Raw genomic sequence first — 114,262 nt, forward strand, 5'->3', positions numbered from 1 at the left:
CCATCTCGACGGGGTCGCCCGCGTCGCGCAGGTTCTGGAAGTTGACGCCCTTGACGACCCGGCCGCCGTCGACGTCCAGGCAGGGGATGACGCGCACGGCGAGGCTCATCGCGCACCCGCCCGGTACGCCTCGACCTCGACCTCGACGACCAGGCTCGGGTCCACGAGACCGGCCACGACGATCATCGAGGCGGCGGGCCGGACGTCGTCGAAGAGCTCCTTGTGGGCGCGGCCGACCTCGTCGACGTCCCGGGCGTGCGTGAGGTACATCCGGGTGCGGACGACGTCCTCGCGGCCCAGGCCCAGCTGCTTCAGCGCGTCGAAGGCGACCTTGAAGGAGGTGACGGCCTGCTCGTAGGGACCGCCCGCGGAGATCTGGCCGTTCTCCACCGAGGTGCAGCCGGCCACCAGGACGAGCCCGTTCGGCAGCTCCACCGCGCGGGAGTAGCCGAACCTCTCCTCCCAGGGGGCGCCGGAGGAGACGCGGTCGACGGAGTCGCTCATCCGGAGACCTCCTGGAGCGCTTCTTCGAGGGTGAACGCCTTCGCGTACAGCGCCTTGCCGACGATCGCGCCCTCGACACCGTCCGGGACGAGCGAGGCGATGGCCCGCAGGTCCTCCAGCGAGGAGACGCCGCCGGAGGCCACGACGGGCTTGTCGGTGGCGGCGCAGACGTTCTTCAGGAGCTCCAGGTTGGGGCCCTGGAGCGTGCCGTCCTTGGCGATGTCGGTGACGACGTAGCGGGCGCAGCCCTCGGAGTCGAGGCGGGCGAGCGTCTCGTAGAGGTCGCCGCCGTCGCGGGTCCAGCCGCGGCCGCGCAGCGTGGTGCCGCGCACGTCGAGGCCGACGGCGATCTGGTCGCCGTGCTCGGCGATGACCTTGGCGACCCATTCCGGGGTCTCCAGGGCGGCGGTGCCGAGGTTGACGCGGCGGCAGCCGGTGGCGAGGGCGGCGGCGAGCGAGGCGTCGTCGCGGATGCCGCCGGACAGCTCGACCTTGATGTCCATGGCACCGGCCACCTCGGCGATCAGCGCCCGGTTGTCACCGGTGCCGAAGGCGGCGTCGAGGTCGACCAGGTGGAGCCACTCGGCCCCGGCGCGCTGCCAGGCGAGGGCCGCCTCCAGCGGGGAGCCGTAGGAGGTCTCGGAGCCGGACTCGCCGTGGACGAGGCGGACGGCCTGGCCGTCGCGGACGTCGACGGCGGGGAGCAGTTCAAGCTTCGGCATTACAGCGTCTCGATCCAGTTGGTCAGCAGCTGGGCGCCGGCATCGCCGGACTTCTCGGGGTGGAACTGGGTGGCCCACAGGGCGCCGTTCTCCACGGCGGCGACGAACGGCTCGCCATGGGTGGCCCAGGTGACCCGGGGGGCGCGGATCTTGGGGTTGGTGACTTCCAGGCTCCAGTCGTGCACCGCGTAGGAGTGCACGAAGTAGAACCGGGCCTCGGGGTCGAGACCGGCGAAGAGCTGGGAGTCCTCGGGGGCCCGCACGGTGTTCCAGCCCATGTGCGGGACGACCGGGGCCTTCAGCGGGGCCACGGTGCCGGGCCATTCGTCCAGGCCGTCCGTCTCCACGCCGTGCTCGATGCCGCGCTCGAAGAGGATCTGCATACCGACGCAGATGCCCATGACCGGGCGGCCGCCGGAGAGCCTGCGGCCGATGATCCATTCGCCGCGGGCCTTCTTCAGCCCGTCCATGCAGGCGGAGAAGGCGCCGACGCCGGGCACCAGCAGTCCGTCCGCGTTCATCGCCGTGTCGAAGTCGCGGGTGATCTCGACGTCCGCGCCGACATGGGCCAGGGCCCGCTCGGCGGAGCGGACGTTCCCGAAGCCGTAGTCGAAGACGACGACCTTCTTGTTGTCGCTCACAGCTCGTTCCTCAGTCCCAGAGTCCCTGGATCCGCAGGATGCCTGCCACCAGGCACATCACGGAGGCGATCGAGAGCAGGACGATGACGCCCTTGGGCATGCCCTGCTTCGAGAAGGAGTAGACGCCCCCGGCCAGGAAGAGGCCGAGGACGATCAGGATGGTGTTGAGGCCGGTCACAGGGCGCCCTTCGTGGAGGGAAGGATGCCCGCGGCGCGCGGGTCGCGCTCACTGGCGTAGCGCAGCGCGCGGGCGAGCGCCTTGAACTGGCACTCCACGATGTGGTGGGCGTTGCGCCCGTACGGCACGTGGACGTGCAGGGCGATCTGGGCCTGTGCGACGAAGGACTCCAGGATGTGCCGGGTCATCGTGGTGTCGTACGCGCCGATCATCGGCGCCATGTTCTCCGGCTCGGTGTGCACCAGGTAGGGGCGGCCGGAGAGGTCGACGGTGACCTGGGCGAGCGACTCGTCCAGCGGGACGGTGCAGTTGCCGAAGCGGTAGATGCCGACCTTGTCGCCGAGGGCCTGCTTGAACGCGGCACCGAGGGCGAGGGCGGTGTCCTCGATGGTGTGGTGCGAGTCGATGTGCAGGTCGCCGTCGGTCTTGACCGTGAGGTCGAAGAGGCCGTGCCGGCCGAGCTGGTCGAGCATGTGGTCGTAGAAGCCGACTCCGGTCGACACGTCGACCTCGCCGGTGCCGTCGAGATTTATCTCGACGAGCACCGAGGTTTCCTTGGTGGTGCGTTCCACGCGGCCTACGCGGGGGCTCATGCGCTTGCTCCTTGATCGTGCTCGCCTCGCCGGGCCGGACCGCGGTCGGCCCCGTGCCGGCTGGGGTTGCGGGGGTCGTTCCCCGGGAAGTGCGGTACGCGGCCCGCGCGGGGGCTCATGCGTCGTACTCCTTCTTGAGTTCGCGTGCCGCGTCGAGGAACGCGTCGTTCTCCGCCGGGGTGCCCGCGGAGACCCGCAGCCATCCCGGTACGCCGTTGTCCCGGACCAGGACGCCCCGGTCGAGGATCCGCTGCCAGGCCGTGCGGCTGTCGGCGAAGCGGCCGAACTGGACGAAGTTGGCGTCCGAGTCGGTGACGTCGTAGCCGAGCGCGCGCAGCTCCGTGACGATCCGGTCGCGTTCGCTCTTGAGCCGGCCGACGTATCCGAGCAGCGTATCGGTGTGCTCCAGGGCGGCGAGCGCGGTGGCCTGGGTGATGGAGGAGAGGTGGTACGGCAGCCGGACCAGCTGGACCGCGTCGACGACGGCCGGGTCGGCGGCGAGGTAGCCCAGGCGCAGTCCGGCGGCGCCGAACGCCTTCGACATGGTGCGCGAGAGCACCATGTTCGGCCGGCCCTCGATCAGCGGGAGCAGCGAGGGGTGGTGGCTGAACTCGCCGTACGCCTCGTCGATGACGACCATCGACGGCTTGGCGGCCTGGGCGGCGTCGTACAGCGCGAGCACGGTCTCCGCGTCGACGGCGGTGCCGGTGGGGTTGTTGGGGGAGGTGATGAAGACGACGTCGGGGCGGAGTCCGGCGATGGCCGCGCGGGCGGCCTCGACGTCGATGGTGAAGTCCTCGTTGCGGGGTCCGGAGACCCAGTCGGTGCCGGTGGACCGGGCGATGAGGGCGTGCATGGAGTACGAGGGCTCGAAGCCGATCGCGGTGCGGCCGGGCCCGCCGAAGGTCTGCAACAGCTGCTGGAGGACCTCGTTGGAGCCGTTGGCGGCCCATACGTGGGCGGCCGTGACCGTGTGCCCGGCGGTGCGGGTGAGGTAGCGGGCCAGTTCGGTACGGAGCTCGACGGCGTCCCGGTCGGGGTAGCGGTTGAGGTCGCGCGCGGCCTCGCGGACCCGCTCGGCGATCCGGTCGACGAGCGCCTCGGGCAGCGGGTAGGGGTTCTCGTTGGTGTTCAGCCGCACGGGCACGTCGAGCTGCGGCGCCCCGTACGGGGACTTGCCGCGCAGTTCGTCGCGGATCGGGAGATCGTCGAGGCGCGTGGTCGTGCGGGGGGTGTCGCTCTGCGTCACTGCTGCGGGACCTTCCAGTCGAACCTGGCCTTGAGCGCGGCGCCGTGGGCGGGGAGGTCCTCCGCCTCGGCGAGGGTGACCACGTGGTGGGTGACCTCGGCGAGCGCGTCGCGGGTGTAGTCGACGACGTGGATGCCGCGCAGGAAGGACTGCACGGAGAGGCCCGAGGAGTGGCAGGCGCAGCCGCCGGTGGGCAGGACGTGGTTGGAGCCGGCGCAGTAGTCGCCGAGCGAGACCGGGGACCAGGGGCCGACGAAGATCGCGCCGGCGTTGCGGACCCGGTCGGCGACGGCGGCGGCGTCGGCGGTCTGGATCTCCAGGTGCTCGGCCGCGTACGCGTCGACGACCTTCAGGCCGTCCTCCAGGTCGTCGACCAGGACGATCGCGGACTGGCGGCCGGCCAGCGCGGGTTCGATCCGGTCGGTGACGTGCTTGGTCGCGGCGACCTGCGGGGCCAGCTCGGCCTCGGTGGCGGCGGCCAGCTCGGCGGAGTCGGTGACCAGGACGGCGGCGGCCATGGGGTCGTGCTCGGCCTGGCTGATCAGGTCGGCGGCGACGTGCACCGGGTCGGCGGTGGAGTCCGCGAGGATCGCGATCTCGGTGGGGCCGGCCTCGGCGTCGATGCCGATGCGGCCCTTGAGGAGGCGCTTGGCGGCGGCGACGTAGATGTTGCCGGGGCCGGTGACGAGGTTGACCGGGCGGCACTCGTCCGTCCCGTAGGCGAACATGGCGATCGCCTGGGCTCCCCCGGCCGCGTACACCTCGTCGACGCCGAGCAGGGCGCAGGCGGCGAGGATGGTGGGGTGCGGCAGGCCGCCGAACTCCTTCTGCGGCGGGGAGGCGACGGCGATGCCCTCGACGCCCGCCTCCTGGGCCGGGACGACGTTCATGACCACGGAGGAGGGGTAGACGGAGCGTCCGCCGGGGACGTAGAGCCCGACGCGCTCGACCGGTACCCACTTCTCGGTGACGGTGCCGCCGGGGACGACCTGGGTGGTGTGCGTGGTGCGGCGCTGCTCGCGGTGGACGGGACGGGCGCGGCGGATCGACTCCTCCAGGGCGGCCCGCACGGCCGGATCGAGCCGCTCGACGGCCTCGGCGATCGCCTCGGCCGGGACCCGGGTCGATTCGATCCGTACGCCGTCGAACTTCTCCCCCCACTCGATCACTGCCGCGGAGCCACGATGGCGCACGTCCTCGCAGATGGGCCGCACCGTCTCCAGGGCGGCTTCCACGTCGAACTCGGCACGGGGCAGCAGGTCGCGCAGGGCTCCGCCCTCGGGGAGGGTGGCGCCGCGCAGATCGATTCGAGAGATCACACCGCAATTCTCGCAGACCGCCCGCGGCGCCCGGTCGCCCGTATCACTGGCTGATACATGTCCCGGACGTCACTGCTGACCAATAGCTTTCACATGGTCACTCAGAGGGAAGAACAGCTCCGAGCGGAAGGGGCACCCGTGACCGAACCGCACGACGGCGATTTTCCGGACGGTCTGAGCGCGGCCGAGCTGGGCATGTGGCAGGCCTTCCGGAACGGCAGTACCTACGATCTGCGCGCCCGCGACCCGGCGCGGGACGATCCGTTCGCGCCGCGCGTCTGGGGACCGGAGCGCAGTGTGGACGGGCGCGTCGTCGCCCGTCTGCTGCTCTCGGGTCCGCCGCCGCGGCCCGGCCGGGTCGCGGCGCTGAAGCTCCGGGGCGTACGGATCACCGGAACGCTCGATCTCGCGGGCGGGCGCGTCGCTCCGTACGTCGAGATGACCGGCTGCCGCTTCGAGAACGAGGTGGTGCTGCCGGAATGCCATTTCACGACGTTGCGGATCGTCGGCTGCGCGATGCCGCGGCTGGAGGCGGCCCGGCTGCGCACCGAGGGCGATCTGCATCTGCCGCGCTGCCGGATCCCGCGCGGGATCCGGCTCACCGACGCCCAGATCGGCACCGATCTGCTGATCAACCAGATCGAGATCGGCGCGGACCGGAGCGGGCGGGCGCTGGCCGGTGACGGTCTGGCGGTGGCCCAGGACCTCCAGGCGGAGCTGGTCGAGGCGCGCGGCGAACTGAGTCTGCGCGGGGCGAAGGTCGGCGGTTCGCTGAGCCTGCGGGGCAGCCGGCTGCGCCACAGCGAGGGGCGGCGCGCGCTCAACGCCCCGCAGCTGACCGTGGAGCGGACGCTGTACATGAGCGAGGCGTGGGTGAGCGTCGACACGGGCATCCAGGGCACCACTCCCCCGTTCGGCGTGGTCATGGCGTCGACCCCGGCGAGCGGCACGCGTTCGCAGACCTTCGAGTGCCGCGGCGGGGTGCGGCTGGACGACGGGCGGTTCGGCGACGCGGTCGATCTGCACAAGGCGCGGTTCGTGCTGGGCCGGTACGAGGAGTTGTCGCTGCGCCGGATCGTCACCCCGGAGCTGCGGTTCAACGCGGAGCGGCCGGAGGAGGGCCGGGTCGTGCTGAACGGCGCGAGGGTCGTCACGCTGATCGACGTGTCGACCAGCTGGCCGGGGCCCGGCGGGCTGGCGATGGGCGGTTTCGTGTACGAGAACCTCGTCCCGTACGGACACTTCCCGCTCTCCCGGCGCCTGGAGTGGGTGGCTGCGGCGACTCCGGAGTATGTGCCGGAGCCGTACGAGCGCCTCGCGACGGTGCTGCGCAACTGCGGGGAGGACGCGGACGCCCGGGAGGTGCTGCTGGCCAAGCAGCGGCGGCGGCGCGAGACGCTGCCGCTCGCCGCGAAGCTCTGGGGCTTCCTCCAGGACTGGACGGTGGCGTACGGCTACCGGCCGGGGCGGGCCGCGGTGTGGATGGCGCTGCTGTGGGCGGCGGGGACGCTGGCCTTCGCCCAGCATGTGCCGCAGGCGATCAAGGGGGACGAGGCCCCGCAGTGGAATCCGGCGCTGTACGCGCTGGATCTGCTGATCCCGGTGATCAATCTGGGCCAGGACGGCTACTGGCGGATGGAGGGCGGCTGGCAGTGGGCGGCGGCGGTGCTCGTCCTGCTCGGCTGGATACTGGCCACCACCGTCGCGGCGGGCGCCTCGCGGCTGCTGCGCCGGGGCTGACCGGATCCGGCCACGGCCGGCCGGGCGACGGGGCGCCGGACCGTTCGGAGCACGTACCTCCGAACGGTCGACGCGGCCCCGTGAGCCGTGGTCGAACGGCAGCCCGAGCCGCGTCCGAACGGCCGGACGCCCTCGGCCGGGGCGTCAGGAACAAGCCAGATTCCACGCTTTCCTTTACTTCTTCTTGACTCGGCCCGGTACAACCCCTTCACTCGGCACCAAAGCTTCACAGCGCACCCCTGGCGCCGCCCCGACCAGCGCTTTTCAATGGTCTGCACCATGCCAATCCTTCGTGTTCTGCTCCGTGCCGCGTGCACGGTCCGGCGCCGCTCCCAGCGCCCCGCCGGGCTGCCCGCGGACGAGGAGGTGCTGCTCGACGCCCCCGACGAGCGGCTCTCCCCGGCGCTCGTCGCCGCCGCCCTCGGGGAGTACGGACCGGCCGCGAAACTCCTCGCCGCCACCCGGGACGACGCCGAGTGGGAGAACCGCGACCGCTACCTCGGGCGGCTCGTCACCTTCGCCCGCAGCCGCGACGGCTGGCTGACCGACTGGCTCGCCGCCGCCCCGCACGACCCGGACGCGCTGCTCGTCAAGGCCGAGCTGGCGGTCCGCCGGGCCTGGGAGTCACCCGTACGGGCCGAGCAGCTGCGCGAGGTGGGGCCGCTGATCACGGCGGCGGCCGAGAGCGATCCGCGCGATCCGGTTCCCTGGCGCCTCGCGCTCGACCACGCGCGCGGCACCCACGCCACGCACACCATGTTCGAGGCGCTGTGGGAACAGGCGGTACGGCGCTCCTCGCACCACTACGGCTGCCATGTCGCGGCGCTGCGCTACCTCTCCGCCGCCTGGTACGGCTCGCACCGCGAGTGCTTCGACTTCGCCGAGCGGGCCGCCGAGGACGCGCTGCCCGGCTCGCTGGTGCAGGCACTGCCGCTGCGGGCCGCCTTCGCCCTCTTGATGGAGGGGCCCGGCGCGCGGACCACCTCGGTGCAGGAGGAGCGGATCGACGCGGCGGCGGATCTGGCCATCGAGCTGTCCGCTTCGTTCATTCCGGGCGACCCCTGGCCCGCCGAGGTCCGCAACCTGCTGGCGTTCGTGCTGGTCACCCGGGGCCGCTGGGAGGAAGCGCTGGAACAGTTCCGGCGGATCGGGCCGCTCGCGGCGTCGTTCCCGTGGTCGTCGGTCTCCGACGACCCGCTCGGCCGGTTCCTGAAGGCGCGGGACGACACCCGGCTCCGGGCGGCCTGCGCACCACCGATCCCGGGACGGGCCGACCGCGGCCGGCCCGGCGGCCATTACGCTTGACCGTTGTGACCACCGCTCGCCTGCCTCTGTTCCCGCTGAACGCGGTGCTTTTCCCCGGCCTCGTGCTGCCGCTGAACGTCTTCGAGGAGCGATATCGCGCCATGATGCGCGAGCTCCTGAAGACCGACGAGGACGAACCCCGCCGCTTCGCCGTGGTCGCGGTCCGCGACGGCCACGAGACCGCCCCGACGGGCTCCGGAATGCCGAACGCGGTGGACACCCCCGCCGAACGCGGCCCCGCGGACGGCTTCGGCCCCGACCCGATCCGGAGCTTCCACGAGGTCGGCTGCGTCGCCGACGCGGCGAAGATCCGGGAGCGGCCGGACGGCAGCTTCGAGGTCCTGGCGACCGGCACGACCCGGGTCAGGCTGCTCTCCGTCGACGCGAGCGGCCCCTGTCTGACGGCCGAGCTCGAAGAGCTGGACGAGGAGACCGGGGAGGAGGCCGGGGCACTCGCCGAGGGCGTGCTGCGGGCCTTCCGCGCCTACCAGAAACGGCTGGCCGGGGCGAGCGAACGCTCTCTCACGACCGGCGCCGATCTGCCCGACGACCCCAAGGTCGTCTCGTATCTGGTCGCGGCGGCGGCGGTGTTCGACGTACCGACCAAACAGCGGCTGCTCCAGGCACCCGACTCGGCGGCCCGGCTGCGCGAGGAACTGACGCTGCTGCGCTCCGAGACCGCCGTCATCCGCCATCTGCCGTCCCTGCCCGCGGTGGACCTGACCCGCGCCCCGACCCACCCCAACTGATCCGACCGAGGACCGTCTCCCCGTGGCGAAGAAGCCGAAGAAGCAGCACCAGTCCGGCGGCACCCCGGCAACGGTCGCCCTGACCGCGTCCGGCACGGCGTTCACCGTCCACTCCTACGACCACGACCCGGCCTCGTCCTCCTACGGCGAGGAGGCGGCGACGGCGCTGGGCGTCTCCCCCGACCGGGTCTTCAAGACCCTGGTCGCGGACGTCGACGGCACCCTGACCGTGGCGGTCGTCCCGGTGGCCGGCACCCTGGACCTCAAGTCCCTGGCCTCCGCGGTGGGCGGCAAACGGGCCACCATGGCCGACCCGGCGGCCGCGGAACGCACCACCGGCTACGTACGCGGCGGCATCTCCCCCCTGGGCCAGCGCAAACGGCTGCGCACGGTCCTGGACGCGTCGGCACGCTCCCACGAAACGATCTGCGTCTCGGCGGGCCGCCGCGGCCTGGAGGTCGAACTCTCCCCGGACGACCTGGCAACGCTGACGGACGCGGTGTTCGCGGAGATCGGCAGAGGCTGAGCCGAGATCGGCGGAGGACAACGGCCCTCCGGCCGGGGCGGTCGACCGCCCGCACTCGCCCTGCCCAGGACGTTGACCGCCCGTACGCGCCCCGCCGGGGGCGTTGACCGCCCGCACCCCGCCCTGCCCGGGACGCCGACCGCCCGTACGCGCCCCGCCGGGGGCGTTGACCATCTGTGCTCGCTCCACCCGGCGCTTTCCGCCCGTGTGCGCCCGGCTGTCCCTGGCCAGCCGTGGCTCGACCTTCGCCCGGCGTAGCCCGGCGTAGCCCGGCGTAGCCCGGTGCCGCTGGTCCCCGCCCGACCCTCGTCCGGAACCGCCCGGCCCGTCCGACGTCGTCGGCCCCGCTGGTCTGACCGGCGTTGCCCAGACGCGTCCGCCCCGTCCGGCACCACCTCGCCGTACCTGCCCTGCCCCCGCCGTCACGGCCATCGAGCTCACCGGCCCATGTCGGCCCGTCCGGCGTTCGAGGACCGGGGTCCGGGGCGGAGCCCCGGTTCAGGGAAGGGGCGGGTAGGGGACAAGCCCCGCGCGGCGGCCCGCCCACCGGGCCCACCGCACCCCGCGCCCCGCACGCACCCCGCCCCCAGAACTACGGCCGCGTCGGCGGCACACCCCCGCCCGCGGGCCCACCGGCCCCGGGCTCCCCCGCCGTCCCGGAGCCGCCCGAGCCACCGGCGTCAGGCGCACCGGGCGTCCCCGCGCCCGGCCCACCGAACACGGCCGCCCCCGGCGCCCACGGCCCACCCGGGAACACGCCCCACTCCGGCTCCGGATCGCGCGGCCCGAACAGCGCGGTCAACGCGAGATGGACCGCCATCGCCCCCAGCGGCCACGCCAGCAACGCCCCCTTCGCCCGCAGCTGGAGCGGTGCGTCGAAGACCACGCCCTTGCCGACCGCCCGCGCGTGCGCGACCACGTCCTGGGTCGGGCCGAGCCACACCCCCAGCCGCCACGCCAGCAGCGAGCCCAGCAGCCCGCCCAGCGCGAGCGCCACCACCAGGGCGATCCCGCCGCGCCGCCGGAACCAGAAGACCAGCGCCGCGGAGACCGCCCCGAAGGCCAGGCCCAGCAGCACGAACGTACCGTCGGCGCCGATCGCCTCCTCGCCCTCGCTGTCGTTCAGGAAGACCGCGGTGCTGTCGGAGATCAGCGGGACCCTCGGCGCCAGCCACAGCCAGAGGAGTCCGAGTGCCACACCGGAGACGGTGACCAGCAGGGCGACGAGCGCGGCCGGGCGCAGTTCCGGCGCGAGCGCCTTCTCCTCGGGCGCTCCCGGCAGCCCTCCCGGCCCGTGCGCACCGATCAGGTGCGAGCCCCCCGGGCCGCCCGCGCTCGGCGGGGTCTGCCAGGGGTCGTTGGACGAGGGCTGGTGAGGCGGCGTCAGAGGTGCGGTCACCGTGCCATCGTGCCAGGCGCTCCCGTACCGCGCCTCACCGGACCGCTGCCCTGCGGTACGCCCAGGTCGCCACGGCCAGCGAGAGAAGGCCGACCACCGCGCAGACGGCGAGGTCCAGCGCGACGACCGCCCAGTCCGGACGGGCGTCGAAGGACCGCGAAAGGGCCTCGACCCCGTAGGTCGAGGGCAGCAGATCGCGCGCCCAGCCGACCGGGGCGGGCAGCCGGTCGGCCGGGAGCACGCCGAGCAGCAGCGCCGCCGACATGCCCAGCTGCCCGAGGAGCGTGGCCAGCTCCTGCCGGGGCGCGAGCAGCCCCAGCGCCGCGCCCAGCCCGGAGAGCGCCGCCCCGGAGAGCGGGATGACGGCGACCAGCACCCACAGATGCGTCAGCGGCAGCCCGAAGAGCACGCTCCCCGCCACGGCCGTGACGATCGTGCCGGGCACGGTGAAGGAGGCGTACGCCCCCGCCGCGCCGAGCACCACCGCGGCGGGCGGCACCGGCAGGGTGGCGTAGTGGTCGAGCCCGCCCCCGGCCCGCAGCTGCCCGAAGTACTGGGCGAGGAGATTGAGCGCCACGAAGGCCACGACGAGGACGCTGGAACCGGCGACGACGGCCCGCGCCTCGGAGCCGCCGTCGACGACCCCGCGCATCAGCACCATGATGCCGACGGACTGGAAGGTCGCGACGAAGAGCAGCGGGATGCGGGCGACCCTGGCCCGGGACAGCTGGGCGCGGTAGACGGCCGCGAGGGAGGGGAACAGCCGGGCCCGCGGCGCGAGCGGCGCGGGCTCCCCCGTGTCCCCGGAGCCGTCGCCGGGGGGCCCGGCGCGGCCGTCCTCCCGGGCCCGGACGGGTCCGGTCACCGTCTGCGCGGGAACGATGCTCGTCACCTGGCGCTGCTCCTGTTCGCTCCCTGCCCGACCGCGCGTCCGCGCCCGGTCGTCCCGCTCACCGCGGTCATGACTTCACCAGCCCCTTGGTCGCGTCCCCGCCGAGCGCGAGATAGACGTCCTCCAGGCTGGGCGTCGCCAGCGTGAAGTCGTCGAGCGCGGCGAAGGCCGCGCCGCCGGTCACCGCGGCGACCGCCGCCCGTGCCTCGTCGGGGCCGAGCCGCAGTATCCAGCGCCGCCCGGACTCCTGGGCCGAGCCGCGCAGCGCGGCCACCTCGGGCACGTCCAGGGGAGCCCGTTCGCGCCACACCAGCTCCACCCGGACCTCGCCCGCGACACGCTCCTTGAGCCCGGTCGGGGTGTCGCAGGCGATGACCCGGCCGCGTTCGATCACGGCGACCCGGTCGAGGACCGTCTCGGCCTCGATGACGTTGTGGGTGACCAGCAGCACCGTGGTGCCGCGCTCGGCCCGGCGCCGGTCCACGGCGGCCCAGACGGCCCGCCGGGCGACGGGGTCCATGCCGGTCGTCGGCTCGTCCAGCACCAGTACCGGCCGCTCGCCGACCAGCGCGGCCGCGAAGCAGGCGAGCCGCCGCTGTCCCCCGGAGAGCCGCTTCAGGGGGCGTCCCGCGATCTCGGTGAGGCCCAGCTCGCCGAGGACGGCGTCGCGCTCGGCGCGGGCGTCCGCCGCCGTGAGGCCGCGCAGCCGTCCGGTGGTCTCGGCGGCGAGCGACACGGTCAGCTCGTCGAGCGCGGTGGACTCCTGCCCGAGGTAGCCGATCAGCCGGGAGGCCCGTTCGGGATGGCGTACGAGGTCGTGGCCCAGCACGGTGACGCTGCCGGAGTCGGGGCGCATCAGCCCGGTGAGCTGCCGGACCAGGCTGGACTTCCCGGCGCCGTTGGGGCCGAGGAGGCCGAAGATCTCGCCGCGCCGCACCTCCAGGCTGATCCCGTCGGTGGCGCGCACCTCGGGTGCGGCGGGTGTCCCGCGGCGGCCGCGGACGGCGGGATAGGTCTTGACCAGATCACGCACCGCGCACACGGTCCCGGTCGCCGTCTGCGCCTGTGCTGTGCCCGTACTCACGAGGTACGAGGGTACGGGGTCGGATGCCCCGGATTGCGCCCGGGGCCACACCGGCCGGGCGTCGGCGCGGTGACCGGCGGCGGGGCCGCCGCCCGTCGTCCCGCCCGGCCGTCAGCCCGCGGACGGGGCGGTGCGCTCCGCCGCGGGGCTGTGCTCGGCCGCGGCGCGTACATCGATCTCCCGCCAGAATCCCGCCCGGATCGCGTAGCGGTCGTGCTCGTCGATCTGGTCGTCCTTGTGGGCGAGCAGGCCGAACCGTGCCGCGTAGCGCAGCAGCTCGCCGTCGATGCGGTGCGGGATGCGCGGGTACATCGTCGACAGCTTCTGCAGATGGACGGTCTCCGGGAGTCGCTCCATCCAGCGACGGGCGAAGACCTGGCCGACCTCGAAGGGGTCACCGCCGACGGTGGTGATGTCCTCCTCGCGGTCCGCCCAGCGCTGCTCAGCGGAGGTGAGCTGGGCCAGCGTCGGCAGGGAGGCGGTCTCGGCGGGCTCTCCGAGCGGTCCGCCGCGCTCGGCCCAGCTCTTGTCGGAGGACCAGCGCAGGGTCGCGGCGGGCGACGGCTGCGGGAGGTGGCGCTCGGGCTGGACGCCGGGGCCGCGCAGGCTGCCCGCCAGGTCCTTGGGGGTGGGGACGGCCCTGCCGCCGTGCGCGGGCCGGTCGGTGGCGGCGCTCTCCTCGGGCGGTGCCGGGGGGCCGTCCGCCGCCTCCGCCGCCCTGGCCTCGGAGGCCCGCTCGGCGGAGGCCGCGAGGGCGGCCTCGGGCAGCGGCGCGGAAAGAATCGCGGCGATCTCCGGGCGGGGCACGGGCGGCGGGGCGCAGACGCCGCCGGTCTCCCGGGGCTGTACGGCCTGGGTGATCCAGGCCCGGTCGAGCACCCGGCGTTCATCGGCCTCGGCCACCAGGTCCTCGGACTGGTTGTAGTCGCCGTCGGCGGCCTGGACGGCCCAGAGATGGACGGCGACGCCGTGTTCCTTGGCGGACATCAGGCCGGGCAGCAGGTCCCCGTCGCCGGTCACCAGCACCACGTCGGAGCAGGCCCGGTTCCTGGCCAGTTCGGTGAGTTCGGCGTGCATCGCGGCGTCGACGCCCTTCTGCGCCCAGCGCCCGTCGCTTCGGGTGAGGGCGCCGAGCCGGACGGTCACCCGGGGCATCACGCGCAGTCTCCGGTGCTCGGGCTGGGGGACGCGGTCCGGGGCGCCGTCGAACCAGTAGATCCGCAGCAGCGGCTGCTGCGTATCGGCCTCGGCGCGCTCGCGCAGGCCCCGGATGAGGGCCGCGTGGTCGACCGTGATGCGGGAACGGGCGGGCTCCCCCGCCAGCAGGCTCGCGGCTGCGCCCAGCAGATAGCCGGCGTCCACCAGGACGACGCAACGGTCCACGCGATCCACCCTCTTCCAGAAGTTCGGGTGTGGTCCTTGCCCAGGGTTTCCTTCGAGTCTGCCCGACCGCGCGGGGCTTGACGTCCGGAACTCGATCATCGGCGTGGCGGATCGGGTGAACGACGCCTCACGCGCCCCCACTACGCACGGTAATGATCCAATATGCGCGGCATGTCCCACTATGTGAATCTGAACGCGTCCTGGCCCCGAGAGCTCCCACAGGAGGAAGACCATGGCCAAGAACAAGAACCGCAAGCAGGGCAGCCGGCAGAACCGCGCGACCGGTCCCGAGCACGGCGCGGAAGAAGGCCGCACGACCGGGTACGAGTCGCAGATACAGCCGCAGTCGCAGGCCCAGGGCAGCCCTGCCGATGTTGCTCGTAAGCACCAGCGGCGCTTCGGCCACAACTGACCGCGGACGTCCGCGGTCCGGCCGCGGGCCGGACGGTCCAAAGGGGCGCATCCGCTTTCGCGGGGGCGCCCCTCCCGTACGTCGGCCGGGGGCTCAGCCCGCCAGGCAGGACGGGCCGAGCAGCACCTTCAGGTCGCCGAAGAGCGCCGGATCGGGCTTGACCCGGTGCCGGTCGAGCCGGAGCACCGTGGTCTTGCGGGGGCCCTGGAGCCTGATGCGTACCTCGGTGTCGCCCCGGTGGCTGCTGAGGACCTCGCCGAGGCGGCTGACCATGGGCGGGGTGATCTTGACGGTGGGGATGGTCAGCACCACGGGGGCGTTGGTCCCTGCGTTGGAGATGTCGGGGACCTGCATCTCCATGGCGACCAGCCGGGGCACGTCCTCGCGCTTGTCCAGGCGGCCCTTGACGAAGACGACGGTGTCCTCGACGAGCTGGGTGGAGACCAGCTGGTAGGTGGCCGGGAAGAACATGCACTCGATGGAACCGGCCAGGTCCTCGACGGTGGCGATGGCCCAGGCGTTGCCCTGCTTGGTCATCTTGCGCTGGAGGCCGGAGATGATGCCGCCGACGGTGACGATGGCGCCGTCGGCGTGCTCGCCGCCGGTCAGCTGGGAGATCGAGGAGTCCGCCTTGTCGGACAGCACGTGCTCCAGGCCGAAGAGCGGGTGGTCGGAGACGTACAGGCCGAGCATCTCGCGTTCCTGGGCCAGCAGGTAGGACTTCTCCCACTCGACGTCGGAGAACTCCACGTCGAGCCCGAAGCCCGGCTCGTCGCTCTCCTCCTCGCCCATGCCGCCGAAGAGGTCGAACTGTCCCTCGGCCTCCTTGCGCTTGACCTGCACCACGTTGTCGATCATCGGTTCGTGGTGGGCCACCAGGCCCTTGCGGGTGTGGCCCATCTCGTCGAAGGCGCCGGCCTTGATCAGCGATTCGACGGTGCGCTTGTTGCAGACGACCGCTTCGACCTTGTCCAGGAAGTCGGGGAAGGTGCTGTACTTCCCCTTCGCCTTGCGGCACCGGATGATCGAGTCGACGACGTTCTGGCCGACGTTGCGCACGGCGGTGAGGCCGAAGAGGATCACGTCGTCGCCCTGGGCGGCGAAGTTCGACAGGGACTCGTTCACATTGGGCGGCAGCACCTTGATGCCCATGCGGCGGCACTCGTTGAGGTAGACGGCCGACTTGTCCTTGTCGTCCTTGACCGAGGTCAGCAGCGCCGCCATGTACTCGGCGGGGTAGTTCGCCTTGAGGTACGCGGTCCAGTAGGTGACCAGGCCGTACGCGGAGGAGTGCGCCTTGTTGAACGCGTACCCGGCGAACGGGACCAGCACGTCCCACAGGGCCTTGATCGCGGCGTCGGAGAAGCCCTTCTCCTTGGCCCCCGCCTCGAAGAGGACGAAGTTCTTCGCCAGCTCCTCGGGCTTCTTCTTGCCCATCACGCGGCGCAGGATGTCGGCCTCGCCGAGCGAGTAGCCGGCGACGATCTGGGCGGCCTTCTGCACCTGCTCCTGGTACACGATCAGGCCGTAGGTGAGGCCGAGGACGTCCTTGAGGGGCTCCTCCAGCTCCGGGTGGATCGGGGTGATCTCCTGGCGGCCGTTCTTGCGCTCGGCGTAGTTCGTGTGCGAGTTCATGCCCATCGGGCCCGGCCGGTAGAGGGCCGAGACGGCGGAGATGTCCTCGAAGTTGTCGGGCTGCATCTGGCGCAGCAGGGAGCGCATCGGCCCGCCGTCGAACTGGAACACGCCGAGCGTGTCACCGCGGCAGAGCATCTCGTAGGTCTTGGGGTCGTCCAGCGGGAGGGCGAGCAGGTCCAGCTTGATGCCCTTGTTGGACTCCACCATCTTCACGGCGTCGTCCATGATGGTGAGGTTGCGCAGGCCCAGGAAGTCCATCTTCAGCAGGCCGAGCGACTCGCACTGGGGGTAGTCCCACTGCGTGATGGTGACGCCGTCGGTGTGCCGCACCCAGATCGGGGCATGGTCGACGATCGGCTCGCTGGACATGATGACGCCGGCGGCGTGCACGCCCATCTGCCGGACCAGGCCCTCGACGCCCTTCGCGGTGTCGATGACCTTCTTGACGTCCGGCTCGTTCTCGTACATCCCCCGGATCTCGCCCGCCTCGCTGTAGCGCGGGTGCTTGGGGTCGGTGATGCCGTTGAGGTCGATGCCCTTGCCGAGGACGTCGGCGGGCATGGCCTTGGTGAGCCGGTCGCCCATCGCGTACGGGTAGCCGAGGACCCGGGCGGAGTCCTTGATGGCGTTCTTCGCCTTGATCTTTCCGTAGGTGCCGATCATGGCGACCTTGTCGGCGCCGTACTTCTCGGTCACGTACCTGATCACCTCGACGCGCCGACGCTCGTCGAAGTCGATGTCGACGTCGGGCATGGAGACGCGCTCGGGGTTGAGGAACCGCTCGAAGATCAGTCCGTGCTCGATCGGGTCGAGGTCGGTGATGCCCATCGCGTACGCCACGATCGAGCCGGCGGCGGAGCCTCGGCCGGGGCCGACCGCGATGCCGTTGTTCTTCGCCCACATGATGAAGTCGGCGACGACCAGGAAGTACCCCGGGAACCCCATCTGGATGATGATGTCCATCTCGTACTCGACCTGCTTCTGCCGGTCCTCGGGGACACCGCCCGGGAAGCGCCGGTCCATGCCGACGCGGACCTCCTCCTGGAACCAGGTGATCTCCGTGAAGCCGTCCGGGATCTCGAACTTCGGCATCAGGTCGCGCTTCTCGAACATGCCGGTGGTGTCGATCTGCTGCGCGACCAGCAGGGTGTTGGCGCAGCCCTCCTGCCAGGCGTCGGAGGAGTCGACGGCGTACATCTCGTCGGTCGTCTTGAGGTAGTAGCCGGTGCCGTCGAAGCGGAAGCGGTCCGGGTCGGAGAGGTTCTTGCCGGTCTGGATGCAGAGCAGGGCGTCGTGCGCGGTGGCCTCGTGCGCGTAGGTGTAGTGCGAGTCGTTGGTCACCAGCGGCGGGATGTTCAGCTTCTTGCCGATTTCGAGGAGCCCGTCACGGACCCGGCGCTCGATCTCGATGCCGTGGTCCATCAGCTCCAGGAAGTACTTGCCCTCGCCGAAGATGTCCTTGTAGTCGGAGGCGGCCTGGACGGCCTCGTCGAACTGGCCCAGCCGCAGCCGGGTCTGCACCTCGCCCGAGGGGCAGCCGGTGGACGCGATCAGGCCCTCGGACCACTGGGCGATGGTCTCCTTGTCCATGCGCGGCCACTTCTGGAGCCAGCCCTCGGCGTACGCGTCCGAGGAGAGCTTGAAGAGGTTGTGCAGTCCCTTCGCGTTCGACGCCCAGATCGTCTTGTGGGTGTAACCGCCCGAACCGGACACGTCGTCGCGCTTCTGGTGCGGCTGGCCCCACTGGATCTTCCGCTTGTGCTTGCGCGACTCGGGGGCGACATACGCCTCGATCCCGATGATCGGCGTGACGCCCGCCTTCTGCGCCGAGTGGAAGAAGTCGTACGCCCCGTGGAGGTTGCCGTGGTCGGTCATCGCGATGTGCGACATGCCCATGTCGTTGCAGGCCGCGAACATGTCCTTGAGCCGCGCGGCACCGTCCAGCAGCGAGTACTGGGTGTGGACGTGCAGGTGCGTGAAGGGCGGCTTGGTCACGGCGCTGTGCCTCCGGGAAACGGGCGGGGACTGACTGGGGGGACAGCGTGGAAGTCTACGTCTCCGGGGCGACGATCGACGGGCACTCCCGGATACGGTCACGCGTTGGAAGGGCGGGAACACCCGTCCGATTTGTCATGTACGTCGTCATGCACGTCAGGTACCAGGAGGCACCCAGAGATGTCGGAAGCGCAGACCGGCGCGGCGCAGCGCGGGGAGCAGATTCTTGAGGTCTTCGACACCGCGTTCGGGGAGCTGCTGGCCGCCGATCCGGCCGCCTTCCGGGTCAAGTTCCGCAAGATGGCGGGCTCGGCGTTCGCCTTCTACCGGGGCACGGCGTGTCTGTTCTACGACGACCTGGAGCGGGAGCGGCACGGCGGCCCCTATCTGGACGAGCGGACCGGCCGGGTGTGGATCCACGGCGATCTGCACGCGGAGAACTTCGGCACGTACATGGACGCCAACGGCCGGCTGATCTTCAACGTGAACGACTTCGACGAGGCGTACGTCGGCCCGTTCACCTGGGACCTCAAGCGGTTCGCCGCCTCCGTCGCCCTGATCGGCTACGCGAAGGCGCTGGGCGACGACCAGATCAGCGGACTGGTGCGGGTCTACGCCGCCGCCTACCGGGAGCGGATCCACGCGCTGGCGACGGGCGCGAAGAACGACGAGCTGCCGCCGTTCACGCTGGACACCGCCGAGGGTCCGCTGTTGGACGCGCTGCGTGACGCCCGCTCGCTGACCCGGTTCTCGCTGCTGGACTCGATGACGGAGATCCGGGACTTCGAGCGCCGGTTCGCCCCGGGCGGCGGGGCCGTCGATCTGGACGCGGCGACGCGCTACAAGGTGCTGGCGGCCTTCGACGGCTATCTGGAGACGCTGCCGGAGTCGAGCCTGACCCGGCCCGACTCGTACCGGGTGAAGGACGTCGTCGGCCGTCGCGGCATCGGCATCGGCTCGGCCGGGCTGCCCTCGTACAACATCCTTCTGGAGGGCAACAGCGACGCCCTGGAGAACGATGTGGTGATCTACCTCAAGCAGGCCCAGACCCCGGCGGTCTCCCGGCACATCACCGACGCGTCCGTGCGCGCGTACTTCCAGCACGAGGGCCACCGCACGGTGATCTCGCAGCGCGCCCTCCAGGCGCACGCCGACCCGTGGCTCGGCTGGACCGAGCTGGACGGGACAGGTCAGCTGGTCGCCGAGGTGTCCCCGTACGCGGTCGATCTGGACTGGTCCGACATCGACGAGCCGGAGGAGATCGCGGCGGTCGTCGCCGATCTCGGCCGGGCGACGGCGACGATGCACTCCGCCGCGGACGACGAGAGCGGCCACTCACTGGTGCCGTTCTCCACCGAGCGGGCCATCGACGCGGCGATCGCGGCCGACGAGGAGGGTTTCGCCGGTCTCCTGGTGGACTTCGCCCACAGCTACGGCGCCCGCGCCCGCGCCGACCACCAGATCTTCGTGGACCTCTTCCGCAACGGGCGGATCCCGGGTCTGTAGCGGGGCGTCCGGCCCACGCGTCCCGGCGGCAACCGCCGGGCGCATGGCTGGATTTCGCCCTATCCGACTGCGCAGATAAAGTCCCTTGGCACTGCGGATGGCTTCCTTGTACCTTCACTTGCGTTGATCTTGACCGAATCATCAAGGAGGAATCCGTGAATCGTCGAGCCACGCTGACCGTTGCCGCCTGCATAGCCGCTGGAGCTTCACTTCTCGCCGCACCCGCCCACGCGGCCGAGCGCGACACGTCCACGAAGGCGTCGCAGAACGTTTCGGTCATGAGCAGCGACCGGGTCAAGTGCACCAGCCTGAGCAACGGACAGCTCTGTATCTCCCTGAACACGAGCCCCTCGCGCATCGAGATCATCTACACCAAGAGCGGCGGCTCGACCATCAAGGCGAACCTCGGGTTCCGCCAGAACGGCACGTCCTGGAGCCCGCTGAAGACCATCAGCACCGGTGAGCGCGCCGTCGCCACCTGGAACATGAGCTACCCCTGTGGCAAGAAGTACGTGGGGCTGATCAAGGTCCAGGGCCAGGGGACCTTCGAGACCCCGGCCGCCACCCCGCCCTGCGGCTGACCGAGCCGACGCGCGGTAGTGCCTGCGGGCAGGTCCTGAACCTCCGGAGGGTGGGTCGTACCCGCCCCCGGGGGGCCTCCCGCTCCCGCGCCTCCAGGGTGTCCGGCCCGGCCCGCGGCGGCCGATCGGCACCCTTCGGGGTCCGTCCACAGCCGCACATGCGACACTCCTCGACGATGGACATATCCGGGACGCAGCTCAGAGTCGTTCGCGCGGCGCTCTTCACAGCGCTGGTCGTGACGCTCTCCACCGCGTCCCATGTGCTGCTCTCCCGGGTCCCCCTGCCGCTGGCCGCCGTCGCCCTGCTGGCCGGCGCCGTGTTCGCCGTGGCGTACGCGCTGGCCGGCCGCGAGCGCGGCTTCGGGGCCATCGCCGGGCTGCTGGTCCCGCTGGAGCTCGCCGCCGACACCGTCTTCACCACCGGTCAGCACGTCTGTTACGGCGCGGCCGGCGGCCCGATCACGGGGCCGCTGCGCTCGGTCGGCGTCGACGTGCTGTGCGGCGGGATGGTCGGCACCGGTGCGGCACGGGCCGGGTCCGGGGTCATCCCGCTCGCCTCGGTGACCGACGCCGGACACACCACGGCCGCACTGCTGGCCTCGCCCGGCCCCGCGGTGCCCTGGCTGCTGCTCGCCGCCCATGTGTCGGTCGGCCTGCTCGCGGCGGCCTGGCTCCGGCGGGGCGAGTCCGCGCTGGCCGGTCTGCTGGAGGCGGCCGCCCTGCTGGCGTTCCGCCCGCTGCTGGTCGCGGTCGCCGCCGCCGGTACGGCCCGCCGCACGGTGCTCCGCCGGCCGCGGCCCGCCGGACACGGCCCGCATCTGCTCGTACACGCCCGTCTGCTCGTGCACTCCGTGGGACGGAGGGGACCGCCGCGCTCGGCCTGCGCCATCGCCTGAGCACGCACATCCCCGACGACATACCCCTCACCGCAGGAGACACAGACATGAGCAAGCGCAACAGCCAGGCCAACAAGTCCGCGGCCCGCGAGCGGCTGCGCGCCGAGCGCGAGCGCCAGGCGAAGAAGGACAAGGCCCGCCGGCAGATCATCGTCGGCCTCTCGATCGTCGGTGTCCTGGCCGTCGTGGGCGCCGGTACCTGGGGCATCATGGAGATGAGCAAGCCCTCCCACTGGGAGGCGGCCAAGGACGAGAAGAAGGTGACCGCGCCCAAGAACACCTCGGGCGAGAACGGCACCACGGTCGTCATCGGCAAGTCGAGCGCCAAGAAGACCCTGGAGCTGTACGAGGACTCGCGCTGCCCGGTCTGCGCCACGTTCGAGCAGACCGTCGGTGAGACGGTGCACAAGGACATCGACGCCGGCAAGTACAAGATCCAGTACATCGGCGCCACCTTCATCGACGGCGGCGCCGGCGGCGAGGGCTCGAAGAACGCGCTCAGCGCGCTCGGTGCCGCGCTCGACGTCAGCCCCGAGGCCTTCCTCGACTACAAGTACGCGCTCTACTCCGCGAAGTTCCACCCGGAGGAGACCGTCGACAAGTTCAAGGACGACTCCTACCTGATCAAGGTCGCCGACTCGGTGGACGCCCTGAAGGGCAACGCCGCCTTCCAGAAGAACGTCAAGGACGGCACGTTCGACGGCTGGGCGATGAAGATGTCGGCGAAGTTCGACGACAGCGGCGTGCGGGGCACCCCGACGCTGAAGATGAACGGCAAGGCGCTCACCGACGGGAAGAGCGAGAACGCTCCGATGACGGTGGACGACTTCAACACCGCGGTCACGGCCGCGCTGAAGGGCTGACGGCCGGCGACGTCCCGGCAGCGGTTTCCCGACGGGCAGGCGAACTTCCTTCGTTCGCCTGCCCGTTCGGCTTACCGGTCAGTAGGGTGCTGCTCCGTGACCAGTCGACGCCTTTCCCCGCCGCTCTCCGCCCCCAGCCGCCGCACGGTCGTCAAGGCCGCCGCCGCCACCGCCGTCGTGGCCCCGGTGCTGGGCTCCGCCGCCTCCGCGCGCGCCGCGGACGGGCCCGCCTTCCTGCACGGCGTCGCCTCCGGCGACCCGCTCCCCGACGGCATCCTCCTCTGGACCCGGGTCACCCCGGCCCCCGACGCGGTGCCGGGTTCGGGCCGCGGCGCCGATACGGCGGTGCGCTGGGAGATCGCCGAGGACAAGGGGTTCGCCCGGGTCGTCGCCCAGGGCACGACCGTCGCCGCGGCCGCCTCCGACCACACGGTCAAGGCCGATGTGCGAGGCCTGTCCCCCGCCACCACGTACTGGTTCCGCTTCTCGGCGGGGGAGGGCGCCCGGACCGTCTCGCCGGTCGGCCGCACCCGGACGGCACCGGCGGCCGGGGCCGCCACGCCCGGTGTGCGGTTCGGGGTGGTCTCGTGCGCCAACTGGGAGGCCGGGTACTTCTCCCCGTACCGCCATCTCGCCGCCCGCACCGACCTGGACGCGGTCCTGCACCTCGGGGACTACATCTACGAGTACGCCTCGGGCGGTTACCCGGCCGCGAAGTACACCGTCCGGCCGCACGAGCCGAGGCACGAGATCCTCACGCTCGCCGACTACCGCACCCGGCACGCCACGTACAAGACGGACGCCGACCTCCAGACCCTGCACGCCACCCACCCGGTGATCGCGATCTGGGACGACCACGAGTTCGCCAACGACGCCTGGTCGGGCGGGGCCGAGAACCACACCCCGGGCACGGAGGGTTCCTGGGCGGACCGGGCGGCGGGCGCCAAGCAGGCGTACTTCGAGTGGATGCCGGTCCGCGCCTCCACCGAGGGGACCGTCTACCGGCGGCTGCGCTTCGGCGACCTGGCCGATCTCCACCTCCTGGACCTGCGTACCTTCCGCTCCCAGCAGGCCTCGGTCGGCAGCGGCGCGGTCGACGACCCGGAGCGCACCATCACCGGCCGGGCGCAGCTGGACTGGCTGAAGGCGGGGCTGTCCGGCTCGGACGCCACCTGGCAGCTGGTCGGCACCTCGGTGATGATCTCGCCGGTCGCGTTCGGCGCCGTCCCGGCCCATCTGCTGGGGCCGCTGGCCGAGTTGCTGGGGCTGCCCGAGGAGGGCCTGGCGGTCAACGTCGACCAGTGGGACGGCTACACCGACGACCGCAAGGAGCTGATCGCGCACCTGCGGGACCGGTCGATCACCAACACGGTCTTCCTGACCGGCGACATCCACATGGCGTGGGCCAACGACGTGCCGGTGAAGGCGGCCACGTATCCGCTCTCCGCCTCGGCCGCCACCGAGTTCGTGGTGACGTCGGTGACCTCGGACAACATCGACGACATCCTGCACGTGGCGCCGCAGACGGTCTCGGTGGTCGCGGCCGCCGCGGTCAGGGCCGCCAACCGCCATGTGAAGTGGGTGGACATGGACTCGCACGGCTACGGCGTCCTCGACGTGACCGCCGAGCGCTCGCAGATGGACTACTACGCCGTCTCCGACCGGACGAAGCGGGACGCGACCTCCGCCTGGACGCGTTCGTACCGGACGCTCAGCGGGACGCAGAAGGTCGAGCGGGTGGACCGCCCGGTGCGCTGAGGTTTCGTCTCCCCCGTCCGGGGGCGCCGCGTGGCCCCGCGCGTGCGGGGCCGCGCGCGGTCACAGCGTGGCGAGGAAGCCCAGCGCGACCTTCCAGGCCAGCTCGGCCGACGCCTGGTCGAAGTCGGGCAGTTCGGCGTCGGTGAAGAGGTGGCCCGCACCCGGGTAGCGGTAGATCTCGACATCGGCGCCGGTCCGCTGCATCTGCAGGTACCAGGAGTTCAGCCAGTCGTGCGTCTCGAACGGGTCCGGGTCGGCGACGTGCAGCTGTACGGGCAGCTCGTCCACGGAGGCGTTCTCGGCGATGTCCGAAGTGCCGTGGAACATCAGCAGGCCGCGGGCCTTCTCGTCACCGAGCGCCAGGGTCTGCGCGGTCGAGGCGCCGAACGAGAAGCCCGCGTACACCAGGCCCCGGTCGGAGTACGGGGCCGCGGCCAGCACCGCCCTCCTGAGCAGCTCGTCCTTGCCCACCTCTTCCTTGAAGGCCAGGCCCGCCTCGACGGTGTCGAACGTGTGCCCCTCGAAGAGATCGGGCACCTGCACTTCGTGCCCGGCGGCACGAAGCCGGTCGGCCGCCGCGTGCACCGCGGGGCGAAGACCGTACGTCGAGTGGAAAAGCATGATGTTCATGGGACCCATGGTGCCAGTTACGGTCGGAAGCATGGAGAACGACGGGATGGAGAACATACTGCGGCCGCTGGTCGTCGTCGGCGGCTCGGTCGTCATCACGCTGCTGGTCGGCGCCATGGTGGACCTGCTGCTGAGACGGGCCGACGGCCGGCACCCCGACACCCCGCTGTGGGGGCTGCTGCGCCGCTGCCGGATCCCGCTCCAGCTGACGCTGTGCACGGCGCTGCTGCGGGGCTCGTACACCCACACCCGGCTCGCGGTGATCAGGGACCACCAGACCGGTATCGGCCAGGTCCTGAGCCTGGTGCTGATCGGGGCGTCGGCCTGGCTGGTGGTACGGATCGCGACGGCCGTCGTCGATTCCCTCTACGCGCGGTACGCGGCGAACACCCCCGATCCGGCGCGGGTGCGGCGGGTCCGCACCCAGGTGACGCTGATCCAGCGGGTGGTCACCGCGATCGTGGCGGTGGTCGCCATCGGCGCGATGCTGCTGACGTTCCCCGCGATGCGGACCTTCGGCACCTCGATGCTGGCCTCGGCCGGTGTGCTCGGCATCGTCGCGGGCGTGGCCGCCCAGTCGACGCTCGGCAATCTCTTCGCGGGGCTGCAGATCGCGTTCGGCGACATGGTGCGCATCGGCGACACGGTGGTGGTGGACGGCGAGTGGGGCACGATCGAGGAGATCACGCTGACCTTCCTCGCGGTACGGACCTGGGACGAGCGGCGGATCACGATGCCGGTCTCGTACTTCACCAGCAAGCCGTTCGAGAACTGGTCGCGCGGCGGCTCCCAGATGACCGGCTCGGTCTTCTTCCACCTCGACCACTCGGCGCCGGTCGCCGCGATGCGCGAGCAGCTGCGGGACATCCTGGGCGAGTGCGCCGCCTGGGACGGCCGCGACTGGTCCCTCGCCGTCACGGACACCACGCCGTCGACGATCCTGGTCCGCGCGGTGGTCACGGCGAAGGACTCGTCCGACATCTGGACGGTGCGCTGCGCCGTACGGGAGCAGCTCATCGGCTGGCTGCGCGAGCACCATCCGTACGCGCTGCCGAGGATCGCGACGTCCCCCGCGGCGTCCGTGCCCGAGGCGTGGCCGTATCCGGTCGGCCCGGCGCACGAGCGGCCCGCGGACCTGGACAGGACGCCGCGCACGGGGCGCGGCTGACGGGGCGGCGGCGAAGACGAAGACGCTGCCGACGGGGCGGCGGGCGAAGGCGCGGCCACCGCTTCGTTGCGGGCGGGCACCCGCCCGCCTCACCGCAGGCTGCGGACGTCCAGCTGGCGCAGGACCCGGTCGACGATCTCCGGGTCCGCGCCCGCCTCGTTGCGGGCGGACAGCACCGCGTGGCGGGCGGCCGACATCATCTCGCGCTGGATGCGGCTGACCGCCTTGAAGCGCTCGGCCCGCTGGGCGTACGCCTCGCGGCGCTCGTCGTCGACCATGTCGGGGCTGATCCGCGCCCCCACGTCGTACGCCAGCCGCTGGAGCCGCTCGGCGACCTCGTCCGGGAACTCCTCGACCTCCTGGATCTCCTTGAGGCGCTGCTTCGCGGCCTTCGCGGCCCGGATGGCGAGGTCCTTCTCCAGCGCCTCCTCGGCGTCCGTGTCCGCCTTGACCCGGAGCTTGCGCACCAGCCACGGCAGGGTGAGTCCCTGGATGACGAGCGTGGCCATGATCACGGCGAAGGCGATGAAGACGATCTCGTCGCGGCCCGGGAACGGCTTCCCGTCGTCGGTCTTCAGCGGGATCGCCAGCGCCAGCGCGACCGAGGCCACACCGCGCATCCCGGCCCACCACATGACGACGGTCTCCCGCCAGCTGGTGGGGATCTCCTCGCTGACGTCGCGCCGGGTGTGCAGCCGCTTGGCGAGCCAGGTGGCGGGCAGCAGATACAGCAGCCGCACCCCGACGACGACCACGACCACGGCGAGTCCCCAGCCCAGCATCTGGAGTTCGCGTCCGTCGGCGGTCCCGAAGACGTTGTGGAGTTCGAGGCCGATCAGCCCGAAGGCGACCCCGGTGACGAGGGTGTCGACGATCTCCCAGAAGGTACGGCCGGTGAGCCGGCCGAGGACGTCGTCGGCGTCGGCGGTGTGCTCGGCGAGGAAGAGCGCGGTGGTCAGGACGGCGAGGACGCCCGATCCCATCAGCTCCTCCGCGAGCACGTAGCTCACGAACGGCACCAGCAGGGTGAGGCCGACCTGGAGCGTGGCGTCGCCGAGCAGGCCCATGAGCTTGATGGTGAGCCAGCCGAGCACCAGGCCCACCACCACGGCGACCACCGCGGAGAGGATCAGCAGCCCGAAGGCCTCCGGCAGCGAGAAGCTTCCGCTGACCGCGGCGGCGATGGCCACGTGGTACAGCACGATCGCGGTCACGTCGTTGAAGAGCCCCTCGCCCTCCAGGATGGAGACGAGCCTGCGCGGCAGCCCGACCGAACCGGCGACCGCCGTCGCCGCGACCGGGTCGGGCGGCGCGACGAGCGCGCCCAGCGCCACGGCGGCGGCGATGGGCAGTCCGGGGACGATCGCGTTGGCGACCGCGGCGACGGCGGCCGTCGTGACGAAGACCAGCGCCACGGCCAGCAGAAAGATCGGTCGTTTATTGGCGGCGAACTGCCGCCAGGAGGTTCGCTGCACGGAGGCGTAGAGCAGCGGCGGAAGCAGCGCCGGAAGGATGATCTCGGGCGGGATGTCCACATTGGGCACGAAGCTGAGGAACGCCATGCCGACCCCGGCGAGCGTCATCAGCACCGGCGCGGGGAGCCCGAGACGCTCACCCAGCGGGACCGTGACCACAGCCCCGAGCAACAGCAGGAGGAGCAGTGCCATTTGATCCACGGGGTGCCTTCCGGAGCGCGGGACGCCGATCTCCGTGATCGGCTGATCTCACCGGAAAGCCTGCCATGCGGGGTCCGCAATCCAGACAACACCCCCTGATTCCCGCCCCTGGGACCGGCATTCCTCCGATGTCTACACGGTCGGCCCCCTTCCGCTGCCCTCGCGGGACCGGCAGTATGCGGCGTGCGTGATTCAAGGACAGGAACCTTCACCACATACATGACTGGTTGGAGAAGCCACGTGACCGCGTTCTCCCGAAGGCACTTCGTCTCCACCGCCGCTGCCGGAACCTCCGCGCTCTGGCTCGCCGGATCCCGTACCTCATGGGCGGCGCCCGCCCCCGGACCGGTGGGGCGCCCGGCCGTCGACGTCCACGAGAAGACCGTCCGAGGCGCCGCGATGACCTGGCGCACGCTCCCCGCCGGCTGGCAGGAGGCCCCGTTCCTCGCCAACGGCCGCCTGGGGGCCCAGCTCTACGCCGGAAGCACCGCCAACACCCTGAAGCTGATGCTCAGTCACAGCGAGGTGCAGGACCAGCGCGGCCAGTGGCGCGGCGGCATCGGCTTCTCCCGCCTGCCCATCGGCCATTTCACCCTGGCCCTCGCCGGGGAGATCACCGCCGTCGACTGGACCCTGGACCCGTACGACGCCGAGTTGCGCGGCACCGTCACCACCACCCGCGGCTCCCTGGCCTTCTCCGCCCTCGTCCAGAACGACACCGGCGCCCTGCTGGTGTCCACCCGGCCCACCCCCGGCGAGGAGCCCGCGGCCTGGTCCTTCCAGTGGCTCCGGGCCGCCACCACCCGCACCAGCGGCAAGCCCGAGGACTACACGCCCAATCCGGACCCCCGGACCGGCGACGGCTTCGTCGAGCAGCCGCTCCTGGCGGGCGGCGGCTGGACCACCGCCTGGCGCGAACGGCGCGAGGGCACCGGCAGACTGCTCGCCGCGCACCTCGTGTACCGCTTCCCCGGCCGGGTCTCCGAGGCGACCGCCGAAGCGCTGCGGGCCGTGGACCGCACCCTCGCCACCGAACCGGACCGGCTGGTGGAGCGGCACCGCCGCTGGTGGCACGCGTACTACCGGCGCAGCTTCCTCTCCGTGCCGGACAAGCGGCTGCAGAGCTTCTACCTCCTCCAGCTCTACAAGCTCGCCGCGTCGACCAGGGCCGACGGCCCGACGATCTCCGAATGGGGCCCGTGGTTCCCCGAGGTCGGCAACAACTGGACCGCGGTCTGGTGGAACCTCAACGTCCAGATCGGCATGGCCCCCGTCCACGGCTCCAACCATCCCGAACTGGACTCGGTGACCGGCGCCTTCCGCCGCTTCGAGCACCATCTCCCCGCCTCGGTCCCGGCCGAGTACCGCGACGGCGAGAGCTACGCCCTGGGCCACCCCTCCGACTGGCAGCTGCGCGCGGGCGACACCTACGACGTCGGCGCCCCCGGCTCGGCCCATGTCTCCGACAACTTCGGCAATCTCACCTGGGCGCTGCACAACGTCTGGCAGTCCTACCGGCACTCGATGGACCCCTCGGTCCTGCGCGACGTGGTGTACCCGATCCTCGCGAGGGCCATCCACTTCTACGCGCACTTCCTGCACGAGGGCCCGGACGGCCGGCTGCATCTGCCGGAGACCCGCTCCCCCGAGTACGCGAACGCCGTGGACTGCACCTACGACCTGTCGCTGATCCGCTGGGGCGTGCGCACCCTGATCGCCTCGGCGGCACTGCTGCGGAACGACGACCCGCGGCTCGGGCGCTGGCGGGACATCGACCGGCGGCTCACCCCGTACGCCGAGGACCCGGCGGCCGGTGTGATGATCGGCAAGGCCGTCCCGCTCGCCGACTCGCACCGGCACCACTCGCACCTGCTCTGGCTCTACCCGCTGCGCGAACGTAGCTGGGACCGCACTGGGGACCGCGCGGTGATGCGGCGCTCCATGGACCACTGGGTCTCCATGCGGGAGCTGTGGCACGGCTACAGCTACGCCACCGCCTCCTCCATGTACGCGGTGATGGACGAGCCGGAGAAGGCCCTGGACTTCCTGACCTTCTTCACCGATCTGAACGTGGTCGCGGACTGCGCGATGACGGTCAACACGATGTACCGGGAGGGCAGGAACCTCGCCCTGGAGAGCCCGCTGTCGGCCGCCCAGTCGATGCTGGACATGGTGGTGCAGGGGCACGAGGGGGTGGTGAAGGTCTTCCCGTCCGTCTCGGAGCGCTGGGCGGACGCGTCGATCGCCTCGCTGCGGACCCAGGGCGCCTTCCTGGTGGACGCGGACCGCTCGGGCGGCGCGACGCGCTGGGTACGGGTGCACAGCGAGGCGGGCGCGCCGCTGACCCTGGACCACTCGATCACGGGCCGGGTCGAGGTGCGGGACGCGCACGGGCGCCCGCTGCGCTGGCGGGAGACCGGACCGGGCCGGATCACGGTCGCCCTGCCGCGCGGCTCCACGGCGGTGGTCACCCCGCACGGTTCGCGCCCGGCGCGGACGGCCCCACGCGATGTGCCGTCGAACGGCGCATGGACCCGCTGGGGCCTGCCGGACTGAGCGGGCCCGGACGGGTACGGGCGAGTCCGGGCAGCACGTGGACCCGCAGAGGGCCACCGGACCGAGCCGGTACGGGCGGCGCGTGGCCCCGCAGAGGGCCACCGGACCGAGCCGGTCCGGGCAGCACGTGGCCCCGCAGAGGGCCGCCGGACCAAGCCGGCCGGGCCCGGTCCGGCGGCCCCCGGTCTCAGTCCCGCAGGGCCTCAGCCCCGCAGCACCTCAGTCCCGCAGGGCGCGGCGCATCGCCCGGTGCGGGATGCCCGCGTCCGGGAACTCGGGGCCGTACGCCACATAGCCCAGGCGCTCGTAGAAGCCCGTGGCATGGGTCTGGGCGTGCAGGTCGACGGCGTCCAGGCCCAGCCCGCGGGCCGCGTCCTCGATGGCCCGTACCAGCGCGGCACCGACCCCGAGGCCGCGCGCCTCCCTGGTCACCGCGAGCCTGCCGAGCGAACCCACGGCCGGATCGCCGCCGGTCCTGTCGGCGGCGGCCGGACCGTGCAGCAGCCGCCCGGTGCCCAGCGCCGACCCGTCCGCCGCGATCGCGAGGACGTGCAGCGCGACCGCGTCGAACTCGTCGTACTCGATCTCCTCGGACACGCCCTGCTCACCGACGAAGACGGCCTTGCGGACCAGGAAGCAGGCCGCGAGGTCCTGCTCGTCGGCGGCGGTACGCGTGGTGTACGGGGCGGGCGTCCCGGTCATTCGCTCTCCGCCGCGATCTTGTCCAGGGCCTGCTGGAGGTCGTCCGGGTAGCCGCTGGTGAACTCCACCCAGCTGCCGTCGGAGGGGTGCTCGAAGCCGAGCCGGACGGCGTGCAGCCACTGCCGGGTCAGACCGAGGCGCTTGGCCATCGTCGGGTCGGCGCCGTAGGTGAGGTCACCGACGCAGGGGTGGCGGTGGGCGGACATGTGCACCCGGATCTGGTGCGTACGGCCCGTCTCCAGCTTGATGTCCAGGAGGCTGGCGGAGCGGTAGGCCTCGATGAGGTCGTAATGCGTCACCGAGGGCTTGCCCTCGGCGGTGACGGCCCACTTGTAGTCGTGGTTGGGGTGGCGCCCGATGGGGGCGTCGATGGTGCCGCTCATCGGGTCCGGGTGGCCCTGCACCAGCGCGTTGTACTTCTTCTCGACGACCCGGTCGCGGAACTGCGCCTTCAGCAGGGTGTAGGCCCGCTCGGACTTGGCGACGACCATCAGGCCGGAGGTGCCGACGTCGAGACGGTGGACGATGCCCTGGCGCTCGGCGGCGCCGGATGTCGAGATCCGGTACCCGGCGGCGGCGAGGCCCCCGATGACGGTCGTCCCGGTCCAGCCGGGGCTCGGGTGGGCGGCGACCCCGACCGGCTTCACGATCACGACGATGTCGTCGTCGTCGTGCACGATCTCCATGCCCTCGACGGGCTCGGCGACGATCTGCACCGGAGCGGGCGCCTGCGGCATCTCCACCTCCAGCCAGGCACCGCCCCGGACCCGCTCGGACTTGCCGACCACCGAGCCGTCCACCTGCACCTTCCCGGCGGCCGCGAGCTCGGCGGCCTTGGTGCGGGAGAAACCGAACATCCGGGAAATGGCGGCGTCGACGCGCTCGCCCTCCAGACCGTCGGGTACGGGCAGGTTGCGGACCTCGGGATACGTACTCACCGTTCGAGTATGCCTTGCGGGATCTAGTCCTTGTGCACGGTGCCGTCGGGGTCCAGGCCCTTGAAGGAAAGGATCACGATCAGGACGCCGCCGCAGCAGATCGCGGAGTCGGCGAGGTTGAACACGGCGAAGTGCGCGGGCGCGATGAAGTCGACCACCGCGCCCTGGAAGGTGCCCGGCGCCCGGAAGACGCGGTCGGTGAGGTTGCCGAGCGCACCGCCGAGCAGCAGACCGAGCGCGATGGCCCAGGGCAGGCTGTAGAGCTTGCGGGCGAGCCGGGTGATCACGACGATGACGGTCGCCGCGATGCACGTGAAGATGACGGTGTACGCCTCGCCGATGCCGAACGCGGCACCGGCGTTGCGGATCGCGCTGAGTTGCAGCCAGTCGCCGAGGAGCTGCACCGGAGCGTGGTGCTCCAGCTTCGCGACCACGAGCATCTTGCTGATCAGGTCGAGGAGGTAGGCGAACACGGCCACGGCGAAGAGCACCATGATCCTTCGCTTGCCCCGCCCCGGCGCGGTCTCCCCGCCCCGGTCATCGGCCCGGTCCGCGGCCCCGTCCTCTGCGGTCCCCTCGGCATCGGGGATGTCCGGCGTACCGATGATGCTCTCCGCCTCTGCCACGTGAATCCCTCAACCTAGGTTCCTGACTGAGAACGAGGGTACGACACGCCACCGGGGATCAGCCGCGTCGCTCCTGCTTCTGTTTGTCCTCCACACAGAGCGTGGCGCGCGGGAACGCCTGCATCCGCGCCTTGCCGATCGGCTTGCCGCAGATCTCGCAGAGTCCGTAGGTCCCGGCGTCGAGCCGGGCCAGGGCCCGCTCGGTCTGGTCCAGCATCTCCTGGGCGTTGGCGGCGAGCGACATCTCGTGCTCGCGGGTGATGTTCTTGGTGCCGGTGTCCGCCTCGTCGTCACCGGCGCCGTCACCGGAGTCCCGCATCAGCCCGGCGAGCGCGGCGCTCGCGGTCTCCAGCTCGCTGCGCAGCCGCATGGTCTCGCTGCTCAGCTCGGCGCGGGCCTCTGCCACCTCCTCCGGGGTCCAGGGCTCCTCGCCCGGCCGGACCGCCAGCTCGCCGGGGTCCGTCGTGGCGACACCGCGGGCCGGGGGCACGGGCGCCGCGCCCGTGCCGGCCGTGCGGGTCCGGGCCGCGCTCTTCTTGGCTGCCACCGTGTGGTCTCCCGTCTTCCCGGCGGCCTCGGCCGCCCCCTCGGCCGCGGACGCGGCCTTCTTCGACGCCTTCTTGGCCACGCTCTTCTTCGCGGGTGCCTTCCTGGCCGGCACGCCGTGCCCGGCGTCCACGGGCTCGGCGGACGCCGCCCCCGTACCGGCCGGGGACTTCTTCGCCGCGCTCTTCTTCGCCACGGACTTCCTCCCGGCGGTCTTCTTCACCGCGGCCTTCGTCGCACCGGCCTCCGGGACGGTCTCCATACCCGCGTCGCCGCCCGTCTCCCCGGCCGCCGGGCCCGTGGATCCGGCCGACGCCGTCTTCTTTGCGGCGGTCTTCTTCGCCACCATGGCCGCGGCCCCTTCACATATTGTGATCTTGCACGCGAATCGTGCTGGGACGATAAATCGACCCCAGCCCCGCGGCAACGGGGCACGCCGCCGAATCGCCCCTCCCCGCGTCCGGACACCGACCTGCCTGCATCGGTTGTGCCCAGCTCACCGCCCGGTAATCCGCCTCCCCGCCCTCGCCCCTCGGTCCGCGCCCCGCCGTCTGCCCATTCGGGTCACGCCCCGCCCCCCGGGTTAAACCGGTCGGCCGTCGCCCGTACGGGCCCGTACACTGGGCCCAGCGAGAGGCGTGGATGGGACGAGTAGCGTCGTACGCAGCCAGGAGCGACCCGGGGACGGTGGAAGCCCGGGGGCGAGCGCGTCGTGAAGATCACCCGGAGCCGTCGGAAGAAAGCCGTGGACCATGGGCCCCGCCCACCGGCCCGAGGCGAGTAGACCCGGCATCGCGATCCCAATGAGGGGGTCACGGGCGCACGCCCGGGGCCAAGGAGGGTGGTACCGCGGGAGCCGACGAGGCCCTCGTCCCTCCGACGGAAGTGGAAAACGTCCGCCGGAGGAAGTCCGCCCATGACATCGCCGCAGTACCGCCAGGTACCCGCCCAGGTCGACCTGCCCGCACTGGAACACGCCGTGCTCGATTTCTGGCGTGACAGCAAGGTCTTCGCCAAGAGCCTCGAACAGTCCGAGGGCCGCCCCGAGTGGGTCTTCTACGAGGGCCCGCCCACCGCCAACGGCATGCCCGGCGCCCATCACATCGAGGCCCGCGTCTTCAAGGACGTCTTCCCCCGCTTCCGGACCATGCAGGGCTACCACGTCGGTCGCAAGGCCGGCTGGGACTGCCACGGACTGCCGGTCGAGCTCGCGGTCGAGAAGGAGCTGGGCTTCAACGGCAAGAAGGACATCGAGGCGTACGGCATCGCCGAGTTCAACGCCAGGTGCCGCGAGTCCGTGACCCGCCACACCGACGCGTTCGCCGAGCTCACGACCCGTATGGGCTACTGGGTCGACCTCGACGACGCGTACCGCACGATGGACCCCGAGTACGTCGAGTCGGTCTGGTGGTCGCTGAAGGAGATCTTCGGCAAGGGCCTCCTGGTCCAGGACCACCGCGTCGCCCCCTGGTGCCCGCGCTGCGGCACCGGCCTCTCCGACCACGAGCTGGCCCAGGGCTACGAGACCGTCGTCGACCCCTCGGTCTTCGTCCGCTTCCCGCTCACCTCCGGCCCGCTGGCCGGCGAGGCGTCCCTGCTCGTCTGGACGACGACCCCCTGGACCCTGGTCTCCAACACCGCCGTCGCCGCGCACCCCGACGTCAGCTACGTCGTCGCGACGAACGGCGACGAGAAGCTCGTCGTCGCCCGGCCGCTCGTCGAGAAGGCGCTGGGCGAGGGCTGGGAGCTCACCGGCGAGAGCTTCACCGGCCGCGAGATGGAGCGCTGGACCTACGAGCGCCCGTTCACCCTGGTGGACTTCCCGGCCGAGGCGCACTACGTGGTCAACGCCGAGTACGTGACGACCGAGGACGGTACGGGTCTGGTCCACCAGTCCCCCGCGTTCGGCGCCGACGACCTCCTGGTCTGCAAGGCGTACGGACTGCCGGTCGTGAACCCGGTCCGTCCCGACGGCACCTTCGAGGAGGACGTGCCGCTGGTCGGCGGGGTCTTCTTCAAGAAGGCCGACGAGACGCTCACCGAGGACCTCGCCGCCCGCGGCAAGCTCTTCCGGCACGTCCCGTACGAGCACAGCTACCCGCACTGCTGGCGCTGCCACACCGCGCTGCTCTACTACGCGCAGCCGTCCTGGTACATCCGTACGACCGCCATCAAGGACCGGCTGCTCCAGGAGAACGAGAAGACCAACTGGTTCCCGGACTCGGTCAAGAACGGCCGCTTCGGCGACTGGCTGAACAACAACGTCGACTGGGCGCTGTCCCGCAACCGCTACTGGGGCACCCCGCTGCCGATCTGGCGCTGCGAGGACGACCACCTCACCTGCGTCGGTTCGCGCGCCGAGCTGAGCGAGCTCACCGGCACCGACCTCTCCGGTCTCGACCCGCACCGTCCGTTCATCGACGAGATCACGTTCACCTGCTCGCACGAGAACTGCCAGCTGGAGGCGTACCGCGTCCCGGAGGTCATCGACGCCTGGTACGACTCGGGTTCGATGCCGTTCGCGCAGTGGGGCTACCCGTACAAGAACAAGGAAGTCTTCGAGAGCCGCTACCCGGCGCAGTTCATCTCGGAGGCCATCGACCAGACCCGCGGCTGGTTCTACACGCTGATGGCGGTCGGCACCCTGGTCTTCGACAAGTCGTCCTACGAGAACGTGGTCTGCCTGGGCCACATCCTCGCCGAGGACGGCCGCAAGATGTCCAAGCACCTGGGCAACATCCTCCAGCCCATCCCCCTCATGGACCAGCACGGCGCGGACGCGGTGCGCTGGTTCATGGCGGCGGGCGGCTCCCCCTGGGCGGCACGCCGCGTCGGCCACAACACGATCCAGGAGGTCGTCCGCAAGACCCTCCTGACGTACTGGAACACGGTCGCCTTCCAGGCCCTGTACGCCCGTACGTCCGACTGGGCCCCCTCCGAGGCCGACCCGGCCCCGGCGGACCGCACGGTCCTGGACCGCTGGCTGCTGAGCGAGCTCAACGCACTGGTGGACCAGGTCACGCAGGCCCTGGAGGGCTACGACACCCAGCGCGCCGGCAAGCTCCTGTCCGCCTTCGTCGACGACCTCTCCAACTGGTACGTACGCCGCTCGCGCCGCCGCTTCTGGCAGGGCGACAAGGCGGCGCTGCGCACCCTGCACGAGGTCATCGAGACGGTGACCCGGCTGATGGCCCCGCTCACCCCGTTCATCACCGAGCGGGTCTGGCAGGACCTGGTCGTCCCGGTCACGCCGGGCGCCCCCGAGTCGGTGCACCTCTCGGGCTGGCCGAAGGCGGACCCGTCGGCGATCGACCCCACCCTCTCCACCCGGATGGCGCTGGTCCGCCGTCTGGTCGAGCTGGGCCGGGCCACGCGTGCCGAGTCCGGTGTGAAGACCCGTCAGCCGCTGTCCCGGGCGCTGGTCGCGGCGGCCGGCTTCGAGTCGCTCTCCCCCGAACTGCACGCGCAGATCACGGAGGAGCTGAACGTCTCCTCGCTGGCCTCCCTCTCGGAGGTCGGCGGCTCGCTGGTCGACACCACGGCGAAGGCGAACTTCCGGGCGCTCGGCAAGCGGTTCGGCAAGGGCGTCCAGGCGGTGGCCAAGGCAGTCGCGAACGCCGACGCGGCGGCCCTCTCGCTGGCCCTGCGGGCGGGCACGGCCTCGGTGGAGGTCGACGGCGAGACGGTCACCCTCTCCCCCGACGAGGTCATCATCACGGAGACCCCGCGCGAGGGCTGGTCGGTGGCGTCCGACTCGGGCGCGACGGTCGCCCTGGACCTGGAGATCACCCCGGAACTGCGGCGCGCGGGCCTCGCCCGTGACGCGATCCGCCTCATCCAGGAGGCCCGCAAGAACAGCGGCCTGGACGTGGCCGACCGCATCGCCGTCCGCTGGGCCTCCACCTCCCCGGCCACGGCGGAGGCCCTGACCGAGCACGCGACCCTGATCGCGGACGAGGTCCTGGCCCTGGACTACGCCCAGGGCGAGGCGGACACGACGTACGGCGAGCCGTTCGAGGACGAGGGCCTGTCCCTGGTGTTCCGCCTCCGCAAGACGGAGCGGTAACCCGAGAAGCCGAATGAGGAGGGCCCGCCCGGACACCATTCCGGACGGGCCCTCCTCCTGTTCCCCGCCTTCGCGCCCGGCCCACGAGTTCTCACCCGACCCACGAGCCTCCCCTCAACCCCTTTCAGGGCCCCGCCCCAACTCCGCCCAGGCCCCGCTCCGACCGCCCCTGCTCTTTCCGACCGCCCCGGTCCCCTCCATCCCCTCCGGCCCCATCCAGCCGCCCCGGCCCCTCCCATCCCCCCGCTCCTCCAGCCCCTCCGGCGATGGAGGAGCGGGGTCCGGGGCAGAGCCCCGGTTTCGGGAAGGGGCGGGTAGGGGAACAGCCCCGCGCAGCGGCCCCCACCCCGCACCGCCCACACCACCCCCGCCGACACACCCGCACCCCCGCCCCACACCCACACCCACACCCGGACGCAAAAGGGCCGGGCCCCGGGGAAACCCCGGGGCCCGGCCCTCAGCCTGCCGACGGCTACGCGCTCAACGCGCGCACCCGGCTCAGTTGTCGTCCTCGTCGATCAGGAACCCGCGCATCGGCGAAGGAGCCTGCTGCATCGGCTGCGGCGCCTGCGGCCGCACCGGCGCCATCGGCTGGGTCATCGCCGGCGACATCTGCTGCTGGCCGCCGTACGAGGGCCCACCGCCCATGGACGGGTTGCCGCCCATCGGCTGGTTGCCGTGGCTGCCGCCCATGGAGTGCCCCATGGCACCCGCACCGGCCGGAGCCAGCGAGGGCGACGGCGGCAGCGAAGCGGTCGCCGGGGTCCGCGGCGGAGCCAGCGAGTCGTCCGCCTGGGTCTCCAGCTGACGCAGCTGGCTCTCCAGGTACGACTTCAGACGGGTCCGGTACTCGCGCTCGAAGCCGCGCAGGTCCTCGACCTTGCGCTCCAGCGTCGCGCGGGCCGACTCCAGCGAGCCCATCGCCACGCGGTGCTTCTCCTGCGCGTCCCGCTCCAGGGCGTCCGCCTTGGCACGGGCGTCCCGCTCCAGGCCCTCGGCGCGGCTGCGCGCCTCGCCGACGATCTTGTTGGCCTCGGAACGGGCCTCCGCGATCGCCTGGTCGGCGGTCTGCTGCGCGAGCGAGAGGACACGGGCGGCGCTGTCGCCACCGGGGCCCTGACCGGGCTGCTGCATCTGCGGCTGCTGCATCTGCTGCATCTGCTGCTGCGGGGCGTGACCACCCATGGGGCCACCCATCGGGCCCCCCATGGGGCCGCCCTGCATCGGGCCGGGGCCGTGCGGGCCCTGCGGACCGGGGCCGTGCGGGCCCTGGGGACCAGGACCGTGACCGCTGGGACCGGCGGGCAGCTGCGGAGCACCACCGGGCAGCTGGGGCGGACCCATCTGCGGCGGCTGCTGCTGCTGGACCGGCGGACCCGATATGGCGGCGGGCACAGGCGCCCCGGGCCGGTCCTGCGGCTCCGGCTTGCGCATGCCCTGCTGCTGGTTCTGCGCGGCGGCACGCGTTGCGGCGGCCAGCTTCGCGCGCAGATCCTCGTTCTCACGGAGCAGGCGGGTCAGCTCGGACTCGACCTCGTCGAGGAAGGCATCGACCTCGTCCTCGTCATAGCCTTCTCGGAGGCGGACGGTCGTGAACTGCTTGTTCCGCACGTCCTCAGGAGTCAGCGGCATCTCTTCTTCACCTCTACGTAGTCGTCGGCAGTCGGCAAGACCGTATCGCTCACAGCCTGATCACGATGCCGATCAGGATGTAGACGATGATCATCAGAACGAAGAAGGACAGGTCGAGTGCCACGCCCCCGAGACGCAGCGGCGGAATGAACCGCCGCAGAAGCTTGAGCGGTGGATCGGTGACAGTGTAGGTGGCCTCAAGTATGACCACCATCGGCTTGCCGGGCTGCCATGAACGTGCGAACTGGAAGACGTAGTCCATGACCAGCCGGAAGATCAGCACGATGAGGAAACACATCAGCGCGATATAGACAACCTGCACTGCGACGCCCATTTCGCGCTTCCCTCTCCCCTGGCTCTCGTAGCTCCGGCCTCGCGGCCGGGTTGTTCCCGGTGTCGTGTTCTCAGCTCTGGTTGAAGAATCCGCCCTCAGCGATACGGGCCTTGTCCTCCGCCGTGACATCGACGTTAGCAGGCGACAACAGGAACACCTTCTGCGTCACACGCTCAATGCTGCCATGGAGCCCGAAGACGAGTCCTGCGGCAAAGTCGACAAGTCGCTTTGCATCCGTATCGTCCATCTCCGTGAGATTCATGATCACCGGAGTGCCCTCACGGAAGTGTTCCCCGATGGTACGGGCCTCGTTGTACGTCCGGGGGTGCAACGTGGTGATGCGGTAGGGCTCCCGCTCGGACACGACCTTGGGCATGATCACCGGTGCGTTCTTCTCCATGTTCGGGCGTTCAGGTGTGATGGATGCCACGGGTGCGATCCGGGCGGGTCGTTCTCTTTCCGCCGGGATCTGAACCGGCTCCCGCTGCGCGGGAGGCTGCACCGCTCGTACCGGTTCGTCCCGTTCCCGGTCCCGCTCCACCTGATGTGCGGGCTGGTGCCGCCGCCGGTCGCGCTCCGGCTCCGGCTCGGGTTCGAATTCGTCGTCGGGGTCGAACCCCGGACCGTCGTACCCATCGTCCTCCACGAGGCCGAGGTAGACCGCCATCTTGCGCATCGCGCCGGCCATGCTCCGAGTCCTCCGCTCTGTGGTGGATCGGCATCTGTCACCAAGTGCCCCGCGATCCACTGAGGTCTGCCCGCCATAGGCGGGAATGACCATATTTTCTGCTGTGGTCCGACCTGCTTGGCGACGTTACCCGAGCCCGGGTCGGACTCCGAGTACCGCCGTACCGACGCGCACATGTGTCGCCCCGGCCGCGACCGCGTCCTCGAGGTCCGCGCTCATCCCCGCGGAGACCATGTTCGCAGCAGGATGGTTCCCGCGCAGGCGGGATGAGAATTCCATCAGCCGGTCGAAGGCGGCCCGTTGCCGTCCCGCGTACGGTCCGGCGAGCGGTGCGACGGTCATCAGACCGTCGAGCCGCAGCCCCGGCGCGGAATCGACCGCGGCGGCCAACTCCTCGATCCCGTCCGGCGCGACGCCGCCCCGGTCGCCCCGCTCGCCGCTCTCCGCGTCGAGTGCCACCTGAATGAGGCAGCCGAGTTCACGGTCTTCGCGCACGGCGGCCGCCGAGAGTGCGGTGACCAGTCTGACTCGGTCCACCGACTGCACAACATCGGCATAACTCGTCACAGAACGAACCTTATTCGTCTGCAATTGACCGACAAAGTGCCAGGTGAGCGACAGATCCGCGCATTCGGCTGCCTTGGGAGCGGCGTCCTGGTCACGATTCTCCGCGACATGACGCACACCCAGTTCATGCAGAATCCGCACATCACTCGCGGGGTAGGTCTTGGTGACCACGATGAGGGTCACCTCGTCCCGGGGGCGTCCGGCGGCGGCACAGGCGGAGGCGATACGTTCCTCCACCCGCGCCAGGTTTGCGGCGAGTTGAGCCTTGCGTTCCGTCATGCCCTATCAGTCCAACCAGACATATCCGGCGAGCCGCCCGGTGGTGCGGTCGCGGCGGTACGAGAAGTGGTCACGCGATTCGAGGGTGCAGACCGAGGAGGCCCGCCGGTCCACGACCCCGAGCGCTTCGAGCTGGGCGTGGACCCCGGCGGTGACATCCACGGCCGGAGTGCCCCAATTGGTCTCGGACCAGGCGGCCGGGACCTCGCGCGCGACCTCGTCGCGCATGTCGGCCGGGACCTCGTAGCACCGCCCGCAGACCGCCGGCCCGGTACGGGCGACGATCCGGGAGGTGTCGGCGCCGAGCCCGGTCATGGCCTCGACCACGGCGGGGACGACCCCGGCGACCAGCCCCGGACGGCCCGCGTGCGCCGCCGCCGCGATACCGGCGACCGGATCGGCGAGCAGTACGGGGGTGCAGTCGGCGGTGAGCACGGCGAGCGGAAGCCCGCGCCGGGCGGTCACCACCGCGTCCACCGCGGGGATCCGCGAGGCGTCGCCCCACGGCCCGTCGACGACCGCGACATCCCGCCCGTGCACCTGGTTCATCCAGACGACCCGCGCCGGGTCGAGGCCGAGGCCCCGGGCGGCGCGCTCGCGATTGGCCAGAACGGCGGCGGGGTCGTCTCCGACCGCGCCGCCGAGGTTGAGCTCCGCGTACGGAGCGGCGCTCACTCCGCCCCACCGGTCGGTGAAGGAGAAGTGGGCGCCGCCCGCCGAGGACAGTGCGTCGTGCTGAGCTATCACTTCAAGAAGTCCGGAACATCCAGCTCTTCGGCCTGGGAGTCCTGGTACGCGGGACGGGCCGGCGGGACGTGCGGCGAAGCGACCGGCGGCAGGTGGCTCTCGCTCACCACCGGTACGGACTCCGCCTGGGCCGGCGGCTCCTCGCGGGTGGGCACGGAGCCCAGCCCACCGGTCTGACGCACGGGCTCGGGGGTCCGGACCGGGGCGGCCGGCTCCTCGCGCTTGGCGGAGTTGGCGCCCAGGACGTTCTCCCGGCGGGCCGGCGGCTGTCCGCCGTCGAAGCCCGCGGCGATCACGGTGACGCGCACCTCGTCGCCCAGCGCGTCGTCGATGACCGCGCCGAAGATGATGTTCGCCTCGGGGTGCGCCGCCTCGCTCACCAGCTGGGCGGCCTCGTTGATCTCGAAGAGACCGAGGTCGCTGCCGCCGGAGATGGAGAGCAGGACACCGCGGGCGCCGTCGATGGACGCCTCCAGGAGCGGCGAGGAGATCGCCATCTCCGCGGCGGCCACCGCACGGTCGTCGCCCCGGGCCGAGCCGATGCCCATGAGCGCCGATCCGGCCTCGGACATGACCGACTTGACGTCGGCGAAGTCGAGGTTGATCAGACCCGGCGTGGTGATCAGGTCGGTGATGCCCTGGACGCCCGAGAGCAGTACCTGGTCGGCCGACTTGAACGCGTCGAGCACGCTGACCTGGCGGTCCGAGATGGACAGCAGCCGGTCGTTGGGGATGACGATGAGGGTGTCGACCTCTTCGCGGAGCTCGGCGATGCCGTCCTCCGCCTGGTTCGCGCGTCGTCGGCCCTCGAAGGTGAACGGGCGGGTGACCACGCCGATCGTGAGGGCGCCGAGCGAGCGCGCGATGTTGGCGACGACGGGTGCGCCGCCGGTGCCGGTGCCGCCGCCTTCTCCGGCGGTGACGAAGACCATGTCGGCCCCCTTGAGGACCTCCTCGATCTCCTCACGGTGGTCCTCTGCCGCCTTGCGACCGACTGCCGGGTTGGCGCCGGCGCCAAGGCCGCGGGTGAGTTCGCGGCCGACGTCGAGCTTGACGTCGGCGTCGCTCATCAACAGGGCTTGCGCATCAGTGTTGATCGCGATGAACTCGACGCCCTTGAGACCGACCTCGATCATTCGGTTGATGGCATTGACACCACCGCCGCCGACACCGATGACCTTGATGACTGCGAGGTAGTTCTGCGGTGCTGCCACGTCGAAGGCCTCTCGCCTCGAGTTACGTGTCGTCGCTTGGCGGTGATCCCGCCGCGACGACGGATGCCGATTGGGACGGTCCGAACGCCGACCCAAACCCTAACGTTCAAGTTTAGGGTTACCAGTGTGTCTGCTTCATGGACTCTTCCGAACAGGACACTAAGTCGACAAGTGGCGCACGTTCAACGAACACGCCGAACCTCCCGTTTTTCTTTTCACCCTATGTGATCACCCGTAGCGCTGACCAACCAGGGTGCTGGCCAGGCCAAATGTGCGTCAACTGCCCGACGCGGCAGGGGCGGTGGGTGCACTCACGTCGAAGTGTCCCGCTTTGGGAGCGGCTTTCATGAGAGCGGTGAGGACTTTCGCCTTCACCGGACCCGCTTCGCCGCTCCCCCAGACCACCGTGCGCCCCCGGGTGAGTTCCAGGGAGATCGAGTCGTACGAGGTGACCCGCACGATTCTGGTGTCCTTGGCGACGCCGCCCGGGAGTTCGCCCGCGACCCGGACCGCTTCCCGCACCAACCGGGCACTGCCGAAGCGGCGCAGACTCGCGGACTGATCAGGTTTCAGTTCCAGCAGAGGCACGCGTCCGGGCGATTTGTCCACTGTTGCGAAACGCACGCCTTTCGCGTCCACTTCAATGAACTTCGCACCCTTTTTGATCAGCAGGACCGGCTGTCGTTCGGTCACCTTAAGTCCGATTCCGTGCGGCCATGACCGTACGACATCCACGGAATCGATACGAGGCAACTTCTGGCGCAATCGGGACGCGATCGCGTCGGTGTCCACGGAGATCAGCGGCGCCCCGATCGGGACCGCCGCGGCGTCCTCCACCTCGCCCGGGGTCAGTACGTCGACGCCGGTGACCCCGACGCGTTCGGCCCGGAGCCAGGAGGAGCCGTAGAGCGCCCACACGGCGCCGGAGGCGAGCAGCAGCGTGAGCACGCCGCTCACGATCAGCGTTCTGCGACTGGGCAGTTTGCGCCCCTCGGGGCGCGGGCGCGGCGGGCGGGCCGGGGAGTCCTGCTGCTGCCCTGCTCCGCGCTGGGCGGTCGTCGGTCCGGCCACGCTCGCTCCTTATGCCGGGTCCGGGGGCGCCGCCCCCGGACCCGTCCGCCTCACGCGCCTCGGCGTGCGGAAATCGCCTCGTACACCATGCCGACGAGCAGGTCGTCGGCGTCCCGGCGGCCGAACTCGGCGGCGGCGCGGGACATCTCGTACAGCCGGTGCGGATCCGCGAGCACCGGGAGGACGTTGCCCTGCACCCACTCGGGGGTGAGCGCCGCGTCGTCCACCAGCAGACCGCCGCCGGCGTTGACCACCGGCTGGGCGTTGAGCCGCTGTTCGCCGTTGCCGATGGGCAACGGGACATATGCGGCGGGCAGCCCGACGGCGGAGAGTTCGGCGACGGTCATCGCGCCGGCGCGGCAGAGCATCATGTCGGCCGCGGCGTACGCGAGATCCATCCGGTCCACGTACGGTACCGGGATGTAGGGCGGCATCCCGGGCATGTTGTCGACACGCGGCAATTCGTTCTTCGGTCCGACCACGTGCAGGATCTGGATGCCGGAGCGCTGGAGCAGCGGCGCGACCCGCTGGACCACCTCGTTGAGGTGCCGGGCGCCCTGCGAGCCGCCGGAGACCAGCAGCGTCGGCAGGTTGGGGTCGAGGCCGAACGTGGCGCGCGCCTCGGGGCGGACCCGGGCCCGGTCCAGGGTGGCGATGGTGCGGCGCAGCGGGATGCCGATGTAGCGGGCGCCGCGCAGCTTGCTGTCGGGGGTGGAGACGGCGACGCCGTGGGCGTACCGCGAGCCGATCTTGTTGGCCAGGCCGGGGCGGGCGTTGGCCTCATGGACGACGATCGGCACCCCGGCGCGCTTGGCGGCGAGGTAGCCGGGCAGGGCGACATAGCCGCCGAAGCCGACGACGCAGTCCGCCTTGGTGCGTTCGAGGATCTGCTCGGCGGCCTTGATGGTGCCGCGCAGCCGTCCCGGCACGGTGATCAGCTCCGGGGTGGGCTTGCGCGGCAGCGGCACGGCCGGGATCAGGGCGAGTTCGTACCCCCGCTCGGGTACGAGCCTGGTCTCCAGTCCGCGCTCCGTGCCGAGGGCAGTGATTCCCACGGTCGGGTCCTGCCTGCGCAGGGCGTCCGCGAGGGCAAGCGCGGGCTCGATGTGGCCGGCGGTCCCCCCACCTGCGAGTACGACATGCACCGAAATTCACCGCTCTCCGGACGGACGCTTCTTGACGCGCCGTCTCATCGTCTTCCATCTCACCCCGGGTCTCCGCACGGCCAGGGCCGCCTTCGCCGCGGGATCCTCTCGCGCGAACGCGATCAGCAGCCCGACGGCGAACATGGCCGGCAGCAGGGCCGATCCTCCGTAGGAGAACAGCGGGAGCGGGACACCGGCGATCGGCAGCAGGCCGAGCACCGCACCGATGTTGATCACGGCCTGCACCGTGATCCAGGTGGTCACACCTCCCGCGGCGTACCTCACGAAGGGGTCCTCCGTGCGTCCGGCCACGCGGATACCCGCATAGCCTAGAGCCGCGAAGAGGGCGAGTACCGACAGCGTCCCCGCCAACCCCAGTTCCTCCCCGGTGATGGCGAAGATGAAGTCGGTGTGCGGTTCAGGCAGTTGACCCCATTTTTCCACACTCGCACCGAGCCCGGAACCGAACCATCCGCCGGATGCCAGAGCATAGATGCCGTGCACCGCCTGCCAGCAGGAGTCCCCCGGACCCGGCTCGCTGGCGCCGATGCAGGCGAGCCTGGACATCCGGTTCGGACTGGTCTTGATCAGCAGGAAGGCGATCAGCGCGGCGAAGCCGAGCACCCCGCCGAAGAGCCGGGTGGGCGCACCGGCCAGCCAGAGCAGTCCGAACAGGATCGCGGTGAGAATGATCGCAGTGCCCATGTCGCCGCCGAGCATGATCAGCCCGAGGAGCATGAAGGCCACCGGGACGAGCGGGACGAGCAGGTGTTTCCACTGCGTCAGCAGCCGCTTGTCCTGTTTGCGGGCGAGCAGGTCCGCGCCCCACAGGACCAGGGCGAGCTTGCCGAACTCGCTGGGCTGGAGCTGGAAGGGGCCGCCCAGGTAGAGCCAGTTCCGGTTGCCGTTGACCGACATCCCTATCCCCGGCACCTGGACCAGCACCATCAGGAAGACGGTTCCCATGAGCATCGGGTAGGCGAACGCCCGGTGCAGTCTGGCGGGCATCCGGGCGGCGAGCGCCATCAGTCCGGCGCCGATGACGGCGGCGAGGAACTGTTTACGGAAGAAGTAGGTGCCCGGTTTGTCCAGCTCCAGGGCCTTGATCATCGAGGCGGAGTAGACCATCACCAGGCCGAGCACGGTGATCAGCAGGCCCGCGCCCAGGATCAGGTAGTACGCGGTCAGAGGGCGGTCCCAGGCCCTGCGCATCCGTTCCTGGAGCCGCCGCGCACCGCCCCGGGGAGCGCGCGGGCCACCGCCCGCGGCGCGGCCCTCGGAGCGCGGGGCCGCGGGGCGCCGGGAGCCGGCGGCCGAGCGGACCCTGAGGGCGGCGCCGAGCGGCACCGGGGCGCCCGCGCCCGCCCCCGCGAGCAGGGGCGGGGCGAGTGCCCGGCTGATCGCCTCGGCGGCCCGTGAGCGGACCTCACGGGGCCGGGCGGAGCTCTCTTCGGCCGGCATTGTCGCTGTCCCCTCCACTGCTCGTACCCGGGACCGCCGCCGAGGGCCGACGGCCGTGACGGTACGGCGCGGGGGCCGGGCCCGTCAGGCGCTCTCGGCGGTGAGTGCGCGGACCGCGTCCGCGAACGCCTCGCCCCGCTTGTTGTAGTTGACGAACATGTCCATCGAGGCGCAGGCCGGGGCCATCAGTACGGTGTCTCCCGGCCTGGCGAGCCGTGCCGCCTCGCGGACCGCCTCGGCCATCGCCCCAGTGTCGGTCCGGTCGAGGTCGACGACCGGGACCTCGGGGGCGTGTCGCGCGAGGGCTTCGCGGATCAGTTCCCGGTCCCGGCCGATCAGGACGGCGCCCCGCAGCCGCCCGGCGGCCCCGGTCACCAGCTCGTCGAAGGTGGCGCCCTTGGCGAGGCCGCCGGCGATCCAGACGACCGGGTCGTACGCCGCCAGGGAGGCTTCGGCGGCGTGGGTGTTGGTGGCCTTGGAGTCGTCGACGTACGCGACCCCGGCGACGTCCGCGACCTTCTCGATGCGGTGCGGGTCGGGGCGGAAGGCCCGCAGCCCGTCGCGCACGGCTGCGGGCTCGACGCCGAAGGCGCGGGCCAGGGCCGCCGCCGCGAGGGCGTTGGCGATGTTGTGCGGGGCCGGCGGGTCGATGTCCTCGACCTCGGCGAGCTCCTGGGCCTGCTTCTGCCGGTTCGCCACGAAGGCGCGGTCGACGAGGATGCCGTCGACGACACCCAGCTGGGACGGGCCCGGGGTGCCCAGGGTGAAGCCGATGGCCCGGCAGCCCTCCTCGACGTCGGCCTCGCGGACCAGCTCCTCGGTCGCCGGGTCGGCCGCGTTGTACACGCAGGCGACCCGGTTGCCCTCGTAGACCCGGCCCTTGTCGGCGGCGTACGCCTGCATGGAACCGTGCCAGTCGAGATGGTCCGGTGCCAGGTTGAGGACGGCGGCGGAGTCGGCGCGCAGCGAGGGCGCCCAGTGCAGCTGGTAGCTGGACAGCTCGACGGCGAGCACGTCGTACTCCTGGTCGCCGAGGACGGCGTCCAGGAGCGAGACGCCGATGTTGCCGACGGCCGCGGTGCGCAGTCCGGCCGCCTCCAGGATCGAGGCGAGCATCCGTACCGTCGTGGTCTTGCCGTTGGTGCCGGTGACCGCGAGCCACGGGGCCGCGCCGGGCCCCCGCAGCCGCCAGGCGAGTTCGACGTCGCCCCAGACGGGGACGCCCGCCGCGGCGGCTGCGGCGAAGAGCGGCTTGTCGGGCTGCCAGCCCGGCGCGGTGACGACGAGCTCGGTGGACTCGGGCAGGGTCGCCCCGTCGCCGAGGCGCACGGTGATCCCCTGCGCCTCCAGCTCCGCGGCCTGCGTACGGGAACGTTCGTCGTCCCCGTCGTCGACCACCGTGACGACGGCCCCGAGGCCGCGCAGCACCTTGGCCGCGGGGATTCCGGAGACCCCGAGTCCCGCGACGGTGACGTGCTTGCCCTGCCAGTCCTGGTTGCTCACTTCTCGGCTGCCCATCCCGCGTAGAAGAGTCCGAGGCCGACGATCACGCACATGCCCTGGATGATCCAGAAGCGGACCACCACAAGGACTTCGGACCACCCCTTGAGTTCGAAGTGGTGCTGGAGCGGCGCCATGCGGAAGACCCGCTTGCCGGTCATCTTGAAGGAACCGACCTGGATGACCACGGACATGGTGATCATCACGAAGAGGCCGCCGAGGATGGCCATCAGGAACTCGGTGCGGGAGCAGATCGCCAGACCGGCGAGGGCGCCGCCGAGGGCGAGCGAACCGGTGTCACCCATGAAGATCTTGGCGGGCGAGGTGTTCCACCACAGGAAGCCGAAGCAGGCCCCCATCAACGCCGAGGCGACGACCGCGAGGTCGAGTGGATCGCGTACCTGGAAACAGGCGTTGGGGTTGGTCAGGGTCTCCGCGTTGACGCAGGACTCCTGGAACTGCCACAGCCCGATGAAGGTGTACGCGCCGAAGACCATCACCGAGGCGCCGGTGGCCAGACCGTCCAGACCGTCCGTCAGGTTCACGCCGTTGGACATGGCCAGGATCATGAACAGCGCCCAGACGACGAACAGCACCGGGCCGATCGACCAGCCGAAGTCCGCGACGAACGACAGCCTGTCGGAGGCCGGGGTGTTGCCGTGCTTGTCCGCGAACTGGAGCGAGAGCACCGCGAAGGCGATGCCCACGATCAGCTGGCCCGCCATCTTCGCCTTGGCCCGCAGACCCAGCGAACGCTGCTTGACGATCTTGATGTAGTCGTCGAGGAAGCCCACCAGGCCCATGCCGGCCATCAGGAAGAGCACCAGCACGCCGGAGAATCGCATCTCCTCGCCGGTGATCAGCTTCGCCGCGACGTACGCGATGATCGTCGCCAGGATGAAGGCGATGCCGCCCATGGTGGGCGTGCCCTTCTTCGACCCGTGGGTACGCGGGCCGTCGTCCCGGATGAACTGCCCGTATCCCTTGCGGGCCAGCAGCTTGATCAGCAGCGGAGTTCCGACCAGGGTCAGAAAGAGCCCGATGGCCCCCGCGAAGAGGATCTGCCTCATCGGCCGGCGACCTCGCCCTCGGACGCGTTCTCCAGCAGTGCCATGGCGACCTGCTCCAGGCCGACCGACCGGGACGCCTTCACCAGCACGACGTCTCCCGGGCGCAGTTCACTGCGCAACAGGTCGACCGCGGCCTGTGCGTCGGACACGTGCACCGACTCCTCACCCCACGAACCCTCGTTGTATGCGCCCAGTTGCAGCCAGGAGGCCTCTCTGCCCCCGACCGCGACGAGCTTGCTGACGTTGAGCCGGACGGCGAGCCGTCCGACCGCGTCGTGCTCGGCGAGCGAGGCGTCGCCGAGCTCGGCCATCTGGCCGAGCACCGCCCACGTGCGACGGCCCTTCCCCATGGCGACCAGCGCGCGCAGCGCGGCTTTCATGGATTCGGGGTTCGCGTTGTAGGCGTCATTGACGAACGTCACGCCGTCCGGACGCTCGGTGACCTCCATGCGCCAGCGGGAGAGGGTGCCCGCCTCGGAGAGCCCTTCGGCGATCTCGTCTGCGGACAGGCCCAACTCATGGGCGACGGCGGCCGCGGCGAGCGCGTTCGACACGTGGTGCTCACCGTACAGGCGCATGGTCACGTCGCTGCACCCGGTGGGTGTGTGGAGCTGGAAAGCGGGGCGTCCGTCCTCGGTGAGACGGACCTTCTCGCCCCGTACGTCCGCTTCCGCGGCTTCCCCGAAGAGCAGCACGCGGGCCTTCGTACGGGAGGACATCGCGCGTACGAGCGGGTCGTCGGCGTTGAGCACGGCGACGCCGTCCTCGGGCAGCGACTCGACCATCTCGCCCTTGGCCTGGGCGATCTGCTCCCGGCCGCCGAACTCGCCGATGTGGGCGGTGCCGACGTTGAGGACCAGACCGACGCGGGGCGGGACGAGACCGGTGAGGTAGCGGATGTCCCCGATGTACCGTGCACCCATTTCGAGGACGAGGTGACGGGTGTCCTCGGCGGCGCGCAGCGCGGTGAGCGGCAGGCCGATCTCGTTGTTGAGGTTGCCCGCCGGGTAGACGGTGGGCCCCTTGCGTTCGAGGAGCTGGGCGATGAGGTCCTTGGTGGAGGTCTTGCCCGCGGAGCCGGTGAGGGCGACGACGGCGGTGCCGAGGCGGCCGGTGACGGTGCGGGCGAGCGCGCCGAGCGCGGCCACGACGTCGTCGACGACGATCGCGGGAACACCGACGGGGCGGGTGGCCAGCACGGCTGCGGCACCCGCCTCGACGGCGCGCTGGGCGTAGTCGTGTCCGTCGACGCGCTCGCCGGCGAAGGCGACGAACAGACTGCCTTGTTCCACCTTTCGGGAGTCGATGACGACGGGCCCGCTGACGGTTGCCGCCGGATCGGGTATGTCGTGCGTCTGCCCGCCGACGATTTCGGCGATCTCGGCGAGGGAAAGGGTGATCACTCGGTCATCCCTGACTGTTGTTCTCGTGGGTGTGGGCGCGGTGACCGGCACTCTCGGTGCGCCGGTGCCCCAGGGACTGCTCGATGGCCGCGCGCAGGACCACGCGGTCGTCGAAGGGGCGTACCACGCCGTGGATGTCCTGGCCCTGCTCGTGGCCCTTGCCGGCGACGAGCACGGTGTCACCGGGCTCGGCGCGGGCCACCGCGGCGGCGATGGCGGCGGCCCGGTCGGCGTCGACCAGGACGTCGCCCCGCTCGTGGACGGGCACCTCGGCGGCGCCCGCGAGCATGGTGGCGAGGATTCCGAGGGGGTCCTCGGAACGGGGGTTGTCCGAGGTCAGTACGGCGGTGTCGGCGAGGCGGGCCGCGGCGGCGCCCATCGGGCCGCGCTTGGTGGTGTCGCGGTCGCCCCCGCAGCCGAGGACGATGTGCAGGCTGCCCTCGGTGACCTTCCGCAGGGAGCGCAGCACGGATTCGACGGCGTCGGTCTTGTGCGCGTAGTCGACGACCGCGAGGTACGGCTGTCCGGCGTCGACCCGCTCCAGGCGTCCGGGCACGCCCGGCACGGCCGCGACCCCGTCGGCCCCGGTCTGCGGGTCGATGCCCGCGACGGCGAGCGTGACGATCGCGGCCAGGGTGTTGGCGACGTTGAACGGGCCGGGCAGCGGGGCCCTGGCGTCGATCCGCTCGCCCTTGGGGCCGACGACGGTGAAGGTGGAGCCGAGCGGCCCGACCTCGACGTCCTCGGCGCGCCAGTCGGCGTCCGGGTGGCCCTCGGCGGAGAAGGTGACGACCGGGACGGATGCCTCGGTGATCAGCCTGCGGCCGTACGCGTCGTCGAAGTTGACGACGCCCTGCCGGCTGCGCCGGGGGGTGAAGAGCTGTGCCTTGGCCTGGAAGTAGTCCTCCATCCCGGAGTGGAACTCCATGTGTTCCGGGCTGAGGTTGTTGAAGACCGCGACGTCGAAGACGCAGCCGTCGACCCGGCCGAGCACCAGGGCATGGCTGGAGACCTCCATGGTCACCGAGTCGACGCCGCGCTCGCGCATGACGGCGAACAGGGCCTGGAGATCGGTGGCTTCGGGGGTGGTGCGCTCGGACTTGATGCGCTCGTCGCCGATCCGCGTCTCCACCGTGCCGATGAGCCCGGTGGCGCGGCCCGCGCCGCGGAATCCTCCCTCGATCAGATAGGCGGTGGTGGTCTTGCCGGACGTTCCGGTGATGCCGATCCGGAGGAGGTCGGCACCGGGCCGTCCGTAGATCTCGGCGGCGAGCTCACCCATCCGGCCGCGCGGGTCCTCGATGACCAGCACCGGGAGCCCGGTGGCGGCGGCGCGTTCGGCGCCCGCCGGGTCGGTGAGGATCGCCGCGGCGCCGAGGTCGGCGGCCTGGGCGGCGAAGTCGGCGCCGTGGAAGCGGGCGCCCGGCAGGGCCGCGTAGACGTCGCCGGGGCGTACCGCCCGTGAGTCGTGGGTGATGCCGGTGACCTCGCCGGTTCCCGGCGGCTCGACTCCCAGCCGGGCTGCCAGTTCACCGAGCGCGGTGGGCTCGATCCGGTCCGGACGGGGCGCTCCCGGGTAGTTCACGGGGGCGGCCTTCTGGGTGGTTCGGGAGTGATCAGCGTGGGGCACGGCGGTGAGCGTACCGGGCGCACCCGGCCTCTCGCGAAGTGAGGGGCCGGGGTTCCGGTGGTTCTCGTTCCGGTTCCCGGGATCGGGCGTGATGGTTGTCACTGGATGGTTTCCCCGAGTTCACTCGCCGGGCTTGAAGGACACCGGCAGCCGGGCTGGCTCGCTGCCGGACGGTGGGGTCTGGAGGGTCTTGAGCGCGAACTCCATGACCTGCTTGTAGATCGGTCCGCAGATCTGGCCGCCGAAGTAGCTGCCCTTGGTCGGGTTCTGGATCGCGCAGTAGACGGTGATCTGCGGGTCGTCGGCGGGGGCGAAGCCCGCGAAGGACGCGGTGTAGCCGTGGTAGCCGCCGCGCACCGGGTCGACCCGGTTGGCCGTACCGGTCTTGCCCGCCACCCGGTAGCCCGGGATCTTGGCCTTCGTCCCGGTGCCCTCCTCGTCGCCGACCACCGACTCCAGCATGGAGGCGAGCGTCTTGGCGGTCCTGGCGCTGACCACCCTGGTCCGTTCGGGCGGTGCGGCGGCCTCGAAGCGGCCGTCGGCGCCCCGGGTGCCGCGTACCAGCGTGGGCGTGACGCGGACCCCGTCGTTGGCGATCGTGGAGTAGATGGAGGCGGCCTGCATGGCGTTGAGCGAGAGGCCCTGGCCGAAGGGGATCGTGTACTGCTGCGAGGTCGACCAGTCCCCGGGCTTGGCGAGGATGCCGGGGGTCTCGCCCGGGTAGCCGAGTCCGGTCGGGGAGCCGATCCCGAACTTGCGCAGGTAGGAGTAGAGGACCTTGTTGGCCTGGGCCTGCGTCTTGCCCAGTTCGCCGGTGGCCAGGATGGTGCCGATGTTGCTGGACTTGGCGAGTACGCCGTTGAGCGTCAGGTACCAGGTGGCGTGGTCGATGTCGTCCTTGAAGAGCCGGTCGCCGCGGTGCAGCCGGTTGGGGACGGTGACATGGGTGCCCGGGGTGGCGGCCCCCTCCTCCAGCACCGCGGCCATGGACATGACCTTGCTGGTGGAGCCGGGCTCGTAGACGTCCTGGAGGGCCGCGTTGCCCAGGGAGGCGGCGTCGGCCTGCGAGAGGTCGTTGGGGTCGAATCCGGGCGCGTTGGCCATGGCGAGCACCTCGCCGGTCCTGGTGTTCTGGACGATCACATAGCCGCGGTCGGCCTTGGACTTCTTCACCTGGTCGGCGATGGCCTGCTGGGCGGCCCACTGGATGTCGCGGTCGATGGTCAGCTCGATGTCGGCCCCGGGGACGGCCGGGACCTCCTTGGTGCCCGCGGTGGGCACCCGCCGGCCGCCCGCCTGGGCGTACCTGATCTTGCCGTCCTCGCCCGCGAGCTCCTTGTCCAGCTGCGATTCGAGGCCGCCCGCGCCCTTGCCGTCGGCGTTGACGTAACCCAGTATCCCGGCGGCGAGACCTCCGTTGGGGTAGACCCGTTTGGTGGTCGCCTCCTGGAAGACCCCGGCCAGCACATTGGCTCCGGCGCCGCCGCCCGCCCGGTCCTTGGCCGCCTTCTCGGCGAAGACGGACTTCAGGTCCTTGATCTGGTTCCAGACCTGCGGGGTCCGGCGGCGGGCCAGGACGACGTATCGGCCCTTCCCGGACAGCTTCCGGGTCAGCTCGGCGGCGTCCGTACGGAGGATCGGGGCGAGGAGCGCCGCCGCCTGCCGGGGCGCGTCGGGGGCCTTGCTGAAGCCGGGCGTGAACATCGAGGGGTCGGCGGTGATGTTGTACGCGTCGACGCTGGTGGCCAGGGCGATTCCGCTGCGGTCGGTGATCTCGCCGCGCTCGGCGGAGATCGTGTAGCTGAGGTAGCGGTTCTCCTTGGCCTTGGCCGCGTACGCGCTGGCGTCGACGGCCTGGACCTGGAGCAGCCGGACGACGAAGGTCAGCATGACCAGCGTCAGCGCGAGGCCGACCAGCCGGAGCCGGGGCCGCGGGCTGCCGAGCCGCAGCCGGTTCGGGCCCCGGCCGCCCGCCGGGCGGGGGCGTGGTGCCGGGGAGGACCCGCGGCGGGCAGCGGGCCTCGGGCGCCCCTGGCCGCCGCCGGCGCCGCGGGGGCGCGCGGGGCCGGGGACTCGGCGGCGCGGTGGATCCTTGGGCGGCACTGCGTCACCTGCCGGGGCTCGTCGAGGGCGTGTCTGCCGGGGTGAGCGCCCCGGCGGGCGGGGGCGTGAAGGTGCTGGGCTGCGCGGCGGCGCCCGGCCGGCCGAACGAGGGCGCCGAGGCCGGATCCATCGCTGCCGGAGAGGGTGCGACCTGGGTGGTGACCGGGGGCGGGGCGCCGGTGGCGGACGCGGTGGCGGTCGTGGTGGGCGTGGCCGCCGTGGACGCGGTCGCGCCGGGCGCCGCCGGTGGGCTGCTCTTCGGCTGCGGCGGGGTGGGGGTCGGGGTCGGCTCGGCCGTGGTCTCGGCGGGTACGCCCCGGACCGTGCCGTCCGGATTCAGGAAGGCGGGGCTGCCGCCGGGCACCATGCCCAGTTCGCGGGCCCGCCGCTCCAGGGCGTCCGGCTTGGAGAAGTTGTCGACGTCGTGCTGGAGGGCCTGTTGCTCGTCGGTGAGCCCGGTGGTCCGCTTCTTCAGCTCGCTCAGCCTGAACGACCCTTCGTTGAGGGCCGAGTTGAGCACCAGGAGCGTGATCAGGCCGCCGCCGAGCAGCACCACGACCAGCAGGACGAAGGGCGTACGGGCCGCGTTGCTGGGCCCGGACGGCATCAGCCGGACGAGCCGCGCGGCGCGTCCTCTCAGCTGTCCGGCCGGTCCTCTCACCGCGCCGCCCCGTGCCTCGTCATCGGTGTCCGGCCCTCCGGTCGCGCGACGCTCATCGCTCCTCCTCGCGGATCCGCTGGGCACCGCGCAGCCGGGCGGGGGCGGCGCGCCGGTTCTCGGCGACCTCCTCCTCCGTGGGCAGCTCCGCGCCGCGGGTCAGCAGCTTCAGCCGGGGCTGGTAGCGCTCGGGGACGACCGGCAGGCCGGGCGGCGCCGTGGTGGCGGCGCCCGCCGCGAACACCTGCTTGACCAGCCGGTCCTCCAGCGAGTGGTACGAGAGGACGGCGATGCGGCCGCCGACCGCGAGGCTCCGCACGGCGGCCGGAATGGCCCGCTCCAGGACGGTGAGCTCGCCGTTGACCTCGATGCGCAGCGCCTGGAAGGTCCGCTTGGCGGGGTTGCCGCCGGTGCGCTTGGCGGCCTGGGGCAGCGAGTCGCGGATCAGCTCGACGAGCCGGGCGCTGTTGCTGAACGGCTCCTTCTCGCGCTCGCGCACGATCGCGGAGACGATCCGTTTGGCCTGCTTCTCCTCGCCGTACGCCCGCAGGATCCGGACCAGCTCGCCGGGCGGATAGGTGTTGAGCACCTCGGCCGCGCCGATGCCGGTCGTCTGGTCCATCCGCATGTCGAGCGGGGCGTCCTGGGCGTAAGCGAATCCGCGGTCCGCCTCGTCCAGCTGCATGGAGGAGACACCGAGGTCGAACAGGACGCCCTGGACCTTCGGGGTGCCGAGCCTGTCGAGCACCTCGGGCAGCTCGTCGTAGACGGCGTGCACCAGGGTGGCCCGGTCGCCGTACGGGGCGAGCCGCTCGCCGGAGAGCCGCAGCGCCTCCTTGTCCCGGTCCAGCGCGATCAGGCGCGCGGACGGGAAGGCGGAGAGCAGCGCCTCGCTGTGCCCGCCGAGGCCGAGGGTGCAGTCGACGACCACGGGCGCCTGCGGCCCCGGCGCCTCCAGAGCCGGGGCCAACAGGTCCAGGCACCGCTGGAGCATCACCGGGACGTGTCGGGTCTGGCTCATGCGCCCTCTCAGGCTCAGGTCCCGTGTGGCCGCACGTACGGCCTGGTCCCCGCCCGCTCAGAAGGGGAGGTCGACAGGCGCCGGGGAAGGGGCGCCGGCCGACCGGCGAGCGGGAGAGGGCCGGGCCCGTACGTACGCCGCACACACAGGGGAAATCTTCGGAATGTGCAGGGTGTCGGTAACTTCCCGTCACTTTAGTCCACCCTGCCATTCGATCGATTCCCGATCAATCAACCCGGCTGCGCGTCGCCCCGCCCCCTGTTCACCCGCTCGAACCAGTGCTGCGAGGCTTGTGGGTTGCCTCACAACAAGACCCGATGACGTTCTTTGTCCCTTCCCACAGCACGACGGGAGGAGGTGCGGGAGCTAACGTCATAGCCATGTCGACTTCTGCGCACTCCACCGCCGGCCCCTCCACGACCGACCGGACGCTCACCGGGAGCACGGTCACCGACGACCTCGTCGAGGCGAACGTCCGGTACGCCGCCGGATTCGAGGACCCGGGCATGGACGCCAAGCCCGTGCTGCGCGTGGCCGTGGTCGCCTGCATGGACGCCCGGCTCGACCTGCACGACGCCCTCGGCCTGTCCCTCGGCGACTGCCACACCATCCGCAACGCGGGCGGCGTGGTCACCGACGACGTGATCCGTTCGCTGACCATCAGCCAGCGGGCCCTCGGCACCCGCAGCGTCATACTGATCCACCACACCAACTGCGGTCTGGAGTCGATCACCGAGGAATTCCGCCAGGAGCTGGAGGCCGAGGTCGGCCAGCGTCCGGTCTGGGCGGTCGAGGCGTACAAGGACGCCGACCAGGACGTACGGCAGTCGATGCAGCGGGTGCGCACCTCTCCCTTCCTGCTCCACACCGATGACGTCCGCGGCTTCGTCTTCGATGTGACCACCGGTCTGCTGCGGGAGATCCTTCCCACCTCCTGACCGGCCGAATGCCGCCCTCCCGGAACCGAAAACCCCACCGAAACCGGCATATCGCCCTCGTTTGTCCACAGGCAAGTGACACGAAGCGGTAACGGCAACAAGAATGCGCATGTGACATCCCGCCGGACGTTTCCGGATGGGGTGTCCGTGTTTCGGGGTGGGCCGGACCGCTGCGCGCGTCGGCCCGTGAATGGGGTATCCCCTGCTTCTTGCGAGCACGGGGCAGGGCCGAGGAGGGCCGGGTGACGACCTATGACGATCGAGCGAGCCTCACAGATCTGACCACGACTGCGGAGCGGGTGCGCAGGTCGGTGGAGAGCGTGATCGAGGGCAAGCCCGAGGTCGTACGGCTTTCTCTGACCGTGCTGCTGGCGGAGGGGCACCTCCTCATCGAGGACGTCCCCGGGGTCGGCAAGACGATGCTGGCCAAGGCGCTGGCCCGGTCCATCGACTGCTCGGTGCGGCGCATCCAGTTCACGCCGGACCTGCTGCCGTCGGACATCACCGGTGTGTCCGTCTTCGACCAGCAGCGGCGCGACTTCGAGTTCAAGCCGGGCGCGATCTTCGCCCAGGTCGTGATCGGCGACGAGATCAACCGCGCCTCGCCGAAGACCCAGTCGGCGCTGCTGGAGTCCATGGAGGAGCGCCAGGTCACCATCGACGGGCACAGCTACGAGCTGCCCGATCCGTTCATGGTGGTGGCCACCCAGAACCCGGTGGAGATGGAGGGCACCTATCCGCTGCCCGAGGCCCAGCGCGACCGGTTCATGGCGCGGGTGTCGATCGGCTATCCGAGTGCCGACGCCGAACTGCGGATGCTCGACGTGCACGGCGGCCTCTCGCCGCTCGACGACCTCCAGCCGGTGGCACACGCGCACGACGTGGTGAAGCTGATAGACGCGGTGCGCACGGTCCATGTGGCCGACGCCGTACGGCGGTACGCGGTGGAGCTGGTCGGGGCCACCCGCGACCATCCCGATCTCCGGCTCGGTGCCTCGCCCCGGGCCACCCTGCATCTGCTGCGCGCGGCGAAGGCCTCCGCGGCGCTGAGCGGCCGCGACTACTGCCTCCCCGACGACGTGCAGGCGCTGGCGGTCGCGGTGCTCGCGCACCGGCTGCTGCCGACGGCCCAGGCCCAGCTGAACCGCCGTACCGCCGAACAGGTCGTCCTGGAGATCCTCCAGCAGACACCGGTCCCCACCGCCGACGGCGGTGTCGCCCAGCCGCGGCCCCCGCAGCCGGACCGTCCGGCGTACGGGCGCCGGCAGCCCGGCGCACGGCGGGCGTGATGGCCGCCGGGGGGCCGGCCGCGATGGACGACGGTGACGAGAAGGGCGGTCTGCGGGATGCCCTGAGCGGGCTGACCACGCGCGGACGGTCCTTTCTGGCGGCCGGAGTCGCCGCGGCGGTCTGCGCCTATGTGCTCGGGCAGGCGGATTTGCTGCGGGTCGGACTGCTGCTGGCCGCGCTGCCGCTGGTCTGCGCGGTGGTGCTCGTGCGCACGCGGTACCGGGTCGCGGGGACCCGGCGGCTCACGCCGTCCCGGGTCCCGGCGGGCTCGGAGGCGCGCGTCCACCTGCGGATGGACAACGTGTCGCGGATGCCCACCGGGCTGCTGATGCTCCAGGACCGGGTGCCCTACGTGCTCGGGCCGCGACCCCGGTTCGTGCTGGACCGGGTGGAGACGGGCGGCCGTCGCGAGGTGTCCTACCGGGTGCGGTCGGATCTGCGCGGCTGCTATCCGCTCGGGCCGTTGCAACTGCGGCTGAGCGACCCCTTCGGGATGTGCGAGCTGACCCGTTCGTTCAGCGCGTACGACACCCTCGTCGTGATTCCGCGGACCGAGCCGCTGCCGCCGGTGCGGCTGGCGGGCGAGGCCACGGGGTACGGCGAGGGGCGGCAGCGCTCGCTGGCGCTGGCCGGTGACGACGACGTGATCCCGCGCGGCTACCGGCACGGTGACGATCTGCGCCGGGTCCACTGGCGCTCGACCGCGCGCTACGGCGAACTGATGGTGCGCCGCGAGGAGCAGCCGCAGCGGGCCAGGTGCACGGTGCTGCTGGACACCCGACGGGTCGGCTACCGGGGGACGGGGCCGGACTCCGCCTTCGAGTGGGCGGTGTCCGGGGCCGCGTCCGTGCTGACGCACATGCTGGAGCGCGGTTTCGCCGTACGGCTGCTGACCGACGACGGGAGCGCGGTGCCGGGCGAGGGGGCGGGCGGCTTCGCCGGATCGACGCAGGAGTCCGCCGACTCGGCGGGGCTGATGCTCGACACCCTGGCGATGGTCGACCACTCCGACGGCAGTGGTCTGTCGCGCGCGTACGACGTGCTGCGCGGTGGCAACGAGGGGCTGCTGATCGCGTTCTTCGGCGATCTGGACGAGGAGCAGGCGGCGGTGGCGGCCCGGATGCGGCAGCGCAGCGGCGGGGCCGTCGCGTTCGTCCTGGACAGCGCGGACTGGGAGCAGGGGGATGTCCCTCCGCCGGGGGCGGAGGCGGCGTCCGAACGACGGCTGAGGCTGCTGCGTGAATCGGGCTGGACGGTGGTGGCGGTGCCGCCGGGGGCCGGTCTTGCCCACTGCTGGCAGCAGGCGGGGCACCAGGGCGAGGCGGCGCGGTCGGCCGCGACGGGCGGGACGACGGGATTCTCCGGGGGATGGTCATGAGCGGTCGTGGTCGGCTGGCGCTGTGCGCCTTCGCGGCGACGCTGATGGCGGCGGCCTCGATGCTGCCGCTGGTGGAGCCGGCCGGATGGATCGTGCAGGCCACGTTCCTGCTGGCGGTCCAGAGCGGGACGGGACTGCTCGTCCGCCGGGCGCCCGTGCCCCGCGCGCTGGTCCTCATGGCGCAGGCGGTGGTCACGCTGGTCGTGCTGACCGTGGTGTTCGCCAGGCAGCAGGCGGTGGCCGGTCTGCTGCCCGGCCCGGAGGCCGTCCAGCGCCTCGGGCACCTGCTGGCCGCGGGCGCCGAGGACGTGGGCAAGTACGCCGCTCCGGCTCCGGTGACGGACGGCATCCGGCTGATGCTGATCGGCGGTGTGCTGCTGGTCGGACTGGCCGTGGACGCCCTCGCCGTGACGTTCCGCAGCGCGGCCCCGGCCGGTCTGCCGCTGCTCGCGCTCTACTCGGTGGCCGCCGGGCTGTCCGAGGGCGGGGCCGACTGGCTCTGGTTCCTGCTGGCGGCCGGCGGCTATCTGCTGCTCCTGCTGGCCGAGGGCCGGGACCGGCTCTCGCAGTGGGGGCGGGTCTTCAGCGGCGCGGCCGCCAGGTCCCCCGGGGGGTCTGCGGTCGGTGCGGCGCTGTCGGGCGGGCGGCCGACGGCCCCGGTCCGCACCGGTCGCCGCATCGGCGCGCTGGCCCTGGGCGTCTCGCTGGTCGTCCCGGCGGTGCTGCCGGGGCTCGACGGCGGGCTGCTGGCCGGTGCGGGCGGCGACGGGGCCGGCAAGGGGGGCGGCGGCACCATCTCCGCGGTGAACCCGCTGGTCTCGCTCCAGGACAATCTGAACCAGCCGGAGAACCGGCAGGTGATGTCCTACCGCACCAATTCCGGCGCCCCGCAGGACTTCTATCTGCGGATCCTGGCCCTGGACCAGTTCAACGGGAGCAAGTGGCGGCCCTCCACCCGCCGTCTGAAGGACGTACCGAAGCGGCTCCCGGCCCCGGCGGGCCTCGGTCCGGACGTGGCGGTCACGGAGATCAGGACGAACATCTCCGCCTCCGGCTCCTACCGGCAGACCTATCTGCCGCTCCCCTACCCGGCGACCGAGGTCAGGATCGACGGGCGCTGGCGGTACGAACCGGAGGGGCGGACGCTCGTCGGTGACCGCGGGGAGACGACCCGCGGCGCCCAGTACCAGGTCACCAGTCTGGTGGTCGAGCCGACCGCCGAGCAGCTCGCCGCGGCGAGCCCCGCCCCGGCCGCTCTGCGACGCGAGTACACCCGTGTCCCGGGCTCCCTGCCGAAGGTGGTCGAGGAGACCGCGCAGAAGGTGACCAAGGGTGCCGCCAACGATTACGAGCGGGCGGTGAAGCTCCAGGACTACTTCGCCCTGGACGGCGGCTTCACCTACGACACCTCGGTGAACTCGGGCACCGGGAGCGCGGCGATCAGCCGGTTCCTGAAGGACCGGAAGGGCTTCTGCGTCCACTTCTCCTTCGCGATGGCGGCGATGGCCCGGACGCTGGGCATTCCGGCCCGGGTCGCGGTGGGCTTCACCCCCGGCACCGGGCAGTCGGACGGGTCCGTCTCGGTGGGGCTGCGCGACGCGCACGCCTGGCCCGAGCTGTACTTCGAGGGCGCCGGTTGGACCCGGTTCGAGCCGACTCCGACGCGGGGCAGCACACCGACGTACGCCCAGGAGGAGACCCCCACGGGTGACACGGAGGTCCCGGCCCGGCCCGAGAAGGGCGCCTCTGCGGCTCCCTCGGTCGCGCCGTCCGCGCCGGACAGCTGCCCGGCACAGCTGCGCAAGCAGGGCGAGTGCGACAGCGCGGCGGCTCCGGGGGTGGCACCTCCGACGGATTCCGGGACGCCTGCGGGCACCGTCGTCGGCCTGGTCCTGCTCGCCGCCGCGGTCCTCGCGCTGCCCCTGCTGCCGCTGCTCTGGCGGCTCCGGACACGCAGGCGAAGGCTGGGCCTCTCGACCGGGCGCACGCCGGGCGCGGGACGCGGCGTCACCTCCCCCGGGGCGGGCCGCGCCGGCGGTACCGGCCGCGCACCGGCGCACGAGACGACCGGCACGCTCGCGGCCTGGCGGGAGATCACCGACACGGCCTGGGACCACGGCATCGAGCCGGACGAATCCCGGACCCCGCGCAAGGCGGCGGCCCGGGTGGTGCGGCTGGGGCGGCTGGAGCCCGAGGCGGCCGCCGCGGTGCACCGGGTCGCCGGGGCGGTGGAGCAGGTCCTCTACGCCCCGCAGCCCCGGGCGAGCACCGGGCTGGCCGAGGACGTGGAGACGGTACGCGCCGGTCTGCGGGCCTCCGCCGGACGGATCACCCGGATCCGGGCGGTCGTGGCACCGCGCTCGGCCGTTCGGGTGATCTGGGCGGCCTCGGACCGCTGGGCAACGGTCACCGAACGGTGGACGGCGCTGTGGGGCCGGGACCGATGGGCGGCATGGCTACGGCGCCCGTCACGCGGACAGGGCTGACCGGGGGCCGGTTCGGGGGTGGGTCGGTTCGGGGCCGGGCTTGGGGCCGGGCTGCTATGGAGCGGCGCTGGTGCGGGGCCAGGTTGGTTCGGGACCAGGCTTGGGGCCGGGCTGCTTCGGGGCGGGGGCCTGAGCGCGGGCCTGGTACGGGCCGGGCTGCTTTGGAGCGGCGCTGCTTCGGGGCCAGGTCGGTTCGGGACCAGGCTTGGGGCCGGGCCGCTTCGGGGCAGCGCTGGTTGGAGGCCAGGCTGCTTCGGGGCCGGGCTGCTTCGGGGCCGGGCTGCTTCGGGGCAGCGCTGGTTCGGGGCCGGGTTGGTTCGGGACCAGGCTTGGGGCCGGGCTGGTTCGGGGCCGGGCTGCTTCGGGGCGGGGGTCTGAGCGCGGGCCTGGTACGGGCCGGGGCCGAGCGCGGGCCTCGGCCGCTTCAAGGCCAGGGGACCGCTCCAAGGCCCGGGGCCCGGTCCAGGGCCAGGGACCGGCGCGGGCCCCGGCCCAACGGCTGATCCGGCGGCCTCGCGCCACGGCCCCGCCGGGGCACACCCTCCGCCAACGCCCCGGGGCGCACCGGCCCCGCCCCCCGTACGACCACCCGTCCAGGCGTAGCGCGTTTCGTCGTACGGGCGGCCGTCCAGCCGCGGTCCGACGGGCGTGCGGCCGTCCGGCCTCGGTTCAACGGACGCGCGGCCATCCCCGAGGTGGCCAGCCCTTCCGGCGGTCTTCCGGCCGTCCGACGGGTCCCGGGACGGGCGGGTGAAGGCCCGTCCGCGTGGAAGTGGGGCGACGGGCGGCCCGCTCGTGAGCCGGTCCGGAGGTCGCCCGCTCCGGAAGGCTCCGGGCACGCATGAGGGGCGGCCGCGAAAGTGCGGCCGCCCCTCATCCAAGTTGTCCGAGGGTCTACTGACCCTGCTCGTCGCGGCGGCGCTGCCACCGCTGTTCGATGCGGTTCATCACAGTGCGGCGTTGTCTGGGTCGGCTGCGCTCGCCACCACCGCCGCCTGCTGCCGGATGCTCACCGGGTTTGGGCGCCTTGCGCCAGCCCCTGATCGCAAGGACCGCGCAGCCCAGCATGACGAGAAAACCCACCACGCTGATCATCCAGATCTGCTGGGCGACCATCCCGACCATGAGGAGCGCGATACCCACCAGGAAGCCTGCGATCGCCTGGTAGACCCGTCGCCGGGTGTACGTACGCAGCCCGCTTCCCTCGAGCGCTGTCGCGAACTTGGGATCTTCGGCGTACAGCGCTCGCTCCATTTGCTCGAGCATTCGCTGCTCGTGCTCCGAGAGCGGCACGGAGTCCTCCTCGTCGTCGGCCGCGGGGGCGGCCGGTATGCGGCCCTTCCAGGATAGGCAGGGAATCGCCCCCGTGAAACCCGCCTTCTTGCCCATCAGCCAGTCCGGGCCGCCACGACGGCTCGGCTGTTGAGGCGTTGATTCCCCGACCTCCGATCCGTCATGCCGGATGGTGTCCCCCGATCATACGGGGCGAAGCCCCCGATCGGGGGGCCTGGTGCGTACTCCGTCTGCCGCTGCGTCGCTGATCAGCCGCGCTGCGGCCGGGCCGTCGCCGGACCGGACCGCGCTCAGCCGCGCTTCGTGCCCAGAACGTGCAGCTGCGTCGCGACGGAGTGGAAGGCGGGGAGTTCGGCCGCGGCGGACTCCAGCTTGAGCAGGGCCTCCATGGCACCGGGCTCCGTGTCCACCAGCACACCCGGCACCAGATCGGCGAAGACCCGCACCCCGTGGACGGCCCCGACCTCGACGTCGGCCCCGGAGACCAGCTCGGTGAGCTGGTCCGCGGTGTAGCGCCGGGGCACCGGGTCGCCCTCGCCCCAGCGGCCCGCCGGGTCGCCGAGCGCCTGCCGGGCCTCCGTGAAATGACCGGCGAGCGCCCGCGCCAGGACGGCGCCGCCGAGCCCGGCCGCGAGCAGGCTGAGCGCACCGGACGGCCGGAGCGCCGCCACGGCGTTGCGTACGCCCTCGGCGGGGTCGTCCACGTACTCCAGGACGCCGTGGCACAGCACCGCGTCGTACCCCTCGCGCTCCACGACCTCGAACAGCCCGTGGATGTCGCCCTGGACGCCGCGGACCCGGTCGGCGACCCCGGCCTCGGCGGCGCGGCGCTCCAGCGCGAAGAGCGCGTTGGGGCTGGGGTCGACGACGGTGACGCGGTGGCCGAGCCGGGCGACCGGCACCGCGAAGTTGCCGGTGCCGCCGCCGGTGTCCAGGACGTCCAGGGCGTCCCTGCCGGTCGCCTTCACCCGGTGGTCGAGGGCGTCCTTGAGGACCTCCCAGACCACGGCGGTACGGAGGGAGGCGCGGGGGCGCAGCTGGTCCGACACGGCAGATGACTCCTCGGCACGGTGCCGCCTGGGACGGCGGAGCGTGAACAGTGCAGGTGGTACGAGCGGTCTCCACCCTATTGCCTCGCGCCGCCGCCGCCCTCATCCCGCGTCGGGCCGCCCCCTCCTGGCCTGCGGGAGCACCGGCTGGAGCACCAGCAGGCGCTCGACCAGACGCAGGAACATCGCCGCGTCGCGCACCAGGTCGTCGGCGTCGCGCCGGCTGGCCGCACCGGGGATCCCGGCCTCCGCACGGGCCCGGCGGGGGGCTCCGGAGGCGAACAGCGCGCTCCATTCGGTCAGCTCGGGGGCGATTTCGGGCAGGATCTCCCAGGCGCTGCGGATGCGCTCCCGGCGCCGCCTGGACGTCTCCGGGCGGGCCCGCGCGGCGAGGACCGCGGCCGCGGTGCGCAGCGCAGCGAGATGGGCGGTGGCGTACCGCTCGTTCGGCACATCGAGAACGGCGGCCTCGTCGAGGCCGGTGCGGGCCTGGGCGAGCAGATCGAGGGCGGCGGGCGGCGCCGTGGTGCGGCGCGGAACGGGGTGGACATCGCTTGCCGGGCCGGTCAGTGAGGGGGCAGGGCCGTCTGCGCGGCGCCGGGGTGCGGCTGCTGCGGACGAGTGGGCCATGACGAAACCTCCTGTCTCGTGTAACGGCTCCGTGGCCGTATGCATCCATCGTGGCGGGCACCACTGACAATCGGCCTCGACCCCGCCCTGACCTGTGCTTTTGCTTCGTTCGCAAGTTCGGGCTACCTTTTGAACTGACCGGTCAGTTCAAAAGAAGGGGGAGGGCCTGTGGACAGCCCGCACGGGGCATCCGTCACCGCCGAGAACCTCGGCCTCAAGGGGCCGCGCGGATGGGCCTTCCGGGGCCTGGACATCGATGCCGGACCCGGCTCGCTGGTGGCGATCGAGGGTCCGTCCGGCTCCGGCCGCACCTGCCTGCTGCTCGCCCTCACCGGCCGGATGCGCCCCACCGAGGGCCAGGCGAAGGTCGGCGGACTGCGGCTGCCCCGCAAGATGGCCGCCGTGCGCCGCATCGCCGCGCTGGGCCCGGTCCCCGGCGTCAGCGAGCTCGATCCGGCCTTCACCGTCGCCGAGCACCTGCGCGAACGGGCCCTGCTCCAGCGCCGCTTCGACGGTTCGCTGCGCGCCCTGCTGCGCCCGCGCGCCGAGCGGACAGCCACCGCCCAGGCGCGGATCGACGCGGCGCTGGACGCCGCCGGACTCGACCCGGAGACCCTGCCCAAGGCGGGGCGCACCTCCGTACGGGACCTGGAGCGGCTGGAGGCGCTGCGGCTCTCCATCGCCCTCGCGCTGATCGGCGGTCCCCGGCTGCTCGCGGTGGACGACACCGACCTCAAGCTCTCCGACGCCGAGCGCGCCGAGGCCTGGGACCTGCTGCGGTCCGTCGCGGACAGCGGCACGACCGTGCTCGCCGTGTGCAGCCAGGCGCCCGAGGGCGCGATCACCCTGCGTACGGACAGCACAGGCAGCACACACGGCACGGCCGCACGGCCCGCGACCGGAGAAGCCGCGAGCGAGAAGACCGCGACCGGGGACACCACGACCGAGGAAGGAACGGCCGATGCGTTCGCCGAGACTGGCCGCGCTTGAGCTCAAGCGGTTCGGCAGGGGGAAGCTGCCGCGCGCCGCCCTGGTGGCCCTGCTGCTCCTGCCCCTGCTGTACGGCGCCCTGTACCTGTGGTCCTTCTGGGACCCGTACGGCCGCCTCGACAAGATCCCCGTCGCGCTGGTCAACAACGACAAGGGCGCCACCGCGGCCGGCAAGCGCGTCGCGGCCGGTGACGAGATCACCGGCAAGCTCCTGGACTCCAAGGTCTTCGACTGGCACGAGGTGAGCTCCGCCGAGGCCCACAAGGGCGTCGAGGACGGCACGTACTACCTCTCGCTCACCATGCCGTCGGACTTCAGCAAGCGGATCGCGTCCAGCTCGGGCGACTCCCCCGAGGCCGGCGCCCTCCAGGTGCGGACCAACGACGCCAACAACTACATCGTCGGGCAGATCTCCCGCTCGGTCTTCTCCGAGGTGCGCACCGCCGCGTCGACCAACGCCTCACGCGGCTTCTACGACCGGATCTTCATCAACTTCTCCGACCTCCACGAGGCGACGGCGAAGGCCGCCAAGGGCGCCGACGATCTCAAGGGCGGCATCGGCAAGGCCAAGAAGGGATCGCAGGATCTCGCGGACGGCCTGAAGGACGCCAAGGCCGGCAGCGACCGGCTGGCCGGCGGGATCGTCAAGCTGAACAAGGGCGCCGGCGACCTGGAGACCGGCTCCCGGCAGGTGGCCGAAGGCACCCAGCAGCTCGCCGACAAGGTGAACGGGGTGGCGGCCGACGTCCGCCCCTTCCTGAAGGACAACGGCAAGTCGATCGGCGACACCGCCCGGCTGGTCTCCGACTCCTCGAAGGCCGTGCGGCACAACCTCGACCTGCTGGTGAAGGCGGCACCCACCGCGGCCGCCGACGCCCACACGGCCTCCGACGACCTGGCCGGGATCTACCGCACCAGCTGCGTGGACCAGCAGCCCGACGACCCGGCCGTCTGCCCGCCACTGAAGCGCGCCAAGATCACGGCGGCCGATGTCGCCGCGGTCGCCGACGATGTGAACGTGCTGGTCACGAACCAGAACGGCGACCTGAAGAAGCTGAGTGCCCAGCTGACCACCCTTCAGCGGCAGGCCGACGACCTCGCCGAGCACGCGCCGCGCCTGGACGAGGACCTGGAGTCCGCCGTCAAGAAGGTCAACGCGCTCAACACCGGTGCCCACAAGGTCGCGAAGGGCGCCGACGACCTGCACACCGGCCTGGTCACCGCCCGGACCGGCTCCGCCGACCTGGACACCGGCGTGGGCAATCTCAAGAAGGGCGCGACCAATCTGGACGGCGGGCTGATCCGGCTCGGCGACGGCTCGGCCACCCTCGCCCAGGGGCTCAACGACGGCGTCGGCAAGATCCCCGACTACGACAAGAAGGACCGCGACGCCCGTACGGGGGTCATGGCCGACCCGGTGCAGCTGGCCTCCCAGTCGCTGCACGCCGCCCCCAACTACGGCACCGGTTTCGCGCCCTACTTCATTCCGCTCTCCCTCTGGGTCGGCGCGATGGTGGCCTACATGCTGATCCAGCCGCTCAACCGGCGCGCGCTCGCCGCCGGGGCATCCGCCTGGCGGATCGCCTTCGCGGGCTGGCTTCCGGTGGCCGCGATCGGTCTGCTCCAGGTGGCCGCCCTGATGTCCGTACTGCACTGGGGCCTCGGTCTGCAGATGGCCCGCGCCGCCGGCACGGTCGGCTTCCTGGCGCTGGTGACCTGCTGCTTCGCCGCCATCGTGCAGTGGCTGAACGCCCGGTTCGGAGCCGCGGGCCGGATTCTCGTCCTGGCGGTGCTGATGCTCCAGCTGACCTCGGCCGGCGGAACGTATCCCGTCCAGACCAGCCCCGGGTTCTTCAACGCGATCCACCCCTATCTGCCGATGAGCTACATCGTCGAGGGGCTGCGCCGGCTGATCACGGGCGGCGGGCTGGGCCCGGTCTGGCAGGGCAGTGCGGTGCTGCTGGCCTTCACGGCGGGGGCGCTCGCCCTGACCGCGGTCGCCGCACGCCGCAAGCAGGTGTGGACGCTGGACCGGCTCCACCCGGAGCTGAGCCTGTGAGCACGCCGGAACCTGTGAGAATCGGGGACATGGAAAGCAGCAGCACCACGCGTCGCCGGGCCACCCGGCAGAAGCTCTACGAAGCGGCCGTGACCCTCATCGCGGAGAAGGGCTTCTCGGCGACCACGGTGGACGAGATCGCCGAGCGCGCCGGGGTCGCCAAGGGCACGGTCTACTACAACTTCAAGAGCAAGACCGAGCTCTTCGAGGAGCTGCTGCGCCACGGCGTCGGACTGCTCACCGCCTCGCTGCGCACCGCGGCCGAGGAGACCGGGGAGCGCGGCGGCACCCGGGTCGAGGCCCTGGACGCGATGATCCGGGCCGGTCTGGTCTTCATCGACCGCTACCCGGCCTTCACCCAGCTGTACGTCGCGGAGCTGTGGCGCACCAACCGTGCCTGGCAGGGCACCCTGCTGGTGGTGCGTCAGGAGGCCGTCGCGGTGGTCGAGGGGGTGCTGCGCGAGGGCGTGGGCAACGGTGAGCTGAGCGAGGAGATCGACATCCCGCTCACGGCCGCCGCGCTGGTCGGCATGGTGCTGGTGGCCGCCCTGGACTGGCAGGCGTTCCAGCCCGAGCGTTCGATCGACGATGTGCACTCGGCGCTGTCGCTGCTCCTGCACGGGCGGGTCAGCGGGCGCTGATCGGCCCGGCCGCCGCACGGTGGCACACGGAAGACGCCGGTCCGGTGAGGCTCGATCCCCCCGAGCCTGCGCCGGACCGGCGTCTTCCTTGCTGCCGGAGAGTCTTCCCCGTGGCCTCGTTCCCCCGTGGCCCCGGACTCCCCTTCGTGCTCCCCCGTTCCGGAGGGAGCGCCGCGACCGTTCCGCCGCCCCGTGCCGGCGGTACCGGAGCCGCGCCCCTTTCCGTGGGCTCCACTCTCCCGTCCCCGGGGGCGGGAGCCCATCCGCGTACCTACTCATCTCCTCACCTAGGTACGGATACTCAGAGCTGCGTACCGGAAGCCGCCCCGGACGTTGCGCCATCTGGTTACGATCGCGTGCGTGTCCGTACTTCCCCTGGTGTTCACGAGCGGCTGGGCGAGCGGGATCAACGCCTACGCGGTGGTCCTGCTGCTCGGTGTCTTCGGCACGACCGGTCTGACCGACGAGGTGCCCGCGTCGTTGCAGCGCACCGACGTCCTCGTGGTGGCCGCCGTGCTCTTCCTGTGCGAGGTGGTGGCGGACAAGGTCCCGTACGTCGATTCGGTCTGGGACGCGGTGCACACCGTCGTCCGGCCGGTCGCCGGTGCCGTCGTGGCGGCGCTGCTGGCCGGTGAGAGCGGTTCGCTGCCGCAGCTCGCGGCCGCGGCGGTGGGCGGCTCCACCGCGCTGATGAGCCATCTGGTGAAGGCGGGCACCAGGATGGCGGTCAACTCCTCCCCCGAGCCGTTCAGCAACATCGTGCTGAGCATCGTGGAGGACCTGGGCGTCGCCGGGGTCGTCACCTTCGCGATATTCCATCCGGTGGTGGCCGCGGTCTTCGCGGGGACGCTGCTGCTGCTCGGCATCGTGACCGTGGCCTTCCTGGCCTCCAGGATCCGCCGGTTCCTGCGCCGCAGGGCCCGGCGCCGGGAGGAACGGCGCCTGGCCGCGACGGGTTCGCCCTGGCCACCGGAGTGACTGTCGGTGGCGGCCGTTAAGGTCACTGGCATGGCACGTATTGCGGTGATCGGCGCCGGGATGGGCGCGATGGCGGCGGCCGCCCGGCTCGCGGTGGCAGGCCACCGGGTGACGGTGTACGAGCGGTCGGAGACCTTCGGCGGCTCGGTGGGCCGGTATGTCCACGAGGGCTTCGCCTTCGACACCGGCCCGGCGCTGCTGCATCTGCCGGCCGTCTACCGCGACCTGTTCGTGAAGACCGGCAAGGAGCCGCTGGAGCGGTGCGTCACCATGACGCAGGTCGATCCGGCGAGCCGCCATCTGTTCGCCGACGGCACGGCGGTCTCGCTGCCCAATGCCTCACGGGCGGGGGTCGTCTCCGCGCTGGACGGCGCGCTCGGCGGCGGTGCCGGTGCGGCCTGGGGCGCTTTCCTGGACCGCGCGCGCGATGCCTGGGACCGGTCCCGGCGGCCGCTCCTGGAGGAGCCGCTGCGCGCCGACTGGCAGGTGCTCGGCCGTGATCCGTATCCCGCGCTCCGGCAGCGCCGCCTGCTGCGTCCCGCCCGGCAGGCGGGCACGGTCGCGGAGATCGGCGCCCTGGAGCTGGCGGACCCCCGGCTGGCCGCGCTGCTCGACGGCTACGCCCTGTCGTACGGGCTCGACCCCTCGCGCGCCCCGGCGGCCGCCGCCCTGCTGCCGTACATGGAGGAGACCTTCGGCAGCTGGTACGTCTCCGGCGGGATACGGGCCCTGGCCCAGGCGGTGTACGAGCGGTGCCTGGCCCGGAAGGTGGAGTTCGTCTTCGGCGCCGAGGTCGCCCGGATCGTCGAGAAGGACGGCCGCGCGGCGGGCGTCGAGCTGGCGGACGGGACGGTCGCCGAGGCCGGCCACGTGGTGCTGGGAGCCCGGCCGCAGCCGGGGCTGCTGCCGGGCCAGGAGCTCTGGCGGGACGGCGACGTGGCGGTGCGGCCCCGGCCGGAGCGGGAGGTGGTGCCCGGCCGGTTCTCGGTCCTGCTCGCGTTGCGCGGCGCCCGGTCCTCGGACGCCGTGCACCGGACGCTGGTGCACCCGGCGGACGGCGCGGCGGAGTGCGCGGCCGTGTTCGGCGGGGGGCTCGCCGACCGTCCCACGGTCACGGTGCTGCGCCCGGACGATCCCTCGACCCGCCCCGACGACGCCCACGAGGCGGTGACGCTGACGGCGACGGTCGCCCCGCACGGGGCGGTGGACTGGACGGCCCCCGCGGTGCGCGAGCGGTACGCCGACGTGCTGATCGAGGCGGCGTCCGCGGCCGTCCCCGGGCTTCGGGAACGGCTGCTCCACGCCGAGGTGCGGACCCCGGCCGAGACGGCCGCCGAGACCGGCGCCGAGGGCGGTTCGGTGCCCCCGCCCGCGCTGGCCGGGGCGGGCGGCGCGTATCTGCATCCGGGCAACCGCACCCGGCTTCCGGGGCTCTACGCCGCGGGCGGCTGGTCGCATCCGGGCGGCGGGCTCGCCCACGCGGGCATGTCGGGAGCGCTGGTCGCCGGGCTGATCGTGGAGGGTGACGGCTTCCGGGGCTCGCAGTGACCGGGCGGGCCGGCCGGGCGGGCGGCCCGCCGGGCCACTCGGCGCTCCGGCGGCCCGCCCGTCTCCGGCGGCGGAGCGGTACCGCCCGTCGTCAGTAGCGGTACTGCTGCTCGTCGTAGCCGTTGCCGTTGTTGTAGCCGTTGGGGAACGGGGCGGGCTGCGTGGGCTGCTCCGGCGGTGCGACGGGGTACTGCTCGCCCTCGCGCTGCTGCGGCACCCAGACACCGCCGGGCGGCGTCTCGGGGGCGTACTGCTGGGCGTACGGGTCGTCGGCGTACTGCTGCCGGCCGCCGAAGCTGTCGTAGCCGTTGCCGAAGCTGTCGTAGGCGTCGTACTGCGGGGCGCCGCCGGTCGTGCCGGTCCCGATGTACGGGTCGGAGTACGCGGCGTACTGCTGCTCGGTGCCGTAGTCGTACTGACCGGTGAGCGGGTCCTGGCCCGCGTAGGCGCCCTGGCCGCCCTGCGCACCGTACGCGGTGGGGTCGGCATAGCCGTCGTACGCGGCGTACTGCGGCTGCTGCTGCGGCTGCGCCTCGTCGCCGGGGCCCTGCTGCGACCGGTGGTGGTCGGAGTAGACGCCGTACTGCCCGGTGTCGTCCGGCAGCGGCTCGGGTTCGTAGACGGCGGTGGCCGCCGGAGCCATGGCGTCCACGGGCTGCGCGGCCTGTTCGTCCCGCGTCATCTCCAGGTCCGACACCTGGAGCGTGGGCTCCCGGCGCTCCCGCTCGCCGCCGCCCCGGCGACGACGGCTCTCACCGGGCCTGCCCCCTATGGCCCAGCCGGTGGAGAACCCGCGCCGGAAGGAGAGCGTGACGTACGTCTGGCCGGTCGCGAAGGCGATCGTGCCGAGGACGATGACGAACACCGACGGGATCAGCACGCCGACGACCACGCAGCCGAAGCCGCCGAAGGCGAGCAGACGCCAGCGAAGGCGCGCCTTGTACTGCAGAAGCACCTCGCCGAGCAGCCACAGCGCGACGATTCCGAACGCGATGTAGAGGACCGTCCAGCCCATGCCCGCCCCCTTCTACGGCCACCGCCCCGGGTCGTGGCGGGTACGGCCGGTCACGACTGCTTGTGCAGTCCGAGATTCTCGTAGATTTCGAGCGTCGCCGTCGAGTTGTTGAGCGTGATGAAGTGCAGTCCGGGCACACCCTCGGATCGCAGCCTCGCGCAGAACCGCGTTGCGAAGTCGATGCCAATGGAGCGTACAGCGGCGGGATCGTCCTTGGCGGCGAGGATGCGTTCTTTCAGGGACGAGGGGAAAGAAGCGTTGCTGAGCTGCGCGAATCTTTCCAACTGCTTCACACTGGTCAACGGCATGACCTCGGGGATGATCGGGGTTTCGCAACCCGCAGCGACCACTCGGTCACGCATACGCAAATAGTCTTCCGGATTGAAGAACATCTGCGTGATCGCGTAATCGGCGCCGGCACGGCACTTGTCCACGAAATGCCGGATGTCGGTGTCCCAGTCGGTCGAGCGCGGGTGCATCTCGGGAAATGCCGCGACGCCGACACAGAAATCGCCGGATTCCTTGATGAGCCGGACGAGATCGGCCGCGTACCGCACGCCCTGCGGGTGCTCGACCCAGGGGCCCATCGGGTCGCCCGGCGGGTCACCGCGCACGGCGAGGATGTTCCGGATGCCGGCGTCCGCGTACTGGCCGACCATGTTGCGCAGTTCGGCGACGGAGTGGTTGACCGCCGTGAGGTGAGCGACGGGGGTGAGGGTGGAGTCGGCCGCGATCTGCTCCGTGGCCCGGACCGTCCCGGCCCGGGTGGAACCACCGGCCCCGTAGGTCACGGAGACGAAGCTCGGCCGCACCGCCTCGACCCGGCGCAGCGCGTTCCAGAGGTTGCGCTCGCCCTTCTCGGTCTTGGGCGCCCAGAACTCGAACGAGTACGAGGTCTTGCCGGTCGCAAGGAGTTCACGCACCGTGCGCGCGTGATCTGTCCTGGTGGATGGTGTGCCAAGGGCCATACGGGCAGGTTAACCAGAGCACAGCGGCCGATGGACCAGACCAGCATGAATTGCCCGAATTGACTGGTTGTTTGTCCATCCACCGGACACTTGGCCTGATCACGCCGTGGTGCGCGCCCGGATCCTCCCGGCCAGCTCGGCGGTGGCGGCGGCCGGATCGGCGGCCTCGGTGATCGCCCGTACGACGACCACCCGGCGGGCTCCGGCGTCCAGCACCTCGTCGAGATTGGCCGCGTCGATCCCGCCGATGGCGAACCAGGGGCGCGGCTGGTCGAGCGAGGCCGCGTAACGCACCAGGTCCAGGCCCGGGGCGTGCCGGCCGGGCTTGGTCGGGGTGGGCCAGCAGGGGCCGGTGCAGAAGTAGTCCACCCCGGGCTCGGCGACGGCCGCGTCGACCTCGGACCGGGCGTGGGTGGAGCGGCCGATCACCACGTCCTCGCCGATGATGGCGCGGGCGGCGGGCACCGGCAGGTCTCCCTGGCCGAGGTGGAGCACATCGGTGCCGATGGCATGGGCGACGTCGGCCCGGTCGTTCACCGCGAGGAGCTTGCCGTGGCGGCGGCAGGCCTCGGCGAGGACGGCCAGGTGGTCGAGTTCCTCGGCGGCCTCCATGCCCTTGTCGCGGAGCTGGACGATGTCGACCCCGGAGGCGAGGACGGCGTCGAGGAAGGCGGGGAGATCGCCCTGGCGCCTGCGGGCGTCCGTGCACAGATAGAGACGGGCGTCGGACAGCGGCGCGCGAGGCGTGGACATGGTGCGGTTCCCCCCTGGGAGAGCGTTGCGGAGCGGTTGCCGCCGGGCGGGGCGGGGCACGGGCCGCGCGGTGCGCGCGGCCCGCCCCTCACCTACGGCCGGCGGTCAGACGGCGAGCGCCTGGGCGCGGCGCTTCACCTCCGTGCCGCGATTCTCGCTCAGTGCCTGGGCCGGGGTGCCCGGCAGGGTCGGGTCGGGGGTGAAGAGCCACTCCAGCATCTCTTCGTCGTTGTAGCCGTCGTCCTTCAGGAGCGTCAGGGTGCCGGAGAGGCCCTTGACCACCTTGTCGCCGTCGATGAAGGCGGCAGGCACCTGAAGCGTCCGGTTCTCACCACGGCGCACGGCGATCAGCTGGCCCTCCTTGACCAGCTGCCGCACGCGCGTCACCTCGACATCGAGCATTTCGGCGATATCGGGCAGGTGGAGCCAGGCGGGGACGAGAGCATCGATCTTTGCGTCAATCTCGGTCACGGGGACAAGCCTGCCATCCCGCACTGACAGCCGATACCCGGACTCAGCCCTTCAGGGCCCCGCGGACCACGTCGGCGGTGCGGCAGCGGCCCTGCCGGTCGTCGGCGACCCGGCCGTGCGCGGTGGCCGGGGAGCGCGCGCAGCGGGCTCCGGTGTCGGTGGTGCCCCTGTACGTCCGGGTGAGCGTGGTGGTGTACGGGGGGCGTGCCGAAGGTGTTGCCGAAGTCGTGGTCGACGGCCGTCACCGCACAGTGCCCGGTGCCGCCGGGCTGGGAGACCGGCGGCAGCGCGTCGGCCGGGTCCTGGTGGCCGACGGCCGGGTCGGAGCCGGGCTTCGGGGCGGTGCCCGCGTGCACCGGGGCGGCGAGCACACCACCGGCCGGCGCGATCGAGGCCGCGGCCACCGCGATCCGGCACAGGGCGCGGACCCCTCCGTGCCGGGACACGTACTTCCTTCCGGAGCGGACGGGTGATCCGGAACCGGAGCGGACGGGTGATCCGGGACCGGAGCGGACGGGTGATCCGAAGGGCGCACGATGCATCGGATCGGGCCGCCGCCCCAGGGCCTGTCGTCGAAGTGCCGTCGTCCGGCCGGAGGCCGGGCCGTGCGGCGTCCGGTGCGTGCGAGCGCGAGGCGGAGGGCCGTCCCCGTACCGGCTGTACGGGGACGGTCCCGACCACGCGGCGAGCGTGCGTGCCGGACATCGCACGGCAGGAGGCACTTCCAGGAGGCACTTCCACGACAGGTCCTGGGGGCCGCCCGCGTTCCGGACGCCCCTCGCCCGGCGGCGCGCTACGGACGGACCGCCGACTTCAGCGGTACGGAGGCGTCGGCGGCCCGCGCCGGATCGAGCCGTGCCCCCGCCTCGATGAGCTTGCGCCCCTGCGCCAGATCGCGCGGCCTGCCGACCGCGAGCACCGCGACCAGGACGCCGTCGCGCAGCCAGACCACCGACCAGGCGGGCTCGGCCGGGTCGCCGCGCCACAGCAGGGTGTCGGCGGCGCCGTGGTGGCCCGCGTACTGCACGAACCGGTCGAACTGCTCCGACCAGAAGTACGGCACGGGGTCGTAGACCGCCGGAGCCGCGCCGTCACCGGCGGCCGCCCCGATGATGTTGGCGGCGGCGGTGCGCGGCCCCTGGAGCGCGTTGTCCCAGTGGTGGACGAGCAGGCGCTCGCCGTACCGGGCGGAGGGGAAGGAGGCGCAGTCGCCGACCGCGTACACATCGGGCTGCGAGGTGCGCAGCGACGCGTCGGCGGTCACCGATCCGTCCGGGCCGAGGGCGATGCCGGAACCGGCCAGCCAGCCGGTGGCGGGCCGTGCGCCGATGCCGACGACGACCGCCCCGGCCGGGACGGTGCGGCCGTCCGCGAGGACCACCCGGCCCGGCTCGACGCGGGCGACCCGGGCTCCGGTGAGGAGTTCGGCGCCGCTCGCCGCGTACCAGGCGGCCATCGGGGCGGCGACCTCCGCGGGCACCGCGCCGGCGAGGGGCCGGTCGGCGGCCTCGACCACGGTGACCGCGCAGCCCGCGGAGCGGGCCGCGGTGGCGAACTCGGCGCCGATCCAGCCCGCGCCGACGACCACGACGCCGTGCCGCTCGTCCAGGACCGGGCGCAGCCGTGCCGCGTCGTCGAGGGTGCGCAGCAGATGGACGCCGGGAACGCCCTCGGCCCCGGGCAGGACGACCGGTTCGGCGCCGGTCGCGATCACCAGGACGTCGTAGGGGACGGGCCCCGACCCGGTGTCCAGCTCGTGCGCCGAGGGCCGCACTCCGGTGACCTCGCGGCCCAGCCGGAGATCGATCTCCAGCGCCTCGAAGTCGATGTCGAAGGCGGAGTCCTCGGCCTTGCCGAGCAGCACCGCCTTGGACAACGGGGGCCGGTCGTAGGGCTGGTGGGGTTCGGCGCCGATCAGGGTGACGGGGCCGGTGAAGCCCTGCTCCCGCAGGGCCACCGCGGTCTGCACCCCGGCCATGCCCGCACCGACGATGACGACGCGGCGTCCTGCCCGCCGTTCCGGCTGCTCCGACTGCTGCTGCTCGCTCACCCGTACACCTTAAGCACCTGATAGATCATCAGAAAAGGGCGAGTGCTCCGGCCGCACCCGTCCCGCCGTTCTCCCGGGGCTCCGACGGGGCCCGCGGCGGAGGGAACGCGGCGGCCACGCCCTTACCGGGCCCGGGGGACGGGGTTTAGGGTGGCCGACGTAAAGCACTCGCGGGAGCCCGGACGCACCGGGCTGAGAGGGAGGCTGGGCGGCCTCCGACCGTACGAACCTGATCCGGGTCATGCCGGCGAAGGGAGGGGCTGGAAGCCCATGCGTTCTTCTCGGAACGGAAACGGATCCGACGTGCTCGTCATCGGGGGCGGGATCATCGGCCTGGTGACCGCCTGGCGGGCCGCGCAGCGCGGACTGCGCACGGCGGTCGCCGACCCCGGGCCGGGCGGCGGGGCGGCCCGGGTGGCGGCCGGAATGCTGGCCGCCGTCACCGAGCTCCACTACGGCGAACAGCTGCTGCTGGGCCTCAATCTCGCCTCCGCCGCCCGCTATCCGGCCTTCGTGGCCGAGCTGGAGGCGGCGAGCGGGCGGGAGACCGGATTCCGGACCTGCGGCACCCTGGCCGTCGCGCTGGACGCCGACGACCGCGCCCAGCTGCGGGATCTGCACGCCCTCCAGCGGCGTTCGGGTCTGGAGTCGGAGTGGCTCACCGGCCGTGAGTGCCGTCGGCTGGAGCCGATGCTCGCGCCGGGCGTGCGCGGCGGTCTGCGGGTGGACGGCGACCACCAGATCGATCCCCGTCGGCTGGCGGCCGCCCTGCTGACCGCCTGCGAACGGGCCGGGGTGGTCTTCCACCGCGACCGGGTGGAGCGCCTGGGTGTGGTGGGCGACCGGGCCGCCGGGGCGGTGCTCGCCGGAGGTACGGAGCTCGCGGCCGACCAGGTCGTGCTCGCCGCGGGCAGCCTCAGCGGCCGGCTGCCGGGGCTGCCCGAGGAGGTCGTGCCGCCGGTCCGGCCGGTGAAGGGCCAGGTGCTGCGGCTGACCGTGCCCGCGCCGTACGCGCCGTTCCTGAGCCGGACCGTCCGGGCGGTGGTCCGGGGCAGCCATGTCTATCTCGTACCGCGCGAGAACGGCGAGCTGGTCGTGGGCGCCACCAGCGAGGAGCAGGGCTGGGACACCACCGTCACCGCGGGCGGCGTCTACGAGCTGCTGCGGGACGCCCACGAGCTGGTACCCGGCATCACCGAGCTGCCGCTCACCGAGACCCTGGCCGGGCTGCGCCCCGCCTCCCCCGACAACGCCCCGCTGCTCGGCCCCACCGCCCTGCCCGGCCTCCTCCTCGCCACCGGCCACCACCGCAACGGGGTGCTGCTCACCCCCCTCACCGGTGACGTCATGGCGGAGTTCCTCACCGGCGGCGAGCCGCCCGAGCAGGCCGCCCCTTTCACCCCCCGCCGTTTCCCGTCCTCCGCCGCCCCCGTACGTCAGGAGCAGCCCGTATGACCGCCGAGCCCGTACCCCACACCCTGTCCGTGTCCGTGAACGGCGAGGTCCGGAGCCTCGCCGCGGGCACCGCGCTGGACGCCCTGGTCGCCGCCCTGACCGCCGCGAACTCCGGCGTCGCGGCCGCCGTCAACGAGACGGTCGTACCGCGCGGCCGCTGGTCCGCCACCGTGCTGGCCGACGGTGACCGTGTCGAGGTCCTGACCGCGGTCCAGGGAGGCTGACCATGTCCGACGACCCCTTCGTCCTCGGCGGGACCACGTTCGGCTCCCGGCTGATCATGGGCACGGGCGGGGCGGCCGGCCTCGATGTGCTGGAACGCTCGCTGACCGCCTCCGGCACCGAGCTGACCACCGTCGCGATGCGCCGTCTCGACCCGACCGTGCAGGGCTCGGTGCTCTCCGTCCTGCGGCGGCTCGGCATCCGGGTGCTGCCCAACACGGCGGGCTGCTTCACCGCGGGCGAGGCCGTGCTCACCGCCCGGCTGGCCCGCGAGGCGCTCGGCACCGACTGGATCAAGCTGGAAGTGGTGGCCGACGAAAGGACCCTGCTGCCCGACCCGGTCGAGTTGCTGGAGGCCGCGGAGATCCTGGTGGACGACGGTTTCACCGTGCTGCCGTACACCAATGACGACCCGGTGCTGGCCCGGAAGCTGGAGGACGTGGGGTGCGCGGCGGTCATGCCGCTCGGCTCCCCCATCGGCTCCGGGCTCGGCATCCGCAACCCGCACAACTTCCGGCTGATCACCGAGCGGGCCCGGGTGCCGGTGATCCTCGACGCGGGCGCCGGGACGGCCTCCGACGTGGCGCTGGCGATGGAGCTGGGGTGCGCGGCGGTGATGCTGGCCTCCGCCGTGACCCGGGCCCAGGAGCCCGAGCTGATGGCCGCGGCGATGCGGCACGCGGTGGAGGGCGGGCGGCTGGCGTACCGGGCCGGCCGGATTCCGCGCCGCCACTTCGCCGAGGCGTCCTCACCGGTGGAGGGGCGCGCGGCGCTGGACCCGGAGCGCCCGGCGTTCTGAGCCGCCGGTACGGCGCGCGGCGCACGTCCCTGTCACGGCTCGGCTGCAGTACGGCCCCGGGACCGCCCCGGCCCGTGGGTCGTGTCCGTGGCGGCTCGTAGACTCGCCTGGTGGATACGACCCTCCAGGACCCCCTCGTCGGGCAGCTGCTCGACGGCCGCTACCGCGTCGATGCCCGCATCGCCGTGGGCGGCATGGCCACGGTCTACCGGGCCATGGACACCCGGCTCGACCGGGTGCTCGCCCTCAAGGTGATGCACCCGGCGCTGGCGACCGACGCCTCGTTCGTCGAGCGCTTCATCCGCGAGGCCAAGTCCGTGGCCCGGCTCGCGCACCCCAATGTGGTCGCGGTCTTCGACCAGGGCGCCCAGGGGCAGTACGTCTACCTGGCGATGGAGTACGTCGCGGGCTGCACCCTGCGCGACGTGCTGCGCGACCGCGGCGCGCTCCAGCCGAGGGCCGCCCTGGACATCCTGGAGCCGGTGCTCGCCGCCCTCGGCGCGGCGCACCGGGCGGGCTTCGTGCACCGCGACATGAAGCCGGAGAACGTCCTGATAGGGGACGACGGCCGGGTCAAGGTCGCCGACTTCGGACTCGTACGGGCGGTGGGCACCGTCACCGACACCACCGGGTCCGTGCTGGGCACGGTCTCCTATCTCGCCCCCGAGCAGATCGAGGACGGCACGGCGGACACCCGCACCGACGTGTACGCCTGCGGTGTCGTCCTGTACGAGATGCTGACCGGGTCCAAGCCGCACGGCGGCGACACCCCGGCCCAGGTCATCTACCAGCACCTCAACGCGGCCGTCCCGCCGCCGTCGGCCGCCGTCCCCGGGCTCCCGCCGTCCCTCGACGACCTGGTGGCGAGCGCCACCGCCCGTGATCCGGAGCTGCGCCCGTACGACGCGGTGGCGCTGCTCGCCGAGACCAGGGAGGCCCGATCCGGCCTCACCGACGCCCAGCTGGACGCCGTACCGCCGCAGGCCACCGCCGAGGCGCACGACGCCGCCGAGGACCGCACCAGCGTGATCCCGCGGCTGCTCCCGGCCGGGCAGGGCGTCTCGCACCACACCAGCCGGCTGGAGATGCCGCCGCCCCCGCCGCCGCGGACGGGGTCGGGTCCGGGGGGCCTGCCGCGCCGCGGGCCGCGGCGCTCCGTCATCGCCGTGGTCGTCGCCGTGCTGCTGGCGCTGGGGATCGGCACCGGCGTCTGGTACATCAACTCCGGGCAGTTCACCCGGGTCCCCTCGCTGCTCGGCCAGACCCAGAAGGACGCCGAGAAGCGGCTCTCGGACGCCGGTCTGGAGCTCAAGGGCGTCAAGCGGTCCTACAGCGACACCGTGGAGCGCGGCAAGGTCATCAGCAGCGACCCTGCGTCCGGCGCCCGTGTCAGGGGCAACGCCGCGGTGACGCTCGTGGTCTCGCGCGGTCCCGAGATCGTGAAGGTGCCCGACGTCCGGGACCTCTCGCGCGCCGATGCCGGGCGGGAGCTGAAGAAGGCCGGCCTGGTGCCCGGCATGGTCACCGAGGAGTTCAGCGAGGAGACGGACCGGGGCGACGTGATCCGCACCGAGCCCGCGGCGGGCACCGGGCGCCACCCCGACTCGGCGGTCGCGCTCGTCATCAGCAAGGGCGCCCCGGTGGACGTCCCCGATGTCACCGGGCTGTCCGTCGAGGACGCCACCTCCGCGCTGGAGGACGAGGGGCTGAAGGCGAAGGTGCTGCCCGACCGGGTCCATTCGTCCGAGGACGCGGGCGACATCGCCCGTCAGTCGCCGGGCGAGGGCACCGAGGCCGCCGAGGGCGACACCATCGAGCTGACGGTCTCCGAGGGCCCCCGCATGGTCGACGTCCCCGACGTCACCGGCAAGGACGTCGACGAGGCCACCAGCACGCTGAAGGGCGCGGGTTTCGAGGTCAAGGTCGACCGCCCGTTCCTGTCCTTCAGCGACACCATCGCGAGCCAGTCCGTCGACGGCGGCGAACAGGCCCCCGAAGGCAGCACCATCACCATCAAGACCAAGGGACTCTAGATCCATATGCGCAACCCAGTCGGCGGCCATGTTCCGGTGGCCGGCGGCCTCGCCAAGGTCGGCCTCCCCTACGCCCGCGAGATGGGGGCGGAGGCCGTCCAGGTCTTCGTCGCCAATCCGCGCGGCTGGGCGACCCCCGTCGGCGACCCGGCCCAGGACGAGCGGTTCCGCGCCGAGTGCGCCGCCGCTTCCCTGCCCGCGTACGTCCACGCCCCGTATCTGATCAACTTCGGGTCGCACACCGAGGCGACGGTCGAGAAGTCCGTGGAGTCGCTGCGCCACTCGCTGCGCAGGGCCCGTGAGATCGGCGCCCTGGGCGTCGTGGTGCACACCGGCTCGGCGACCGGCGGCCGGCCGCGCGAGCAGGCCCTGGCGCAGGTGCGCACGCACATGCGGCCGCTGCTGGACGAGCTGACGCACGACGACGATCCGTATCTGCTGCTGGAGTCGACCGCCGGACAGGGCTTCTCGCTCTGCTCGCGGACCTGGGACTTCGGCCCGTACTTCGACGCCCTGGACGCCCACCCCAAGCTGGGCATCTGCCTCGACACCTGCCACATCTACGCGGCGGGCCACGACCTGACCGGTCCGGCGGGCATGCGGCAGACCCTGGATCTGCTGGTGGAGACGGTCGGCGAGGGCCGGCTGAAACTGATCCACGCCAATGACTCCAAGGACGTGGTGGGAGCCCACAAGGACCGGCACGAGAACATCGGCGCCGGGCACATCGGCGAGGAGCCGTTCCGTGAGCTGTTCGCGCACCCGGCGACCGAGGGCGTACCGCTGATCATCGAGACCCCCGGCGGCAAGGAGGGGCACGCGGCGGACGTGGCCCGGCTGAAGGGGCTGCGCGACAACTGATTCCCCGTCGAGGAATACCCCAGGGGGGTATACGGTTCCTGTCATCGACAGGGACCGCTATCCGGCATGGGGGAATCGTCATGCAGCACGAGACGCACCACGGTCAGCACGACCACCACACGGAACCCGCGGAGCAGGCGAGCCATCCGGATCACGCGGAGCAGGCGAGCCACGCGGGCCACGCGGGCCACGCGGGCCACGCGGAGCATTCCGGCCACTCCGGTCACTCCGGCCACTCCGACCATCAGCCGGGCGGGGTGAGCTGGGGCATGGCCTCGCGGGCCACGCTGCACTGCCTCACCGGATGCGCCATCGGCGAGATCCTCGGCATGGTGATCGGCACGGCGCTCGGCTGGGGCAACATGGCGACGATGGTGCTCGCCATCGTCCTGGCCTTCTTCTTCGGCTACTCGCTGACCCTGCGCTCCGTCGTCGGGGCCGGCGTCGACCTCCATACGGCCCTGAGGGTCGCCTTCGCCGCCGACACCCTGTCCATCGCCGTGATGGAGCTGATCGACAACGGCGTGATCGCGCTGTGGCCGGGCGCCATGGACGCGACGCTCTCCGACACGCTGTTCTGGGGCACGCTCGTACTCTCGCTCGCCATCGCCTTCGTCGTCACCACACCGGTCAACAGGTGGATGATCGGCCGGGGCAAGGGACACGCGGTGGTCCACCAGTACCACCGCTGAGGAACGGACCGCAGCGGCCGGGAGCCGTCAGTTCAGAGCTCGGGGCCGTCCCCGGGCTCCTCCTGGTAGGAGTAGCGCTGCTCGCTCCAGGGGTCGCCGATGTTGTGATAGCCGCGCTCCTCCCAGAAGCCCCGGCGGTCGGCCGTCATGTACTCGACGCCCCTCACCCATTTGGGCCCCTTCCAGGCATAGAGATGCGGCACGACGAGGCGGAGCGGGAAACCGTGCTCGGCGGTCAGCAGTTCCCCGCCCTTGTGGGTGGCGAAAAGTGTTCGGTCCGAGGCGAAGTCGGAGAGCCTCAGATTGGAGCTGAATCCGTACTCGGCCCAGACCATCACATGGGTGACGTTCGGCGCGGGCGGCGCGAGTTCCAGGACCGTGCGGGCCGGCACACCGCCCCATTCGGCACCGATCATGCTGAATTTCGTGACGCAGTGGAGGTCGGCGACGACCGAGGCGAACGGCAGCACCGAGAATTCCTGGTGGTTCCAGCAGTGCTTCTCGCCATCGGCGGTGGCCCCGAAGACCCGGAACTCCCAGCGGTCGGGCTTGAACTTGGGTACGGGCCCATAGTGGGTAACCGGCCACCCACGCTGCAGTCGCTGTCCCGGCGGAAGCTCGGACTGCTCTGACGCGCGGTGTTCCCGGCTTTCCGGCTGACCCATGCCTCCATGGTGACAGACAGGCAGGGGTGGTCCCGACCAGGATGGGGGGCAATTCCGACAAGACGCAGTAAGCCTGTACTTACTGGACGACCATCGGGCGCGATGACAGGATGCGGCCAACTTGCCCAGTTCACCGGTTGGAAGGAGCCTCTGCGATGCAGGGCGACCCCGAGGTCCTCGAGTTCCTGAATGAGCAGCTGACCGCAGAATTGACTGCCATCAACCAGTACTTCCTGCACGCCAAGATGCAGGACAACTTCGGCTGGACGAAGCTCGCGAAGTACACCCGCTCCGAGTCGTTCGACGAGATGAAGCACGCCGAGATCCTCACGGACCGCATCCTCTTCCTTGACGGGCTGCCCAACTACCAGCGGCTCTTCCATGTGCGGGTGGGCCAGACCGTCACCGAGATGTTCCAGGCCGACCGCCAGGTCGAGGTGGAGGCGATCGACCGTCTCAAGCGCGGGATCGAGCTGATGCGCGGCAAGGGCGACATCACGTCCGCGAACATCTTCGAGTCGATCCTGGAGGACGAGGAGCACCACATCGACTACCTCGACACCCAGCTGGAACTGGTCGAGAAGCTCGGCGAGCCGCTCTACATCGCCCAGCAGATCGAGCAGCCGGACAGCTAGGGAGCGGACAGGGCCGCGCATCGAAGGTCCCGTCCGCCCGGCATGACCCGGACGGGGGCCCTGGACCCCGGCCCGGAAATGGTCAGGCCGCGTCGGGGAGCGGGACTTCCGGCGCCACGCCCGGGTCCGCGCCGGGTACGGCGTCCGTGGTGGTGCCGACCGCGGTGCCAGCCGTCCGCTTCCGGTCGAGCAGCTCGCGGCGCGGGCAGGCGCCGCGGCCCAGCACGGCCTGGATGGCCCGGACGCAACCGCCGCAGTCGGTGCCCGCCTTGCAGGCGGAGGCGATCTGCCGGGGCGTGCAGGCTCCCGCGTCCGCGTGCTCCTTGACCTGCTTCTCCGTGATGCCGAAGCACGAGCAGACGTACACGCGGTTCACCTCCCGGCGGGATCGGTCGTTCACAGCCACCCCGTCTGTCGGTGAGGCTAACCTAACCTTACCCGGCGCCCAAAGGTGCGGAAAGCCTCCGAACGCCCTGTGGGGCACGGATCACATCGATCCGTGCCCCACAGTCGTCCGCGCGTTTCCCTCGGTGACGCCTACTGGTCCCGGTACATCTCGGCGACCAGGAACGCCAGGTCCAGGGACTGGCTGCGGTTGAGCCGCGGGTCGCAGGCCGTCTCGTAGCGCTGGTGCAGATCGTCCACGAAGATCTCGTGTCCGCCGCCGACGCACTCGGTGACGTCGTCGCCGGTGAGCTCGACGTGGATGCCGCCCGGGTGCGTGCCGAGGCCCTTGTGCACCTCGAAGAAGCCCTTGACCTCGTCCAGGACGTCGTCGAAGCGACGGGTCTTGTGGCCGGAGGCGGCCTCGAAGGTGTTGCCGTGCATCGGGTCGGTCACCCACGCCACGGTGGCACCGGAGGCGGTGACCTTCTCGACCAGGGCCGGGAGCTTGTCGCGGACCTTGTCGGCGCCCATGCGGACGATGAACGTCAGCCGGCCGGGCTCGCGCTCGGGGTCGAGCCGGTCGATGTAGCCGAGCGCCTCGTCGACCGTGGTCGTCGGGCCGAGCTTGATGCCGATGGGGTTGCGGATCTTCGAGGCGAACTCGATGTGCGCGCCGTCCATCTGGCGGGTGCGCTCACCGATCCAGACCATGTGGCCCGAGGTGTCGTACAGCTCTCCGGTGCGCGAGTCGGTGCGGGTCAGCGCCGACTCGTAGTCCAGCAGCAGGCCCTCGTGCGAGGCGTAGAACTCGACCGCCTTGAACTCGGCCGGGTCCGTGCCGCACGCCTTCATGAAGTTCAGCGCGTTGTCGATCTCGCGGGCGAGCGCCTCGTAGCGCTGGCCGGACGGGGACGACTTCACGAAGTCCTGGTTCCAGGCGTGCACCTGGCGCAGGTCGGCGTAACCGCCGGTGGTGAAGGCGCGCACCAGGTTCAGCGTGGAGGCGGAGGCGTGGTACATCTGCTTCAGCCGGTCCGGGTCCGGGACCCGGTCCTTCTCGGTGAAGGCGAAGCCGTTGACGGAGTCGCCGCGGTAGGTCGGCAGGGTGACGCCGTCGCGGGTCTCGGTCGGCTTGGAGCGCGGCTTGGAGTACTGCCCGGCGATCCGGCCCACCTTGACGACGGGCACCGAGGCCGCGTACGTCAGGACGGCGCTCATCTGGAGCAGCGTCTTCAGCTTGGCCCGGATGTGGTCGGCCGACACGGCGTCGAAGGCCTCGGCGCAGTCACCGCCCTGCAACAGGAACGCCTCGCCCTTGGCGACGGCTCCCATGCGGGCGCGCAGCTGGTCGCACTCGCCCGCGAACACGAGGGGCGGATACGACGCGAGGTCCGCGAGTACATCGCGCAGAGCCTCGGCATCGGGGTACTCGGGCTGCTGCGCCGCGGGAAGGTCTCGCCAGGTGTGGCCACCGGCGACGGAGGTATTGGCGTTCACGGTCACAACCCCAACATTACGGGGTCCGGCGAGAGGTCCATCCGCAGGCTCAACAGATGAGACGCGCGCCCGGACCGTGCCGCGTCGGTTAAGGTTCTGGACATGTTCGCGCAGACAAACCAGAACTGGTGGTGGACCGCTCATCCGGCGGCCCACTGACAATCGCGCGCGACAGACCACGCGAAGGCCGCCCGAGGGGCGGCCTTCTCCGCGTTTTCGGGAGCCGTTCCTCCATCCGGAAGGAACACCTCCATGCCTCACCGCACCGATGCCGTCGTCGACCGGCTCCTGGGCGACGACTGCCCGCCGTTCGCGCTGCTGCGCAGGCGCACCCCCGGCCACGACCAGGACACCGTCGAGGTGCTGATCGGCCGGGTGCGCGAGGCGGACCGGCTCGCCGACCTCCCCGTCGGTGAGCTGCCCTCGCTCGCCCTGGTGCCGTTCCGGCAGATCGCCGAGCGCGGTTTCGATGTGCGCGACGACGGGACACCGCTGTCCGTGCTGGTCGCGGACGAGACGTACGAGCTGCCGCTCGCCGAGGTGCTGGACCGGCTGCCGGTCCGGGACGTGCGGGTCGAGGGCGGTGCGTTCGACGTCGGGGACGAGGAGTACGCGGGGATCGTCCGGCGGGTGATCGAGGACGAGATCGGGCAGGGCGAGGGCGCGAACTTCGTCGTCCGGCGGACCTTCCGCGGCGAGATCCCCGGCTTCGGCCGGGCCGACGCGCTGGCCCTCTTCCGGCGGCTGCTGGCCGGTGAGCGCGGCGCGTACTGGACCTTCGTCGTGCACACGGGCGACAGGACGCTGGTCGGCGCCAGCCCCGAGGTCCATGTGCGGATGTCCGGCGGGACGGTGGTGATGAACCCGATCAGCGGTACGTACCGCTACCCCGCCGGGGGCCCCACCGCGCAGAGCCTGCTGGCCTTCCTCGCCGACCGCAAGGAGACCGAGGAGCTCTCCATGGTGGTCGACGAGGAGCTGAAGATGATGTGCACGGTCGGCGACATGGGCGGGGTGGTGGTCGGACCGCGGCTCAAGGAGATGGCCCATCTCGCGCACACGGAGTACGAGCTGCGCGGGCGTTCCTCGCTGGATGTGCGGGAGGTGCTGAAGGAGACCATGTTCGCGGCCACGGTCACCGGCTCCCCGGTGCAGAACGCCTGCCGGGTCATCGAGCGGTACGAGTCCGGCGGACGGGGCTACTACGCGGGGGCGCTGGCGCTGCTGCGGCAGGAACCGGGCGGGGCGCAGAGCCTGGACTCACCGATCCTGATCCGTACCGCCGACATCTCGGCCGACGGCGAGCTGCGGGTTCCGGTGGGGGCGACGCTGGTGCGTCACTCCGATCCGGAGGGCGAGGTCGCCGAGACCCACGCGAAGGCGGCCGGGGTGCTCACCGCGCTCGGGGTGCGGCCGGGCCGGCCGGCGGAGGAGGCGGCCCGGCCCCGGCTGGCGGGCGATCCGCGGGTGCGGGCGGCGCTGGACGCCCGGCGGGACGGTCTCGCCCCGTTCTGGCTGCGGATGCAGGAGCGTACCCACGAGCTGTCCGGCCGGGCGCTGGTGATCGACGGGGAGGACACCTTCACCGCGATGCTGGCCCATCTGCTGCGCTCCTCGGGCCTCGACGTGTCGGTGCACCGCTACGACGAGCCGGGGCTCCGCGCGCTGGCTCGGGCGCACGAGGGTCCGGTCGTGCTGGGTCCCGGGCCGGGGAATCCGGGCGACACCGGCGATCCGAAGATGCGGCTGCTGCGCGGGCTCGCCGCGGAGTTGGTCCGTGATCACCGGCACGGTCTGCTGGGGGTCTGCCTCGGCCATGAGCTGATCGCGGCCGAGCTGGGTCTGGAGATCGTCCGCAGGACCGTGCCGTACCAGGGGGCGCAGACCCGGATCGAGCTGTTCGGGCGGCCGGAGACGGTCGGCTTCTACAACAGCTTCACCGCGCGCTGCGACGAGGCCGCGGCCGACGAGCTGGCGGCGCACGGGATCGGGGCGAGCGTCGACCCGGCCACGGGCGAGCTGCACGCGCTGCGCGGGCCGGGCTTCGCCTCGGTGCAGTTCCATCCGGAGTCGGTGCTGACGCTGCGCGGCGCGGCGATCGTGACGGAGCTGCTGGCGGGGCTGCCGGTGGCCGGCTGAAGGAGGCGTACGGGCCCCGGGACGATCCGGGGCCTCAGCGCGCCGGGTGCGCCGGGACCAGGACGTTCTCGCTGCGGCGGCCGGCCAGGTAGTCGGCGACGTTCCGCACGGTGGCGTCGATGATCTGCCCCACCGCGTCCTCGGTGTAGTACGCCTGGTGCGAGGTGACGATGACGTTGGGGAAGGTGACGAGCCGGGCCAGGGTGTCGTCGTCGACGCCCTCCAGCGACTTGTCGAGGAAGAAGAGCCCGGCCTCCGCCTCGTACACGTCGAGTCCGACGCCCAGGAAGCGGCCCGCGCGCAGTTCGGTGACCAGTGCCGTGGTGTCGATGAGTCCGCCGCGGCTGGAGTTGATCAGGATCGCGTCGTCCTTCATCCGGGTCAGGGCGTCCGCGTCGATGATGTGGTGGGTCTCGGGCAGCAGCGGGACGTGCAGGCTGATCAGGTCGGACTCCGCGAGCAGCCGCTCCTTGTCCACGTACGTCATGCCGAGCGCGGTGCAGGCGGGGTTCTCGGCGATGTCCCAGCCGAGCAGTTCCATGCCGAAGCCGTGGGCGATACGGGTGAAGGCCTCACCGATCTTGCCGGTGCCGATCACGCCCGCGGTGCGGCCGCGCATGTCGCGGCCGAGGAGTCCGTCGAGCCGGAAGTCGAAGTCGCGGGTGCGGCTCGCCGCCCGGATGATCCGGCGGTTGACGGCCATCGCGAGGGTCCAGGCGAACTCGGCGACCGAGTACGGGGAGTAGTACGAGACCCGGGCGACCCGCAGGGCGAGGCGTTCGGCGACGTCGAGGTCGATGTTGTTGAAGCCGGTGGAGCGCTGGGCGATCAGCTGGGTGCCGCCCGCCGCCAGGGTCTGGAGGACACCGGCGCCCAGGTCCGCGTTGACGCTGGTGGAGATGGCCTCGTAGCCCGCCGCGATGGGGGCGGTGTCCTTGTTCAGGAAGACGTCCAGGCAGCGGACGTCGTGCTGTCCGGCGAAGGCCTTCTCGATCAGCGGCTTCTCGTCGGACTGCACACCGAAGGCCAGGATCTCCACGGCGTCTCCCGTTCGTCGCGCGAATCAGCGGATCACGGACCGGCAGGGCTCTGGTCGGCAGAGCTCTGGTCGGCAGGTCCCTGATCGGCGGATCATCGATCGGCAGGTCGCGGATCGGCAGGTCAGGGGCTCGGGCCGGTCGTCGCCGATATCGCGAATATACGGCCCCCGCCCCTGCCCCGCCGCCCGGCCGTGCCGTGCCGCACCGCTGCGCCTCGGTCGCGTGCGGGACGGGACGGCCGGGCGGCCGGGTCCGTGCCGCTCAGGCGTCGTCGAGACCGCGCTCGATCGCGTACCGCACGAGCTCCACCCGGTTGTGCAGCTGGAGCTTGCCCAGGGTGTTCTGCACATGGTTCTGCACCGTGCGGTGCGAGATGACCAGCCGCTCGGCGATCTGCTTGTACGAGAGCCCCTTGGCGACCAGCCGCAGCACCTCGGTCTCGCGCTCGGTGAGCTGCGGGGCCTTGGGCTCGTCGGAGGCGACGGGCGTGGGGTCGGAGGCGAGCCTGCGGTACTCGCCGAGGACCAGTCCGGCCAGGCCCGGCGTGAAGACGGGGTCGCCCACGGCGGTGGACCGCACGGCCTCGGTCAGCTCCTGGGTGCTGGCCGACTTGAGCAGATAGCCGGTGGCGCCGGACTTGACCGCCTCCAGCACATCGGCGTGCTCACCGCTCGCGGAGAGCACCAGCACCCGCAGCCCCGGATGGGAGCCGACGAGCTCCTTGCAGACCTGGACACCGGGCATGCCGGGCAGGTTGAGGTCGAGTACCAGGACGTCCGGGGTGGCGGCCTTCGCCCGGCGGACCGCCTGCGGTCCGTCACCGGCCGTCGCCACCACGTCGAAGCCCGACTCGGAGAGGTCGCGGGCGACGGCGTCGCGCCACATCGGGTGGTCGTCCACCACCATCACCCTGATGACCCGCTCCTCGGTGCCCTGGGTGTTCTCCGTGCTCATCTCGCTGATCCCGCCTTCCCCCGTGAAACCTTCGGAACCTTCAACTCGACCTCGGTCCCCTGGCCGGGCACCGAGATCAACTCCGCCGTGCCGCCCAGGTCGCGCAGCCGCCCCCGGATCGACAGGGCCACCCCCATCCGCCCCTCCCCCTCGGCCTGGGCGAGCCGCCCCTCCGGGATTCCGGGGCCGTCGTCCCGGACCGTCACGATCACCTCGTCCGGCCAGTCCTCGACGAGGATCCACGCCTGGGCATTCTCCCCCGCGTGCACCCTGACATTGTCCAGGGCTGCACTGACAGCGGCCGCCAGCTCCCGCGCGGCCGCCGGGGCCAGCAGCACCGGAGCGCCCGGCTCCGCGAAGCTGACCCGGGAGCCGGCGTGCGGGGCGAGCAGGGAGCGCAGATCGTCGGCCCGGCCGGACGGCTCGTCGTCGACCTCCACGCTGCGGACCACGGCGCCCTCGGCGGCGTCCTCGGAGACCCGGGTGGCGGGCACCAGTCCGCTGGAGACCAGGGTGCGCAGGGCGACCTCCTGCTCCCCCGCCATCCGGCCCAGCTCGGCCGCCTCCCCGCCGATCGCGGTGCCGCGCCGCTGCACCATCGCGAGGACCTGGAGCACGCTGTCGTGGATGTCCCTGGCCAGGCGTTCCCGCTCCCGGGTGGCGGCCTCGATCTCCAGGGCACGGGCGAGGGTGCGCTCACTGGCCCTGGCGACCTCGACGACGTACCCGATCGCGATGGAGGCGACCCAGACCAGCAGCACGTTGTGGAAGGTGTCCCGGCTGGGGTGCCCGCGCTCGATGATGTTGGCGACGGCGACGAAGGTGGAGGCGAAGGCGGCCCAGCGCCAGCCGCCCTTGATGGCGTAGGCCAGCACGGCACCGGCGGTCCAGATGGACGACAGCGTCGGACCGTCGACCTGCTGGGCCTCGAAATCGGCGAGCGGGGTGAGGAGTATCCCGGCCAGCGCGACGGTCAGATCGGCGCCGAGGAAGCGTTTGGTGCAGGCGGCGGCGCCCGAGACCTTCGGAAGGGTGACGAGCGTCCAGACCACCATCACCACCAGGAAGGCGACGGCCACCCAGGGCCGGTCGTACTTCTCCCGGCCGAAGACGGAGAGCAGCACCGCGTACAGCATCGTGATGACGCGGTACGCCGTCAGCGCACGCCACAGCGGCTGCTCGACCGACATCCGTACGACGCGCTCGCGCCTGGCCACTTCCCCCACCCCCCGGACGGCAGCGGCGCGCGGGCGCGCCGTACCGTTCCCTCAGCCCTGTGTCCCGGACTCGTCGTTCCCGAGCTTCTGCGCCTCGGCGCGGCGCTTCGCCTCGTCCGCGATCTGGCGCTTGGCCGCCGTCGCGTAGATGTCGACGTACTCCTGGCCGGAGAGCTTCATGATCTCGTACATCACCTCGTCGGTGACCGAGCGCAGGATGAAGCGGTCCCCGTCCATGCCGTGGTAGCGGCTGAAGTCGAGCGGCTTGCCGATCCTGATCCCCGGGCGCATCAGCTTGGGCACCACCTGGCCGGGCGGCTGGATCTTCTCCGTGTCGATCATCGCGACCGGGATGACGGGCGCGCCGGTCGCCAGCGCCACCCTGGCGAGCCCGCCGGGCTTGCCGCGGTAGAGCCGGCCGTCGGGAGAGCGGGTGCCCTCCGGGTAGATGCCGAACAGGCCGCCGCTCTCGATGACCTCGATGCCCGCCTTGATGGCCGCCTCACCGGCGCCCCGGGCGCCCGAGCGGTCCACCGGGAGCTGGCCGACGCCCTTGAAGAAGGCGGCGGTCAGCTTGCCCTTCACACCGGGTGCGGTGAAGTACTCGGACTTGGCGATGAAGGTGACCTTGCGGTCCAGGACCGCCGGCAGGAAGAAGGAGTCGGAGAAGGACAGGTGGTTGCTCGCGAGGATCGCCGGTCCCTGCGCGGGAATGTTCTCCAGGCCCTCCACCCATGGCCGGAAGGCGAGCTTCAGCGAGCCGCCGATGGAGAACTTCATTGCGCCGTAGATCAACTCGGGTGCCTCCTGTGGACTTCTGTCCGACAGACCTTAACCCGTGGCGCCCGCCCCGCCGCCCGGCACGGAGCCCGTGCGGCGGCCGGAGCAGGTGACGACCCTGGTCGGTGTCAGCCCGGTCGCGTACGGTGAAGTCATCCTTCTGCACTCCCCCTTTCGCTCCCCTTTCGAGCCTCACGAACAGGAGACCCCGGTGCCGGTCCTTCCTGGAGCCGAGCCGTTCCGCCACGAGGGCGGAGAGGTCGGCGTCCTTCTCTGCCACGGATTCACCGGTTCCCCGCAGTCGCTGCGCCCCTGGGCGCGGTATCTGGCGGAGCGCGGGCTCACCGTCTCGCTGCCGCTGCTGCCGGGGCACGGCACCCGCTGGGAGGACATGCAGCTCACCGGCTGGCAGGACTGGTACGCGGAGGTCGACCGGGAGCTGCGCGCCCTGCTGGAGCGGTGCGAGCGGGTCTTCGTCTTCGGGCTGTCCATGGGCGGCGCGCTGACGCTGCGGCTGGCGGCGAAGCACGGGGACGCGATCAGCGGTCTGGTGCTCGTCAACCCGGCGAACAAGGTGCACGGCCTGTCGGCGTACGCGCTGCCGGTCGCCCGCCATCTGGTGCGGACGACGAAGGGGCTGGCGAGCGACATCGCCCTGCCGGGCTCCGACGAGGTGGGGTACGACCGGGTGCCGTTGCACGCGGCGCATTCGCTGCGGAAGTTCTTCCGGCTGGTCGACGCCGAGCTGCCCCAGGTCACCCAGCCGATCGTGCTGCTGCACAGCCCGCAGGACCATGTGGTGCCGCCCGCCGACTCGGCCCGCATCCTCAGCCGGGTGTCGTCGACGGACGTCGAGGAGATCCTGCTGGAACAGAGCTACCACGTCGCGACGTTGGACCACGATGCGGAGCGGATCTTCGAGGAGAGCCACCGGTTCATCGGCCGCCTCGCCCCGAGCGTCGGAAAGAAGGGGAGCACGTCAGGTGGCTGAGCACGACGCGGAACGCGCGGGCAGCGAGGAGGAGCGCGAGCCACTTCCCGCCGAGGGAGCGGCGGCGCCCGACGACGGCGCGGGCACGCAGGACACCGCGGCCCGGGAGGCGGTGCCGGGCGCCGACGACGGCCGGTCCGGGCCGTCGGTCGACGAGGACGCCGCGTGGCGGGCGATCGTCGCGGGGTACGGCGAGGAGCCGCCGGACCCGCCGGGCACCAAGCCGTTCCGGTCGGTCGAGGACCTCGCGCTGCTGGAGGACGACCAGCCCGGCGTCCTGGATCCGGACAAGGGGCTCGGGAAGAAGTCCGTGAAGCCGCCGGAGAAGCCGCTCGGCAGCTCCATCGTGTTCGCCCCCGGTGTCATGGGGCCGCGCGACTACGAGCCGGCGGAGCCCAAGGACGACGATCTCGACGACAGCGACGAGGGCCATTTCGTCCCGCCGGAGCCGCCGCCGCTGCCGGAGGCCGATGTCACGGCGAAGTTCGCCTGGCTCGCGGTCGTCGGCGGTCCGGTGCTGATGCTGCTCGCGGTGCTGCTGCGCTGGGAGATGACCTGGTGGCTCACGACGGTCTGCGTCGGCGGCTTCCTGGGCGGTTTCGTCACGCTGGTGGCGCGGATGAGCGACGACGACGAGGACGGCGACGACCCCGGGCGCGGGGCGGTGGTCTGAGGCCGGGGCGCCGCGGCGGGCCTCCGCCGCGGCCGCTCAGGGCCTGATCGCGGGCACCCGTAGCGCCGCCAGCACCGGCAGATGATCGGTGGCCGCCTTCAGGTCCGCCTCCGTGACCCCGGGCAGCCCGGCGGGGACGCCGCAGCCGAGCACCTCGATCCCGTCCGTCGCGAAGACCGCGTCGATGCGGCGGCGCGGGTGGTCCGGCGCGAAGGTGTGCTCCCCGCCCCAGGGCCGGACCGCCCAGCAGTCCTGGAGCCGCCCGGCCAGCCGGTCGAACGCGCTCCCGGTCGGTACGTCGTTGAGGTCGCCGGCCGCGATGGCGTGCTCGACGCCCATCTCGTCCAGCCGTTCCAGCAGCATCCCGGTCTGGGCCAGGCGTTCGTCCCGCTGGAGGCTCAGATGGAAGCTCAGCAGACCGATCCGGGTGCCCGCGATCCGCACCACCGACGTGGCGAAGCCCCTGCGGTGCAGTCCGGGGGTGCGCGGCAGCAGGACGTCCTCGGTCCGCTCCACGGTGGCCCGCAGCGAGCAGAGCAGCAGCGGCCCGGCCGCCGTGGCGCCGCCGCCGAGGACGACCAGGTCGGTGCGGGCCGCGAGCCAGGCCGCGCGCTTGCGCCAGCGGAAGAAGCGCGGGGCCTCCTGGACGAAGACCAGATCGGGTGCGCAGGCGCCGATGACACGGGCCAGCGCCTCGGGGTCGTCGCGCATCGACCGGATGTTGTAGCTGAGCACCCGGATGACGGCCGAACCGTCCGGCTCGGTACGGGAGTCGGGCAATGGCGTGAGGACCATGCGTCTCACGATACGACGGACGCCCGCCGCTCCCCCAGGGGCGCGACGGGCGTCCGGCCGATCCGTCCGGCCGGTGCGGTCCGGCCCGGTCCGGGGCGATGGGCCCCAGGACCTGTCTCGGAAGTACCGCCTGCCGTGCGGTGCCCGGCAGGGGCACTCGCCCCGTACACCCGGTACGGGGCGATCCCGGCAGCGCGGCGAGCGTGCGTGCCGAGCGCCGCCGGACGACCGCAGTTCGAAGACGGGGCCTAGCCTTGGCGGGCCAGGTCCGCCGCGCCCACCAGCCCGGCCTCGCCGCCCAGTTGGGCCGCGAGCACCTGGGCGTGCGGGCGCCATTCCCCGCCGATCAGCCAGCGCCGGAACGACTTGCGGATCGGATCGAGCACGAGCTCGCCCTCGTCCGACACTCCGCCGCCGACGATGAACGCGGACGGGTCGAAGAGCGACGCGAGGTCGGCGAGTCCGGCGCCGGCCCAACGGGCCAGCTCCCGGAAGGAGTCCACCGCCACCGGGTCGCCCTGCCGGGCGGCCTGGCTGATGTGCTTGCCCTCGATGCCGTCCACCGTGCCGTCGCCGAGCGACAGCAGGATCGTGGCGTTTTCCGGAGTGGCGTTGGCCCGCTGCTTGGCGTACCGGACGAGTGCGCGTCCGGAGGCGTACTGCTCCCAGCAGCCCTGGCTGCCGCAGCCGCAGAGCAGACCGTCCGGGACGACCCGGATGTGGCCGAACTCGGCGGCCACGCCGAAGCGTCCGCGGCGCAGCTTGTTGCCGATGATGATGCCGCCGCCGAGGCCGGTGCCGAGCGTGATGCAGATGACGTCGTCGTGGCCCTGCCCGGCCCCGAAGCGGTATTCGCCCCAGGCCGCGGCGTTGGCGTCGTTCTCCACGACGACGGGGAGGCCGACGCGCTGTTCGACCTTGTCCTTCAGCGGCTCGTGCCGCCAGTCGATGTTCGGCGCGAACAGCACGGTGGCGCGCTTGTCGTCGACGTATCCGGCGGCGCCGATGCCGACGGCATCGATCCGGTGGCCCTCGCTCGCGCCGGACACGGCCGTCGCGATCGCGTCCACGATGCCTTCGGCCGTCGGCGGGGTCGGCACCTTGTGCGTCGAGAGGATGTGGCCCTCTTCGTCGACCACGCCAGCCGCGATCTTCGTGCCGCCGATATCGACGCCGATGGTGAGTCCCATGAATCCCTCAGTTCCGGTCGAGCCCCGCTGGGGCCAACCGTACCCGAGCCGGGGACCCGGCCCATCGCTGCCGGTCAGTCCAGGTCGATGTGCTCGCCCGCGGCGGGGCCCTCGTCACGGGGGTCGGAGGGGTCGTCGGCCTTCTTCCCGGGGCCCTCGGCGCCCTGGGTCCAGCGGCGCTCCTGGCCCTCGACGGCGGAACGGTAGGCGGCGAGGAGTTCGCTGCCGGCCGCGGCGATGTGGTCGAAGACGTCCGGATTGCGCTCGATGACGGGCTCGACCGCGGACTTCGCCTGCCTGATGATCTGCTGCACGGTGCCCTGGGCCGCCGCGCCGAGCAGCGGCGACTGGAGCGAGGAGACCTTGTCGGCCACGGCGTCGACCAGTTTGCGCAGCTCCTCGGCGGCGGAGCCGGGCGGCGGGCCGTGCTGGGCCCTGCGGCGGGCCTTCTCCGCTTCCAGGTCCTCGGCGCAGGCCTTCGCCCACGCGTCGTCGTCGACGGGACGATCGGTGGCATCGCTCATGGCGGACTCCTGCGACGGGGTGTGCCGGCGGTGCGGCACACGGGGCACGTACTACCGACGTTACCCGAAGCGCGACGTGCCGTTCAGTCCGTCCGCGGCCAGAGTCCGGGGTCGGGGGTGAACCGGACCCGGAGCACCCCGTCGGTGAGCGCGGCGCCCGCGACGGTGCAGCGGCGCAGTCCGGACTCCAGCGGGACGATCCGGTGGAACGGCCCGACGGTGAGCAGCAGTTCGTCGCCGCGGCGGACCAGCTGGAGGTCCTTCTTGACGGCGCCGGGCAGCGGCAGGCACCAGACGAGGACCGGTTCGCCGTCGTCGGCCGGCGGGACGGTCACGATCCGGCCGCCGGGCAGCGCCCCGCCCGTTCCGTCCGGGGTGCCGGGGCTCTCGATCCACCAGGGGTCCTCGGCGCGGCCGCCGCCCCGTCCGTCCGGTTCCGGGGCCAGTGCGTCGTCCTCGGCGAGCCGGGCGAGGTCGTCGAGGCCCCGCGGGTCGCGGCCGAGGTGGGGCACCTCGCGCAGCGCGGTCCCGGGCGCCCACTCCTCGGACCAGCGGTCGGCGGTCTTCTCCTGCTGGGCGGCGAGCTCCGCGAACCAGGGGTCGGCGGAGTGCCTGGGCAGGACCCGGTTCACCGCGAGGGTGTCGACCCGCAGTCCGTGCAGGGCGAGGCCGGTGCGGGCGGTGCGCAGGGCGTCCTCGGCGGCGGGGCCGGGCTCCGCGACCAGCCGGAGGGTGGTGCCGCGGTCCTCGATCAGGGCCTGGACGGCGGCGAGCTCGGCGTCCCTGCGGGCGGCCGCCTCGTACAGCCACTGGGCGGGCATGGGCACGCCGGCGAGCTGGGCGAGCATCGGGCGCAGGGCGCGGGCGGCCTGGCGTTCCGGAGGGAGCAGCCTGCGCAGATAGCGGCGCAGCTGCTCGGGGAGGGCGAGCAGGGCGAGTGCCTCGCGCAGCGGTGGCAGGTCGACGACGAGGAGGTCGTGGCCGAGGCGCGACCAGTCGCCCCGGGCGGCGCGGCGCAGGGTGTGCAGGAGGGCGAGCTCGGTGCTGCCGGGGAGTTCGGTCAGCTCCTCGCCGTCCAGCCGGTTCCCGCCGAGCAGGTCGAGCACGGTGGCGGCCTGGTCCTGGAGGGCGAGGAGTTCGGCGCGGAAGTGCTCGCCGGAGTCGACGCGGGCGGACCAGAGGCCGTCGGTGACCTCGGTGGGCTCGGTGTTCCCGGGGAAGCCGGGTATGCCGTCGGCGGACAGCAGCAGGGTGCGCCGGCCGCGGCGGGCGGCGGCCAGTGCGGTCGCCGCCGCGACGGTGGTACGGCCGCCGCCGCCGGGGCCGGTGACGAGGACCGTACGCACCGGGTCAGCCCTTCGGGACGGACTCGACGCGCTTCTTCAGACCGGCCAGGGCCCGGTCGATGATGACCTTCTCCGCCTTGCGCTTGATCATGCCGAGCATCGGGATCTTGACGTCGACGGTCAGCCGGTAGGTGACCTCGGTGCGGTCGCCGTCGCCGAGCGGGGCCAGTGCGTAGGAGCCGTCGATGGCGCGCAGCATCTGGGACTTGACGAGGGTCCAGCTGACCTCGTAGTCGCCGATCCAGGTGTAGGCGAGGGTGTGGTCGTCCTTGATCGCCCCGGCGTCGAGGACCAGCCGGACCTTCTCGGCGCGGCCCCGGTCGTCGGTGGAGAGGACCTCGGCCTCCTTGACCTCGCCGGTCCATTCCGGATAGCGGGCGAAGTCGGCGATCACTCCCATGACGTCGGCCGGTGCCGCCTCGATCGTGATGCTCGAGCTGGTGTGTTCAGCCATCGCCGTGGCTCCTCCAGTGCGGTGTACCGGTGCGTCGGCAGATGCCTGCCGTCAGAAGGCTATCGCGTGCGCACGGTGGCTCGTCCCAGGGCCCGGTGCCGGTCCGGTCACCACTCCAGGGCCCAGGGCCGGCCGGTGGACGCGAAGTGGCCGACGTTCACGCATTCGGTGGCGCCGATCCGCATCCGGCGGACCAGCGGCTGGTGGACGTGGCCGAAGAGGGCGTAGCGGGGGCGGGTCCGGCGGATGGCATCCAGCAGGGCCCGGCTGCCGCGCTCGAAGCGGCGCGCCACCGTGTCGTACGTCAGCTCCGGCACCTCGGGCGGGATGTGGGTGCAGAGCACGTCGACCGGGCCGAGCGCCTCGATCTTGGCCGCGTACTCCTCGTCCCCGATCTCGTACGGGGTGTTCATCGGGGTCTTCAGGCCGCCGCCGACGAAGCCGAACACCCGGCCGCCGATCTCGGTCCGTTCGCCGTCCAGGACGGTGGTGCCGGGGTGTGCGTACTCGGACCACAGGCCGGGGATGTCCACGTTGCCGTAGGTGGCGTACGTCGGTGTGGGGAAGGCCGCGAACAGCTCGGCGTACTGCTTGCGCACCGCCGAGACGATCGCGGCGTTGCGGTCCATGCCCGCCCACAGGCCCCGGCCGAACTCGCGGGCCTCCTCGAAGCGGCGCGCGGTGCGCAGCGCGACGATCCGGTCGGCGTTCTCCACGCCGAAGAGGTCGGGGAAGATGCCGCGCGAGTGGTCGGCGTAGTCGAGGAAGAGGACCAGGTCGCCGAGGCAGACCAGCGCGTCGGCGCCGTCCCCGGCGCGGGCCAGCGCCTCGCTGTTGCCGTGCACATCACTGACCACATGGATGCGCGTACGTCGTCGGGTCGACGGTGCTGGGCTGTCCGGTCCGGCTCGCATGACGATCACCCTAGAACCCGTCCGGTCACCTGGGTAGAGGCCGCCGGACCTGCGAATACCGTCGTCCGGTCACGCGGGTGGACTACTGTGCGGCCAAGGATCACCGTTATGTGTGACGCATAAGACATCTGGCCGGAACCCCCTATCGGGAACCGAGTACTCGTGGGTAACGTCCGGGCAGTCCAGTTGCGCTCACCCCACTGAGCGCTTGCCATTCTTGGACCGCAGCCGGTGCGTCACACAGAGCCGTGGCACCGGAGCCCGATGAGGAGCAGCAGTCTTGCGCGAGTTCAGCCTTCCGGCCCTGTACGAGGTCCCTTCGGACGGCAACCTGACGGATCTCATCCGCCGCAATGCCGCTCAGCATCCCGATGTCGCGGTGATGAGCCGCAAGGTGGGGGGCGTGTGGACCGATGTCGACGCCACGCGGTTCCTGGCCGAGGTCAGGGGCGTCGCCAAGGGTCTGATCGCCGCGGGTGTCGAGGCCGGCGACCGGGTGGCCCTGCTCTCGCGCACCCGCTACGAGTGGGTGCTGCTCGACTTCGCGATCTGGAGCGCGGGCGCGGTCACCGTCCCGGTGTACGAGACCAGTTCGCCGGAGCAGATCCAGTGGATCCTCGGTGACTCCGGTGCCGCCCTGTGCGTGGTGGAATCCGAGGCGCACCAGGCCTCCGTGGTCTCCGTACAGGCGGATCTGCCGGCCCTGAAGGGCATCTGGCGGATCGACGACGACGCGATCCGCGGGCTGACGGCGATCGGCGAGGACGTCCCGGACGAGACGCTGGACCTGCGGATGACGAGCGCCAAGGCGGACGACCCGGCCACCATCGTCTACACCTCGGGCACCACCGGCCGCCCCAAGGGCTGTGTGCTCACGCACCGCAGCTTCTTCGCGGAGTGCGGCAACGTGGTGGAGCGGCTGAAGCCGCTCTTCCGTACCGGCGAGTGCTCCGTGCTGCTCTTCCTGCCCGCCGCGCACGTCTTCGGGCGGCTGGTCGAGGTGGCCTCGGTGATGGCCCCGATCAAGCTCGGCTGCGTACCGGACATCAAGCACCTCACCGATGAACTGGCGTCGTTCCGGCCGACGTTGATCCTCGGCGTGCCGCGGGTCTTCGAGAAGGTGTACAACGCGGCGCGCGCCAAGGCGCAGGCCGACGGCAAGGGGAAGATCTTCGACAAGGCCGCGAGCACCGCGATCGCCTACAGCCGCGCGCTGGGCACGCCGCAGGGTCCGGCGCTGGGTCTGAAACTGAAGCACAAGATCTTCGACCGGCTGGTCTACGGCAAGCTGCGCGCGGTGCTCGGCGGGCGCGGCGAGTACGCGATCTCCGGCGGCGCGCCGCTGGGCGAGCGGCTGGGCCACTTCTACCGGGGCATCGGCTTCACGGTCCTGGAGGGCTACGGCCTGACCGAGACCTGTGCGGCCACCGCCTTCAACCCGTGGGACCGGCAGAAGATCGGTACGGTCGGCCAGCCGCTGCCCGGTTCGGTGGTGCGGATCGCCGACGACGGCGAGGTGCTGCTGCACGGCGAGCACCTGTTCACCGGCTACTGGAACAACGAGGCGGCGACGGCCGACGCGCTGGCCGACGGCTGGTTCCACACGGGTGACATCGGCACGCTGGACGAGGACGGCTACCTCGCGATCACCGGCCGCAAGAAGGAGATCATCGTCACGGCGGGCGGCAAGAACGTCGCTCCCGCGGTGATCGAGGACCGGATCCGGGGACACGCGCTGATCGCCGAGTGCATGGTGGTCGGCGACGGGCGGCCGTTCGTGGGCGCGCTGGTCACCCTGGACGAGGAGTTCCTGGGCCGCTGGGCCGCGGAGCACGGCAGGCCGTCCGGTTCGACGGCCCGGTCGCTGCGCGAGGACCCGGAGCTGCTGGCCGAGGTGCAGCGGGCGGTGGACGACGGGAACGCGGCGGTGTCCAAGGCGGAGTCGGTGCGCAAGTTCCGCATCCTGGACGCGCAGTTCACCGAGGAGGCGGGCCACATCACGCCGTCGCTGAAGCTGAAGCGGAATGTGGTGGCGAAGGACTTCGCGGACGAGATCGAGTCGATCTACCGGAGCTGACCGGCGCTCCGTATCCGCATCCGGAAGGGCCCGCACGCGTACGTGCGGGCCCTTTGGCGTGCGTGCCCTTCCGCGTGGTGCCCGGCCGCGTACGCGGCACGGTGGCCGTCCCGCCCGCCGAGGGAGGGCGGAGTGACGGTCCCGCACCGGCCGCGCGCGTACGCGGCTCAGAGCAGCGTCCTGAGCCGTTCGGCGAGCAGGTCCCAGCGCCACTTCTCCTCGACCCAGGCCCGGCCCCGCTCCCCCATCCGCTGCCTCAGCTCCGGGTCGCGGAGCAGGGTGACGATCCGGTCGGCCGACTCCTCCACGCTGTTCCCGCGCACCACCCACCCGGTCTCGCCGTCGAGCACCGCGTCGGGCGCGCCGCCGGAGTCGCCCGCCACCACCGGAAGGCCGGTCGCGGACGCCTCCAGGAAGACGATGCCGAGGCCCTCCACGTCGAGGCCGCCGCGGCGGGTGCGGCACGGCATGGCGAAGACGTCGCCCGCGCCGTAGTGGGCGGGCAGCTCCTCCCAGGGCACCGGTCCGGTGAAGCGCACGGACCCGGCGACCCCGGTCTCCTCGGCCAGCCGCTCCAGCTCCTTGGCGTACGGCCCGCCGCCGACGACCAGCAGCACCGCGTCCGGCACCCGGGCCAGGATCGCGGGCATCGCGAGGATCAGTGTGTCCTGGCCCTTGCGGGGCACCAGCCGTGAGACACAGACCACGACGGGCCGGTCCGAGAGCCCCAGCCCCGCCCGGACCCGGCCGCCGCCCGAATCCGGGTGGAAGGTCTTCTCGTCGACGCCGGGCGGCAGCCGGGTCATCCGCGCCGCGGCCGCCGGAGTGAGCGCGGGGGCGATCCGGGAGCGGGTGTACTCGCCCAGATAGGTGATCGTGTCGGTGCCCTCGCCGATCCGCCGCAGCAGTTGGCGTGCCGCGGGCAGCTGGGCCCAGCCCGCCTCGTGGCCGTGGGTGGTGGCGACCAGCCGGCGGGCCCCCGCCCTGCGCAGCGCCGGTGCCATCAGCCCGAGCGGGGCGGCGGCGCCGAACCAGACGGAGGTGCAGTCGTGTTCGCGCAGCAGCCGTACCGCGCGCCGGGTGACCCGGGGCGTCGGCAGCAGCATCGTCGTGGGGTCGCGCACGACGGTGAACGGCTGCTCGGCGTCGAAGGCGGCGGTGGCCGCGATGCCCTCGGGGGTCCGCTTCCAGGTGGAGGCGTACACGACGATCCGTCCGGGATCCAGCCGCAGCGCCATGTTGTGCAGAAACGCCTGGATGCCGCCGGGCCGGGGCGGGAAGTCGTTGGTCACGATCAGGGTCTTGTCCATCCCGGCCGACAGTACCGGGCGGTCCGCACCGGATGGCTCCGGCACCGCCCGTACGGGCATCATGGCTCCTCGTACCCGGCGCGTGCCGACCGGGCGCCCGGCGAGGAGAACGGATGGGACGGCCATGACGGGATCGACCGGCGGACGGCTCGCCGCCGCGGCGGTGTGGGCCCTGACCAGGGTCGTGCTGCTGCTCTGCGTCACCAAGGTGATCGCGCTCTCCGGACCGGACGTGACCAGTGACGTCTCGGTGATCTACCACGGCTGGTCCGAGGTGCTGAAGACCGGTACGTATCCGGAGTCCGACGTCACCTGGCAGTACCCGCCGCTGGCGGCGCTCGCCGTCCTCTCCCCCGCGCTGCTGCCGTTCCTGGACTACGCCTCGGCCTTCTTCGTCCTCGCGTTCGTCTGCGACCTGCTGGTGCTGGGACTGCTGATGTACGCGGGCCGGGGCGACGGCCGGTGGCAGGCGGGCACCTGGATGTGGGTGGCGGGGGTGCCGCTGCTCGGCACGACGGCGTACGCGCGGTACGACGTGATGGTCACGGCGGTGGCGGTGGCGGCGCTCCTGGCGGGGCTGCGGCATCCCCGGGCGATGGGGGCGCTGGCCGCCGTCGGGGCGCTGCTGAAGGTGTGGCCGGCGCTGGTCCTGGCCGGTACGGCGCGCGGCCGGCGCACGCGGCTGGCGTGGACGGCCGCGGCGGTGACCGGGGCCGGGCTGCTGGCGGGGTGTGCCGTGGCGATGCCGGGGGCGCTGGCCTTCCTCGGCGCCCAGCGCGACCGGGGCACCGAGGTGGAGTCGCTGGGCGCGCTGGTCTTCCATGTGGCGCGGCAGTTCGGCTGGCCGGGCCGGGTGGAGTACCACTACGGCTCGATGGAGTTCCTGGGTCCGTACGTGCCGCTGGTGAGCACGCTGGCCCTCGGTCTGTCCGTCCTCGCCTTCGGCTGGCTGCTGGTGTGGCGGCTGCGGGCCCGCGACTTCGGCGCGAGCACCCCGGCGGACGCGGCGTTCGCGGCGGTGCTGCTGTTCACCACGACGAGCCGGGTGCTCAGCCCCCAGTACATGCTGTGGCTGGTCGGGCTGGCGGCGGTCTGCCTGGTGTTCCGCGAGAGCCGGATGGTGCTGCCCGCGGCCCTGGTGCTGGCCGCGACGGGCCTCACCCAGTGGGAGTTCCCCTTCGGGTTCACCCATGTGGTGACCAGTGACGCGACCGGTGTGACGCTGATGCTGCTGCGCAACGGGGTGCTGGTCGCGGCGACGCTGATCGCCTGCCGCAGGCTGTGGCGGCGGACGGTGCCCGGGGCGGCGCGCGGCGACGACGGCCCGGCCCCGGCACGGACGGAGGACCCCGGGGCCTCTCGTCCGGACCTCGCCGGGCTCGCGCGCCCCGGCGCCTGATCCGGCCGCGATCCGGACGGAGGACCCCGGCCCCGGGGCCTCTTGTCCCCAGGACCTGTCCCCGGACTGCCACCTGCCGTGCGGGTGCCCGGCCTCCGGCCGGACGACGGCACTTCGAGGACAGGCCCTGGATGTGTATCGGAAATGGCGTCGTCCGTCCGGAGGGCGGGTCCGACGGTGTCCGGTGCGTGCGATCGGACGGTGTCCGGTGCGTGCGATCCCGACAACGCGGCGAGGTGCCGCAGCCGCCGTCGCGCGCCCGCCAGGAATTACGGGACAGCCCTCAGCCGAGCCGGGAGCGCAGCCACTCCCGCCAGAGGGCGGTGAACTCCTGCGGGGTGGTGCCGAGCACCTCGCGCATCGCCTCCCGTACCGCTCCGTCCCGTTCCGCGTGCCCCCCGACGGCCCGGTAGAAGGCGGACAGCTTCTCCTCGCCCCAGCGGTCGGCGATCAGTTCGCAGGCCGCCCAGCCGCCCTCGTAGGCCCGCGCCAGGCGCTCCGGGTCGCCCGCGAAGCCGAAGTCCTCGTCCGTGGGGAGCGCGGCCGGCGGGTCGCCGCGCCTGACGGTCCGGGCGAGTCCGGGCGCGATCTGCGCGGGGGTGCGGTCCTCCGCGCGGTAGGCCACCCGGTCGGCGAAGCCCTCGGAGAGCCAGACGGGGGTCGCGGCGGAGGTGCGGGCGCGGGTGGCGACATGGGTGGTCTCGTGGGTGAGGACGACCCGCCGCCCGAGGGGGCCGAGCGTGCCGTACGCCTGCGGGTTGACGATCACCCGGTCCGCGGGGTTCTTGTGCGCGGAGCCGGTCCGCCCGGTGGTGACGGCGGCGATGCCCCGGTAGTCCGCCGCCGCCGACCCCAGCAGCTCCGCCATGTCCCGCGTCGTCCGCGGCACGAGCACCACCACCCGGCCCGCCCAGCCCTCCGGCCAGGCGCGGGAGACGGCGGGGACCGCGCGGTCCGCGGTCGCCGCGACGGCGCGCAGCTCCCGCGCGCTGCGGCCGACGCCGAGCACCAGGCTGTGCTTCCCGCGCACCACGCGCACCTCGCCCTGCTGCCAGAGCGGGCGGACCCGGTCCGCGCCCGCCCGGTCGCCGACGACGTACCAGCGGCCGTCCGTCCGGTCCCGCCTCAGGTCGATCACCCGGTCCGAGGTGACCGGGGCGGCGTCGTAGCCCTTGATCCGGTAGCCCAGCTCGACCTCCGCGGTGACCCGGTCGGAGCCCCGCGCGGTCATCTCGCGCAGCCGGTACGTCCAGGAGCTCAGCGGGACGTCCGCGAGGTTGGCCAGCTCCCGGCGCTGGGCCGTGCGGAAGCCGGTGGCGCCGGGGTCCGTGGTGGCCAGATAGGCGGCCGGGTCGTGGTCCAGCACCGCGGCCGCCCGGCGGTCCAGCACGGCCCGCACGGCGCGGTCGGTGGCCCCGGGGGCGTCGTCGTCGGGGGCCGCGCAGCCCGAGGCGAGCAGCAGCGCGGCGAGCAGCGCGCCGCCCACACGCCGCGCCCCGCTCCGTCCCCGCCTCTGTTTCACCCGATCGAGGGTACGGTCAGACGCGGGTGACCGAGGAGACGGGCATCATGCCGACCGGGTCGTAGCGCACCGCGGCCCCGGGGTACGGGGCGTGGATCACCTGGCCGTGGCCGACGTACATCGCGACATGGCTGGCGTCCGCGCGGTAGACCACCAGGTCGCCGGGGCGGGCCTCGGAGAGCGGCACCTGGTGTCCCGCGTACCGCTGGGCCTGCGAGGTCCGCGGCAGACTGACCCCGGCACGGGCGTACGCCCACTGCATCAGCCCCGAACAGTCGAAGCCGGCCGGTCCGTTGGCGCCCCAGATGTACGGGCGGCCCAGGGCCTGCTGGGCCGCCAGCACGGCGACCGCGGCGCGCGCGGAACCGGCCGGCAGATCGGCCAGGGACGGGTATCCGGCGTCGCGGCCGGAGCGCGAGGCCCGTTCGAACCGCGCCCGGTCGGCGGTGGGCAGCGTGTTCAGCAGCCGCCTGGCCTCGGCCAGTTTGCGCTCGACGGTCCGTTTGTGACGGGTGGCGTCCGCCCGGCTGCGTTCCAGCTCGGCCAGCGCGCGGGCCGCCTCCGTGCGGGTCTGCGCCAGTCCGCGCTGGACCTGCTGGAGTTCGCGCAGCTCCGCGGTCTGGAGGTCGGTCAGGCGCTCCAGCACGGCCGCCCGGTCGAGATAGCCGTCCGGGTCGGAGGAGAGCAGCAGGGCGAGCGAGGGGTCGATGCCCCCGGAGCGGTACTGCGCGCCCGCCACCGAACCGAGCACGGCGCGCATCCGGTTGACCTGCTCCTGGCCGCGCGCCGCCCGGTCCTGCGCCCGGCCGATCTCGTCGCGCAGCCGGTCGGCGTTCTCTCCGGCCCGGTCGTACTTCTGGGTGGCCTGCTCGGCCTCCGTGTACAGCCGGTCGACGCGGTCCTGGGCGGTCCGGGGCGCGTCCTGCGGGTCGGCGTTCGCGGTGGCCGCCCCGAGGGTGGCGGCCGCGGTCGCCGCGGCGGCCGACAGAACGGTGGCCCGGACGCTCAGGTTGAGGCCGGACTGTGTGGAACGGCGATGGGACACCACAGGACGCCGCACTCCCTTCCGCTGTACGCAGTCGCGCAGCCCCTGCCGCCCGGGGCGGGCGGACCGACGAACGGGAGCTGCACAGCAGGCAGACAGTAGTCGGACAGTCACGCAGCGGCTACGGGCCGCGCCGGTCGACCGTGCGGCGGAAACGACGGCGCCCCGCCGGTGACCTGTGGTCTCCGGCGGGGCGGACGGTCTGCGCGGGCGCGGGAATTCGCCCGTTCGGGCGTCGTCAGCCGACGCGCACGCCGAACTGGAAGCTGCCGATGGTGTTCATCGACTCGTAGCGGACGACCGTGCCCGGGTACGGGGCGTGCAGGACGGTGTTGTTGCCCGCGTAGAGGCCCACGTGCTCGGTGTTGTTGAAGAAGACCAGGTCGCCCGGCTTCAGCGCGCTGCGCCCGATGTGGGCACCGTCGTTGACCTGGGTGTACGTGACCCGGGAGATCTGGACGTTGGCCTGGGCGTAGGCCCACTGGGTCAGCCCGGAGCAGTCGAAGGACCCGGGGCCGGTGCCGCCGCGGCCGTACGGCTTGCCCACCTGGGTGGCGGCGGCCTTCAGGGCCGCGGAGCCCCAGGCGGACGCGGGGACCTCGTTGCCCAGGTCGACCCGGTCGCCGGCGGCGCGGCTGGCGCGCTGCTCGTCCTCGCGCATCTTCGTGCGCTCGGCGGCGGTCATCGTGTTGAGCAGGCGCTGTGCCTCGGCGAGCTTGTCCTGGAGCTTCTTCTTCTTCGCGCCGAGCGTCTTGCGCACGTCCGCGAGGTCGCCGAGCTTGTCCTGGGCCTCCTTGCGCTCCTGCGCGAGGACCCGCTGCTTCTCCTGGATCTTCCCCAGGGTCTCGGTCTGCTTGGCCGTCAACTGGTCGAGGGCCGAGGCCTCGTCGAGGAAGGTGTCCGGGTTGGACGAGAGGAAGAGCTGCACCGACGGGTCGATGCCGCCGGAGCGGTACTGGGCGGCGGCGAGCGAACCGAGGCCGCTGCGCAGGTTGTTGATCTCCTGCTGGCCGCGGGCCACCTTGTCCTGCAGCGCGCTGACTTCCTTCTCCAGCTTCTGCTGCTTCTCCTTGGCGCCGTAGTACTGCTCGTTGGCCGCGCCGGCCTCGTGGTTGAGCTTCTCGACCTTCGCCTTGACCTCGCCCTTGGAGGGCTTCGGGTCGGCGTGCGCCGCCTGGGAGGTCAGGGCCACGGCCGCGGCGGCGGTCGCGGTGAGCACGGTCACACGGGCGCGGCTCGGCTGCTTGGGACGACGGTGGGACGCCACGAAGGCGAGCTCCTTCTTCCTCGAGCCGCCTACCGGGCTGTGGGGGATCGAATCCCCGGCTCCGTGGACATCACGGACTCGGCGGTGCCTTCGCCGTCACCCCGGATGGGTGATCAACCGTGCGAAGGTTCGAGGCCTGACCCTAGTGACCAACTTGTGATCAGTTCAAATCCTCACAGGAAAAATCTCGTCACGTACCGCACTTCTTTACCCTGGACACACGGGGTGTAGCGGCTGCCTGACGATCCGTTCCCCGTTTTCCACCGAGACCCGGCAAGTGCCGCTAGACACGCGAAAGGCGCTTCAGGAGCAAGACGGACGCAACGGGCCTCGCGCCCGCCTTCGCCACCCCGTCGGCGACTTCACGGTCGGTGGAGACCACCACGACGGGCCTGCCCGGCGGTTCGGCGCGCGCCAGCTGCCGGATGAGCTCGTCGGCGGTCACCCCGGGCTTGCTGAACAGCACCCGGACCCCGCGCGGCGGCGCGAGCAGCACCGGGGCCGCCAGCTCGGCCCCGTCGAAGACACAGGTCATCTCGGCGCCGGTCTGCGCGGCGAGCATCGAGAGCCCGCCCAGCAGCCTCAGCCGCTGCTTCTCCAGCGGCAGTTGCGGATAGCCGGTCTTGGTGACGTTGTACCCGTCGATGATCAGATGCGCCTGCGGCAGCGCGAGCAGCTGGTCGAGCAGGGCCGGATCGGTCTCCGAAAGGGCCCTGGCGGCGATGTCCTTGGGCGACATCCGGCCCGGCTCGACCGCGTCGACGCCGTCGGCGGGGCGGATCGAGGAGGGCGGCAGGGCCAGTTCACGTCGGAGTCCGCTCGCCGCGTCGAGCACCGTGTCCAGGAGCAGCCTCAGCCGCATGTCCTCGACCGAGCGGCCCTCCCTGGCGGCCCGCCGGCCCGCCTCCACGGACGCCTCGGCCTCGCCGAGGCGCGCCTTGAGCCGACGGCTCTCGCTCTCGGCCGCCGAGAGCTGGGCCGCCGCCTCGGACCGCGCGGCGTCGGCCTCGGCCCGGCTGCGGCGCAGCGCGGCCTCGCCGCGCCTGACCTCGTTGACGGCGCTGCGCAGCTTGCGCTGGAGGGACTCGGCCTCCTTGCGGGCGGCGTCCAGCTCGGCGCGCAGCCGCTCCGTCTCGTCCTTCGTCTGGGAGCGGGCCCGCACCAGCTCCTCGCGCAGCCGGTCCAGCTCGCGCCGGCTCTCCTCGTCGGCGCGCTCGGCGTGCGCACGCTGCGCCTCCTCGCCGGCCGCGGCGACCAGCTTCACCCAGCCCGCCGGGCGCAGCACATAGGCCGCCGCGGCCACGTCGACGGGGTCGGCGGCGGCCGGCGGCGCGCCGGACTCCAGGGCGGCGGCCAGCTCCGGCTGCCCCTCCTTGAGCCGCTCGCCGATGCGCTGCCGGAACAGCGCGTCGTTCTCCAGGGCGGCCGCCATGGCGTTCCCGGCGAACTTGGCGCGCCGGTTCGGGGTGAAGCGGGCGTACTGCCGCAGCTGGGCCGGGAGTTCGGTGACCGTCAGGCCGCCGAAGGCGTCGGAGACCAGCGCGACGACCCGCCGCCGTACGCCTTCGGGCAGCGGGCGGTCGAGCGCCTCGACGGCGTCGTCGGCCGCCTCGGCCGACTCGGCGCCGCTATCGGGCTGCTCCACCATCCGTCACCCCAAAATGTCTGTGGGCGCGGCTCCGTCAGGAGTCGGCACCCGGCCTGTCCACCAGTTCGATCTGGTCCACCGCGTTGCACCAACGGCAGCGCACCGACTCGATGGTCTCACTGACCACCTCGCGTTCCTCGACGCTGGACTCACCGGCCAGGTCGAGATGAACGTATTCGACGACCTTCGAGGAGCGTGTCACGTCGAAGCGCGTGAGGTTTCCGCAGAGCGTGCAGCGCCAGCGGGTCCCGTCGGTCGGCTGGGGAACCGTCGTCATCGTTGCGTCCTCTTTCGTCGAGCCTCGTGCTGCCTTGATTCAAGGATCTCGCGGTGCGCCGTCGAACTGCGGATGTCCTGCCGTAACCCTACGGCCTCACCGCGTCCCCCCGACACGGCGAGGCGGTCTGTCCCGTTCCCTCCGCTTGCGTCATGCTCTGTTCATGATCGATCAGCGAGCTGAGGCGGGAGGCCGGACCGGCCGACTGCTACGGACGGTCACCGGCGGTCCGCTGGTGACCCATGCACTGATCGCGGTCTGCGCCCTGGTCTTCCTGGTCAGCCCGCTGTCCGGCTTCCGCCCGGTCCCCGGCGGCGCCGACGCGCTGCTCGCCGCCCAGGCCGGGTACTTCGAACGCTGGGGCGTGATCCCGAGCGAGCTGTGGGAGGGCTCCGCACACGCCCTGCTCACCCCGTTCACCGCGCTCTTCGTGCACGGCAGCTGGCTGCATCTGCTGGGCAACGTGCTCTTCCTGTACGTGTTCGGGGCGATGACCGAGGAACGGATGGGCCGGGTCGGGTTCACCTTCTTCTACGTCATCAGCGGCTATCTCGCCCTGGTCGCCTACGCGGCCGCCCACGCCACGTCCGACCAGACGCTGGTGGGCGCGTCGGGGGCGATCTCGGCGGTGCTCGGGGCGTTCCTCCGTCTGTTCCCCCGGGCCCGGGTCACCAGCCTGTTCCCGTTCCTCTTCTTCCTGCCGCTGCGCTTCCCCGCCTGGATCGTGCTGGTCTTCTGGTTCGTGCTCCAGTGGCTGGCGGTCCAGGGGGCGGGCAGCGGGGGGCCGGGGGTCGCCTATCTGGCCCATGTGGTGGGCTTCGCCCTGGGCTTTCTCTACGCCTGGGGGCGTTACCGGCGTACGGATAGAGTGAAGGCACCAGCCACGGCCACCGAGGGAGAAAGCCAGCCGTGATCACCGCGATCGTGCTCATCAAAACCAGCGTGGACCGGATTCCCGAGATCGCCGAGGCCATCGCCGCGCTGGACAGTGTCAGCGAGGTCTTCTCGGTCACCGGCACCTACGACCTGATCGCCATGGTCCGGGTGGCCAAGCACGACGATCTGGCCGATGTCATCCCCGGCCGGATCAGCAAGATCCCCGGCGTGGAGGCCACCGACACGCACGTGGCGTTCCGTACCTACTCGCAGCACGACCTGGAGGCCGCCTTCGCCATCGGCCTCGACGCGTAGGCGACACCACGGCGTGACACTTCGGCGGGGGACGGGCTGCCGAGCCCGTCCCCCGCCGAAGTGCTGTGCGGTGCCGTCAGAGCTGCGCGGCGGCACCCCGGTCCGGGACGCAGCGGCCGTCCTCGGTGCGGTACTTCCACTGGGCGCCCTCGCTCACCAGCTCGGTGACCGCGCGGACGAAGCGCTCGATGTGCTCGTCGGGCGTACCGGCGCCGAAGCTCACCCGGATCGCGTTCAGCGACCGCTCCCCCGGCTCGGCCTCGGGCGCCCCGCACTCGCCGACCTCCTGCGGGTCGCCGCCCAGCAGGGTACGGACCAGCGGGTGGGCGCAGAACAGTCCGTCGCGGACCCCGATGCCGTACTCGGCGGAGAGCGCGGCGGCGAAGTGCGAGCTGTTCCAGCCCTCGACCACGAAGGAGATGACGCCGACCCTCGGGGCGTCGTCGCCGAACAGCGAGAGCACCTTGACCTCGGGGATCGCGGCGAGACCGGCCCGGACCGCGCCCACGAGGCGCTGCTCCCGGGCGACCAGGTTCTCGAAGCCCGCCTCGGTGAGCGCCTTGCAGGCGGAGGCGATGGAGTACACGCCGATGACATTGGGGGAACCGGCCTCGTGGCGGGCGGCGGTGGAGTGCCACTCGACCTCCACGCCGCCGTCGGCGCGGCGGGCGACCTTCCGCGAGGCGCCGCCGCCCGCGAGGTACGGCTCGGCCGCTCGGAGCCAGTCGGACCGGCCGGCGAGGACGCCCGAGCCGAAGGGCGCGTACAGCTTGTGTCCGGAGAAGGCGACCCAGTCGACGTCCAGCTCGGTGATGTCGACGGGGTGGTGCGGGGCGAGCTGCGCGGCGTCCAGCACGATCCGTGCGCCGTGCGCGTGCGCGGCGGCGGCCAGCTCCTTCACCGGCCACAGCTCGCCGGTGACGTTGGAGGCGCCGGTGACACAGACCAGGGCGGGGCCGTAGGGGTCGCGGCCGGCCAGTGCCCGCTCCAGGGTCTCGACGGCCTGGGCGGGGGTGCGCGGGGCGTCGAGGTAGGTCACCCGGGCGTCGCGCCACGGCAGCAGCGAGGCGTGGTGCTCGGTCTCGTACACGAAGACCTGGCAGTCGGCCGGGACGGCCGTGGCCAGCAGGTTGAGCGAGTCGGTGGTCGAGCGGGTGAAGATCACCTGGTCGTCGGCGCGGCAGCCGAGGAACTCCGCGACGGTCGCGCGGCTGTTCTCGAAGAGGTCGGTGGAGAGCTGCGAGAGGTAGCCCGCCCCGCGGTGGACGCTGCCGTAGTACGGGGCGTACGCGGCGACGTCGTCCCAGACGCGCTGGAGGGCGGGGGCGCTGGCGGCGTAGTCGAGAGCGGCGTACGTGACCTCACCGCCGGTGACCAGCGGAACCGATACATCCTTGCCCAGAACCGGCAGAGGGGCACAAAGCGACTGGTCGGCGGCAGCGGTGAGGACAGACATGGCGAACTCCCGTAAGAGGCAGGCGAAACGCATGCGCCGGCGGATACGCGGCAGCGCAGCGGAAGAGAGAAAAGGGGGTGCGGAAGAGGGCCGACGGCCCTATCGCATTCGCGTGCTCACAAGAGACTCCCTAGGGACCAGGACCCCGGGGGTTGGCATTCACAGATGCCGAGGGGCCCGCGCTTGCCGCAGACCTCGCTGCCTACGGCCTGGTCTTCACCCGGGGCACCCCGCCACGGACGGAGGGTTGCCGGACAGCGGGCCGGGGCCGTAGTCGCTGTCACTCATGACCTGTCCAGCATCTTGCCATACGTACGGAGCCGCGCAAGGCGCAGTCCAGGATCCGGACTGCGCCTTGCGCCACATCTGCGCCGCTCTCAGGCGTTGCTGACCGCCACCCAGCGCTCCAGCGCCCGTGCCGCCGCGCCGGAGTCGATGGACTCGGCGGCCTTCGCCATCCCGGCCACGAGCCGCTCGTTCAGCGGGCCGTCCGCCGCTTCCAGCGCCACCAGCGCCGCCGCCGAGTTGAGCAGCACGGCGTCGCGCACCGGCCCCCGCTCCCCGGTCAGCACCCGGCGGGCCACATCGGCGTTGTACGCGGCGTCCGCGCCCCGCAGCGCCTCCACGGGCACCAGCTCCAGGCCGACGTCGCGCGGGTCGAAGACCTCCTCGCGCACCGCTCCGCCCCGGACCACCCAGACCCGCGAGGTCGAGGTCGTCGTCAGCTCGTCCAGCCCGTCGTCGCCGCGGAAGACCAGCGCCGAGTTGCCGCGCTCGGCAAGGACCCCCGCGACGATGGGCGCCATCTTCGGATCGGCCACGCCGACCGCCTGGGAGCGCACCCGGGCCGGGTTGGTGAGCGGCCCGAGGATGTTGAACGTGGTGGGCGTGCCGAGCTCCTTGCGGGCCCGTGCGACGTAACGCAGGGCGGGGTGGAACTTCACCGCGAAGCAGAAGGTGATGCCCGCCTCCTCGGCGACCTCGACGACCCGCCGCGCGGAGAGGTCCAGGTTGACGCCGAGCTTCTCCAGCACGTCGGAGGAGCCGCTCGCCGACGAGGAGGCGCGGTTGCCGTGCTTGACGACCTTGGCGCCGGTGCCGGCGAGGACGACCGCCGACATGGTGGAGATGTTGACCGTCCTCGCGAGGTCGCCGCCGGTGCCGACGATGTCGAGCGTGCGGCCGGGCACGTGGATGGTGTTGGCGTGCTCGTACATCGCCCGTACCAGGCCGGAGACCTCGTCGATCGTCTCGCCCTTGGCCCGCAGGGCCACCGCGAAACCGGCGATCTGCACATCGGTCGCCTCGCCGCTCATGATGCGGTCCATCGCCCACGCGGTGTCGTCGGCGGTGAGGTTCTCGCCGCAGAGCAGCGGGTTCAGCACGCCGGGCCAGGTACGGTCCGCCACGCTGTCGCCGCCGATCGGGGTCACAACGTTCATGGTCCGCTCCTGGGTCCACAGCCGGTAAAAGGGATGGTCTCCACCCTATCGAGCCCCATGGACGGCAAAGAGCCCCGTCCATCGAATGGACGGGGCTCCCGCTGTGGCGATCAGTTCAGGCGATCAGTGGTGACCGTGGCCGCTGGTGATCTCCTTGTACTCCTCGACGGTGGGCTTGGCGATCTGGTTGTCCTCGCCGTAGTAGCCCTTGCTGAGCCGGGCCCGCAGCTTCTGCAGGGGCGACACCTTGCGCTCGACACCGTTCTCGTCGACCGTGGGGCCGATCTCGACCGGCTTGTACTGCTCGTGCGCGGTGAGCGTGTGCAGCTGCTCGGGGCCGAGCGGCTCGTGGATCTCGACGAACTCACCGTGCGGCAGGCGCTTGATGATGCCGGACTCGCGTCCGTGCAGCACCTTCTCCTTGTCGCGGCGCTGGAGGCCGAGGCAGATCCGCCGGGTGGCGATGAACGCGAGGACCGGTCCGACGAAGATGAAGATCCGGACGAACCAGGAGATGGCGTTCAGCGACAGGTGGAAGTGCGTGGCCCACAGGTCGTTGCCACCGCCGATGAAGACGATGACGTACTCGGTGATCCAGGCGACACCGAAGGCCGTCCGGGTCGGGGCGTTGCGCGGGCGGTCCAGGATGTGGTGCTCGCGCTTGTCGCCGGTGACCCAGGACTCGACGAACGGGTAGACCGCGATGATCGCGAGCACCAGTCCGAAGGCCATCAGCGGGATGAACACGCCCAGGACCAGTGTGTGGCCCCAGAGGTTGATCTCCCAGCCGGGCATCACTCGGATCAGACCCTCGGCGAAGCCCATGTACCAGTCGGGCTGGGCGCCGGTGGACACCTGGTCCGGGCGGTACGGGCCGATGGCCCAGATCGGGTTGATCGAGGCGATGGCCGCGATGACGGCGATGATGCCGAAGACCAGGAAGAAGAACCCGCCGGCCTTCGCCATGTACACCGGCAGCAGCGGCATGCCGACGACGTTCTTGTTGGTGCGGCCGGGACCCGCGAACTGCGTGTGCTTGTGGTAGAAGACCAGGATCAGGTGCGCCACCAGCAGACCGAGCATGATGCCCGGCAGCAGCAGGATGTGGATCGAGTAGAACCGGGCGACGAAGTCGTGACCGGGGAACTCCCCGCCGAACAGGAACATCGAGATGTAGGTGCCGACGATCGGCATCGACAGGATCGCGCCCTGGGTGAAGCGGACACCCGTGCCGGAGAGCAGGTCGTCCGGGAGCGAGTAGCCGGTGAAGCCGGTGAACATGCCCAGCACGAACAGCAGGAAGCCGAAGAGCCAGTTGATCTCGCGCGGCTTGCGGAACGCACCCGTGAAGAACACGCGCATCATGTGCACGAACATGCCGGCCAGGAAGATCAGCGCGGCCCAGTGGTGGATCTGCCGGACCAGCAGACCACCGCGGACGTCGAAGCTGATGTCCAGCGTCGA

General features: G+C 72.0%; 103 protein-coding genes and 2 riboswitches (2 of these 105 cut by a window edge). Of the genes, 37 read left to right on the top strand and 66 right to left on the bottom strand.

Annotation, left to right across the window (positions count from 1 at the left end; genetic code table 11):
- From hisF to hisD, 8 genes are all read right to left on the bottom strand, one after another.
- Positions 1-109 carry the 5' portion of an imidazole glycerol phosphate synthase subunit HisF gene (hisF, locus tag ACFVFH_RS01220; protein WP_383761685.1) on the bottom strand. 650 nt of this gene lie to the left of the window's left edge, so only the first 109 of its 759 coding nucleotides appear in the window; it begins with the start codon at positions 107-109; the stop codon falls past the left edge of the window.
- Positions 106-504, bottom strand: coding sequence for a RidA family protein (locus ACFVFH_RS01225; protein ID WP_383761688.1), 399 nt, complete (start codon positions 502-504; stop codon positions 106-108). The genes hisF and ACFVFH_RS01225 overlap by 4 nt, the downstream gene beginning before the upstream one ends.
- Positions 501-1,226, bottom strand: a complete 726-nt coding sequence (gene priA / locus ACFVFH_RS01230; protein ID WP_383761691.1) for a bifunctional 1-(5-phosphoribosyl)-5-((5-phosphoribosylamino)methylideneamino)imidazole-4-carboxamide isomerase/phosphoribosylanthranilate isomerase PriA — start codon at positions 1,224-1,226, stop codon at positions 501-503. Before priA ends, ACFVFH_RS01225 begins: the two co-directional genes overlap by 4 nt.
- Positions 1,226-1,867 carry an imidazole glycerol phosphate synthase subunit HisH gene (gene hisH, locus ACFVFH_RS01235; RefSeq protein WP_383761693.1) on the bottom strand — a complete coding sequence of 214 codons (642 nt, stop codon included), beginning with the start codon at positions 1,865-1,867 and terminating at the stop codon, positions 1,226-1,228. The genes priA and hisH overlap by 1 nt, the downstream gene beginning before the upstream one ends.
- Before the next feature lie 10 nt (positions 1,868-1,877).
- The gene (locus tag ACFVFH_RS01240) at positions 1,878-2,045 is read right to left on the bottom strand and encodes a hypothetical protein (protein WP_353788990.1); all 168 of its coding nucleotides are present in this window, start codon (positions 2,043-2,045) and stop codon (positions 1,878-1,880) included.
- Positions 2,042-2,638, bottom strand: coding sequence for an imidazoleglycerol-phosphate dehydratase HisB (hisB, locus tag ACFVFH_RS01245; protein WP_383761697.1), 597 nt, complete (start codon positions 2,636-2,638; stop codon positions 2,042-2,044). The genes ACFVFH_RS01240 and hisB overlap by 4 nt, the downstream gene beginning before the upstream one ends.
- Positions 2,639-2,753: 115 nt before the next feature.
- Positions 2,754-3,887, bottom strand: coding sequence for a histidinol-phosphate transaminase (locus ACFVFH_RS01250; RefSeq protein WP_383761700.1), 1,134 nt, complete (start codon positions 3,885-3,887; stop codon positions 2,754-2,756).
- Positions 3,884-5,206, bottom strand: a complete 1,323-nt coding sequence (gene hisD / locus ACFVFH_RS01255; RefSeq protein ID WP_383761703.1) for a histidinol dehydrogenase — start codon at positions 5,204-5,206, stop codon at positions 3,884-3,886. The genes ACFVFH_RS01250 and hisD overlap by 4 nt, the downstream gene beginning before the upstream one ends.
- Before the next feature lie 138 nt (positions 5,207-5,344).
- Here hisD and ACFVFH_RS01260 point away from each other — a divergent pair, with 138 nt between their 5' ends.
- The 4 genes from ACFVFH_RS01260 (at position 5,345) to ybaK (ending at position 9,526) form a co-directional block, all read left to right on the top strand.
- Positions 5,345-6,946 carry an oxidoreductase gene (locus ACFVFH_RS01260; RefSeq protein ID WP_383761706.1) on the top strand — a complete coding sequence of 534 codons (1,602 nt, stop codon included), beginning with the start codon at positions 5,345-5,347 and terminating at the stop codon, positions 6,944-6,946.
- A 267-nt stretch (positions 6,947-7,213) separates the two neighbouring features.
- Positions 7,214-8,251, top strand: a complete 1,038-nt coding sequence (locus ACFVFH_RS01265) for a hypothetical protein (protein ID WP_383761709.1) — start codon at positions 7,214-7,216, stop codon at positions 8,249-8,251.
- Between the two features lie 5 nt (positions 8,252-8,256).
- On the top strand, positions 8,257-9,000 hold the full coding sequence (locus ACFVFH_RS01270) for an LON peptidase substrate-binding domain-containing protein (RefSeq protein WP_383761712.1): 744 nt from the start codon (positions 8,257-8,259) through the stop codon (positions 8,998-9,000).
- 22 nt (positions 9,001-9,022) lie between these two features.
- Entirely contained in the window at positions 9,023-9,526 is a 504-nt protein-coding gene (gene ybaK / locus ACFVFH_RS01275; protein WP_383761715.1) for a Cys-tRNA(Pro) deacylase, read from the top strand.
- A 592-nt stretch (positions 9,527-10,118) separates the two neighbouring features.
- On the opposite strand, the gene ACFVFH_RS01280 is transcribed toward ybaK, so the two are convergent.
- The 4 genes from ACFVFH_RS01280 to ACFVFH_RS01295 form a co-directional block, all read right to left on the bottom strand.
- Positions 10,119-10,925, bottom strand: a complete 807-nt coding sequence (locus ACFVFH_RS01280) for an ABC transporter permease (RefSeq protein ID WP_383761717.1) — start codon at positions 10,923-10,925, stop codon at positions 10,119-10,121.
- Between the two features lie 34 nt (positions 10,926-10,959).
- Positions 10,960-11,817 (bottom strand): ABC transporter permease, encoded by an 858-nt coding sequence (locus ACFVFH_RS01285; RefSeq protein WP_383761719.1) that lies wholly within the window; start codon positions 11,815-11,817, stop codon positions 10,960-10,962.
- Positions 11,818-11,884: 67 nt separating this feature from the next.
- Positions 11,885-12,859: an ABC transporter ATP-binding protein gene (locus ACFVFH_RS01290; protein ID WP_383763477.1), complete on the bottom strand. Its 975-nt coding sequence runs from the start codon at positions 12,857-12,859 to the stop codon at positions 11,885-11,887.
- A gap of 153 nt (positions 12,860-13,012) precedes the next feature.
- Entirely contained in the window at positions 13,013-14,293 is a 1,281-nt protein-coding gene (locus ACFVFH_RS01295; protein WP_383761722.1) for an NYN domain-containing protein, read from the bottom strand.
- Between the two features lie 223 nt (positions 14,294-14,516).
- On the opposite strand from ACFVFH_RS01295, the gene ACFVFH_RS01300 reads away from it, so the two are divergent.
- A complete protein-coding gene (locus ACFVFH_RS01300) occupies positions 14,517-14,696 on the top strand; it encodes a hypothetical protein (protein WP_383761725.1) in 180 nt (59 codons plus the stop codon).
- Between the two features lie 93 nt (positions 14,697-14,789).
- Here ACFVFH_RS01300 and dnaE read toward each other — a convergent pair whose 3' ends face one another.
- A complete protein-coding gene (gene dnaE, locus ACFVFH_RS01305; protein ID WP_383761727.1) occupies positions 14,790-18,329 on the bottom strand; it encodes a DNA polymerase III subunit alpha in 3,540 nt (1,179 codons plus the stop codon).
- 180 nt (positions 18,330-18,509) lie between these two features.
- Here dnaE and ACFVFH_RS01310 point away from each other — a divergent pair, with 180 nt between their 5' ends.
- The 5 genes from ACFVFH_RS01310 to ACFVFH_RS01330 all read left to right on the top strand — a co-directional run bounded on the left by ACFVFH_RS01310 (position 18,510) and on the right by ACFVFH_RS01330 (position 23,933).
- Positions 18,510-19,835 (top strand): DUF2252 domain-containing protein, encoded by a 1,326-nt coding sequence (locus tag ACFVFH_RS01310; RefSeq protein WP_383761730.1) that lies wholly within the window; start codon positions 18,510-18,512, stop codon positions 19,833-19,835.
- Positions 19,836-19,990: 155 nt separating this feature from the next.
- Complete coding sequence (locus ACFVFH_RS01315) at positions 19,991-20,416, top strand: hypothetical protein (protein WP_383761733.1); 426 nt, start codon at positions 19,991-19,993, stop codon at positions 20,414-20,416.
- Between the two features lie 176 nt (positions 20,417-20,592).
- Positions 20,593-21,312 (top strand): hypothetical protein, encoded by a 720-nt coding sequence (locus ACFVFH_RS01320; RefSeq protein WP_383761734.1) that lies wholly within the window; start codon positions 20,593-20,595, stop codon positions 21,310-21,312.
- A gap of 47 nt (positions 21,313-21,359) precedes the next feature.
- Complete coding sequence (locus ACFVFH_RS01325) at positions 21,360-22,175, top strand: DsbA family protein (protein ID WP_383761737.1); 816 nt, start codon at positions 21,360-21,362, stop codon at positions 22,173-22,175.
- 96 nt (positions 22,176-22,271) lie between these two features.
- The gene (locus tag ACFVFH_RS01330; RefSeq protein ID WP_383761739.1) at positions 22,272-23,933 is read left to right on the top strand and encodes an alkaline phosphatase D family protein; all 1,662 of its coding nucleotides are present in this window, start codon (positions 22,272-22,274) and stop codon (positions 23,931-23,933) included.
- Between the two features lie 60 nt (positions 23,934-23,993).
- Here ACFVFH_RS01330 and ACFVFH_RS01335 read toward each other — a convergent pair whose 3' ends face one another.
- Entirely contained in the window at positions 23,994-24,572 is a 579-nt protein-coding gene (locus ACFVFH_RS01335) for a dienelactone hydrolase family protein (RefSeq protein WP_383761742.1), read from the bottom strand.
- A gap of 37 nt (positions 24,573-24,609) precedes the next feature.
- Between ACFVFH_RS01335 and ACFVFH_RS01340 the strand changes: the two genes are divergently transcribed.
- Entirely contained in the window at positions 24,610-25,731 is a 1,122-nt protein-coding gene (locus ACFVFH_RS01340) for a mechanosensitive ion channel family protein (protein WP_383763480.1), read from the top strand.
- A gap of 89 nt (positions 25,732-25,820) precedes the next feature.
- Here the strand turns inward: ACFVFH_RS01340 and ACFVFH_RS01345 are convergent, their stop codons facing one another.
- Entirely contained in the window at positions 25,821-27,407 is a 1,587-nt protein-coding gene (locus ACFVFH_RS01345; RefSeq protein ID WP_383761744.1) for a Na+/H+ antiporter, read from the bottom strand.
- A 240-nt stretch (positions 27,408-27,647) separates the two neighbouring features.
- Between ACFVFH_RS01345 and ACFVFH_RS01350 the strand changes: the two genes are divergently transcribed.
- Positions 27,648-29,963, top strand: a complete 2,316-nt coding sequence (locus ACFVFH_RS01350; RefSeq protein WP_383761747.1) for a hypothetical protein — start codon at positions 27,648-27,650, stop codon at positions 29,961-29,963.
- 219 nt (positions 29,964-30,182) lie between these two features.
- Here ACFVFH_RS01350 and ACFVFH_RS01355 read toward each other — a convergent pair whose 3' ends face one another.
- The 4 genes from ACFVFH_RS01355 to ACFVFH_RS01370 are packed head-to-tail and all read right to left on the bottom strand — an operon-like array spanning position 30,183 to position 33,124.
- A complete protein-coding gene (locus ACFVFH_RS01355; RefSeq protein ID WP_383761750.1) occupies positions 30,183-30,665 on the bottom strand; it encodes a GNAT family N-acetyltransferase in 483 nt (160 codons plus the stop codon).
- Positions 30,662-31,603: an RluA family pseudouridine synthase gene (locus ACFVFH_RS01360; protein ID WP_344516363.1), complete on the bottom strand. Its 942-nt coding sequence runs from the start codon at positions 31,601-31,603 to the stop codon at positions 30,662-30,664. The genes ACFVFH_RS01355 and ACFVFH_RS01360 overlap by 4 nt, the downstream gene beginning before the upstream one ends.
- Positions 31,604-31,626: 23 nt before the next feature.
- A complete protein-coding gene (gene lspA / locus ACFVFH_RS01365) occupies positions 31,627-32,229 on the bottom strand; it encodes a signal peptidase II (protein ID WP_383761752.1) in 603 nt (200 codons plus the stop codon).
- Positions 32,230-32,287: 58 nt separating this feature from the next.
- Positions 32,288-33,124, bottom strand: coding sequence for a TraR/DksA C4-type zinc finger protein (locus tag ACFVFH_RS01370; RefSeq protein ID WP_383761755.1), 837 nt, complete (start codon positions 33,122-33,124; stop codon positions 32,288-32,290).
- A gap of 567 nt (positions 33,125-33,691) precedes the next feature.
- On the opposite strand from ACFVFH_RS01370, the gene ileS reads away from it, so the two are divergent.
- On the top strand, positions 33,692-36,841 hold the full coding sequence (ileS, locus tag ACFVFH_RS01375; RefSeq protein ID WP_383761758.1) for an isoleucine--tRNA ligase: 3,150 nt from the start codon (positions 33,692-33,694) through the stop codon (positions 36,839-36,841).
- 498 nt (positions 36,842-37,339) lie between these two features.
- On the opposite strand, the gene ACFVFH_RS01380 is transcribed toward ileS, so the two are convergent.
- The 16 genes from ACFVFH_RS01380 to rsmH form a co-directional block, all read right to left on the bottom strand.
- A complete protein-coding gene (locus ACFVFH_RS01380) occupies positions 37,340-38,473 on the bottom strand; it encodes a DivIVA domain-containing protein (protein ID WP_383761760.1) in 1,134 nt (377 codons plus the stop codon).
- A gap of 49 nt (positions 38,474-38,522) precedes the next feature.
- Entirely contained in the window at positions 38,523-38,807 is a 285-nt protein-coding gene (locus tag ACFVFH_RS01385) for a YggT family protein (protein ID WP_383761763.1), read from the bottom strand.
- Between the two features lie 70 nt (positions 38,808-38,877).
- The gene (locus ACFVFH_RS01390) at positions 38,878-39,495 is read right to left on the bottom strand and encodes a cell division protein SepF (protein ID WP_018104459.1); all 618 of its coding nucleotides are present in this window, start codon (positions 39,493-39,495) and stop codon (positions 38,878-38,880) included.
- Between the two features lie 126 nt (positions 39,496-39,621).
- Entirely contained in the window at positions 39,622-40,341 is a 720-nt protein-coding gene (locus ACFVFH_RS01395) for a YggS family pyridoxal phosphate-dependent enzyme (RefSeq protein ID WP_383761765.1), read from the bottom strand.
- Positions 40,342-40,347: 6 nt separating this feature from the next.
- Entirely contained in the window at positions 40,348-41,088 is a 741-nt protein-coding gene (gene pgeF / locus ACFVFH_RS01400) for a peptidoglycan editing factor PgeF (RefSeq protein ID WP_383761767.1), read from the bottom strand.
- Positions 41,085-42,302, bottom strand: a complete 1,218-nt coding sequence (ftsZ, locus tag ACFVFH_RS01405) for a cell division protein FtsZ (RefSeq protein WP_383761770.1) — start codon at positions 42,300-42,302, stop codon at positions 41,085-41,087. The genes pgeF and ftsZ overlap by 4 nt, the downstream gene beginning before the upstream one ends.
- Positions 42,303-42,578: 276 nt before the next feature.
- Entirely contained in the window at positions 42,579-43,373 is a 795-nt protein-coding gene (locus ACFVFH_RS01410; RefSeq protein ID WP_383761772.1) for a cell division protein FtsQ/DivIB, read from the bottom strand.
- Between the two features lie 50 nt (positions 43,374-43,423).
- Positions 43,424-44,518, bottom strand: a complete 1,095-nt coding sequence (murG, locus tag ACFVFH_RS01415; protein ID WP_383761775.1) for an undecaprenyldiphospho-muramoylpentapeptide beta-N-acetylglucosaminyltransferase — start codon at positions 44,516-44,518, stop codon at positions 43,424-43,426.
- Between the two features lie 6 nt (positions 44,519-44,524).
- Positions 44,525-45,979 (bottom strand): putative lipid II flippase FtsW, encoded by a 1,455-nt coding sequence (ftsW, locus tag ACFVFH_RS01420; protein WP_383761778.1) that lies wholly within the window; start codon positions 45,977-45,979, stop codon positions 44,525-44,527.
- An 84-nt stretch (positions 45,980-46,063) separates the two neighbouring features.
- Positions 46,064-47,497: a UDP-N-acetylmuramoyl-L-alanine--D-glutamate ligase gene (gene murD / locus ACFVFH_RS01425; RefSeq protein ID WP_383761781.1), complete on the bottom strand. Its 1,434-nt coding sequence runs from the start codon at positions 47,495-47,497 to the stop codon at positions 46,064-46,066.
- A complete protein-coding gene (mraY, locus tag ACFVFH_RS01430) occupies positions 47,479-48,549 on the bottom strand; it encodes a phospho-N-acetylmuramoyl-pentapeptide-transferase (protein ID WP_383761784.1) in 1,071 nt (356 codons plus the stop codon). The genes murD and mraY overlap by 19 nt, the downstream gene beginning before the upstream one ends.
- Positions 48,546-49,952, bottom strand: coding sequence for a UDP-N-acetylmuramoyl-tripeptide--D-alanyl-D-alanine ligase (murF, locus tag ACFVFH_RS01435; RefSeq protein ID WP_383761786.1), 1,407 nt, complete (start codon positions 49,950-49,952; stop codon positions 48,546-48,548). The genes mraY and murF overlap by 4 nt, the downstream gene beginning before the upstream one ends.
- 4 nt (positions 49,953-49,956) lie before the next feature.
- Positions 49,957-51,684 carry a UDP-N-acetylmuramoyl-L-alanyl-D-glutamate--2,6-diaminopimelate ligase gene (locus ACFVFH_RS01440; RefSeq protein ID WP_383761789.1) on the bottom strand — a complete coding sequence of 576 codons (1,728 nt, stop codon included), beginning with the start codon at positions 51,682-51,684 and terminating at the stop codon, positions 49,957-49,959.
- Between the two features lie 18 nt (positions 51,685-51,702).
- Positions 51,703-53,685: a penicillin-binding transpeptidase domain-containing protein gene (locus ACFVFH_RS01445; protein ID WP_383761792.1), complete on the bottom strand. Its 1,983-nt coding sequence runs from the start codon at positions 53,683-53,685 to the stop codon at positions 51,703-51,705.
- Between the two features lie 4 nt (positions 53,686-53,689).
- The gene (locus ACFVFH_RS01450; protein ID WP_383761794.1) at positions 53,690-54,346 is read right to left on the bottom strand and encodes a septum formation initiator family protein; all 657 of its coding nucleotides are present in this window, start codon (positions 54,344-54,346) and stop codon (positions 53,690-53,692) included.
- Between the two features lie 52 nt (positions 54,347-54,398).
- Entirely contained in the window at positions 54,399-55,364 is a 966-nt protein-coding gene (gene rsmH, locus ACFVFH_RS01455) for a 16S rRNA (cytosine(1402)-N(4))-methyltransferase RsmH (RefSeq protein ID WP_344516374.1), read from the bottom strand.
- Between the two features lie 380 nt (positions 55,365-55,744).
- Here rsmH and ACFVFH_RS01460 point away from each other — a divergent pair, with 380 nt between their 5' ends.
- The 4 genes from ACFVFH_RS01460 (at position 55,745) to ACFVFH_RS01475 (ending at position 61,456) form a co-directional block, all read left to right on the top strand.
- Positions 55,745-56,302: a beta-class carbonic anhydrase gene (locus tag ACFVFH_RS01460; RefSeq protein WP_383761797.1), complete on the top strand. Its 558-nt coding sequence runs from the start codon at positions 55,745-55,747 to the stop codon at positions 56,300-56,302.
- A 242-nt stretch (positions 56,303-56,544) separates the two neighbouring features.
- Positions 56,545-57,591 (top strand): AAA family ATPase, encoded by a 1,047-nt coding sequence (locus ACFVFH_RS01465; protein ID WP_383761800.1) that lies wholly within the window; start codon positions 56,545-56,547, stop codon positions 57,589-57,591.
- On the top strand, positions 57,591-58,970 hold the full coding sequence (locus tag ACFVFH_RS01470) for a DUF58 domain-containing protein (protein WP_383761803.1): 1,380 nt from the start codon (positions 57,591-57,593) through the stop codon (positions 58,968-58,970). Before ACFVFH_RS01465 ends, ACFVFH_RS01470 begins: the two co-directional genes overlap by 1 nt.
- Positions 58,967-61,456, top strand: coding sequence for a DUF3488 and DUF4129 domain-containing transglutaminase family protein (locus tag ACFVFH_RS01475; protein ID WP_383761806.1), 2,490 nt, complete (start codon positions 58,967-58,969; stop codon positions 61,454-61,456). The genes ACFVFH_RS01470 and ACFVFH_RS01475 overlap by 4 nt, the downstream gene beginning before the upstream one ends.
- A gap of 894 nt (positions 61,457-62,350) precedes the next feature.
- Here ACFVFH_RS01475 and ACFVFH_RS01480 read toward each other — a convergent pair.
- The 3 genes from ACFVFH_RS01480 to ACFVFH_RS01490 all read right to left on the bottom strand — a co-directional run bounded on the left by ACFVFH_RS01480 (position 62,351) and on the right by ACFVFH_RS01490 (position 64,428).
- Entirely contained in the window at positions 62,351-62,749 is a 399-nt protein-coding gene (locus tag ACFVFH_RS01480) for a DUF3040 domain-containing protein (RefSeq protein ID WP_383763483.1), read from the bottom strand.
- Positions 62,750-63,039: 290 nt separating this feature from the next.
- Entirely contained in the window at positions 63,040-63,798 is a 759-nt protein-coding gene (locus ACFVFH_RS01485; protein ID WP_383761808.1) for a class I SAM-dependent methyltransferase, read from the bottom strand.
- 102 nt (positions 63,799-63,900) lie between these two features.
- Entirely contained in the window at positions 63,901-64,428 is a 528-nt protein-coding gene (locus ACFVFH_RS01490; RefSeq protein WP_383761811.1) for an SAV_6107 family HEPN domain-containing protein, read from the bottom strand.
- 168 nt (positions 64,429-64,596) lie between these two features.
- Between ACFVFH_RS01490 and ACFVFH_RS01495 the strand changes: the two genes are divergently transcribed.
- The 5 genes from ACFVFH_RS01495 to ACFVFH_RS01515 all read left to right on the top strand — a co-directional run bounded on the left by ACFVFH_RS01495 (position 64,597) and on the right by ACFVFH_RS01515 (position 70,644).
- Complete coding sequence (locus ACFVFH_RS01495; protein ID WP_383761814.1) at positions 64,597-65,418, top strand: ATP-binding cassette domain-containing protein; 822 nt, start codon at positions 64,597-64,599, stop codon at positions 65,416-65,418.
- Complete coding sequence (locus ACFVFH_RS01500) at positions 65,390-67,477, top strand: YhgE/Pip family protein (RefSeq protein WP_383761816.1); 2,088 nt, start codon at positions 65,390-65,392, stop codon at positions 67,475-67,477. The genes ACFVFH_RS01495 and ACFVFH_RS01500 overlap by 29 nt, the downstream gene beginning before the upstream one ends.
- Before the next feature lie 29 nt (positions 67,478-67,506).
- Positions 67,507-68,118 (top strand): TetR/AcrR family transcriptional regulator, encoded by a 612-nt coding sequence (locus tag ACFVFH_RS01505; RefSeq protein ID WP_329815393.1) that lies wholly within the window; start codon positions 67,507-67,509, stop codon positions 68,116-68,118.
- Positions 68,119-68,478: 360 nt separating this feature from the next.
- Complete coding sequence (locus ACFVFH_RS01510; RefSeq protein WP_383761818.1) at positions 68,479-69,096, top strand: DUF4126 domain-containing protein; 618 nt, start codon at positions 68,479-68,481, stop codon at positions 69,094-69,096.
- Between the two features lie 30 nt (positions 69,097-69,126).
- Complete coding sequence (locus tag ACFVFH_RS01515) at positions 69,127-70,644, top strand: phytoene desaturase family protein (RefSeq protein ID WP_383761821.1); 1,518 nt, start codon at positions 69,127-69,129, stop codon at positions 70,642-70,644.
- A 91-nt stretch (positions 70,645-70,735) separates the two neighbouring features.
- Here the strand turns inward: ACFVFH_RS01515 and ACFVFH_RS01520 are convergent, their stop codons facing one another.
- The 6 genes from ACFVFH_RS01520 to ACFVFH_RS01545 all read right to left on the bottom strand — a co-directional run bounded on the left by ACFVFH_RS01520 (position 70,736) and on the right by ACFVFH_RS01545 (position 75,901).
- Positions 70,736-71,659, bottom strand: coding sequence for a hypothetical protein (locus tag ACFVFH_RS01520; RefSeq protein WP_383761824.1), 924 nt, complete (start codon positions 71,657-71,659; stop codon positions 70,736-70,738).
- A 50-nt stretch (positions 71,660-71,709) separates the two neighbouring features.
- Positions 71,710-72,627: a methylenetetrahydrofolate reductase [NAD(P)H] gene (gene metF / locus ACFVFH_RS01525; RefSeq protein WP_383761826.1), complete on the bottom strand. Its 918-nt coding sequence runs from the start codon at positions 72,625-72,627 to the stop codon at positions 71,710-71,712.
- Positions 72,628-72,726: 99 nt separating this feature from the next.
- Positions 72,727-73,380 (bottom strand): thiamine phosphate synthase, encoded by a 654-nt coding sequence (thiE, locus tag ACFVFH_RS01530; RefSeq protein WP_383761829.1) that lies wholly within the window; start codon positions 73,378-73,380, stop codon positions 72,727-72,729.
- Between the two features lie 105 nt (positions 73,381-73,485).
- The gene (locus ACFVFH_RS01535) at positions 73,486-73,851 is read right to left on the bottom strand and encodes an Rv2175c family DNA-binding protein (RefSeq protein WP_329920106.1); all 366 of its coding nucleotides are present in this window, start codon (positions 73,849-73,851) and stop codon (positions 73,486-73,488) included.
- The gene (locus ACFVFH_RS01540) at positions 73,848-74,297 is read right to left on the bottom strand and encodes a hypothetical protein (protein WP_383761831.1); all 450 of its coding nucleotides are present in this window, start codon (positions 74,295-74,297) and stop codon (positions 73,848-73,850) included. The genes ACFVFH_RS01535 and ACFVFH_RS01540 overlap by 4 nt, the downstream gene beginning before the upstream one ends.
- 347 nt (positions 74,298-74,644) lie before the next feature.
- Positions 74,645-75,901: an NAD(P)/FAD-dependent oxidoreductase gene (locus ACFVFH_RS01545; RefSeq protein WP_383761834.1), complete on the bottom strand. Its 1,257-nt coding sequence runs from the start codon at positions 75,899-75,901 to the stop codon at positions 74,645-74,647.
- Between the two features lie 160 nt (positions 75,902-76,061).
- Positions 76,062-76,174, top strand: a riboswitch (TPP riboswitch).
- On the opposite strand from ACFVFH_RS01545, the gene thiO reads away from it, so the two are divergent.
- The 6 genes from thiO to ACFVFH_RS01575 all read left to right on the top strand — a co-directional run bounded on the left by thiO (position 76,172) and on the right by ACFVFH_RS01575 (position 81,963).
- On the top strand, positions 76,172-77,356 hold the full coding sequence (gene thiO / locus ACFVFH_RS01550) for a glycine oxidase ThiO (protein ID WP_383761836.1): 1,185 nt from the start codon (positions 76,172-76,174) through the stop codon (positions 77,354-77,356). (Overlaps the previous riboswitch by 3 nt.)
- Complete coding sequence (gene thiS / locus ACFVFH_RS01555) at positions 77,353-77,580, top strand: sulfur carrier protein ThiS (RefSeq protein WP_383761839.1); 228 nt, start codon at positions 77,353-77,355, stop codon at positions 77,578-77,580. Before thiO ends, thiS begins: the two co-directional genes overlap by 4 nt.
- 2 nt (positions 77,581-77,582) lie before the next feature.
- Entirely contained in the window at positions 77,583-78,377 is a 795-nt protein-coding gene (locus ACFVFH_RS01560) for a thiazole synthase (RefSeq protein ID WP_383761842.1), read from the top strand.
- Between the two features lie 110 nt (positions 78,378-78,487).
- Positions 78,488-80,410: a Stk1 family PASTA domain-containing Ser/Thr kinase gene (gene pknB / locus ACFVFH_RS01565; RefSeq protein WP_383761844.1), complete on the top strand. Its 1,923-nt coding sequence runs from the start codon at positions 78,488-78,490 to the stop codon at positions 80,408-80,410.
- Positions 80,411-80,416: 6 nt separating this feature from the next.
- A complete protein-coding gene (locus ACFVFH_RS01570; protein WP_383761846.1) occupies positions 80,417-81,271 on the top strand; it encodes a deoxyribonuclease IV in 855 nt (284 codons plus the stop codon).
- Positions 81,272-81,351: 80 nt separating this feature from the next.
- Positions 81,352-81,963 (top strand): DUF4396 domain-containing protein, encoded by a 612-nt coding sequence (locus tag ACFVFH_RS01575; RefSeq protein ID WP_383761848.1) that lies wholly within the window; start codon positions 81,352-81,354, stop codon positions 81,961-81,963.
- Between the two features lie 32 nt (positions 81,964-81,995).
- On the opposite strand, the gene ACFVFH_RS01580 is transcribed toward ACFVFH_RS01575, so the two are convergent.
- The gene (locus ACFVFH_RS01580) at positions 81,996-82,628 is read right to left on the bottom strand and encodes a sulfite oxidase-like oxidoreductase (RefSeq protein ID WP_383761851.1); all 633 of its coding nucleotides are present in this window, start codon (positions 82,626-82,628) and stop codon (positions 81,996-81,998) included.
- A gap of 155 nt (positions 82,629-82,783) precedes the next feature.
- Between ACFVFH_RS01580 and bfr the strand changes: the two genes are divergently transcribed.
- Entirely contained in the window at positions 82,784-83,263 is a 480-nt protein-coding gene (gene bfr / locus ACFVFH_RS01585) for a bacterioferritin (RefSeq protein WP_093543851.1), read from the top strand.
- A gap of 82 nt (positions 83,264-83,345) precedes the next feature.
- Here bfr and ACFVFH_RS01590 read toward each other — a convergent pair whose 3' ends face one another.
- Together ACFVFH_RS01590 and ACFVFH_RS01595 are read right to left on the bottom strand one after the other, a co-directional pair.
- Complete coding sequence (locus tag ACFVFH_RS01590; protein ID WP_383763486.1) at positions 83,346-83,630, bottom strand: bacterioferritin-associated ferredoxin; 285 nt, start codon at positions 83,628-83,630, stop codon at positions 83,346-83,348.
- A 170-nt stretch (positions 83,631-83,800) separates the two neighbouring features.
- Positions 83,801-85,147: a class II 3-deoxy-7-phosphoheptulonate synthase gene (locus tag ACFVFH_RS01595; RefSeq protein ID WP_383761854.1), complete on the bottom strand. Its 1,347-nt coding sequence runs from the start codon at positions 85,145-85,147 to the stop codon at positions 83,801-83,803.
- Positions 85,148-85,249: 102 nt separating this feature from the next.
- On the opposite strand from ACFVFH_RS01595, the gene ACFVFH_RS01600 reads away from it, so the two are divergent.
- Positions 85,250-85,306 (top strand): trp operon leader peptide, encoded by a 57-nt coding sequence (locus ACFVFH_RS01600; protein ID WP_107408160.1) that lies wholly within the window; start codon positions 85,250-85,252, stop codon positions 85,304-85,306.
- Between the two features lie 93 nt (positions 85,307-85,399).
- Positions 85,400-87,286 carry an anthranilate synthase family protein gene (locus ACFVFH_RS01605; RefSeq protein WP_383761856.1) on the top strand — a complete coding sequence of 629 codons (1,887 nt, stop codon included), beginning with the start codon at positions 85,400-85,402 and terminating at the stop codon, positions 87,284-87,286.
- A 34-nt stretch (positions 87,287-87,320) separates the two neighbouring features.
- Here the strand turns inward: ACFVFH_RS01605 and ACFVFH_RS01610 are convergent, their stop codons facing one another.
- From ACFVFH_RS01610 to ACFVFH_RS01625, 4 genes are all read right to left on the bottom strand, one after another.
- Positions 87,321-88,325, bottom strand: coding sequence for a 2-hydroxyacid dehydrogenase (locus ACFVFH_RS01610; RefSeq protein WP_383761859.1), 1,005 nt, complete (start codon positions 88,323-88,325; stop codon positions 87,321-87,323).
- 262 nt (positions 88,326-88,587) lie between these two features.
- Positions 88,588-89,280, bottom strand: a complete 693-nt coding sequence (locus tag ACFVFH_RS01615) for a response regulator (protein WP_383761862.1) — start codon at positions 89,278-89,280, stop codon at positions 88,588-88,590.
- Positions 89,277-90,497, bottom strand: a complete 1,221-nt coding sequence (gene macS / locus ACFVFH_RS01620; RefSeq protein WP_383761864.1) for a MacS family sensor histidine kinase — start codon at positions 90,495-90,497, stop codon at positions 89,277-89,279. Before macS ends, ACFVFH_RS01615 begins: the two co-directional genes overlap by 4 nt.
- 51 nt (positions 90,498-90,548) lie before the next feature.
- Positions 90,549-91,292 carry a lysophospholipid acyltransferase family protein gene (locus tag ACFVFH_RS01625; RefSeq protein ID WP_383761867.1) on the bottom strand — a complete coding sequence of 248 codons (744 nt, stop codon included), beginning with the start codon at positions 91,290-91,292 and terminating at the stop codon, positions 90,549-90,551.
- A 196-nt stretch (positions 91,293-91,488) separates the two neighbouring features.
- On the opposite strand from ACFVFH_RS01625, the gene ACFVFH_RS01630 reads away from it, so the two are divergent.
- Together ACFVFH_RS01630 and ACFVFH_RS01635 are read left to right on the top strand one after the other, a co-directional pair.
- Entirely contained in the window at positions 91,489-92,268 is a 780-nt protein-coding gene (locus ACFVFH_RS01630) for an alpha/beta hydrolase (RefSeq protein WP_383761870.1), read from the top strand.
- Complete coding sequence (locus ACFVFH_RS01635; protein WP_383761871.1) at positions 92,261-92,941, top strand: hypothetical protein; 681 nt, start codon at positions 92,261-92,263, stop codon at positions 92,939-92,941. Before ACFVFH_RS01630 ends, ACFVFH_RS01635 begins: the two co-directional genes overlap by 8 nt.
- Positions 92,942-92,977: 36 nt before the next feature.
- On the opposite strand, the gene ACFVFH_RS01640 is transcribed toward ACFVFH_RS01635, so the two are convergent.
- The 6 genes from ACFVFH_RS01640 to ACFVFH_RS01665 all read right to left on the bottom strand — a co-directional run bounded on the left by ACFVFH_RS01640 (position 92,978) and on the right by ACFVFH_RS01665 (position 98,164).
- Positions 92,978-93,736: an endonuclease/exonuclease/phosphatase family protein gene (locus tag ACFVFH_RS01640; RefSeq protein WP_383761874.1), complete on the bottom strand. Its 759-nt coding sequence runs from the start codon at positions 93,734-93,736 to the stop codon at positions 92,978-92,980.
- Positions 93,737-93,984: 248 nt separating this feature from the next.
- Positions 93,985-94,926, bottom strand: coding sequence for an ROK family glucokinase (locus ACFVFH_RS01645; protein WP_383761876.1), 942 nt, complete (start codon positions 94,924-94,926; stop codon positions 93,985-93,987).
- A 74-nt stretch (positions 94,927-95,000) separates the two neighbouring features.
- Positions 95,001-95,450, bottom strand: coding sequence for a DUF5304 domain-containing protein (locus ACFVFH_RS01650; protein ID WP_383761878.1), 450 nt, complete (start codon positions 95,448-95,450; stop codon positions 95,001-95,003).
- Between the two features lie 83 nt (positions 95,451-95,533).
- The gene (locus ACFVFH_RS01655; protein ID WP_383761881.1) at positions 95,534-96,796 is read right to left on the bottom strand and encodes an ArsA family ATPase; all 1,263 of its coding nucleotides are present in this window, start codon (positions 96,794-96,796) and stop codon (positions 95,534-95,536) included.
- 4 nt (positions 96,797-96,800) lie between these two features.
- Positions 96,801-97,250: an SRPBCC family protein gene (locus tag ACFVFH_RS01660; protein WP_383761883.1), complete on the bottom strand. Its 450-nt coding sequence runs from the start codon at positions 97,248-97,250 to the stop codon at positions 96,801-96,803.
- 107 nt (positions 97,251-97,357) lie between these two features.
- Positions 97,358-98,164, bottom strand: a complete 807-nt coding sequence (locus tag ACFVFH_RS01665) for a metallophosphoesterase (protein ID WP_383761886.1) — start codon at positions 98,162-98,164, stop codon at positions 97,358-97,360.
- 280 nt (positions 98,165-98,444) lie between these two features.
- On the opposite strand from ACFVFH_RS01665, the gene ACFVFH_RS01670 reads away from it, so the two are divergent.
- Positions 98,445-100,241 (top strand): AMP-dependent synthetase/ligase, encoded by a 1,797-nt coding sequence (locus ACFVFH_RS01670; protein WP_383761889.1) that lies wholly within the window; start codon positions 98,445-98,447, stop codon positions 100,239-100,241.
- A 167-nt stretch (positions 100,242-100,408) separates the two neighbouring features.
- Here the strand turns inward: ACFVFH_RS01670 and ACFVFH_RS01675 are convergent, their stop codons facing one another.
- On the bottom strand, positions 100,409-101,551 hold the full coding sequence (locus ACFVFH_RS01675) for a glycosyltransferase family 4 protein (RefSeq protein ID WP_383761892.1): 1,143 nt from the start codon (positions 101,549-101,551) through the stop codon (positions 100,409-100,411).
- Between the two features lie 124 nt (positions 101,552-101,675).
- Between ACFVFH_RS01675 and ACFVFH_RS01680 the strand changes: the two genes are divergently transcribed.
- Positions 101,676-102,950, top strand: coding sequence for a glycosyltransferase 87 family protein (locus ACFVFH_RS01680; RefSeq protein ID WP_383761894.1), 1,275 nt, complete (start codon positions 101,676-101,678; stop codon positions 102,948-102,950).
- 283 nt (positions 102,951-103,233) lie between these two features.
- On the opposite strand, the gene ACFVFH_RS01685 is transcribed toward ACFVFH_RS01680, so the two are convergent.
- From ACFVFH_RS01685 to ACFVFH_RS01705, 5 genes are all read right to left on the bottom strand, one after another.
- The gene (locus tag ACFVFH_RS01685) at positions 103,234-104,472 is read right to left on the bottom strand and encodes a hypothetical protein (RefSeq protein ID WP_383761897.1); all 1,239 of its coding nucleotides are present in this window, start codon (positions 104,470-104,472) and stop codon (positions 103,234-103,236) included.
- A 16-nt stretch (positions 104,473-104,488) separates the two neighbouring features.
- Positions 104,489-105,520 (bottom strand): NlpC/P60 family protein, encoded by a 1,032-nt coding sequence (locus ACFVFH_RS01690; protein WP_383761899.1) that lies wholly within the window; start codon positions 105,518-105,520, stop codon positions 104,489-104,491.
- Between the two features lie 235 nt (positions 105,521-105,755).
- Positions 105,756-106,784, bottom strand: a complete 1,029-nt coding sequence (locus tag ACFVFH_RS01695; protein ID WP_383761902.1) for an NlpC/P60 family protein — start codon at positions 106,782-106,784, stop codon at positions 105,756-105,758.
- Positions 106,785-107,067: 283 nt separating this feature from the next.
- A complete protein-coding gene (locus tag ACFVFH_RS01700; protein ID WP_383761904.1) occupies positions 107,068-108,429 on the bottom strand; it encodes an NYN domain-containing protein in 1,362 nt (453 codons plus the stop codon).
- 37 nt (positions 108,430-108,466) lie between these two features.
- Complete coding sequence (locus tag ACFVFH_RS01705) at positions 108,467-108,709, bottom strand: hypothetical protein (protein ID WP_014156692.1); 243 nt, start codon at positions 108,707-108,709, stop codon at positions 108,467-108,469.
- Positions 108,710-108,872: 163 nt separating this feature from the next.
- Between ACFVFH_RS01705 and ACFVFH_RS01710 the strand changes: the two genes are divergently transcribed.
- Positions 108,873-109,622: a rhomboid family intramembrane serine protease gene (locus ACFVFH_RS01710; RefSeq protein ID WP_383761907.1), complete on the top strand. Its 750-nt coding sequence runs from the start codon at positions 108,873-108,875 to the stop codon at positions 109,620-109,622.
- Complete coding sequence (locus ACFVFH_RS01715; RefSeq protein WP_093543818.1) at positions 109,619-109,900, top strand: Lrp/AsnC family transcriptional regulator; 282 nt, start codon at positions 109,619-109,621, stop codon at positions 109,898-109,900. The genes ACFVFH_RS01710 and ACFVFH_RS01715 overlap by 4 nt, the downstream gene beginning before the upstream one ends.
- 76 nt (positions 109,901-109,976) lie before the next feature.
- Here ACFVFH_RS01715 and ACFVFH_RS01720 read toward each other — a convergent pair whose 3' ends face one another.
- The 3 genes from ACFVFH_RS01720 to ACFVFH_RS01730 all read right to left on the bottom strand — a co-directional run.
- The gene (locus tag ACFVFH_RS01720; RefSeq protein WP_383761911.1) at positions 109,977-111,356 is read right to left on the bottom strand and encodes an aminotransferase class V-fold PLP-dependent enzyme; all 1,380 of its coding nucleotides are present in this window, start codon (positions 111,354-111,356) and stop codon (positions 109,977-109,979) included.
- A 174-nt stretch (positions 111,357-111,530) separates the two neighbouring features.
- Positions 111,531-111,648, bottom strand: a riboswitch (SAM riboswitch).
- Between the two features lie 85 nt (positions 111,649-111,733).
- On the bottom strand, positions 111,734-112,798 hold the full coding sequence (gene trpD, locus ACFVFH_RS01725; protein WP_383761914.1) for an anthranilate phosphoribosyltransferase: 1,065 nt from the start codon (positions 112,796-112,798) through the stop codon (positions 111,734-111,736).
- Positions 112,799-112,921: 123 nt separating this feature from the next.
- Positions 112,922-114,262 carry the 3' portion of a cytochrome bc complex cytochrome b subunit gene (locus tag ACFVFH_RS01730; RefSeq protein WP_383761917.1) on the bottom strand. The gene runs 285 nt beyond the window's last position, so 1,341 of the gene's 1,626 nt are visible here — the last part of the coding sequence; its start codon lies beyond the right edge, outside the window; its stop codon occupies positions 112,922-112,924.

Source organism: Streptomyces sp. NPDC057697 (assembly GCF_042799335.1).
Classification (GTDB): domain Bacteria; phylum Actinomycetota; class Actinomycetes; order Streptomycetales; family Streptomycetaceae; genus Streptomyces.

Excerpts from the sequence above, each read along its gene's own strand:
- ACFVFH_RS01225 (WP_383761688.1), bottom strand. The coding sequence starts at position 504 with ATGAGCGACTCCGTCGACCGCGTCTCCTCCGGCGCCCCCTGGGAGGAG.
- priA (WP_383761691.1), bottom strand. The coding sequence starts at position 1,226 with ATGCCGAAGCTTGAACTGCTCCCCGCCGTCGACGTCCGCGACGGCCAG.
- hisB (WP_383761697.1), bottom strand. The coding sequence starts at position 2,638 with ATGAGCCCCCGCGTAGGCCGCGTGGAACGCACCACCAAGGAAACCTCG.
- ACFVFH_RS01265 (WP_383761709.1), top strand. The coding sequence starts at position 7,214 with ATGGTCTGCACCATGCCAATCCTTCGTGTTCTGCTCCGTGCCGCGTGC.
- ACFVFH_RS01300 (WP_383761725.1), top strand. The coding sequence starts at position 14,517 with ATGGCCAAGAACAAGAACCGCAAGCAGGGCAGCCGGCAGAACCGCGCG.
- ACFVFH_RS01310 (WP_383761730.1), top strand. The coding sequence starts at position 18,510 with ATGTCGGAAGCGCAGACCGGCGCGGCGCAGCGCGGGGAGCAGATTCTT.
- ACFVFH_RS01320 (WP_383761734.1), top strand. The coding sequence starts at position 20,593 with ATGGACATATCCGGGACGCAGCTCAGAGTCGTTCGCGCGGCGCTCTTC.
- ACFVFH_RS01325 (WP_383761737.1), top strand. The coding sequence starts at position 21,360 with ATGAGCAAGCGCAACAGCCAGGCCAACAAGTCCGCGGCCCGCGAGCGG.
- ACFVFH_RS01335 (WP_383761742.1), bottom strand. The coding sequence starts at position 24,572 with ATGGGTCCCATGAACATCATGCTTTTCCACTCGACGTACGGTCTTCGC.
- ACFVFH_RS01340 (WP_383763480.1), top strand. The coding sequence starts at position 24,610 with ATGGAGAACATACTGCGGCCGCTGGTCGTCGTCGGCGGCTCGGTCGTC.
- ACFVFH_RS01355 (WP_383761750.1), bottom strand. The coding sequence starts at position 30,665 with ATGACCGGGACGCCCGCCCCGTACACCACGCGTACCGCCGCCGACGAG.
- ACFVFH_RS01370 (WP_383761755.1), bottom strand. The coding sequence starts at position 33,124 with ATGGTGGCGAAGAAGACCGCCGCAAAGAAGACGGCGTCGGCCGGATCC.
- ileS (WP_383761758.1), top strand. The coding sequence starts at position 33,692 with ATGACATCGCCGCAGTACCGCCAGGTACCCGCCCAGGTCGACCTGCCC.
- ACFVFH_RS01380 (WP_383761760.1), bottom strand. The coding sequence starts at position 38,473 with ATGCCGCTGACTCCTGAGGACGTGCGGAACAAGCAGTTCACGACCGTC.
- ACFVFH_RS01385 (WP_383761763.1), bottom strand. The coding sequence starts at position 38,807 with ATGGGCGTCGCAGTGCAGGTTGTCTATATCGCGCTGATGTGTTTCCTC.
- ACFVFH_RS01390 (WP_018104459.1), bottom strand. The coding sequence starts at position 39,495 with ATGGCCGGCGCGATGCGCAAGATGGCGGTCTACCTCGGCCTCGTGGAG.
- ACFVFH_RS01395 (WP_383761765.1), bottom strand. The coding sequence starts at position 40,341 with ATGACGGAACGCAAGGCTCAACTCGCCGCAAACCTGGCGCGGGTGGAG.
- ftsW (WP_383761778.1), bottom strand. The coding sequence starts at position 45,979 with ATGCCGGCCGAAGAGAGCTCCGCCCGGCCCCGTGAGGTCCGCTCACGG.
- murD (WP_383761781.1), bottom strand. The coding sequence starts at position 47,497 with ATGGGCAGCCGAGAAGTGAGCAACCAGGACTGGCAGGGCAAGCACGTC.
- mraY (WP_383761784.1), bottom strand. The coding sequence starts at position 48,549 with ATGAGGCAGATCCTCTTCGCGGGGGCCATCGGGCTCTTTCTGACCCTG.
- rsmH (WP_344516374.1), bottom strand. The coding sequence starts at position 55,364 with ATGAGCCAGACCCGACACGTCCCGGTGATGCTCCAGCGGTGCCTGGAC.
- ACFVFH_RS01460 (WP_383761797.1), top strand. The coding sequence starts at position 55,745 with ATGTCGACTTCTGCGCACTCCACCGCCGGCCCCTCCACGACCGACCGG.
- ACFVFH_RS01470 (WP_383761803.1), top strand. The coding sequence starts at position 57,591 with ATGGCCGCCGGGGGGCCGGCCGCGATGGACGACGGTGACGAGAAGGGC.
- ACFVFH_RS01475 (WP_383761806.1), top strand. The coding sequence starts at position 58,967 with ATGAGCGGTCGTGGTCGGCTGGCGCTGTGCGCCTTCGCGGCGACGCTG.
- ACFVFH_RS01490 (WP_383761811.1), bottom strand. The coding sequence starts at position 64,428 with ATGGCCCACTCGTCCGCAGCAGCCGCACCCCGGCGCCGCGCAGACGGC.
- ACFVFH_RS01500 (WP_383761816.1), top strand. The coding sequence starts at position 65,390 with ATGCGTTCGCCGAGACTGGCCGCGCTTGAGCTCAAGCGGTTCGGCAGG.
- ACFVFH_RS01505 (WP_329815393.1), top strand. The coding sequence starts at position 67,507 with ATGGAAAGCAGCAGCACCACGCGTCGCCGGGCCACCCGGCAGAAGCTC.
- ACFVFH_RS01515 (WP_383761821.1), top strand. The coding sequence starts at position 69,127 with ATGGCACGTATTGCGGTGATCGGCGCCGGGATGGGCGCGATGGCGGCG.
- ACFVFH_RS01520 (WP_383761824.1), bottom strand. The coding sequence starts at position 71,659 with ATGGGCTGGACGGTCCTCTACATCGCGTTCGGAATCGTCGCGCTGTGG.
- metF (WP_383761826.1), bottom strand. The coding sequence starts at position 72,627 with ATGGCCCTTGGCACACCATCCACCAGGACAGATCACGCGCGCACGGTG.
- thiE (WP_383761829.1), bottom strand. The coding sequence starts at position 73,380 with ATGTCCACGCCTCGCGCGCCGCTGTCCGACGCCCGTCTCTATCTGTGC.
- thiO (WP_383761836.1), top strand. The coding sequence starts at position 76,172 with ATGCGTTCTTCTCGGAACGGAAACGGATCCGACGTGCTCGTCATCGGG.
- thiS (WP_383761839.1), top strand. The coding sequence starts at position 77,353 with ATGACCGCCGAGCCCGTACCCCACACCCTGTCCGTGTCCGTGAACGGC.
- ACFVFH_RS01560 (WP_383761842.1), top strand. The coding sequence starts at position 77,583 with ATGTCCGACGACCCCTTCGTCCTCGGCGGGACCACGTTCGGCTCCCGG.
- ACFVFH_RS01570 (WP_383761846.1), top strand. The coding sequence starts at position 80,417 with ATGCGCAACCCAGTCGGCGGCCATGTTCCGGTGGCCGGCGGCCTCGCC.
- ACFVFH_RS01575 (WP_383761848.1), top strand. The coding sequence starts at position 81,352 with ATGCAGCACGAGACGCACCACGGTCAGCACGACCACCACACGGAACCC.
- ACFVFH_RS01580 (WP_383761851.1), bottom strand. The coding sequence starts at position 82,628 with ATGGGTCAGCCGGAAAGCCGGGAACACCGCGCGTCAGAGCAGTCCGAG.
- bfr (WP_093543851.1), top strand. The coding sequence starts at position 82,784 with ATGCAGGGCGACCCCGAGGTCCTCGAGTTCCTGAATGAGCAGCTGACC.
- ACFVFH_RS01605 (WP_383761856.1), top strand. The coding sequence starts at position 85,400 with ATGCCTCACCGCACCGATGCCGTCGTCGACCGGCTCCTGGGCGACGAC.
- ACFVFH_RS01615 (WP_383761862.1), bottom strand. The coding sequence starts at position 89,280 with ATGAGCACGGAGAACACCCAGGGCACCGAGGAGCGGGTCATCAGGGTG.
- ACFVFH_RS01640 (WP_383761874.1), bottom strand. The coding sequence starts at position 93,736 with ATGGTCCTCACGCCATTGCCCGACTCCCGTACCGAGCCGGACGGTTCG.
- ACFVFH_RS01645 (WP_383761876.1), bottom strand. The coding sequence starts at position 94,926 with ATGGGACTCACCATCGGCGTCGATATCGGCGGCACGAAGATCGCGGCT.
- ACFVFH_RS01650 (WP_383761878.1), bottom strand. The coding sequence starts at position 95,450 with ATGAGCGATGCCACCGATCGTCCCGTCGACGACGACGCGTGGGCGAAG.
- ACFVFH_RS01660 (WP_383761883.1), bottom strand. The coding sequence starts at position 97,250 with ATGGCTGAACACACCAGCTCGAGCATCACGATCGAGGCGGCACCGGCC.
- ACFVFH_RS01665 (WP_383761886.1), bottom strand. The coding sequence starts at position 98,164 with ATGCGAGCCGGACCGGACAGCCCAGCACCGTCGACCCGACGACGTACG.
- ACFVFH_RS01675 (WP_383761892.1), bottom strand. The coding sequence starts at position 101,551 with ATGGACAAGACCCTGATCGTGACCAACGACTTCCCGCCCCGGCCCGGC.
- ACFVFH_RS01680 (WP_383761894.1), top strand. The coding sequence starts at position 101,676 with ATGACGGGATCGACCGGCGGACGGCTCGCCGCCGCGGCGGTGTGGGCC.
- ACFVFH_RS01705 (WP_014156692.1), bottom strand. The coding sequence starts at position 108,709 with ATGACGACGGTTCCCCAGCCGACCGACGGGACCCGCTGGCGCTGCACG.
- ACFVFH_RS01710 (WP_383761907.1), top strand. The coding sequence starts at position 108,873 with ATGATCGATCAGCGAGCTGAGGCGGGAGGCCGGACCGGCCGACTGCTA.
- ACFVFH_RS01720 (WP_383761911.1), bottom strand. The coding sequence starts at position 111,356 with ATGTCTGTCCTCACCGCTGCCGCCGACCAGTCGCTTTGTGCCCCTCTG.
- trpD (WP_383761914.1), bottom strand. The coding sequence starts at position 112,798 with ATGAACGTTGTGACCCCGATCGGCGGCGACAGCGTGGCGGACCGTACC.